The sequence below is a fragment of the Methanosarcina sp. genome, assembly GCF_049706645.1.
GTDB lineage: Archaea > Halobacteriota > Methanosarcinia > Methanosarcinales > Methanosarcinaceae > Methanosarcina.
In genome coordinates this window covers 1-115,343 of record NZ_JBNAKP010000005.1, presented here as the reverse complement: position 1 = coordinate 115,343, position 115,343 = coordinate 1, and the positions used below count along the sequence as shown (strand labels likewise).

98 protein-coding genes, 3 tRNA genes and 1 CRISPR repeat array (1 of these 102 running past the window's edge) are annotated in these 115,343 nt (G+C 43.4%); of the genes, 44 read left to right on the top strand and 57 right to left on the bottom strand.

Annotated elements, in window-relative coordinates:
• The 3 genes from ACPK8D_RS01715 to ACPK8D_RS01705 all read right to left on the bottom strand — a co-directional run.
• Positions 1-226, bottom strand: the 5' end (the start) of a protein-coding gene (locus ACPK8D_RS01715) for a DUF7289 family protein (RefSeq protein WP_424716110.1). Its footprint begins 764 nt before the window's first position; the window shows 226 of its 990 coding nt (coding positions 1-226); it begins with the start codon at positions 224-226; the stop codon falls past the left edge of the window.
• 70 nt (positions 227-296) lie between these two features.
• Complete coding sequence (locus ACPK8D_RS01710) at positions 297-1,376, bottom strand: hypothetical protein (RefSeq protein WP_424716109.1); 1,080 nt, start codon at positions 1,374-1,376, stop codon at positions 297-299.
• A 35-nt stretch (positions 1,377-1,411) separates the two neighbouring features.
• On the bottom strand, positions 1,412-2,404 hold the full coding sequence (locus ACPK8D_RS01705) for a type IV pilin N-terminal domain-containing protein (RefSeq protein WP_424716108.1): 993 nt from the start codon (positions 2,402-2,404) through the stop codon (positions 1,412-1,414).
• Between the two features lie 298 nt (positions 2,405-2,702).
• Between ACPK8D_RS01705 and ACPK8D_RS01700 the strand changes: the two genes are divergently transcribed.
• Positions 2,703-3,194, top strand: coding sequence for a type IV pilin (locus tag ACPK8D_RS01700; RefSeq protein ID WP_424716107.1), 492 nt, complete (start codon positions 2,703-2,705; stop codon positions 3,192-3,194).
• 1,024 nt (positions 3,195-4,218) lie between these two features.
• A complete protein-coding gene (locus ACPK8D_RS01695) occupies positions 4,219-4,686 on the top strand; it encodes a type IV pilin (protein ID WP_424716106.1) in 468 nt (155 codons plus the stop codon).
• Between the two features lie 770 nt (positions 4,687-5,456).
• On the opposite strand, the gene ACPK8D_RS01690 is transcribed toward ACPK8D_RS01695, so the two are convergent.
• The 7 genes from ACPK8D_RS01690 to larE form a co-directional block, all read right to left on the bottom strand.
• Positions 5,457-7,439, bottom strand: coding sequence for a type II secretion system F family protein (locus tag ACPK8D_RS01690; RefSeq protein ID WP_424716105.1), 1,983 nt, complete (start codon positions 7,437-7,439; stop codon positions 5,457-5,459).
• 12 nt (positions 7,440-7,451) lie between these two features.
• Complete coding sequence (locus ACPK8D_RS01685; RefSeq protein WP_424716104.1) at positions 7,452-9,128, bottom strand: type II/IV secretion system ATPase subunit; 1,677 nt, start codon at positions 9,126-9,128, stop codon at positions 7,452-7,454.
• 547 nt (positions 9,129-9,675) lie between these two features.
• Positions 9,676-10,857, bottom strand: coding sequence for a cysteine desulfurase (locus tag ACPK8D_RS01680; protein WP_424716103.1), 1,182 nt, complete (start codon positions 10,855-10,857; stop codon positions 9,676-9,678).
• A 42-nt stretch (positions 10,858-10,899) separates the two neighbouring features.
• The gene (locus ACPK8D_RS01675; RefSeq protein WP_424716102.1) at positions 10,900-11,058 is read right to left on the bottom strand and encodes a hypothetical protein; all 159 of its coding nucleotides are present in this window, start codon (positions 11,056-11,058) and stop codon (positions 10,900-10,902) included.
• A 458-nt stretch (positions 11,059-11,516) separates the two neighbouring features.
• Positions 11,517-12,053, bottom strand: a complete 537-nt coding sequence (locus tag ACPK8D_RS01670) for a DUF531 domain-containing protein (RefSeq protein WP_424716101.1) — start codon at positions 12,051-12,053, stop codon at positions 11,517-11,519.
• A gap of 168 nt (positions 12,054-12,221) precedes the next feature.
• A complete protein-coding gene (locus ACPK8D_RS01665; RefSeq protein ID WP_424716100.1) occupies positions 12,222-12,665 on the bottom strand; it encodes a GNAT family N-acetyltransferase in 444 nt (147 codons plus the stop codon).
• An 84-nt stretch (positions 12,666-12,749) separates the two neighbouring features.
• Positions 12,750-13,580 carry an ATP-dependent sacrificial sulfur transferase LarE gene (larE, locus tag ACPK8D_RS01660; protein ID WP_424716099.1) on the bottom strand — a complete coding sequence of 277 codons (831 nt, stop codon included), beginning with the start codon at positions 13,578-13,580 and terminating at the stop codon, positions 12,750-12,752.
• Between the two features lie 280 nt (positions 13,581-13,860).
• On the opposite strand from larE, the gene glmM reads away from it, so the two are divergent.
• The 3 genes from glmM to ACPK8D_RS01645 all read left to right on the top strand — a co-directional run bounded on the left by glmM (position 13,861) and on the right by ACPK8D_RS01645 (position 17,562).
• The gene (gene glmM / locus ACPK8D_RS01655) at positions 13,861-15,219 is read left to right on the top strand and encodes a phosphoglucosamine mutase (RefSeq protein WP_424716098.1); all 1,359 of its coding nucleotides are present in this window, start codon (positions 13,861-13,863) and stop codon (positions 15,217-15,219) included.
• Between the two features lie 538 nt (positions 15,220-15,757).
• Positions 15,758-16,813, top strand: coding sequence for a M4 family metallopeptidase (locus ACPK8D_RS01650; RefSeq protein WP_424716097.1), 1,056 nt, complete (start codon positions 15,758-15,760; stop codon positions 16,811-16,813).
• 410 nt (positions 16,814-17,223) lie between these two features.
• Positions 17,224-17,562, top strand: coding sequence for a protealysin inhibitor emfourin (locus ACPK8D_RS01645; protein ID WP_424716096.1), 339 nt, complete (start codon positions 17,224-17,226; stop codon positions 17,560-17,562).
• Between the two features lie 740 nt (positions 17,563-18,302).
• On the opposite strand, the gene ACPK8D_RS01640 is transcribed toward ACPK8D_RS01645, so the two are convergent.
• The 8 genes from ACPK8D_RS01640 to ACPK8D_RS01605 all read right to left on the bottom strand — a co-directional run bounded on the left by ACPK8D_RS01640 (position 18,303) and on the right by ACPK8D_RS01605 (position 30,176).
• Positions 18,303-19,442 carry a TIGR04013 family B12-binding domain/radical SAM domain-containing protein gene (locus ACPK8D_RS01640; protein WP_424716095.1) on the bottom strand — a complete coding sequence of 380 codons (1,140 nt, stop codon included), beginning with the start codon at positions 19,440-19,442 and terminating at the stop codon, positions 18,303-18,305.
• A 35-nt stretch (positions 19,443-19,477) separates the two neighbouring features.
• Complete coding sequence (locus ACPK8D_RS01635) at positions 19,478-20,590, bottom strand: site-2 protease family protein (RefSeq protein ID WP_424716094.1); 1,113 nt, start codon at positions 20,588-20,590, stop codon at positions 19,478-19,480.
• 94 nt (positions 20,591-20,684) lie between these two features.
• Positions 20,685-21,149, bottom strand: a complete 465-nt coding sequence (locus ACPK8D_RS01630) for a DUF126 domain-containing protein (protein WP_424716093.1) — start codon at positions 21,147-21,149, stop codon at positions 20,685-20,687.
• Positions 21,136-22,341: an aconitase X gene (locus tag ACPK8D_RS01625; protein WP_424716092.1), complete on the bottom strand. Its 1,206-nt coding sequence runs from the start codon at positions 22,339-22,341 to the stop codon at positions 21,136-21,138. Before ACPK8D_RS01625 ends, ACPK8D_RS01630 begins: the two co-directional genes overlap by 14 nt.
• Before the next feature lie 151 nt (positions 22,342-22,492).
• The gene (locus ACPK8D_RS01620) at positions 22,493-23,761 is read right to left on the bottom strand and encodes a UbiD family decarboxylase (protein ID WP_424716091.1); all 1,269 of its coding nucleotides are present in this window, start codon (positions 23,759-23,761) and stop codon (positions 22,493-22,495) included.
• Between the two features lie 184 nt (positions 23,762-23,945).
• Entirely contained in the window at positions 23,946-25,013 is a 1,068-nt protein-coding gene (locus ACPK8D_RS01615; RefSeq protein ID WP_424716090.1) for a citrate/2-methylcitrate synthase, read from the bottom strand.
• Between the two features lie 415 nt (positions 25,014-25,428).
• On the bottom strand, positions 25,429-28,233 hold the full coding sequence (gene acnA, locus ACPK8D_RS01610) for an aconitate hydratase AcnA (RefSeq protein ID WP_424716089.1): 2,805 nt from the start codon (positions 28,231-28,233) through the stop codon (positions 25,429-25,431).
• A 563-nt stretch (positions 28,234-28,796) separates the two neighbouring features.
• Positions 28,797-30,176, bottom strand: a complete 1,380-nt coding sequence (locus ACPK8D_RS01605) for a hypothetical protein (RefSeq protein ID WP_424716088.1) — start codon at positions 30,174-30,176, stop codon at positions 28,797-28,799.
• Positions 30,177-30,591: 415 nt separating this feature from the next.
• On the opposite strand from ACPK8D_RS01605, the gene ACPK8D_RS01600 reads away from it, so the two are divergent.
• The gene (locus ACPK8D_RS01600; RefSeq protein WP_424716087.1) at positions 30,592-31,323 is read left to right on the top strand and encodes a hypothetical protein; all 732 of its coding nucleotides are present in this window, start codon (positions 30,592-30,594) and stop codon (positions 31,321-31,323) included.
• Between the two features lie 110 nt (positions 31,324-31,433).
• Here the strand turns inward: ACPK8D_RS01600 and ACPK8D_RS01595 are convergent, their stop codons facing one another.
• Together ACPK8D_RS01595 and ACPK8D_RS01590 are read right to left on the bottom strand one after the other, a co-directional pair.
• Entirely contained in the window at positions 31,434-33,200 is a 1,767-nt protein-coding gene (locus tag ACPK8D_RS01595) for a vWA domain-containing protein (protein WP_424716086.1), read from the bottom strand.
• Positions 33,201-33,318: 118 nt separating this feature from the next.
• Positions 33,319-34,833 (bottom strand): AAA family ATPase, encoded by a 1,515-nt coding sequence (locus tag ACPK8D_RS01590; protein WP_424716162.1) that lies wholly within the window; start codon positions 34,831-34,833, stop codon positions 33,319-33,321.
• A gap of 519 nt (positions 34,834-35,352) precedes the next feature.
• Between ACPK8D_RS01590 and ACPK8D_RS01585 the strand changes: the two genes are divergently transcribed.
• Entirely contained in the window at positions 35,353-36,096 is a 744-nt protein-coding gene (locus ACPK8D_RS01585; RefSeq protein ID WP_424716085.1) for a HesA/MoeB/ThiF family protein, read from the top strand.
• Positions 36,097-36,214: 118 nt separating this feature from the next.
• The gene (locus ACPK8D_RS01580; RefSeq protein WP_424716084.1) at positions 36,215-37,171 is read left to right on the top strand and encodes a hypothetical protein; all 957 of its coding nucleotides are present in this window, start codon (positions 36,215-36,217) and stop codon (positions 37,169-37,171) included.
• A gap of 319 nt (positions 37,172-37,490) precedes the next feature.
• Here the strand turns inward: ACPK8D_RS01580 and ACPK8D_RS01575 are convergent, their stop codons facing one another.
• The 3 genes from ACPK8D_RS01575 to ACPK8D_RS01565 form a co-directional block, all read right to left on the bottom strand.
• Positions 37,491-37,949: a peroxiredoxin gene (locus tag ACPK8D_RS01575; protein ID WP_424716083.1), complete on the bottom strand. Its 459-nt coding sequence runs from the start codon at positions 37,947-37,949 to the stop codon at positions 37,491-37,493.
• A 134-nt stretch (positions 37,950-38,083) separates the two neighbouring features.
• The gene (locus tag ACPK8D_RS01570; protein WP_424716082.1) at positions 38,084-40,075 is read right to left on the bottom strand and encodes a PAS domain S-box protein; all 1,992 of its coding nucleotides are present in this window, start codon (positions 40,073-40,075) and stop codon (positions 38,084-38,086) included.
• A 961-nt stretch (positions 40,076-41,036) separates the two neighbouring features.
• Positions 41,037-41,110: transfer RNA gene (locus ACPK8D_RS01565), tRNA-Thr, on the bottom strand.
• A gap of 146 nt (positions 41,111-41,256) precedes the next feature.
• Between ACPK8D_RS01565 and ACPK8D_RS01560 the strand changes: the two genes are divergently transcribed.
• The 4 genes from ACPK8D_RS01560 to ACPK8D_RS01545 all read left to right on the top strand — a co-directional run bounded on the left by ACPK8D_RS01560 (position 41,257) and on the right by ACPK8D_RS01545 (position 45,247).
• Positions 41,257-41,880 (top strand): aldolase, encoded by a 624-nt coding sequence (locus tag ACPK8D_RS01560; RefSeq protein ID WP_424716081.1) that lies wholly within the window; start codon positions 41,257-41,259, stop codon positions 41,878-41,880.
• A 290-nt stretch (positions 41,881-42,170) separates the two neighbouring features.
• The gene (locus ACPK8D_RS01555; protein ID WP_424716080.1) at positions 42,171-42,782 is read left to right on the top strand and encodes a CDP-alcohol phosphatidyltransferase family protein; all 612 of its coding nucleotides are present in this window, start codon (positions 42,171-42,173) and stop codon (positions 42,780-42,782) included.
• 177 nt (positions 42,783-42,959) lie between these two features.
• Positions 42,960-43,400 (top strand): archease, encoded by a 441-nt coding sequence (locus ACPK8D_RS01550; protein WP_424716079.1) that lies wholly within the window; start codon positions 42,960-42,962, stop codon positions 43,398-43,400.
• 344 nt (positions 43,401-43,744) lie between these two features.
• Positions 43,745-45,247, top strand: coding sequence for an RtcB family protein (locus ACPK8D_RS01545; RefSeq protein WP_424716078.1), 1,503 nt, complete (start codon positions 43,745-43,747; stop codon positions 45,245-45,247).
• Positions 45,248-45,513: 266 nt separating this feature from the next.
• On the opposite strand, the gene ACPK8D_RS01540 is transcribed toward ACPK8D_RS01545, so the two are convergent.
• From ACPK8D_RS01540 to mtrE, 9 genes are all read right to left on the bottom strand, one after another.
• A complete protein-coding gene (locus ACPK8D_RS01540; protein ID WP_424716077.1) occupies positions 45,514-46,626 on the bottom strand; it encodes a hypothetical protein in 1,113 nt (370 codons plus the stop codon).
• A 1,234-nt stretch (positions 46,627-47,860) separates the two neighbouring features.
• Positions 47,861-48,811, bottom strand: a complete 951-nt coding sequence (mtrH, locus tag ACPK8D_RS01535) for a tetrahydromethanopterin S-methyltransferase subunit H (RefSeq protein ID WP_424716076.1) — start codon at positions 48,809-48,811, stop codon at positions 47,861-47,863.
• 13 nt (positions 48,812-48,824) lie between these two features.
• Positions 48,825-49,043 carry a tetrahydromethanopterin S-methyltransferase subunit MtrG gene (mtrG, locus tag ACPK8D_RS01530; RefSeq protein WP_424716075.1) on the bottom strand — a complete coding sequence of 73 codons (219 nt, stop codon included), beginning with the start codon at positions 49,041-49,043 and terminating at the stop codon, positions 48,825-48,827.
• Positions 49,044-49,061: 18 nt separating this feature from the next.
• Positions 49,062-49,286 (bottom strand): tetrahydromethanopterin S-methyltransferase subunit F, encoded by a 225-nt coding sequence (locus tag ACPK8D_RS01525; RefSeq protein ID WP_424716074.1) that lies wholly within the window; start codon positions 49,284-49,286, stop codon positions 49,062-49,064.
• Positions 49,286-50,008 carry a tetrahydromethanopterin S-methyltransferase subunit A gene (mtrA, locus tag ACPK8D_RS01520; protein WP_424716073.1) on the bottom strand — a complete coding sequence of 241 codons (723 nt, stop codon included), beginning with the start codon at positions 50,006-50,008 and terminating at the stop codon, positions 49,286-49,288. Before mtrA ends, ACPK8D_RS01525 begins: the two co-directional genes overlap by 1 nt.
• Before the next feature lies 1 nt (position 50,009).
• Complete coding sequence (locus ACPK8D_RS01515) at positions 50,010-50,336, bottom strand: tetrahydromethanopterin S-methyltransferase subunit B (RefSeq protein ID WP_424716072.1); 327 nt, start codon at positions 50,334-50,336, stop codon at positions 50,010-50,012.
• Positions 50,333-51,136: a tetrahydromethanopterin S-methyltransferase subunit MtrC gene (mtrC, locus tag ACPK8D_RS01510; RefSeq protein WP_424716071.1), complete on the bottom strand. Its 804-nt coding sequence runs from the start codon at positions 51,134-51,136 to the stop codon at positions 50,333-50,335. The genes ACPK8D_RS01515 and mtrC overlap by 4 nt, the downstream gene beginning before the upstream one ends.
• A 1-nt stretch (position 51,137) precedes the next feature.
• Positions 51,138-51,887 (bottom strand): tetrahydromethanopterin S-methyltransferase subunit D, encoded by a 750-nt coding sequence (mtrD, locus tag ACPK8D_RS01505; protein ID WP_424716070.1) that lies wholly within the window; start codon positions 51,885-51,887, stop codon positions 51,138-51,140.
• Positions 51,884-52,798: a tetrahydromethanopterin S-methyltransferase subunit E gene (gene mtrE / locus ACPK8D_RS01500; RefSeq protein ID WP_424716069.1), complete on the bottom strand. Its 915-nt coding sequence runs from the start codon at positions 52,796-52,798 to the stop codon at positions 51,884-51,886. The genes mtrD and mtrE overlap by 4 nt, the downstream gene beginning before the upstream one ends.
• A 780-nt stretch (positions 52,799-53,578) precedes the next feature.
• On the opposite strand from mtrE, the gene ACPK8D_RS01495 reads away from it, so the two are divergent.
• On the top strand, positions 53,579-54,388 hold the full coding sequence (locus tag ACPK8D_RS01495; protein ID WP_424716068.1) for a sugar phosphate isomerase/epimerase family protein: 810 nt from the start codon (positions 53,579-53,581) through the stop codon (positions 54,386-54,388).
• A 57-nt stretch (positions 54,389-54,445) separates the two neighbouring features.
• Here ACPK8D_RS01495 and ACPK8D_RS01490 read toward each other — a convergent pair whose 3' ends face one another.
• The gene (locus tag ACPK8D_RS01490) at positions 54,446-56,365 is read right to left on the bottom strand and encodes a sodium:solute symporter family protein (protein WP_424716067.1); all 1,920 of its coding nucleotides are present in this window, start codon (positions 56,363-56,365) and stop codon (positions 54,446-54,448) included.
• Between the two features lie 966 nt (positions 56,366-57,331).
• Here ACPK8D_RS01490 and wtpA point away from each other — a divergent pair.
• The 4 genes from wtpA (at position 57,332) to ACPK8D_RS01470 (ending at position 61,027) form a co-directional block, all read left to right on the top strand.
• Positions 57,332-58,420 (top strand): tungstate ABC transporter substrate-binding protein WtpA, encoded by a 1,089-nt coding sequence (wtpA, locus tag ACPK8D_RS01485; protein ID WP_424716066.1) that lies wholly within the window; start codon positions 57,332-57,334, stop codon positions 58,418-58,420.
• Between the two features lie 154 nt (positions 58,421-58,574).
• Positions 58,575-59,393: an ABC transporter permease subunit gene (locus ACPK8D_RS01480; protein ID WP_424716065.1), complete on the top strand. Its 819-nt coding sequence runs from the start codon at positions 58,575-58,577 to the stop codon at positions 59,391-59,393.
• Positions 59,380-60,426 carry an ATP-binding cassette domain-containing protein gene (locus tag ACPK8D_RS01475; protein WP_424716064.1) on the top strand — a complete coding sequence of 349 codons (1,047 nt, stop codon included), beginning with the start codon at positions 59,380-59,382 and terminating at the stop codon, positions 60,424-60,426. Before ACPK8D_RS01480 ends, ACPK8D_RS01475 begins: the two co-directional genes overlap by 14 nt.
• Positions 60,427-60,439: 13 nt before the next feature.
• Positions 60,440-61,027 carry a TOBE domain-containing protein gene (locus tag ACPK8D_RS01470; protein WP_424716063.1) on the top strand — a complete coding sequence of 196 codons (588 nt, stop codon included), beginning with the start codon at positions 60,440-60,442 and terminating at the stop codon, positions 61,025-61,027.
• Between the two features lie 237 nt (positions 61,028-61,264).
• Here the strand turns inward: ACPK8D_RS01470 and ACPK8D_RS01465 are convergent, their stop codons facing one another.
• From ACPK8D_RS01465 to ACPK8D_RS01450, 4 genes are all read right to left on the bottom strand, one after another.
• On the bottom strand, positions 61,265-61,717 hold the full coding sequence (locus tag ACPK8D_RS01465) for a universal stress protein (RefSeq protein ID WP_424716062.1): 453 nt from the start codon (positions 61,715-61,717) through the stop codon (positions 61,265-61,267).
• Positions 61,718-61,965: 248 nt separating this feature from the next.
• The gene (locus ACPK8D_RS01460) at positions 61,966-63,024 is read right to left on the bottom strand and encodes a COG1361 S-layer family protein (RefSeq protein ID WP_424716061.1); all 1,059 of its coding nucleotides are present in this window, start codon (positions 63,022-63,024) and stop codon (positions 61,966-61,968) included.
• Positions 63,017-64,084, bottom strand: a complete 1,068-nt coding sequence (locus tag ACPK8D_RS01455) for a COG1361 S-layer family protein (protein WP_424716060.1) — start codon at positions 64,082-64,084, stop codon at positions 63,017-63,019. The genes ACPK8D_RS01460 and ACPK8D_RS01455 overlap by 8 nt, the downstream gene beginning before the upstream one ends.
• A 77-nt stretch (positions 64,085-64,161) precedes the next feature.
• Entirely contained in the window at positions 64,162-66,522 is a 2,361-nt protein-coding gene (locus ACPK8D_RS01450; RefSeq protein ID WP_424716161.1) for a hydrophobe/amphiphile efflux-3 (HAE3) family transporter, read from the bottom strand.
• 234 nt (positions 66,523-66,756) lie between these two features.
• On the opposite strand from ACPK8D_RS01450, the gene ACPK8D_RS01445 reads away from it, so the two are divergent.
• The 3 genes from ACPK8D_RS01445 to ACPK8D_RS01435 all read left to right on the top strand — a co-directional run bounded on the left by ACPK8D_RS01445 (position 66,757) and on the right by ACPK8D_RS01435 (position 68,912).
• A complete protein-coding gene (locus ACPK8D_RS01445) occupies positions 66,757-67,527 on the top strand; it encodes a TrmB family transcriptional regulator (RefSeq protein ID WP_424716059.1) in 771 nt (256 codons plus the stop codon).
• A 334-nt stretch (positions 67,528-67,861) separates the two neighbouring features.
• Positions 67,862-68,524, top strand: coding sequence for an MBL fold metallo-hydrolase (locus ACPK8D_RS01440; RefSeq protein WP_424716058.1), 663 nt, complete (start codon positions 67,862-67,864; stop codon positions 68,522-68,524).
• A gap of 64 nt (positions 68,525-68,588) precedes the next feature.
• Complete coding sequence (locus ACPK8D_RS01435) at positions 68,589-68,912, top strand: ribonuclease P protein component 4 (protein ID WP_424716057.1); 324 nt, start codon at positions 68,589-68,591, stop codon at positions 68,910-68,912.
• Positions 68,913-69,040: 128 nt separating this feature from the next.
• On the opposite strand, the gene ACPK8D_RS01430 is transcribed toward ACPK8D_RS01435, so the two are convergent.
• A complete protein-coding gene (locus tag ACPK8D_RS01430; RefSeq protein WP_424716160.1) occupies positions 69,041-69,346 on the bottom strand; it encodes a signal recognition particle protein Srp19 in 306 nt (101 codons plus the stop codon).
• Positions 69,347-69,508: 162 nt separating this feature from the next.
• Between ACPK8D_RS01430 and ACPK8D_RS01425 the strand changes: the two genes are divergently transcribed.
• The 3 genes from ACPK8D_RS01425 to ACPK8D_RS01415 all read left to right on the top strand — a co-directional run bounded on the left by ACPK8D_RS01425 (position 69,509) and on the right by ACPK8D_RS01415 (position 71,754).
• Positions 69,509-69,766 carry a hypothetical protein gene (locus tag ACPK8D_RS01425; protein WP_424716056.1) on the top strand — a complete coding sequence of 86 codons (258 nt, stop codon included), beginning with the start codon at positions 69,509-69,511 and terminating at the stop codon, positions 69,764-69,766.
• 203 nt (positions 69,767-69,969) lie between these two features.
• Positions 69,970-70,971 (top strand): DUF5803 family protein, encoded by a 1,002-nt coding sequence (locus ACPK8D_RS01420; RefSeq protein ID WP_424716055.1) that lies wholly within the window; start codon positions 69,970-69,972, stop codon positions 70,969-70,971.
• A gap of 99 nt (positions 70,972-71,070) precedes the next feature.
• Positions 71,071-71,754: a type IV pilin gene (locus tag ACPK8D_RS01415; RefSeq protein WP_424716054.1), complete on the top strand. Its 684-nt coding sequence runs from the start codon at positions 71,071-71,073 to the stop codon at positions 71,752-71,754.
• A gap of 103 nt (positions 71,755-71,857) precedes the next feature.
• Here the strand turns inward: ACPK8D_RS01415 and ACPK8D_RS01410 are convergent, their stop codons facing one another.
• On the bottom strand, positions 71,858-72,097 hold the full coding sequence (locus ACPK8D_RS01410; protein ID WP_424716053.1) for an MTH865 family protein: 240 nt from the start codon (positions 72,095-72,097) through the stop codon (positions 71,858-71,860).
• 215 nt (positions 72,098-72,312) lie between these two features.
• On the opposite strand from ACPK8D_RS01410, the gene ACPK8D_RS01405 reads away from it, so the two are divergent.
• The 7 genes from ACPK8D_RS01405 to ACPK8D_RS01375 all read left to right on the top strand — a co-directional run bounded on the left by ACPK8D_RS01405 (position 72,313) and on the right by ACPK8D_RS01375 (position 78,940).
• Positions 72,313-72,591 (top strand): hypothetical protein, encoded by a 279-nt coding sequence (locus ACPK8D_RS01405; protein ID WP_424716052.1) that lies wholly within the window; start codon positions 72,313-72,315, stop codon positions 72,589-72,591.
• A 369-nt stretch (positions 72,592-72,960) separates the two neighbouring features.
• Complete coding sequence (locus ACPK8D_RS01400) at positions 72,961-73,563, top strand: FmdE family protein (RefSeq protein ID WP_424716051.1); 603 nt, start codon at positions 72,961-72,963, stop codon at positions 73,561-73,563.
• Between the two features lie 18 nt (positions 73,564-73,581).
• Positions 73,582-74,622 carry a 4Fe-4S binding protein gene (locus ACPK8D_RS01395; RefSeq protein ID WP_424716050.1) on the top strand — a complete coding sequence of 347 codons (1,041 nt, stop codon included), beginning with the start codon at positions 73,582-73,584 and terminating at the stop codon, positions 74,620-74,622.
• Positions 74,623-76,377: a formylmethanofuran dehydrogenase subunit A gene (locus ACPK8D_RS01390; protein ID WP_424716049.1), complete on the top strand. Its 1,755-nt coding sequence runs from the start codon at positions 74,623-74,625 to the stop codon at positions 76,375-76,377.
• Between the two features lie 4 nt (positions 76,378-76,381).
• Positions 76,382-77,236 (top strand): formylmethanofuran dehydrogenase subunit C, encoded by an 855-nt coding sequence (locus tag ACPK8D_RS01385; protein ID WP_424716048.1) that lies wholly within the window; start codon positions 76,382-76,384, stop codon positions 77,234-77,236.
• A gap of 10 nt (positions 77,237-77,246) precedes the next feature.
• Positions 77,247-77,636 (top strand): molybdopterin dinucleotide binding domain-containing protein, encoded by a 390-nt coding sequence (locus ACPK8D_RS01380; protein WP_424716047.1) that lies wholly within the window; start codon positions 77,247-77,249, stop codon positions 77,634-77,636.
• Positions 77,637-77,638: 2 nt separating this feature from the next.
• Entirely contained in the window at positions 77,639-78,940 is a 1,302-nt protein-coding gene (locus ACPK8D_RS01375; RefSeq protein WP_424716046.1) for a formylmethanofuran dehydrogenase subunit B, read from the top strand.
• Positions 78,941-79,097: 157 nt separating this feature from the next.
• Here ACPK8D_RS01375 and ACPK8D_RS01370 read toward each other — a convergent pair whose 3' ends face one another.
• From ACPK8D_RS01370 to hisG, 10 genes are all read right to left on the bottom strand, one after another.
• Entirely contained in the window at positions 79,098-79,826 is a 729-nt protein-coding gene (locus tag ACPK8D_RS01370; RefSeq protein ID WP_424716045.1) for a class I SAM-dependent methyltransferase, read from the bottom strand.
• A gap of 612 nt (positions 79,827-80,438) precedes the next feature.
• The gene (locus ACPK8D_RS01365; protein WP_424716044.1) at positions 80,439-81,287 is read right to left on the bottom strand and encodes a Rossmann-like domain-containing protein; all 849 of its coding nucleotides are present in this window, start codon (positions 81,285-81,287) and stop codon (positions 80,439-80,441) included.
• 90 nt (positions 81,288-81,377) lie between these two features.
• Positions 81,378-82,169, bottom strand: a complete 792-nt coding sequence (locus ACPK8D_RS01360; protein ID WP_424716043.1) for a nicotinate-nucleotide pyrophosphorylase — start codon at positions 82,167-82,169, stop codon at positions 81,378-81,380.
• A gap of 195 nt (positions 82,170-82,364) precedes the next feature.
• Complete coding sequence (locus tag ACPK8D_RS01355; RefSeq protein ID WP_424716042.1) at positions 82,365-83,426, bottom strand: ATP-binding cassette domain-containing protein; 1,062 nt, start codon at positions 83,424-83,426, stop codon at positions 82,365-82,367.
• Complete coding sequence (locus ACPK8D_RS01350) at positions 83,423-84,229, bottom strand: ABC transporter permease (protein ID WP_424716041.1); 807 nt, start codon at positions 84,227-84,229, stop codon at positions 83,423-83,425. The genes ACPK8D_RS01355 and ACPK8D_RS01350 overlap by 4 nt, the downstream gene beginning before the upstream one ends.
• Positions 84,217-85,035 carry a substrate-binding domain-containing protein gene (locus ACPK8D_RS01345; RefSeq protein ID WP_424716040.1) on the bottom strand — a complete coding sequence of 273 codons (819 nt, stop codon included), beginning with the start codon at positions 85,033-85,035 and terminating at the stop codon, positions 84,217-84,219. Before ACPK8D_RS01345 ends, ACPK8D_RS01350 begins: the two co-directional genes overlap by 13 nt.
• A 168-nt stretch (positions 85,036-85,203) precedes the next feature.
• Positions 85,204-85,845 carry an NAD(P)H-dependent oxidoreductase gene (locus ACPK8D_RS01340; RefSeq protein ID WP_424716039.1) on the bottom strand — a complete coding sequence of 214 codons (642 nt, stop codon included), beginning with the start codon at positions 85,843-85,845 and terminating at the stop codon, positions 85,204-85,206.
• 349 nt (positions 85,846-86,194) lie between these two features.
• Positions 86,195-86,770: an imidazoleglycerol-phosphate dehydratase HisB gene (gene hisB, locus ACPK8D_RS01335; protein ID WP_424716038.1), complete on the bottom strand. Its 576-nt coding sequence runs from the start codon at positions 86,768-86,770 to the stop codon at positions 86,195-86,197.
• A 173-nt stretch (positions 86,771-86,943) separates the two neighbouring features.
• The gene (gene hisA, locus ACPK8D_RS01330) at positions 86,944-87,696 is read right to left on the bottom strand and encodes a 1-(5-phosphoribosyl)-5-[(5-phosphoribosylamino)methylideneamino]imidazole-4-carboxamide isomerase (protein ID WP_424716037.1); all 753 of its coding nucleotides are present in this window, start codon (positions 87,694-87,696) and stop codon (positions 86,944-86,946) included.
• An 84-nt stretch (positions 87,697-87,780) separates the two neighbouring features.
• A complete protein-coding gene (gene hisG / locus ACPK8D_RS01325; RefSeq protein ID WP_424716036.1) occupies positions 87,781-88,650 on the bottom strand; it encodes an ATP phosphoribosyltransferase in 870 nt (289 codons plus the stop codon).
• Between the two features lie 472 nt (positions 88,651-89,122).
• Between hisG and ACPK8D_RS01320 the strand changes: the two genes are divergently transcribed.
• The 9 genes from ACPK8D_RS01320 (at position 89,123) to ACPK8D_RS01280 (ending at position 97,532) form a co-directional block, all read left to right on the top strand.
• Positions 89,123-90,319, top strand: coding sequence for a methionine adenosyltransferase (locus tag ACPK8D_RS01320; protein WP_424716035.1), 1,197 nt, complete (start codon positions 89,123-89,125; stop codon positions 90,317-90,319).
• Between the two features lie 374 nt (positions 90,320-90,693).
• Positions 90,694-90,809: transfer RNA gene (locus tag ACPK8D_RS01315), tRNA-Tyr, on the top strand.
• Positions 90,810-90,922: 113 nt separating this feature from the next.
• Positions 90,923-90,995 (top strand) — tRNA-Asp (locus ACPK8D_RS01310).
• 981 nt (positions 90,996-91,976) lie between these two features.
• Positions 91,977-92,609 (top strand): hypothetical protein, encoded by a 633-nt coding sequence (locus tag ACPK8D_RS01305; RefSeq protein WP_424716034.1) that lies wholly within the window; start codon positions 91,977-91,979, stop codon positions 92,607-92,609.
• Positions 92,610-92,648: 39 nt separating this feature from the next.
• The gene (locus tag ACPK8D_RS01300; RefSeq protein ID WP_424716033.1) at positions 92,649-93,818 is read left to right on the top strand and encodes a M24 family metallopeptidase; all 1,170 of its coding nucleotides are present in this window, start codon (positions 92,649-92,651) and stop codon (positions 93,816-93,818) included.
• 166 nt (positions 93,819-93,984) lie between these two features.
• Positions 93,985-94,875 carry a type II methionyl aminopeptidase gene (map, locus tag ACPK8D_RS01295; protein WP_424716032.1) on the top strand — a complete coding sequence of 297 codons (891 nt, stop codon included), beginning with the start codon at positions 93,985-93,987 and terminating at the stop codon, positions 94,873-94,875.
• Between the two features lie 119 nt (positions 94,876-94,994).
• The gene (locus tag ACPK8D_RS01290) at positions 94,995-95,798 is read left to right on the top strand and encodes a hypothetical protein (protein ID WP_424716031.1); all 804 of its coding nucleotides are present in this window, start codon (positions 94,995-94,997) and stop codon (positions 95,796-95,798) included.
• Between the two features lie 26 nt (positions 95,799-95,824).
• A complete protein-coding gene (locus tag ACPK8D_RS01285) occupies positions 95,825-96,112 on the top strand; it encodes a YunC family protein (RefSeq protein WP_424716030.1) in 288 nt (95 codons plus the stop codon).
• Between the two features lie 361 nt (positions 96,113-96,473).
• A complete protein-coding gene (locus tag ACPK8D_RS01280; RefSeq protein WP_424716029.1) occupies positions 96,474-97,532 on the top strand; it encodes a methyltransferase domain-containing protein in 1,059 nt (352 codons plus the stop codon).
• A gap of 75 nt (positions 97,533-97,607) precedes the next feature.
• Here the strand turns inward: ACPK8D_RS01280 and truA are convergent, their stop codons facing one another.
• Together truA and ACPK8D_RS01270 are read right to left on the bottom strand one after the other, a co-directional pair.
• Positions 97,608-98,417, bottom strand: coding sequence for a tRNA pseudouridine(38-40) synthase TruA (truA, locus tag ACPK8D_RS01275; protein ID WP_424716028.1), 810 nt, complete (start codon positions 98,415-98,417; stop codon positions 97,608-97,610).
• An 8-nt stretch (positions 98,418-98,425) separates the two neighbouring features.
• Complete coding sequence (locus ACPK8D_RS01270; RefSeq protein ID WP_424716027.1) at positions 98,426-99,352, bottom strand: ArsR/SmtB family transcription factor; 927 nt, start codon at positions 99,350-99,352, stop codon at positions 98,426-98,428.
• Positions 99,353-99,542: 190 nt separating this feature from the next.
• Between ACPK8D_RS01270 and ACPK8D_RS01265 the strand changes: the two genes are divergently transcribed.
• From ACPK8D_RS01265 to ACPK8D_RS01245, 5 genes are all read left to right on the top strand, one after another.
• The gene (locus ACPK8D_RS01265; protein WP_424716026.1) at positions 99,543-100,613 is read left to right on the top strand and encodes a formate--phosphoribosylaminoimidazolecarboxamide ligase; all 1,071 of its coding nucleotides are present in this window, start codon (positions 99,543-99,545) and stop codon (positions 100,611-100,613) included.
• A gap of 301 nt (positions 100,614-100,914) precedes the next feature.
• Entirely contained in the window at positions 100,915-102,246 is a 1,332-nt protein-coding gene (locus ACPK8D_RS01260) for an ATP-binding protein (RefSeq protein ID WP_424716025.1), read from the top strand.
• A gap of 194 nt (positions 102,247-102,440) precedes the next feature.
• Complete coding sequence (locus ACPK8D_RS01255; protein ID WP_424716024.1) at positions 102,441-102,950, top strand: 3-isopropylmalate dehydratase small subunit; 510 nt, start codon at positions 102,441-102,443, stop codon at positions 102,948-102,950.
• Between the two features lie 74 nt (positions 102,951-103,024).
• Complete coding sequence (locus ACPK8D_RS01250; protein WP_424716023.1) at positions 103,025-104,152, top strand: isocitrate/isopropylmalate dehydrogenase family protein; 1,128 nt, start codon at positions 103,025-103,027, stop codon at positions 104,150-104,152.
• Between the two features lie 392 nt (positions 104,153-104,544).
• The gene (locus ACPK8D_RS01245; RefSeq protein ID WP_424716022.1) at positions 104,545-105,609 is read left to right on the top strand and encodes an N-acetyltransferase family protein; all 1,065 of its coding nucleotides are present in this window, start codon (positions 104,545-104,547) and stop codon (positions 105,607-105,609) included.
• A gap of 187 nt (positions 105,610-105,796) precedes the next feature.
• Here the strand turns inward: ACPK8D_RS01245 and ACPK8D_RS01240 are convergent, their stop codons facing one another.
• From ACPK8D_RS01240 to ACPK8D_RS01215, 6 genes are all read right to left on the bottom strand, one after another.
• Positions 105,797-106,408: an ABC transporter ATP-binding protein gene (locus ACPK8D_RS01240; RefSeq protein WP_424716021.1), complete on the bottom strand. Its 612-nt coding sequence runs from the start codon at positions 106,406-106,408 to the stop codon at positions 105,797-105,799.
• Entirely contained in the window at positions 106,398-107,411 is a 1,014-nt protein-coding gene (locus ACPK8D_RS01235) for an oligopeptide/dipeptide ABC transporter ATP-binding protein (protein ID WP_424716020.1), read from the bottom strand. Before ACPK8D_RS01235 ends, ACPK8D_RS01240 begins: the two co-directional genes overlap by 11 nt.
• A gap of 35 nt (positions 107,412-107,446) precedes the next feature.
• Positions 107,447-108,304: an ABC transporter permease gene (locus tag ACPK8D_RS01230; RefSeq protein ID WP_424716019.1), complete on the bottom strand. Its 858-nt coding sequence runs from the start codon at positions 108,302-108,304 to the stop codon at positions 107,447-107,449.
• On the bottom strand, positions 108,301-109,293 hold the full coding sequence (locus ACPK8D_RS01225) for an ABC transporter permease (RefSeq protein WP_424716018.1): 993 nt from the start codon (positions 109,291-109,293) through the stop codon (positions 108,301-108,303). The genes ACPK8D_RS01230 and ACPK8D_RS01225 overlap by 4 nt, the downstream gene beginning before the upstream one ends.
• A gap of 308 nt (positions 109,294-109,601) precedes the next feature.
• Positions 109,602-111,260 carry an ABC transporter substrate-binding protein gene (locus ACPK8D_RS01220; RefSeq protein WP_424716017.1) on the bottom strand — a complete coding sequence of 553 codons (1,659 nt, stop codon included), beginning with the start codon at positions 111,258-111,260 and terminating at the stop codon, positions 109,602-109,604.
• Between the two features lie 679 nt (positions 111,261-111,939).
• A complete protein-coding gene (locus ACPK8D_RS01215) occupies positions 111,940-113,547 on the bottom strand; it encodes an ABC transporter substrate-binding protein (RefSeq protein WP_424716159.1) in 1,608 nt (535 codons plus the stop codon).
• A gap of 618 nt (positions 113,548-114,165) precedes the next feature.
• Positions 114,166-115,300: direct repeats of the CRISPR family, unit length 37 nt; unit sequence ATTCGCGAGCAAGATCCACTAAAACAAGGATTGAAAC.
• Between the last annotated feature and the right edge of the window lie 43 nt (positions 115,301-115,343).

Genomic DNA, 115,343 nt, shown 5'->3' with positions numbered 1-115,343 from the left:
CCGCCATGTCATCCAATGTATTATACATATGGTCCCTTTCAGCGGCGTTTTTCCAATCAGGAACATATTCAAGCTTGACTACTGCAATCATTGTAAATACGAGAGCTAAGAGCAACACTGCTGCGAGAGCTGTTGCAGCAGCAGATTCAGACTTTGAAAAACGGGACATGCCACCCTCTTTCCTATCTCCAGTCTCTTTTCTTGTCATAATGATTTTAGGGAGCATTTTCCAGACCCTTGAGTTGTGACTTTTATTTATTCTTAAGTTTTTATTCTATTTTACCTTCAAATTTATCTCAGCTTAAGCCGATTCCGGGCTCGGCCTTGACCTCGGTCTCACTTACATACAGCCTCAGGATGTCAGGATTTGAAGGCTTTTTATCTTTTCCTGTGCTTGTTTCTGGTGTTACAGTGAAAGTAAAACGCACATTGTTACCAGTCAGCCTTTCAACGTTGTATTTTTCCGAGCCTATTTTTGAATCTTCCATCGTGTTATTAAAATACTGCATCCAAGTCTCTGGATAGTTTGAAGTAATTATCAGTATAAACTTGTCTACGCTCACCAATTCGCCAGTCTTACTATCATAGCCCAGGTCACCTCTCTCACTATCAAATAGTGATTTGTAATTAATTCCTGTAAGGCGGAGGGAGCCCTCGCTATTTGAAGAAATCATTTCAAGGGGAGCATGGGGATCCTGACAGACACTTACCGTGTTTATCGAAACATTATATTCGTGATGTCCACTGGTTGATACATTGGAGAAGTGGATCGAAGGATAGAGCATCATAACTGACTGCTCGTTCTGGTTAAGGATCACGGCTCCGTTTTCATAACTGAAAACCTGATCCACATAGTGATTATTCTGAGAAGTGTAAGTAACAGTGCCACAATCGAGAGATATGACTTTAGGAACGGTATCAGGATTTACTATTATGCTCATCACGCATTTACCCTTGTTTACAGCAAGAGTCCCACTGGACTTCATTGAGCCTATATATGGAATGTCTCCGCCGCCCATATGGAAAGACACACTCGTTACAAACTTGGGGACTGCATAATTTGAATATAGGGGATTAATAGGAGAGGAATTTGAATACATATCATCAAGAGGGGAGAAATATGAGTTTGAAGCCAGGACGATTGACATCACATCTATTCTTGACTTAAGTTCTGCCATATCTTCCCATACATCATCCATATGAGAGTATTCGGCATCGTTTTTCCAATCCGGGATACATTCTACCCATAGGATAGTTAATACCGAAAATATGATTCCTAGCAGCATTACTGCCCCAATAACAGTTGCTGTTGCAGATTCAGAATTGGAAAAAATCTTTTTTCCTGATCTGGACCTGCTTTCATCGTAATTTCTCATTTATCTCAACCCCCTGGCTTTAACTCCTTATCGAGTTAGCTCTCCACGTGAATACCAATAAAATCAACCCAGCCAATTTTATTGTCACTGGCTGCCTTACCAAATGCTGAAAATCTGACTGTAAGATTTCTAAGTTCTTCGACTGTACCTACATGACTTGTAATATCGATTGGATACAACTCCTCATCGCAAGTAGTCGTGTCTTTATATAGAGGCATGCCAGGCCCAGCAACAATTATCCATTGATCCGGGTTTTTATCGTTAATTTCAAGCGTCAAGTCTTTTTGGCTGAAGTCGTGTGCTGTATATACTATTTTTAAAAGGACTTTTGTTAACGGATTTTTAAGGTCCAATCCATATTCATCTATACCAAAAGTGAAATTTTCACTAGACCATTGGTCTTTATACATCTGACAATCCGTCTGTATGTTGTCACCGATTCCGTCAACCAGCTCGGTGGGCAGCCATTCTTTTGTAGAGTTATCATATATACTCCCATAAGGGTGAGGAGTAATCCAGTAAGGGAAGTTACTTTCCCTGTTACCGTTCTGAAGCACTGCTTTCTGGATCACCTGCTGAGATGGTATGTCCACAAAGAACATGTCTATGTCTTGACTACTCTTGAGGTCGTAACCAGTATCAATTGCAATGCAATCCCCAAGCATGAAAATATTTTTACTGGAATCAGGGGCATTAGGATCCAATTTTTTGACTGTGAAGGTAGAACTGTCAAACGGAGACTTAGGAATCGGCTGTCCTTCGACGTAGATTGCTATTTTGATTGCTGACAGATCAATGGTTTCTCCTCCGCTATGTGTGATATACACGTAGTTGGTAGTTATATTGAGATTTTCACGCAGGTCTGTATTCGGAGTATGTTCCGGCTTCACAGCTCCCCCATCGGAAAAAACGGCCATGGCTACTCCAGAAAGGGCTATAACGACTATACTTATCATGAGTAGTTGCCCATATACCTCTGAAACTGCCTGGCAGTTCTTGCCAAGTGCCCTGAACTTTTTACCCTGCACGATAAAAATCACCTTCTAAAAATTTAATTATCAACTTTCTAAACTGTTTCTAATTGAATATTAACCTGACTGTCTGAGAAAAATTATTAAAGTAGAACTGCTAATAGATATCTTGCTGAAATAAATCAATAAGTCAGAGTAAACAATCCTATATCACATTCAGCAAAAATTTATATACTTATGAAAAGTAGGATGATATGAAGTAAAAAATTAAAGAATGTTAACTATGCATTTCAGGTGTTAAAGGTATCTGGCAGGCTGTCCTGTCCGAATACATTTAACCAGGAGGGAGAAACATATGGATTTTAAGAAATTGTTTATGAATAATAAAGCAGTTTCCCCGGTTATCGGTGTTATCCTGATGGTTGCAATAACCGTCATCCTCGCCGCAGCAATCGGATCTTCCGTCTTTGGACAGGGAACTGCCGAATCCGCACCACAGGCGAATCTAGATATTCAACAAGCCGGTATCGGCGCTGCTACTAGTTATACTGGTAATGTAGCATCTATAAAAATCGAGCACCTTGGCGGAGACACAATTAATTTTGCATCCGGAACAAAAGTTGTGGCATCTGTTAATGATGGAAATTCTAAAACGCTTGACGTTAGTAGTCTTACTGATCCCTTAGATGTTGGTGATGTTCAGACACTCAAGTTGGTTACATCGTCTAGTGCTCAGCTTACGGATACTGGTACTACTGATTACATTAGTTCTGGTGATACTGTCAATATCAAAATTATCGATGTAAAAACCAATCAGCTCATCTGTGACAAAAATGTAAGGTTCTAAACAGGAATTTAAGCACCTCAATAAGGTGCTTTCCTCTTTCTTTTATTCAGTTGCTTTTTTCAGGAATTTTCTTGTTATCTTCAGGCACGGACTTTTACAGAATTACTTCTATAGTAAACTCAAGTAATTACACTTTTAAAAACTAATTATAGTTTAAAAAGTAAATATTTACACTTAAATCACTACATGTTTTATAACTACGAAAAACACAGACGTGCAGGAAAAATCCAATCAGACCCTATAACCATGGAAAACAGGGAAAGCACGGAAATCTCTGTGCCCTCATTTCCTTTATTCTGTGTTTCCTGTGCTTTCAGTGGTTCTAACTCACTCTAGATTTAACCACGAAGGGCATAGAAGAACTCAATCAGGACACATTAACCACGGAAAATACGGGAAGCACAAAAGTTTCTGCGCCAATACCTCCTTTCTTCCGTGTTTTCCGGGCTGTAGGTTGTTCAACTTTTGTCTGGGATTATAGGCAACTCAATAATTAACCGCACTTTCAAGCGTCATTCACAGTTATCTTTCTTGTTTATGTGCAAATATTTTCTGCGTTGACTGCGGTTAAGTTTTTTATCTTCATTTAATCGAAGCCGATTGGCTCCAGCCGTGCATCTGCCCGGGAAAAGAACGAGCGAAAGATGCTATTCAGGTTACTCGGGAATGATATCAACCGTTTAGCTGCAGAACATGTTTTTTGGAAAAGGGAAAATACTGTATGGTGTTGTCTGGGATTGTAGTCTTTGCCTTTATGGAGATTAATAAATATGGCTGAGTTTTTGAATATTAATACAATGTACAAAAATTATTAAAGCCCGACTGCGACTAAATGCCTTGATGAAAAAAGTCAATCAGTAGGCACAAACAATATTTTAAAACATTGAGCAAAAATTTAAATAGAAACGAAGAATAAGATAGCATAACGTTAAAAAATTAAAAATAGTTTGATTATGCATTTTAGTGTTTAAAGTATCTGGCAGGCTTTCCTGTCCAAATACCTTTGATCTGGAGGGAGAAATATATGGATTTCAAGAAATTGATTATGAATAATAAAGCAGTTTCCCCGGTTATCGGTGTCATTCTGATGGTTGCAATAACCGTCATCCTCGCTGCCGCAATTGGATCTGCCGTCTTTGGACAGGGAACTGCACAATCCGCACCGCAGACAAACCTCGATATTAAATCAGCTAGTACTACTACTGCTACTCCTGCTCCAGTATCTGTAAAAATAGAGCATCTTGGCGGAGATTCTATTCATTTCGAGACAGACAAACAAACAAAAGTTATGGCTTCCCTTGAAGGTGCTGACGCTGTTGAGATTGGTGCTACGAGCCTTAATACTATGAGCGTTGGTGATGTAAAGACACTGCCGTTGACAGCCATGGATTCGACTAAGACTCCTAACGTTAAGTCTGGTGATACTGTCAATATCAAATTCATCGATGTAGCAACCAGTCAGCTTATTTGCGACAAGGATGTAAGATTCTAAAAACAAATTTAAGCACCTGATTAAGGTGCTTTTTCTCTTTCTTTACTCAATTTGCTTCTATCTTGAATTTTTTTCCCTATTTAGTCTCTTTGTATGGTTTTTATTAATATTATATGGATTATGTCACCCAAAAAATGTATCAAGAATTAAAACTCTCAAGCATAGACTTTTACAGAACTATTATCACTATTAAAAGCTCTAATGAATCCAATTTTAAGATCAAGTTTTCATGTATTTTTTTTTACTGGAATATCCAAACTAATTAATTTAAATTTTGGTTTTATGAGCTTTTGTGAATACTGTTTTGAAAATGACGATTTTTTTCGGCGGTTTTGCAGCGTCAATGTAAAAACTTTTGCTTTTTGTGTTGTCCACTATAAAGAGTTGATATTTTGATCTTCGATATCTCCAGCGCGGCTGGGGTTTCTATCTCCATTTAATAGAAGCTGCCTAGTTCCAGCCGGGCAAAGGCGCGGGAAAAGAAACGCCCTAAATGCTATTTAGCCCCTCGGGAATAATATCAACCGTTAGCCTCAGAACCCCGTTTTAGAAAAAGGAAATACTGTACAGGGATCGGCTGAGGTTAGTCTTTGCCTTCATGGGGATCATAAAAGTGGCCGGAATTTCTAAACAATTCGCAGGCTTTTGTATATTTTATGCAGGTTTATACTTCGATTAGGGGCGCTTTTGAACTATTTATCCCTTCAAGTCAAAAAGAAGAATGAAATCGAGGGCTTCTTCGGATCGATCCCTCAATTTCTCTACAAGACTCAAACAAACATTGTGAAAACCACGTAAGCTATTATCATCATGCTGACACTGTACTTCAGGCCCAGATACGCAGAACCCTGTCCCATCTTTCCGGCAACAATTCCGCACGTAAAAGCCTGTACAAGGGATGAATGGAACATGAGCATGGTGTACTCTTCTACATTAAAATATCCGCCGATTCCAGCCATTCCCTGTGAAGAAGTTGAGAACGCAGCCGTTTGCGGGAAGAAGTTTGTAGCCAGGACATAGACTATGAACAGGAAGGTGAAAAAGGATACATAGATCGTAACAACGTAGACCACCATTGCTGATGAGCGCTCTACTTTCATGTCCTCGTCATTTCTAACCTGTTTAGCAGTAATCGAGAGTACGCTTTTGAGGTCACTTGTAGACTCATTTGCTTTTACGAGAATATGGAGAATTCGGCTTGAAGAAGGTGTTCTGATGCTTCTCTCAAGATTCATAAGGGCTCTGGATGTGGAAGTGCCCCAGGAAATGTCTTCTTTTACCTTTTTAAGTTCTTTACTGAGGACTCCCATTTTGGATTCAGCTATTATTTTTAACGAGTTTGCAAGATTGATCCCGGATTCATTCATGCTGGAAAGGCTTTTCAAAAGGTCAGGCATTTTCTCGTCAATTTTCCGCATCCGCCAACCCTTGATTTCATAAAAAATTATAAACGGAATAAGGGCAACGACAATAAAGATCACAAAATAATCATCAACAGCCGTGATCAGCGTTATAGCACTGTCCGTAACATGGTCAAAACTTATGTGCAGGTGATGGAAATTAGAAAGGAGTCTGTTTCTAAAGTTTTCTGGAAGTTGGAAAAGATAATACAGACCAAGCGGGACTCCAAAGAAAAACGTGTATCTAGGCTCGTCCCGAATAGTCCTGTAAGGATTAAGCATCATGTCTCTGAGCCTGTTAAGCTCTCTGTATAGCAGGTAAGTTTTTCTCCTTTTCTGCTCCTTCTCTTCACTGAGTCCGGAATCGATCTCCGGGATATCAGCAAGGTTTATCATAAAACTGCGAATTTCGCCTTTTTTCGGATCAATGGAAAGTTCGCCCACGGTATCGAGAAGTACTAAATAAAGCAGGGTTGCAAGAGGTAGTATCACGTAAATAAGCATGTAAAGGATCTGAGCTGAAGCCGGCTGGAAAAATTGCATCACAACGATGGTAACCATTACGAAAAGAGGGCCTGCAACCAGTGCGGTCACGTAGATCTCGGCAAGCACGTCAAGCCTCTGCAATAGGTTTCGGTTTGCCAGCACAGCCGTACCCTGATATTGCTCGGACTTGTTTCTTATGTACTCGGTTATAGTTCCACTGCTTGAAACAATGATTAATCCGTCAACAAAATCTTTAAAAATCTCGGAAGGAGTACGTTCCTTGGCAGCTTTAAGGGCACCAATGAAATCTTTTCCCAGGTAGTCCATATCTCTTACAACGTAAGAAATTTCTTCCGCAGTTGCGCCAAATATATATGTATACCTGCTCAAAGATCGGAACACGTCATAAATCGACATGCCTCCTTTCGTCAGGGCATACATGTAAGTTATTGAGGGAAGCATGGATTTATCTATAGAGGCTTTCCGGTTATTTGCCTGGAAATAAGGATAGATATATGCCGTGAGAAATACGGCAAAAAAACTTACAAGAAACAGTACAAGACTAGCTAGAATCGCAAGAGGATATACATATTTGCCTGCAACGTCGGCACGTACAGGGTCCACGAAAAAGCTAAGTCGGGAAACCGGATCCCCGAAAATTTTCAGTCCCAGCCATAACCCAAAAACTCCTCCGGTAACTCCCACAATTACTGAGTACAAGAAAGCGGAAGCCAGGTACTGATCCACAGACATAGAGATATGGGAATAGCGTATTTTTACCTTCAAATCTTGGAAGCTTCGTTTATTTTTGAAAAAGTAACCCCCATAAAACCTGTACGCCAGTTCATCCAGAATAGTATAAGTCATGCTCTCCCTCTTTTAAGCAGCCATACTCTGTATCATATCCTGCAGGGTATCACTTTCTACAGCTTCCATAACCATCTTCGGATGAGTCTGGTATGCCTGGACTACAATGGAGACCTGAACGTAATTTCTTATGTTTTTTTGGTACATATAATCCAGGATTTTTCCCCGATTCTCCATCTCAGTTCTTAACTGACCTGAATCCCATCCTCTTACATTCATAATCTCCTGTAGAATGTGAGAATCTCCGACCCTAATGAAGCAATCCTCTGAAGGTTCCCAGTTGAAAAGCTCATTTATGCCGAGATCTCCTGTTTCAGGATCGACATTCAGGACTTCCACAAGGCTCCGAGTTCTTCTAACTCTTTTTCCGTCTATGTACACCTGCTCCTGAATACAGAGCACATTCAGAGACTGCAGCATGACATTAGGCACATTTATTGGCTGGTGGGTGAGCCTGTTTACAACGGTCTGTACATCTCCTGCATGCATTGTTGAACTTGTTGCATGCCCTGTTGACATTGCCTGGAAAAGAGTAAGGGCTTCACTGCCTCTTACTTCACCCACAATGATATAGTCTGGGCGCTGTCTGAGAGCAGCTCTCAAAAGGTCGTACATAGTAATTTCTCCTGAAGAGTCTGCCGCAAAACCCTCTCTTGCAACCCCGGAAATCCAGTTATTGTGGTAGAGTAGAAGCTCCCTTGTATCTTCGATCGAGACTATCTTGGTTGTCGAAGGCATGAACAGGGAAGTAGCATTCAGTATAGACGTTTTTCCTGAAGCTGTCCCTCCTGCAAAAAGCATGTTGTGCCCATTTTCGATAGCCATCCAGAAAAATACAAGCATGTCAAGATCGCATGTCTTATAGCCAAGCAGGTCTATGGGAGTCATCGGATCTTTTCTGAACTTACGGATAGTAAAAGAACTGCCTCTGGGAGTAATTTCTCTCCCTAAAACCGCTTGAAGCCTTGAGCCGTCTTGAATTGTCGCGTCCACTATCGGCTGGCTTACAGAGACATGCTTATTATTCAACTGGCACATCTTGATTACAAGGGCATCAAGTTCCTCTTCTTCAAAAGTAATATTACTTTCAACATTGAGATATCTGTTATGATAGATATAGAGCGGAACTCCCACTCCGTCGCATGAAATGTCTTCTATATAAGAATCATAAAGAAGTGGATTGATTTTCTCGTAGCCCAGCAGGTTTCTTCTAAGATAGTACATAATTTTTAGAAGTGCGGCTTTTGAAATGTCAGCCTTATAACGTTCAAGAAGAAAGAGAGCTCTATCCACCAGGAACGCATCCTTTTCTAACATGGAATGTGTAGACCCCAGAATGAGGATATCCTGAAAATCCTCATAAATCCTCTCAAGGAGCTCTTTCTCAAACTTCGTGAGCGAAGGTTCAATAAGCCTGTAGTATGTTGTTTTGCGGTCTTCCAGGATCGACACAAAACTATAAGGTTCCTGAAGCCAGTATCTTTCGATTTCTTTGAATCCATCAGGTACTGTAAAATATACAAGAGGTCCCTCTTTTTCTGAGTCATAAGCTGGGAGAGTCCTCAAAGGTCTATCGAAATAGCTTTTAGCCTTTTTCACGACCTCTGCTATGGAGTTATGATCGCCTTTTTTCCCCAATAACCCCGAAATAAACTTATTCTTCGCTAGTGTTTCCTTTACTTCATCCATACTCTTGCCTTCAGGTTTCTCCTTAGGTCATATAGGATCAACATCTTATAAAAACTTTACATGTTCCCCAGATTTGTTAACTCTAATATCGATCCTAATTAAAATGCAGGAAAAGCATACTGTTTTTCTTGATTCTAGACTCTTTTCACGAGATCGAACACTAGTTTAAGTAAAAAATCTCGACTAATTTAGTTATAATGTAAAAAGTAAATTCATAAATTAGGCATCAATTCAATTGAGAAAAAATTGTGTATTGATGTGAACTATCTCTCCAAAGCAAATTACATTATTTCTTTCGCAAATCTCACAAAAGAACAAGCTACGGAAAACACGAAAAAGATATAATTTTATAAATTAGCCCTCTTAGCAGATCGAGAAATCGGTTCTTTTGACCGTAAATCAGCCCTCTTCAGCAAATTAGAGCAGGTTTTCTTGTCTATATTCAGCCCTCTTGAGCGAAGCGAAAAGGGTTTCGTGCTGTTGCGATGACATCGCAACTCCCAGAAAATCTCCGATTTTCTGTGATCCCGAAGCGAAACTCGGGTTTTTAAGAAACAAGTGCCTTGAGCCCGGCAACTGCATTTACCAGCAGGTCCACTTCTTCTTCTGTATTATATAGTGCAAAAGAAGCTCTTACGGTGCTGTCCACCTTCAGGAAGCGAGTAATCGGAATTGCACAGTGATGTCCGCTCCTGACACAGATTTTTCTGGTCTGGTCAAGAATCAGGGCAACATCATGGGCATGAAGTCCTCTTACGTTGAAAGGTACTATTCCTGCCCTGTCCTCAGGCCCGTAGACTTCTACATGCTCGAGTTCGGAGAGTCTTTTTGCAGTTTCCCCGGACAATTTTATTTCATGCGCCTCAATTTCCGAAACCCCTATTTTTTCCACATATTCGACGGCTTTTCCTAAGGCTATGACTCCCGGAATGTTTGGAGTGCCAGCTTCAAAACAGGCAGGAGAAGGTTCCAGCACGTAAGTATATCCCTCAACATCCGAAACCGTACCTCCTCCCACCGAGGCACTATCGAGCGCGTCCGGTTCTTTGATATAAAGTACGCCAGTGCCCTGCGGTCCAAGCAGGCCTTTATGTCCAGCGGTTGCAAAAAAGTCACAGTCCAGGTCTTTAAGGCTGACCGGCATATGTCCTGCGGATTGGGCCCCGTCGATCAGGATTTTTATGCCGTTTCTGTGGGCAAGTTTCGTGATGTTTTTTACATCCTGGATGGAACCGAAGACATTTGAAACCTGAGTTACGGCAACCAGTCTGGTTTTTTCAGTAAAGGCTTTCTCTATTGAAGAAATATCGATTTTGCCCTCGCGATCCGGACTTACAACTGTAACGTTTACCCCTTTTTTCTGCAGGCGCAGCCAGGGCAGGAGATTCGAATGGTGTTCGAGAAGGGTGGTAACAATATGGTCTCCAGCCTCCCAGGGATAACTGTTTGCAATAAGGTTGATTCCCTCAGTGGTATTTTTCATAAAAACGGTTTTTGAAGGTTCCGAATTCAGGAAATGCGCAACTATCTCCCTCGCATCTTCGTAGCGATTTGTAGCTTCCCTGGCCAGACGGTGTGCTCCTCTCCCGTGGTTGCCAGCATACCTGTAAAAGTACTCGACCATAGCTTCAACTGCAGGTATCGGGGTCTGAGTAGTTGCAGTGCTGTCAAGGTACACGACTTCTTTTAAAACAGGAAAATCTTCACGGACCGCATATACATCGTACATGCTTCTTTTTTAGGATCGAGAAATAAAAAAAGGTTGTGCAGGTTATTTACCCTGCATTCCGCCTATCATAAAGCGGTAAAGGTCTAATTCGTCTGAGTCCAGGTTGTCAGTACAGCCTTTCACAACAGCATGATAACCGCTTTCCTGGTGCTTGCGTCTATATTCGTTTCTTTTTTTGTGTTCTTGCTTTAATTCACTCATAGTTTTCCTCCTGTCTCTTCAAGGCTTGCGCTTACATGCGGGTCAGATTTAGTCCTTCTCTATGCGAGATCCCTGTAATCAGAGTTGAAGTTTCCAGCCTTTTCGGACGCGGCAGTTAAGTACAGGTTAGAATTCCCAGTCCTCCAAAGGAATTTCAATGAAAGTCATTCTCTAAATCCCTGAGGACAAATTCCTGCATTAAGGTTAGAACCTTAAATCCTTCTGGATCAAAACCTGAAAGCAGGCCAGAATTCTATTTCCTTTGGGCTAAAAAAACCCCGCAACAGCGCAACAAGCGTTGTTCTTACCCACAACAAGTATTAATTGTCAATCGTAATATATATTGATTCCGGAATTTCTTTTAAATTAACTTGAAATTTTTTTAATTAAGCCAGGTTTTTTGAACCAATGATTGGAATAACCCCCCAGTTTCCAATTTCAGGAATTTATGTTAAGATTTACTTTTTAGTTTCAGGGTTTGCCATGAGTCCTGAAAGATGGGCCGGAATCGCCCCTATTGCAGTACAGGTCTCAAGAGAAAGCCCTTTGCAGGTAATATCAAGATGATACTTTCCTCTTTCGAAAAGTTCTTTTGGGAGTCCTTTGTGCCCGAGCCCTATGAGAAATAAAAATGAGCGATTTCGAAGGGCTTCCTCGGCGATTTTTATGGGCGTAACCTGTCTTTTCGGGTCAGGTTTTGAGGTTGTAATTACGAGTTCTCCAAAATGGGAGGGAAAGCCTTTCTTCGGAAGATCGGATACTGACAGGTGGTTTTTTTCATAAAGGACTTTGAGATAACTCCCGGATTCCCCTATTGTGGTTTTCTCCATCACATAAGCCACCAGTTCCTCTGCAGTCATTTTAAAAGGAAAATCGTAAAGGGCAAGATGGAACCCAAAAGCGTGGCAGATTGGAGCAGCTCTTGCAATTGCACGGTAGTGAGCGTCGAGAACTTTGATCTTATCATAAGTGTTTACTATTCCAAGGGTAAGCATAAGTTGCCTCATTGTGCTTTTGCGTAAATAAGGTTTCGTCTACCAATTCTGTTAAAGGTGTTTTTTCTCAATTTTCAGAACCATGAGATACAGGACTTTTGATCTGAAGATTTTACTACTGGACTGAATCCGGAAGAAAAATCTAGGATCGAAATCTAAGATTGAAATTTAGCAATTGTAAGAGTATTTCATCGCGTACTGCGTACATTTTTCAAAATACTCACACTTTTTGCAATCTTCCCAGAGCAGTAACTTTTCAGAACTCTCAATTTTTTTGAAATTAAGTTTTTCAAAAAAGTGAGGTGCAGTCGTCCGGACATACAAATCGCAGGCTGGGTCATCAATTGTTGTCAGGAGATACTTAACAAGCCTGGTTCCGATTCCTTTGCCCCGAAAATTCGGATGGACAGCAATGGAGTGAATTTCAAGAAACTCCTTACCCTGGAATTCGGACTTTATAAGGGAAACGCATCCTCGAATCTGCCCATCGATTTCAGCCAGAAAGAAATCTTCGGCTTCGAGTCCTTCCATATCGAGGAAGTAAGCTGAGAGGAGCCTCTGGATTGTTTGCAGGTCTGGTTTCCCGGCTTTTCGAATCAAAATTTCGGTCATGTTTTTTCAATAAAGAGTTTAATAATTGTTTTTTCTACGAATCTTCCCAATGCCCTCTTATCTTTTCCCGGAGGGTTTTTTTTCTCAAGGTTTTTTCATCTCATTTTCCCCGATATAAGGTTCGTCCATGCTTCCGCTCCGGAAACCCTCAAGGTCAAGGGTTACGTAGTCAAAACCCAGGGATTTCAAATGTCGCGAAATTTTTTCTTTTTTCCGTAAAGCGTCTTCCATTTCCCTCTCAATTACTTCTATCCGGGCAAGATTTTCATGCATCCTGACCCTGAACTGGGTAAAACCCAGGGAAAAGAGAAAATCTTCGGCGTTTTCGATTTTCTGGAGAGCCTCGACAGTAATTGGCTGTCCGTAAGGAATACGGGTTGCAAGGCAGGCTGCAGACGGCCTGCTGGCTGCAGAAGGGAAAAGCTCGGAAGCAATCTCCCTTATTTCTTCTTTTGTGACATCAAATTCCACGAAAGGAGAAAAGACCTTTTCTCCGGCTTCCTGCACTGCCCTGTATCCCGGACGGTTTTCACCATATATTTCGGAGGAGTTTGTGCCCTCAAGTACAACATTATATTCCGCTTTTTCTGCGAAATCCACTAGGGTTTCAAGCAGGGCTTTTTTACAGAAATAGCACCTGTTTAATGCATTTGCGGAAAAATAAGGAAGGCTCAGCTGGGAAAAGGGGAGAATTCGGTGTTGAATTCCGATCTCACAGGCTGTCTGAACAGCCGTTTCCAGCTGTTTCCTTGGAAAAAGTGGGGAGTCTACAGTTACCGCAAAGGCCTTTTCCCCAAGTACCTCAAAAGCAAGGGCTGCAAGAGTGGTACTGTCCACACCTCCTGAAAACGCAACGACCGCACTTTCTCTGGCTTTTATAGCCTCCTTTATCAGTTCTATCTTCTCAGTAGCCATTAGTAACGGATTTTTAGCTAATAAGATATATGTATTTGCCAGCCCTATAGTCAGCTACTTAAAGCAGTTGAAAAAAAGATCAATGTGTCTGTACTTAATAGACGCTATTGCCGGGTTTTAGAATAGTCCCAAAATCGCAGCATTTCGAAATCGTTTTAATATTTCTATTACCGGAGTCCTGCTTCGTATCAGAGCTTTATTTACCATACAAGTCAGAATAAAGAGCAAATTTGCCTCAACGGCACAATCCTCATTCAAATTATAAAGACGGAGACCTTACATGGCATTATTCGGAACTAATGGTATACGTGGTATCGCCAATGAATATGTAAACCCAGAACTTGCAGTCAATTTAGCCAGGAGCCTTGGTACATATATGGGTTCGAAAGGCACGGTTGCTATAGGCTGTGATACCCGGATTTCAGGCCAGATGCTGAAGTCTGCCGCAATTGCCGGGGCTCTTTCAACAGGTCTGAACGTGATTGATGTGGGATTTGTTCCCACTCCTTCTATTCAGTATTATGTGCGCGACTATGCCGATGCCGGGATCGTTATTACCGCATCTCACAACCCAAGAGAATATAACGGAATCAAGTTAATTGCCGGAGACGGCACGGAATTTCCCAGGGATGGAGAAAAAGAAATTGAAGAAATTTATTTTTCAGGAAAATATTCCATTGTATCCTGGGAAAAGACCGGCAGTTTCAGGACCGATCCCGGAGTCAATGACTACTATATCAGGAATGTTATAAATTCGGTTGACGCCGAAACCATCCGCAGCCGCAGACTGAAGATAGTTGTTGATACTGGCTGCGGAGCAGGTTCACTCACCCTTCCCTTCCTGCTCAGGGAACTGGGCTGCAATGTGCTGACTCTTGGGGCTCAACCCGATGGGACCTTCCCCTGGCGGAATCCCGAACCCACACCTGATGCTTTAACCGAACTCTCCAAACTTGTAAAGATTACCGGGGCCGATCTCGGAGCGGCTCATGATGGGGATGCAGATAGGATAGTCTTTATGGATGGAAATGGTGAATTTTTAAATGAAGAAGTTCTGCTTGCGATGATGGCAAAATATATGCTTGAACGCGAAAAAGGGCCTTTAGTAACTCCTGTTAGCTCTTCGCAGCGCATGGCCGACGTAGCAAAAGCTGCAGGCGTCGAACTTTACTGGACTGCAGTCGGTTCCATCAACGTCGCCCGGAAAATGATGGAAGTAAATGCGGTTTTCGGAGGCGAGGGCAACGGAGGCCTTATTTTCCCCAAACATCAGTATTGCAGGGATGGAGCAATGGCCTGCGCCAAAATCCTTGAAATCCTGGCTAACGGACCCAGGCTTTCCGAACTTGCTAAAAGTGTGCCTGAGTATTTCAATGCAAAAACAAAAATCCCCTCTATAAATACCCTGGAAACAATGGAAAGAGTAAAGTACGAAGCTTCAGGCCTTGGGCTTAAAATGGATACTGTAGACGGGATCAAAATCTGGTACGAAGACGGTTGGGTTCTCATCCGTCCCTCGGGCACGGAACCGATTTTCCGAATCTTTGCCGAAGCAAAAAAGCAGGAAAGAGCCGAAGAACTCATGCAGGAAGGCCTGGAAATGGTCACCAGAGCAGAAAAAGCTTCAATCTCCAGATGAATTTTCTTTCAGGTTAACCAGTGAGTTGATTCAAAAAGTCATAGCACAGCAAGATCTTGAAAAAATCTTGATTTTCCTGCCGTAGCTACGGTAAATAAGGAATCCTGACTCACTGGCACACCCATGCTGAAAACAGGAAACTCCGAAAGCAAATATCCTCAAGCTGTCTCAAAAATCAATCCATCTCTACAATTGGAATAAAACGTTTCACTGTGGGTTAGCAGGTCTAAATTCCAATAATTACTCATCTCGTAAACTCAGCATTAATTACGCTTTTAAAGACAAATTCAACACATCTCGTTTATTTTTTAAGAGATGATTTTTACTGTGAGGACTACATATAAGGGATTTTAAGAATTAATATTGGATCCGTATTTTAAATTCTTATTTTAAACTCTTATTTTAAATTCTTGTTTTAAATCCTTGTTTTAAATCCTCATATTAGTTTTGTATAGTACTATAAATATGTTAATATAAGTATCCTATATACGGCGAATGTTATTTGCCGAAAGTAGGTACTATGGAGGGAGAAAAGGATATGAACAATTTCACAAAAGCGGGGTCAGGGTACAAATGTTTCTCAACGTTTATTCCACCTTATGTTCTCGATAGTATGGCAAAAGCTGGAATTAAAGAAGCAAAGTCGACCATTATTCAGAGCCAGTATTTCCGGGAAAATAGGGCTGAGAATTCTAAAAAGATGGGATTACTTGGAGCTGTTGTGCCAGCAGGCAGAGCATATGTGCAGGTATTTGATTCTCAAAATACACAAGATTTTCAGAAAGAACTAAAGCGTGATCAAGAAAAGAAACCCACACCAACAGGCGATGAAGCCGTAGATCTTACTTACGATTACGTTAGCAAGGATCGTGATTGCTTAAAGAATGAATTAAACCGAAATTCCCTGGATAATAATGGCATGGATCTGATATGCAATGTACACTACGGCGAAAATTACGGTAATGCTTTTTGGTACAATGGCCAGATAACTCTTGGTGACGGAGACGGCGAAATCTTCACCAATTTTGCCAAGTCCCTTGATGTAATAGCTCACGAACTAGGTCACGGCATTGTTGAGAATACTGCTAAATTAGTATATCAAGATCAGTCGGGCGCTTTAAATGAACATTTCGCGGATGTATTTGGAACTGTGATTACGCAGTGGGTCGAAAATCATGATGCGGACCATGCAGATTGGCTAATCGGTGACGAGATCATGGGGGCTGATTTATACGGTGAAGCTCTTCGTTGCATGAGTGAACCGGGAACTGCATATGATAACAAACTTTTAGGCAAGGACCCTCAACCTGCACATATGAAGAATATTTATACTGGCACTGGTGATAACGGTGGTGTGCACATCAACAGCGGCATTATGAACAAGGCTTTTTACCTTACAGCCGTCGAAATAGAAACTAATCAAGCAGCTAGAATCTGGTATAATGCATTGCTGAATCTCTGGCCTACTGCGAATTTCAAGGAAGCCTTCGGGGAGATTGTAAAAGCTGCACAGATTCTTGCAAAAAATAACAGTGTAGACAGAGACGCACCACAAAGAGTAAGAGCAGCTTTTAGGGAAGTCGGGCTATCTTAAATTAGATAATCAGCATAAACCTTATTAATGTAGAAAATCGGCTCTGTAGAACCTCTTAATTCGTGTAACACTTCAAAATCACAATTTTGTCAGATATGCTACCATATATTAAGGGGAAATGCCCCTTTAGCCGATTGATGTGAATTTTAAGGGTACTTCTACAGAGCCAAGAAAGCAGTAACGGTAAGCCGGTCTAACTATCCTAAAATAAGTATAATAATTAATGGATAATTACCAGATGATTCTACATTCAGATAATGATTCTTCAGAAATATATTTAATTACAATAATATATATTATCAAATTTGTATTAGTGAATTGAGTTTTGAGACAGTCAATTGAGGAACTTCATGAATTGCTTCCAGTGACTTTGCAAAAGCATTTGGAGCTTTCCAAATAATAAATAGCAGATGGTTATAATGCACGTCGACTTTGAAAGTTCAGGTGGATATGCCAATATTAAGCTAACGTATTATGGGAATACCGACATACTTCCCGAAGAAGTTGCCAATAAGCTCATACAGCTTGTAGAAAGCTCCAGAATATTTGATCTTAAAGAAAACGAAGTTGCTCCCAAGTTATCCGGTCCTCCTGATGTGTTATACTATAAACTTACGATTTATGAAGACAATAAGAGGATATCCTTATCTTTTAATGACATTACAGCTCCAGATTCTTTACGCCCTCTCTTAACTTTTTTGCAAGAACTTGCATGGGAACAGATCCGAAAAGGCAAATCGTCACCTTAAATATCCTGGAATCATCATCCTTGATTCTAGTGTCTCGTCAATCCTCAAAGATTTAACGATTCTGATTAGTTGCAATTGATTTTATACGATATTTTGCTGTTTACGCGACACTGGCTTTTTGTACCATTTTTCGGGATAAAAATCTCAGATAGATGATTTTATGCAAGTTACAATTCTTTTCTTCCATCGATGAATATTTTGATTAGTATGCATTAATCTCATATTAGTAGCAACAAATTATAAATACGTTAATTGCTGTATTACTGATGGGACAAAAAACAAAAAATCCTCCCTTACATAAATATGTCAATATGAGAGCCTCCTAAGCTCAAATATACACGTTGTAGACTGAAAAAGTAGAAAAAACTCGAAGTATTCTTTGATTAGAGGAACAGCCGGTAGTACAAGATCAATAGAAAGTGCAAGATCAATAGAAAGTGCAAGATCAGTAAATTGATTTGAAAGATAGAGATTGGGTCAAAATGAGGAATAAAAGATACTCCGGAAGTGTGATACAAGCTGGAAAAAAATAGAAAATAAGGACCTGAGCCCGGATTCAGGTTAATGGGGTTGATAGGAGAAAACAGTGACAGATCGAAATCAGATAAAATGTGCGGAATATATAGAGAACAAATAACTTGTGCTGAATTATCTCAGGTAGTTTATTGAGTCCAGAACTATGAGCTTTGGTTTCAAAGCCGATACCGGAACTCCAGATATCGGTTTGCAACCTTATCTCCTTAATTTGACTTTTTTTCAGAATTTCGATGTTTTTCCCAGTATCCTGTGAGTTTGCCGCCAAGGGCAAGCTTTCCGAGTTCTCGCCTTACCCCGTCACTCACCTCTGCCGGAACAGCCGATGCATATGGAGTTCCCGGCAGAGGAGTCAGGTAATGAGCCCTTACGGTGCCTCCTTTCTTGCAGATCCAGCGGACAAGGTCAAGGCTTTTTTCCTGGTCTTCTTCAGTTTCGGTGGGAAGGCCGAAGATAAAATCAACTGCAGGAACAATATCATGCTCCAGGCAGCATTCAACTGCCGAAATGCTGTCTCCTACAGTATGCCCTCTTCGAATTTCCTTTAGAATTCGGTTACTGCCGGACTGAGCTCCAAGGCTGAGGGTATCGTTTGCGCAGTATTTTCTCACAAGTTCAGCCGACTCATTGGTTACGAATTCCGGGCGCACTTCAGAGGGAAATGTCCCGAAGAAAATTTTCTTATCAGGCAGCTTGTAAAGTGCAGAAAGCAACTTCTCCACCTTATCAAACCTGGGGTGAATTCCATCACTTCCGTAGCCAAAAGCGTTGGAGGCTATAAAGCGAAGGTCATTATAATGCCCTGCATTTTTCACAATGGAATCTATGCTTCTGTGCCTTACTTCTCTTCCGAAAAGCCTGGGAGTCTGGCAATACTTGCAACCCCAGGGGCATCCCCTGCTGATTTCAATCGGAGCCCGAAGTTTTTCAGGGTTGAAGCAGGGGTAGGAATCAAGATCTGCATAGGACCTTTTCGGAGTTATGACAACCTTACCCGTTTCTGCATCCCTGTATGCAATGCCTGATACTTTTTTCGGATCTTTTCCTTCCTGGATTGCTGTTATAAGTTCCGGAAGGGTTTCCTCCCCTTCCCCGATTACGACATAATCAAAGCATTCAAGTGTCTCTTCTGGAGCCCCGGACGGGTGAGGGCCTCCGGCGATGAAAATCGAATCCGTGCCTGCATTTTTCACTTCCATGAAAACCTTTGCTGCCTGGCGCGTTGTAAAACTGTAGATCATTATCCCGTTTACAGGTTTGTCTACAAAACCGGCTTCCGGCAGTAAAGGAGAAAGAACTGCAAAGCTGTAAGAGTTTTTCTTGCTGTACCGGAAGTGCACATCCATTATTTTTCCTCCGTTTTTTAAATTCCGGGACTCGCTCAGGAAATTGGCTTAAAAGGTATCAGAGTAAAGCAGAGAAAGCCCAGGATAAAGGTAATAATCCCTAAAAGGATACGTTTTTTATCCAGTTCTACTTTGTCATGCAGGGGAGACGGATGCCCTGCTGCTGCAAAAACCCAGAGAAGAAGGGCCCAGAAAATCCATATAACTCCGTCTTCCTTCAGCCAGTAAATTACATAAATCCCTATAAGGAACAGGACACGCGGCATAAGAAAAGAAATCTTTTCCGCTTTCTTACCCAGCATGGCCCTGAGGATATGCCCGCCGTCAAGCTGCCCTGCAGGAAGAAGGTTGAGCAGGGTCACGAACATACCTACCCAGCCTGCAAAGGCTACAGGATGCAGGTTATCTCCCGTAGCCCCTACAAGCTTCTGGATAAACACGAAAAGGGGAGGCAGCCCGAGATCAAACATCATAGAATCCGGCAGGGGTTTTACTGCAGGCATTTCAAGGTTAAGTCCTATGATAGTGACTGCGACTGACATGAACAGGCCTACCAGTGGCCCTGCAATCCCCACGTCAAAAAGCGCTTTTCGGCTGGGCACAGGCCCTTTGTAGCGGATTACTGCTCCCATAGTGCCGATAAAAGTGGGAAAAGGAATAAAATACGGAAGAGATGCCTTCATCCCGTGATACCTGGCCATGGCATAGTGAGCCATCTCATGGGAACCGAGAACCGCCATTATCGCAAGGGTAAAAGATAAACCCCGGAAAAGCTGGAGAGGTTCTTTTTCAAGATTTACTCCAGACATCCAGGCTCCGCAAATCATGGTTGTAAAAAAGGTCGCTATAAAAAGGACAAAGTTTAACCAGGTCTTTTCCTTTGCCTTCTTTTCAGGAAAAACCAGCAGTACATATTCTCCAAGCTCGTACTTCAGCGTACATCCGAACCCAAACTGCTGTAAAGGCTCCCAGAGTTCTCCCGTAACGTTTTCAGCATCGGTTCTCGGAGTTCCGAAGAAATAGAGGGCTTCCCCAGAATTCTGGACCTCATACACGTCAAATACCCTGACTATAAAAGGATATAAACGCGAAACCGCTTCTTCGGCGTTGAATTTTCCTTTGCCTTTCTTATGGTTTTCCTGGTTCATTTTGGGGTTCCTATCTCCCAGCTTAAGGTTTAATTTTGAGATTTACCCATTTTAAGCTTTTAAAATTAATTATTGCCTTTTTCGTTTTTCCTAATTATATTTCAGTTTTACTGTTTTCAGTTTGATAGCTTTCAGCTTCACCCGTTTCCTGTTTGATAAGTTCGATGTAGCCCTTGCTCCCGTTAACCAGAACAAGGTCTCCATTATTTAAGACTTCGTAAGGGTCTCTCTCAAGCATATCAACAAGCGGGATCTCGGAAATAATGGCTCCGACTGCAACTATAGGTTCAGTTTCCAGATTTATTATCGCTGCAGGGGCTGCTCCGTTTTTTTTCAGCTGATACATAACATACGAGCCAACTGTAGAGCCTTTTCCGTGGGGAAAAACAAGTACCTTACCCTGAATTGATCTTCCTTCAAGAACGTGGTTTTCTTCAATTACGACCCCGGTTTTCGGGTCTACACTGCCAAGGAAGGAAATTGGGTCTCTGGAGAGCAATACTTCCCCTTTTGCACATCCTCTGGAAATAGTCCTGCCTTTAAGTTTAATGGGAACCACCTGCCTTCTTTAAAGTCCCACCGACTGCCTCCTCGACGCATGCCTCCATACTTCCGTATACGGCTTCAGCCCCGCACATTCCTGGCACATAAGCAAGCGCTTTTCCTGAGTTTACCATAACGCAGGAATAACTGTTGGTTGCAGGAGAAACTACCATGCAGGTATCACAGACAACTTTAGCTCCACTTTTTTCAATGGTCCTGATGTACTCAGGATAGCGTTTTGCAAGTTCCCTTGAGGTAAAAACCCAGAACTCTTTCGAAACCGTTTTTCCTTTCAGGAGTCCGGCTGCTTTTTCAAGCTCAGATGCCGAGCAGTGAGGGCACCCTACGGTTATTAGTTCAGGTTCTTTGCAGGCTTTTCTCAGGCTCTCATAAACCTCGTCAAGTTGCTTTCTCTCAATAGTTATTCTTTCTGCCGGCTCTTCAAAATCCAGCCTGCAAATTTCAGGCGTTGTTCCTTCCACATGGTAAAGGGCAACTGCTCCTGAAGCTGCCATCGCAGCTCCGAGCGCTTTTAATTCATCTGCATCCGGAGTAGTCCTGAGATGAAAAACAGGCACTCTGCTTCCTGCAAGTTTGCCAGCAACATAACCGAGTGCGCCGTAGTCCGATCCCTTAAGTGGATATTCTACATCAATTGAGAGCTCAGGAAAACGGTTTTCGTCCAGATGGAACCCATAATTTGCGGTTTTTCCGAGGAGTGCCGCAGAAAGGGCTGATGGGCCTCCTTCCCGGTTTGTCCTGGCTCCAAGTACGGAATTTGCATAGGAGACAGCTGACGATTCACTCCATGCCAGGTGGTCGCCGTAACTGACATTAAAACCCTCAAGGGTATAAGGCGTACATGTGCACTCACACCGAATTCCCAGTTTTTCATACGCCTGGATAATCAATTTTTGTTTTTCCGCAAAATCGGGCGAGATCCCGAGCCTTTCCCAGTCTTCCAGATCCATCCCCGCAGGGTTCAGAATCGCAGGAACCTTAACCCTGCCCTGAAGGTCTGAAATCCATTCAAGGCCTGCATCACCTATAGTTTTGTAGGAAACTCCTGCTATCTGGGCGCTTTTGATGGGAATGAGTCTATCTGCGCCGTAAATATCTCCAAGGGCTACCAGGATTTCGATAGCCTGCTTTAGAGTTTCCCCAACTTCTCCGTTCAGGATTTGCTCTTCTTCTTTTGTAAGATACATTGAGATTCACCCGGCAGTTGCCAGATACTTGAAAACGCTTTTTTGCCAGTATGGGTCTTCTGTTGAAAATTTCCCACAGACTGGTTTTATTCTTATTACCTTTATTCTGCCTTTATTTTACCTGTTACTAATCTTTTGCTGGTCTTTTTATTTATTCTTCCGGTATTACTGCCCTTTCAAAATTTTCCTTTTCTACAAGAACCTTTGTTGCATCAATTCCCACTTTTGTGGTCGTTCCGTCAGGAGCTCCTCGCGGGTCCAGGGAACTGCCCCGGACATTAGGTACAATAAGAATATCCATATCCCCTTTTACCCTCGTGGCAATTGCAAACTCAACATCGTTAGGATCAAAAATATTTATATCTTCGTCCACAACCACCACATGTTTAAGGCTCGTATGGGCTGCAAAGGCTGCCATGATGGCGTTTTTCGCATCTCCTTCGGTCTGCTTCTCAATCTGAACGACTGCATGGAGATAACAGCATCCCCCTTCTGTTAACACCACATTCTTGACGGTAGTAACCTCCCCTACAGCCCTGTAAATCCTTGGCTCGTAAGGCACCCCCATCATCAAAAGATGTTCAGGGCCTGCTGGCAGAATTCCGTGATAAATCGGGTCTTTTCTGTGGATAATTCGGGTGATATGGATAACAGGTTCCTTTCTTATCACATCATAAGTTCCCGTAATATCCACAAAAGGCCCTTCATCAACCTTTTCTGCGGGATCAACATAACCTTCAAGCACGATTTCGGCATGAGGAACCTTTACCCCGTTCCCGCACTCAAAAAGTTCCACCGAGGCTCCGCGCAGGGCGGCTGCGTACTCGAATTCTTTTCCTACAGGAACCCTTGTCGAAGTCGCGTAAATAATTGTCGGGTCGCAGCCAAGCACGATTGCAACAGGTAGGGGTTCGCCTTTTTCGGCGGCTTTTTTGTACAGAAGATAGGTGTGCCTCGGAGGGACCAGGCGGGCTGCGAGCTTATCTTTTCCTGCAAGCATAAGGCGGTGAATGGAAGCGTTAATCGTGCCACCGTACTCGGAAACTACAATTCCCGCAGTTATATAGGGGGCTCCGTCTTTTTCAAAATGTGTAAGGATAGGGAGTTTTGTCAGGTCAACCTGGTCTTCTATGACCTCAAGGGTTGGAGATTCTGACACCAGCCTCACTGCGCCTTCAGGAGAAACTTCCGAAAGCCTTTTTATGATCTCTTCTTTGGGGACTCCAAGCATGGAAGCAAGTTCGTCCCTTGATCCAAGCAGGTTCATAATGACCTTCGAACCTGAAATATCATGGAAAAGAACCGGGGCTTTTGCTATTTTTGCAATTCTCGAAGCTTCAAACCTCGGCGAAACGGGCTGCGAAATTTCTACCAGTTTTCCGTTTTCTTTTAACTGGTCGATAAAAGCTCTAAAACTCATGGGTATCTGGATATCAAAAAGCTGTCAGATAATAAAAAGATTGTCCGACAACCTTTTTAAAAAAAGGCTTGACCACAAACTTTTTCAAAAAAAGTTTGATCAAAAACGACCTAAAACGCTTTACGGCGTGATAAACCGGCGCAACGGTTTCGGCCCAACGGTTGTGATTGAACAAAATCTCATCTTAACATTCATCAAGCATGAAAGCCCTGGGCCTTATGATCCTTTTCTTCTCGTACTGATCAAAGCAGTGAGCTATCCAGCCTGAGACCCTGCCGATTGCAAAGATAGATGTTGCAAGTTGAGGGGGAATATCCATATACTTGTAAATAATTCCCGAGTAGAAATCCACGTTCGGATAGATTGGCTTTCCTTTTTTCTCCACAAGTTCACGAATTATTGTATTTTCTATTGATTCCGCTATATCGTACCAGTGCATATCCCCTTTTGCTTCTGCGAGTTGCCTGGAGAGCTGCTTGAATACCGTGCCCCTGGGGTCATAAGTCTTGTATACCCGGTGCCCGAAGCCCATGATCTTTTCTTTCTTTGCGAATTTTTCGAGCACAAATTTCTCTGCATTTTCCGGGGAATCAATTTCTTCAATCATGGTCATGACTTCTGCCCTTGCTCCGCCGTGCAGAGGGCCTTTAAGGGTGCAGAGTCCGGAAACAACAGCCGAATACAGGTCTGAAAGAGTAGAAGCGGTAACTCTTGACGAGAAGGTGGAGGCGTTTAGCTCGTGCTCGGCACTGAGGATGAAGTCTTTTTCCATGACCTCGGCTTCCAGCTGACTTGGTTTGCTTCCTCTTATCATGTACAGGAAGTTAGCTCCGTGGGAGAGGGATGGGTCAGGAGGCACAGGTTCTTTTCCGTTTGCGATTCTATAATACGCAGCAACTATGGTTGGGATCTTGGCAATTAACCGTATGGCTTTTCTCATATTTCCCTCAGGAGAGCTGTCGTTAATGTCCGGATCGAACTGTGATATGAAAGAAACGATTGTACGCAGCGCTTCCATAGAGTCAATATTGAAATTGCACATGCGGATAACGTCAATCACCTCCCTGTTGATTTCACGTTCCCCATGCAGGCGGGCTGAGAATTCGGCAAGCTCCTGGTCTCCGGGGAGTTCTCCCAGGATAAGCAGATAGGAAACTGCATCATAGGAAAGTTCAACCAGCTGGTTGATGTCTACCTCCCTATACTTCAGAATGCCCTCCAACCCGTCGATGAAACATATATTTTTACTCATTTTCTACCTCACAGTTATGCCTAGAGGATTTTCAAAAAACTTTGAAGTTTGGGGAATCCTCTGCTTATACGTGGAAGAGATTTAACGCGAAGGGCCTTATAAGACCCAAAAATAGGGTGACAATGCATTCCTATTATCGTCGAATAAGTATATTAAATTTGTTGAAATTGTATCTCGAAATCATTATAATTATTTTTTCTATCTTAAGGAAGCTACGGATTTAAACCGTCTGGTTATATTAAACCTGAAATTTGCTATTTTCAGAATATCATCTTCCTCAAAACGCGCGAAATAATAAAAATAACTCTCTTCCGATCAGGTAAAAGAAAAGGTTCCAAAAAAGTAGGAAGCTTTATGTAAAGCATGTGAAACCTTTTCAAAAAGATTTTCTATGCAGTTCCGGGATCTTAACCTATTATTTTTTCTTCACCGAATCCCGCAGGAACTTATGCAAAATCCCGCCGTTCATATAGTATTCTATCTCCACAACCGAATCCAGCCTCAAGATTACCTGAAACCGAATCTCTTCCCCGTTTTCATTCTTTGCCCTTACTGTAAGCTCTCCATGAGGCTCCATATATTCAATGCCCAGAATATCATAGCTTTCCTTTCCTGTGAGGCCCAGGGTATCGGCATTTTCACCTTCTTTAAACTGCAGAGGAAGAACTCCCATGCCGACAAGATTGCTTCTGTGGATACGCTCGAAAGACTCGGCGATAACGGCTTTTACTCCGAGCAGGAATGTGCCTTTGGCTGCCCAGTCCCTGGAACTACCTGTCCCGTACTCCTTTCCTGCAATAACTATCAGAGGAATATTATTTTCCGCATAAAGCGTAGCTGCTTCAAAAATAGGGATTCCTCCGCAGGATTCCTCAGGGAAGTCTTCTTTCCGGGGATGGTATAAAGTCCAGCCTCCCTCTCTGGCTACGAGCCTGTTCCTGAGCCGGATATTCCCGAAGGTTCCGCGCATCATTACCTCGTGGTTACCTCTGCGAGACCCATAGGAATTGAAGTCTTCAGGGCTCACTCCCCAGGCGATCAGGTATCTGCCTGCAGGACTATCTGACGGGATATCCCCAGCAGGGGAGATATGGTCTGTGGTAATACTGTCCCCGAAAAGGGCTAGGACTCTTGCGTTCTTTATATCTTCCGGCGAAGGAGCAGTAAGCGGGAAATCCACAAAATACGGAGGCTCCTGGATATATGTGGACATTGGGTTCCAATCATATAGGGTTCCGGTCGGAGCTTCCAGCTCTCTCCAGAGTTTGGGGCCTTCCAGGGCACCGGAATATTCTTTTTCGAACATTGAAGGTTTTATACTGTTCTTTTCAAGATCCCTGATCTCCTCCTCTGCAGGCCAGATATCCTTCAGGTAAACGGGGCGCCCGTTGGGATCATAAGCAAGGGGATCAGTTTCAAAATTAATATTTACGGTACCTGCAATTGCATAGGCCACAACAAGAGGCGGAGAAGCAAGGTAGTTTGCCCGAACAAGCGGATTAATCCGCCCTTCGAAGTTCCGATTTCCACTGAGCACGGCTGCAACAGTAAGGTCGTTTTCCTCAATTTCCCTAGCAACGTTTTCAGGTAAAGGCCCGCTGTTCCCTATACAGGTGGTACAGCCGTAACCAACCTGATGGAACCCCAGGGCTTCAAGGTATGGCAAAAGGCCTGCGGTTTTCAAATATTCCGTAGCTACCCTTGAACCGGGAGAAAGGCTTGTTTTTACGAAAGGCCTTACGTGCAGGCCCTTTTCTACAGCCTTTTTTGCGAGCAGCCCGGCCCCTATCAGGACTGAAGGGTTTGAGGTATTGGTACAGGAAGTAATTGCTGCAATCACTACGGAACCGTGTGTTACCCTGAAGGTTTTTTCCGGAGATTCCACGATTTCCTCTTCCACGCCAGGGGTTTCAGGCTCTTCTACAGACTTTCCTCCTTCTCCTATCCAGCGCTGGTAAGCAGAGTCTCTGGAAAGTTCAAGCCCTGACTCTTTCTTTCGAATAAAAGTCTGCTGCATTGTTTCAAGGTAGTTTTCTTGCACCTCATTCAGGAAGAGCTGATCCTGGGGACGCTTCGGGCCTGCAAGACAGGGCTTTACCGTGCTGATATCAAGTTCCAGGGTACTGCTGAAGATGGGATCGGGCCTGTGAACCGAACAGAGAAGGTCCTGGGCTTCCAGATATTTTTTCACAAGGTCGACCTGCTCTTCGCTTCTGCCGGTTCTTCGAAGGTAGTCGAGAGTCTCGACATCTGGCGGGAAAATTCCAAGGGTTGCCCCATACTCAGGAGCCATATTGGAGATCGTTGCCCTATCCGGAAGACTCAGCGAGTTTAATCCGGGCCCGTAGAATTCCACGAATTTGCCGACAACTCCCTTTTTTCTCAGGATTTTCGTAATTGTCAGGACAATATCGGTGGCAGTGACTCCCTGAGCAGGTTTTCCGTAGAGCTTGAAACCCACGACTTCAGGCACAGGCATGTAGTAAGGCTGCCCGAGCATTACGGCTTCGGCCTCTATGCCTCCAACTCCCCAGCCGAGTACTCCAATCCCATTGATCATTGTAGTATGGGAATCTGTCCCTACAAGAGTATCAGGAAATGCAGACAGCTCCCCTTCTTTCTCTATGAGATGCACAAGCGGGGTCAGGTACTCAAGATTTACCTGATGGATAATTCCCCTTCCAGGAGGCACGACTCTGAAATTATCAAAGGCTTTCTGTGCCCAGCGCAGGACGGAATAGCGTTCTGTGTTGCGTTCAAATTCCTTTTTCTCGTTTTCCTCAAGGGCGTATGCAGTGCCGTAAGAATCGACCTGCACGGAATGGTCAATCACAAGGTCGGCAGGGATAACAGGGTTTATCTTCGTGGGATCGCCTCCCAGGCGCTGTATTGCCGAGCGGAGGGCTGCCAGGTCTACTACGGCAGGAACGCCTGTGAAGTCCTGCATAATTACCCTTGATGGAATGAACGGGATATCCCTGTCACTTACATTTTCCGGGCTCCAGCGAGCAAGAGCCTCCACATCCTCGGTAGTTATTATATGCTTTTCAGTATCTGCGTGCCTGAGCAGGGATTCCAGCAGGATCTTTATGGAGTAAGGAAGCAGTGAAATCCCCTCAAAACCCTTTTCTTCCAGTTTTCCTAGTCTGTAAATCCTGGCTTTTCCAGCAGCTGTTTCAATAGTGTCTCTTACCCCAAATGGGTCCGGACCTTCTCTCATATATTTCGTACCTCCAGCAAAAATATGAAATTAAAATTATGATATTATAGATTTTCTCTTTATCGTATGAAAGCCCCATCTTATCCTCAGACTATTTTATTCCTTCGGGTTTACTATCTCCTTTTATATACAGGGGTTTAATGAACTGACAGGCTACCCTCTGCTTTTTCCCGGAATCCCCGAAAACTGTGTCCCAACTAAATTATATGTTAACCAGTATAATAATTGTTGATTTTTTCTCTAGCTTAAAGTACATTGCTCTTTATACATTGGCTCTCTAACCTGTATTTTTCAGATTACAGCAGCTAAGGAAAAAAAGAAAGGAAAGAACAGTTAAAAGTCGATTAAGAAAAAAATGGATTTACAAAGTATCAGAGCCCTGAGACAGCCTCAATCCTCAAACCATCTGAACTCTGAAACGATCTGAACTCTGAATAGGTCTTGAACTCTGAAGCGATCTTGAACTCTGAAGCTATCTGAAACTTCCTCATTTTCAAAATTAAATAAAAATCCGGACTTTTATCCTGTCCGGAATACCTGAAATTAAAAAAGGCGAAACTGCTTTATTCCTCAGCAGTTCCGATTGTTACGGTATATTCAAAGCTCTCGGTATTTTCGGGAAAGATTGAAAGCGTCCACTTTCCCGCAGCACCCGGAGCGGAATAGGTTTCCACGAAGGTTGTGGTTCCTCCCTGGTAACTTCCCTGGTTATTAGTTTCCATACTACCCGCAATTCTTGAAGAGATATATGGAACAGGATACGGCGGCTGAGAATATGCATCGTCCACTATGTTTATGGAGCCGCTGTATTTTGTGTGTACAAGGGTAGGAGTGACCTCATTTCCTGACGGGTCTGTCAGGCTCACGTTAAAGGAAGGCGTAAGATCCCGGTTTCCTCCGGTGGTATACAGGCCGTAACCATACTGGTAAGCTTTAATCTCCAGAGTGATAGGGCCGTCTGTTTCGGCTTCAAAGGTATTCTCATAAGGCTCTTCCGGAACCGGGAGGATGCGGAAGCTCAGGGAAACCAGCTCCTCATATTCGCGAATTCCGGGATCGTCAATATTCAGGTCAAGGTTGCCGTTGTAACTGCCCTTTGCATCAGCCGGAACCGCAAGTGTCAGTTTGACGATAGCTGTCTGTCCGGCTTTTATTTCTTCAGGGGCCTCCACCTGTATCGCATCGTCTCCGAAAGCCTGCTGCGGCATTCCTGTAGAGGAAGAGGAAGCCACGTCTTCAGCGTAAATAATGCCCCCTGCTTCAGTAAGCTCAGGGGAAATTGCAATATCTTTATCGCCCGTATTCCTGAGCTTTATTTCATAAGTATAATTCTCCCCGGCTTCTACAAGATCGTTTACATAAGGTGTAAAAATCTGGACCGAAGGCCTGACCCATACCTGTACGTTCAGCTGCATTGTGCCCGGGAAATTCGGATAATAACCAGCTACGTCCCCTTCAGGCACCTTTTCCGTGAAAGCAATAAGTACGGCATAGTTTCCAAGGTCGGCACCTTCCGGTATGTCCACCTTTACCTGAAATTCCTGTTTTTCTCCGGGTTTCAGAGCCTTTTGAGAGGGACTTATACTGATCCAGCTTTCATTCATGAAATTTTCCGTGTAAGGAGTGATTAAAGGTTCCGGTTTTAAGTTAATTGTCTTGTTGTCTTTGTTCTCAACGATTACAGTAAAGTTATCGTTGTCTCCCGGTTCAAGTTCCAGGTATTTATAAGCCGGATCAACCCTGATTTTCTCAAATTCGGGGAAATAATCCCCGGCATAAATCGAAGATGATTCAACGCTTGCCCCGACTTTTGGCTGTACCTTATCTATAGCAGGCACTGCAATATTTCCATCCCCTGCTCCTGCGCAGGCAATCGAAAAGATTGCTACGACAAGGAGCCCGCAAACTATTCCTTTTAACACCTTAGTATCCAGTATACGCATACTTTTCACCTCGCTCATTATATACTAAGGCACGAGACTTATAAAATAATTCCCTAAACTACGAATCAATTTGCAGTTATTTCCAGAAAGAAAGGTTCCGGAAGTTCAGTTTTTGTTTTCCTTCTTTCTTTACGCATCTGGTTTAAAAAATCGAGTTAATTGCTTCCTGAACTCCGACTGTTGCCATCCAGGCAAGGAAATTCAGATTTTACCTAATAAGAGTGAACGGAAAAAGATATCAAGTCTCAAAATTAAACTTCTGAGAGGTAATTAAATTGATATGCAGGTAATTAAATTGATATATATGTAACAGCGAGTTGATACTAAAGTTACCCGGGCTACTAATTATTCCGGTGCAGATAAAGTTTTTCGTTTAAGAAGGAAGGCATTTATTTTCAGGAAGGAGTGCATTTTCTTGCTTAAAGAGAAAGTATTCGATAGACTTTCAGATGCAGGATTCAGGGTCGGGAAAAAATCCAAATCCAGAAAGGCTTCATCACGTGAATCTCTTTTTGGGTCCGGTCCTATAATTGATGCTGATTTCGTCGAGATAGATGAGGGTTTCTTCCGCGATCCGGATTCCTATTCTGGACCGGATTCAGGTCCAATTGACTCGGAACTTCTGGAAGACCTCAGAGAATATCTCAGGACGAGGTCTGAAGAGGAGATTTCCGAGATCTTTCAAGAAGTCCGTAAAATTCTGGAGAGCAGAGGTGCCGAAAATGATTTCCGGAAGGCTTCCGGAGAGGAGATCCCTGTTAATCAAAGAGCAAGAATAAAAAAGATCTCAAAGAATGCTCTCAAGGTCTTTTTGGAAACGGCTTCCTATGGGAGGAAGCGCATAGTAAGCGCCTCAAAAATGGCTTCCTCAAAAGCCTCATCCATAGCATCCGAAAGAAAAGAATCAATAGTGTATTCCTCGAAAAAGCTCAATGAGAAATGGAATAACCTGAGTCCTAGAGACCGCAAAATTATTTCCGAATTAATAGTTGCGTTGATTGAAATTGGGGTGCTCAAAGGGGCCAGCCGGAGTAAACAGGCCGCTTTTGCTATCCTCTCAAGCATATCCAGGCATCAGACCCCGGGCAGGAAAGACCTGGAGGATTTCGCAGAAGGCTTGCAGAAAATTCTCAAGCGCGGGCGTTGAAGCATGTGGAAGGCATAGAGAAGGTATGAGAGCCGGACAAATCATAAAAAAGTTCTGAATCCAAGATTTTCTGAAATCAAAGATATCCTGAAGTTAAAATGTCCGGAAACTTAAAACCTGTAGGGTTTGCTTATAGCTTTCACAAAACTTGCAGGACTTTCCATAACATCCCAGTTTTTGGCATTCCTTATAAAATATGTATGGTCAGAAACCTTTTCCATTCCGCCTGCATCGTCATTCCCTATTATGAGGGAAAAGATCCGGGCTCTTCTTTCAGTTTTTATTTCATTCCATTCCCGGATAAGCGGAACTTCCGAAAGTTCGGAGAACCCATCGGTAAGGAATAGGAGATCAGCGCCCTCAAATGCTTTTTCGTTTTTCATAGCTTTGAGGCCCGCGCGAAGTGCGGTATTGAAATCGGTGCCGCCGCCGAAAGTAAGTTTCAGGAACTCCAGAAACTCTTCACCCATACGCTTTTTATTTGTGAGCTCTATCTCAACGGTCTGCCACTTCGAGGAAAAGAGAATTACCTTAACGTCCCTGTTTTCTTTCAGCATTCTTCTTGTAATTGCCAGAAGCACAGCTTTTGCAAGAAGCTCGGGGCTTCCTCGCATCGAGGCTGAGGTGTCTACAAGGGCGACTACAGGCCCTTTTCTCTTTTTTCCTGCAGTATCCGAGTTCCAGTTTTCCCCTTTTAACTGGTAGGTCAGGAGTTTTCCTTCCAGCATATCGGCGTAAAATTTGCGCTTCAGGAGAGGATTTTTCAGCTTTACGGCTTCTGCTGGGAGCAGTGTCTGGATATCGCCTGAAAAGGTAACTGAATGCACTTCACTTTTACTGTATGGCGATAGATTCAGCTTTTTTGAGCCGTACTCAAGTTCGATTCTTCCAACCTGCTCAAGAATCTCGTTAATTTCCGAGCACCTTTTGAGGATTGCGGCGTACTTTTCAAGGTTTCCGAAGTATTCCCTGTGAAGAGCCCTTAAGGAGTGATCCCAGCCTCTGCCCGGAAAGAGCATTGAGAGAATTTCGAGCATTTCGAGATGGTCTTCCAGCACAGGGATTAACTCTTCAAGTTTTGCAGCCATGCTTTCTTCTATGACAGAATCCAGTGCCTCTCCCGCCTTTTCCGAAGACATGAACTTCAAAGTCACTGAAGCGAGTTTTTCGGATCCCGCAGTTTTTCCAGCCTGATGATCCGGATTTTTCCCTTTTTCAGATTCAGGGTCTTGTAGAGAACTTTCCTGTTTAAGAGAATTTTCCTGTTCAAGGGAATTTTCCTGTTTGAGAGAACTTTCCGGCTTGTTTTCCTCAATTGCCTGTCGATTGGATACATCCGGGTATTCCTGAGGCCGGAAATTTTTCTCTATATCCCGTACTCTATTCCTTTCCCATACATTCTGGGTTTCATCGATAAGGTCCTTCAGGGCCTTAAGGCTTTTTTCGAGACTCTTTGCGAATTTTTTTGAAAATTTGGACTCTATCTTCCCATAATCGTCCAGAAGTGTAAAGAGTTCTTCAAGCAGGGTTCTGAGAATAAAAACGCCTGCCAGGTTGTTAGCTCCGGCAAGAGCCTTTATTTCGTTCCAGACCCTGAGATCCCTTAGACCTAGAAAAATCGGATAAAAAGCTCCAAATTTGCCCATAAAGAGTTTTTCATCCTTTATTTCGTATCCTTCTTCTGAAAAGAGCTCGTAAACAAGAATTTCCGCAATTTCTTCCCTGATCTGCCTTGGCATTTTTCGTGGAGTCGCCAGGACTTCCCTGAGCTCAATATTCAATATTGTGGAAGGATTAAAGGCATGGCTGAATGATAAAGATGAGCCTGACCCCGGAATGCCTTCGAAACCTTCCTTCCGCCTTTTTAATTCCTGCATGTTTTCCTTTTCCGAAAATTCTCCTGAGCTTTAAGAGAATTTTATAAGCTTAGAGGGATTATAGAATCCTTAAGAAATTTTTATTTCAGCTTTCTCTTATTTTTGAAATATTCCAGTCTCAGGCTACCTCTCCTGCTTTTTCAACGACCACATTAAATACCCTGGGTTTTTCCAGCAGGAGCCGTATTTCGTTCAGATTGTTTGCAATCTCGTAAATATCCGTGTTTTTGGAACGGTATTTCATCAGGATTTCCTGGCTGTCCTGCCCTGAAACCCAGAGATTTTCTCTCAGGGTATTCTCAAGAGCTTTTTCTTCCTCCTGGATTTGCCTTCTGAAATAGTTAAGTCTCTCCTCGAGATTTTCGTACTCTTTTTCATAGAGCTTCTTATCTCCATAGTCGAGGCTGATCTTGAATTCAAATCCGTATTTCCTGCGGAACTGCTCTGCCAGAGATTCGAAACTCAGGGAACTGTTGAGATTGTTATAATCGAGCCCGAAACTGTAGGTATGGGTTGGAAACTCGGTATGGTGTTTCAACAGATCAAGGGCATTGTCGAATGTGAGATTCCTCTGCATCCTCCCCCCTGAAAACCTTGAGCTTTTCATGCCGCCTGCTGTTTTTCTGTCTTCTTCGTAGCACTTATTACAGGCTACAAGATCCGGAAGTTCCTGCTGCAGGCAGCTGTAAATGGAATTTTTCAGGTCAAAAACATCCAGTTTCAGTTTACCGGTATCCGTGCCGCCTGAAACAACCCTATCCAGAATCAGCTTCCTTATGGCTTCCTTCTGTTCAGGCACTTCCCAGAGCATATGCTGTAACAGGACAGCCGTCATCCTGTTTACGCTTGTGTGCCCGTTTACGACTGAGGCAACCCTGAGTATGTTTACAATTTTTTTCCAGCGCCGGTCTGAGACAAAAATATTGGAATTCTTAAGTTCTCTTCGGAGTGTCTTTATAACTGCCCGAACTTCGGGATCAACCGGGAGATCCCTGGCCCTCTTCTGGATTTCCTTTATATCCTCTATGCTGAGTCTCGTTGAGGGTATGAAATCTTCCGTGTTCTTGAAGATCAGGTCTTCAAGGTTCTCTTCGTGCTGGATATAATCTACCCTGTACCTGAACAGAAAACGGTCGTAAAGGGCTTCGAGGCTTTCATCTTCTTCGGGCAGCTCATTGGAAGCCCCAAAAACGGAAAAAAGAGGTACATCGATAAGCTCCTTGCCGTTATGGTATTTTCTCTCATTCAGCACAGTCAGCAGGCTGTTTAAAATAGAGCTGTTTGCCTTGAAAATCTCATCAAGCAGGGCTACATGGGCAGTTGGAAGGTAGCCCTCTATCCGTCTGCTGAATTCATCCCTCTCAAGCGCCTTGAGGGAAAGCGGTCCAAATACCTCTTCAGGCGTGGAAAAGCGAGTCAGAAGATAATGGAAAAAGTTTCCTCCCTCAATAGTTTCACAGATTTTGTTTGCAAGCAGGGTTTTTGCAGTCCCTGGCGGGCCCAGTAAAAGGACATGCTCGCCGGAAAGGAGTGCAAGAAGAGACCCGTTGATTTCAGCATCCCGTTCTTTAAAGTAGTCTGAAAACTCCTGTTTGATATTGATAACTGTATTTTTTAAATCCAGGACTCTCATAAATTCCAAAACCTTTATAAATTTGTCTTTTTCAGCATCTTGCCTTGAGTGTGCGAGAAAGATGCTACAATAGTGAATTGCAATAGCCGGCTAGAATAATGTTAAAAATGAACTCCCTATTCTTATGGGCCTTGCCTTAATTAATTTTTCTAAAAATTCTTGTCCCTACCACCGATATGTCTGCGGATTATGTTTCTTCTCAGTGATATACCTTTCTGCCTTTAATAATGAAGCCCGAGTTTTCACCAGAGCTCATGCGCCGGCCTGGTATCCATTTTAATTAAATCCCTGCTGATTTTGCCTTTTACCATCCGAAGAAGTTATGCGTAAGGAAGTCGATCATCAATGAGAATATTAAGTTCATCTATGAGAGTACTTCAAATTCATCTGAGCCGAAAGTATTCCTGATAACAAAAAATAAGAACCATATTTTAAATTATTAGTCGATATCCTGAAACTAACAACTATCCTGAAAGTAATCAATATTTGAAAATCAATTGATAATTCGGAAGTCCTTGCATGAATGATTTCGAGCGTGAAAAATACAGCCGGCAGATCCTTCTTTTTGGGGAAGAGGGGCAGGAAAAGCTGAAGAATGCAAAAGTACTGGTTGCCGGAGCAGGCGGACTGGGAAGTCCGGTTTCAACCTATCTGGCAATAGCCGGAGTCGGAAAAATAATTCTTGCAGACTTCGATTCCGTGGATCCCAGCAATCTAAACAGGCAGTTCCTGCATCATGAGAAGGACATCGGAAGGCTTAAGGTAGAGTCAGCAAAGGAAAAACTGCTTTCCATGAACCCGGATATTGAGGTTGAAACCATAGAAGAGATGCTCAGCGAATCAAATCTTGAAGCCCTGGTTCCTGAATGTGACGTAATAGTTGATGCGCTTGATAACCTCGAAACAAGACACATGCTTAACAGGCTTGCCATAAAAAGAAGAATTCCTTTAATTCATGGAGCAGTTACAGGGTATGACGGCCAGGTAACAACAATAGTGCCTGGAGAAACTCCCTGTTTTTACTGCATTTTCCCGCGCATTTCCAGAAAGGAAGTTTTTCCGGTTTTAGGGGCAACCCCAGGAGTCATTGGTTCCATTCAGGCAAATGAAGCGATTAAGTTCTTGACAGGGCAGGGGAAGCTTCTGGAAGGCCGTCTTCTGTTCTGGAATGGGCTTTCAGGAAATTTCAGTGAAATTTCACTCTCGAAGCTAAACAATTGTCCGGTTTGCGGATATCTTAATCAAAAAAGCGAAAATAAATGAGGACTTTAACTTTCTGAACCAGAGTAAACCTTTATTTCAATTCCCTGCTGCCCATTGGTCAATTTTTATATATCTTCAGTAATAATATCTTATAGGGTATCTTACGCGAGGGGATTTGATGAAAAGGAAGGCCAGGCCAATTGAGAAAGAAGTCAATGTTTGGGACGGCAGCTCAAATTTATGGTCTTATGGATTCCAGGATCTAAGTACATCCGCACCTGATTTGTCTTCTGCCTCTATCCAGAATGTGCCCTATTTTGACCTTCGGATCTATCGGGAGTCCAGGGTAAAATCACTGATCAAGGTACACAGTAAAGACATGTACCGGCTGCTTGAGAAGGTTCACTTTGACGGAAACTACTACACGGTAAAGCGCGTAAGTTCAGGGGAGTGGGAGTACTGCTGGGACCTGGCTGTCAGGGTTCAGTATTTCGGAAAAATGCTGGGAATGACTCTTTATCCCAAACGCCTGGTTTCACAGAAAGAAAAAAAAATTGTGTACAGGTACATGATCCTGGTTAACCCTTACCAGCTCTGGGAAGAGGCTCTTGTAAACAGATTCTGGAACTTGCAGGAGAGGGTCGAATTCCTGATAGCCAGAATTCTTTTTCACGAGTGCATTCACGTTATGATCTCACTTGGAAGTATTGTGCCTTCAGGCTTCGGGAATATGGATATTTACCTTGAATTCAGGAAGATGCTGGAAGTCTCGGTCTCCAAGAAACTTTCCACCCAACTTCACAGTGTACAGTTCCGTCTCTGGAACCTCGTTCTGTTTGGAGCGTCAGGTTCCGAAGGTGAAAAAAAGCTGCTTGAAAAAGTTCAGGAGATACACGAATTCCTGATCAATGAAAAGTACAGTAACCAGAAAACCGGAAAAGCTTTCCATTTTCCTTCGAACAACACAAAAATCGCCAGAAAATATGCATGGGTGGCAGCTGTCAAAGCCGGAGGATGCAAACAGGTCAGTAAAAGGGTCTGGCAGGTAGAGGTCCGCAGGCTCAGCATAGCGCTGAGGGAACTCTTTGATGGGATTGATACGGAATTGAGCAGTATGGGACTTAAATTGAGTTAAATGATAAGGGTCGATATAAAGTTGAAAAAGTATCAAGCTTTAAGGGCTGATACAAAGTTAAAAAGTATTAAGCCTTGAAAATTATTGAGCCGGCAGGTTTTCGGAGATTTCCCGGTTATTTTCCTGCCCTTTATCAGTTCCTGCCTTTAGTTATGATCCTATTGTTTACTTTTACATTTATTTCACAATATCAGACTATTATCTGCTGTCTCTCTTTTTTGTCCTGTCATTTTACTGTCATTTTATCTGTCATTTTATTATTCACTTTATTATTCACTTTTCTGGTTACATCTCATTTTTTAGGGCTGAATCTTAGAACTTACTGTTCCAAAATTTTTGCGATTTTTGCCATATCAGGGAGTTCATGCACAGGATACGCTTCGAAAAATATGACTTTCTGTTCCTCGTCGATAATTATGTTCGCCCTCTCGGAAACCCCTTCTTTTTCTCTGAATATTCCATATGCTCTGGCAACCTCCCCATGCGGCCAGAAGTCCGAAAGAAGCTTGATGTGCGTAATTCCCAGTTCCCTGGCCCAGGCTCTTTTTGATGGTATGGGATCCACACTTATGCCAAAAGCCACTGTGTTCAGCCTGGTAAACATTTCGTGGTTTTCTTCAAGTGATTTCATCTGTTCTGCACACACATTTGTCCAGGCAAGCGGATGAAACGATAGGAGTACCTTCTTGCCAGCGAAGTCATAGAGACGAACCTCTTTCTGTTTTTGGTCTCTTAATCTGAAATCCTGAATTTTATCCCCGATTTTAATCTCGTTCATCGTGAATTTCCCCAATTAAATAAAATCATATATATTTAATAAATTGTCTATCTTTATTAGGAACTGAAAACCTGAATCGTAATAAAAGGCCAAAAATAAGAAATCAGTTGACAGGACGGAGCACAAATTTAATGTTACTTTTCTGCAACTGTAAATTTTATAGTGAACTCGGTTCCTCTGTCTCTTTTCACCTCAAGTTTGCCCCCTAACTGGTTTACAAGCGTGGTTATCAGTTGAAGGCCGAGAGTTTCGGAATTTTGGATATCGAGGCTTTCAGGCATACCCACCCCATTATCTTTAACCGTAAGAACAAAGCCTGTATTTTGACAACTGGCTTTATCTCTTTCTCCCTTGTCATTTTTGCGCTGCCAGACTTCTTTCCTGAAAAGTTCTATTTGAACACGCCCTTTCTTTCTATCTGGAAACGCATGTTTGAAGGAGTTTGAAACAAGTTCATTTACGATTATTCCTAACGGAACTGCTGTATCCATATCAAAGAAAATACTCTCTTCCAGGTTTATTTCCAGGCTGACGTCGGAATTTCCGAGCCTGTTAGTCTGGAAAAGGTTCTCACTGAGCTTTTGAAGGTACGTTGAAAAATTTAATGTATCGACTTTCCCGCCTCTGTGCAGCTCTTCGTGGATGAGAGCCATAGATACTACTCGATTCTGGCTTTCCAGAAAAGAATCAAGAACTTCTGAAGTTTGAACAGTGTCCCTGTTTTTGAACCTTTCAGCCTGAAGATCAAGTAAGGACGAGATTACCTGCAGGTTATTCTTAATCCTGTGATGAATTTCCTTTTTACGGGCAATTTCGGCATTTGCAAGATTTTCTTCGGCCTCTTTCTTTTCAGTTATATCGTGAATCGTACCCTGGTATATAACGGGTTTCCCACTACTGCCGGATATCTTCTGATAGGCCGCATGGACCCATTTTACTCGCCCATCCCTGCATATTATCCGGAAATCGATTTCCCCGTAGCGGGAATGCGAAGAAGCCTGTAGCTCTTTCTTTTCCTCATAAATGAGGGACAGGTCTTCAGGGTGGATAAGCTCTTTCCAGAGCTGAGAGGACAGGAATTCTTCTTCACTATAGCCTGTAATTTCCTCAACACTTCCGTGAAGGAATAGAGGAACGAAATTCTCCTTGAGCTGGAAAACGATTCCCTTAAAGTTCTTTATAAACGAGCGATATTTTTCTTCGCTTTCCTGAAGTTCCTTCTGCGCTTTGTTTCGTTCGGTAACATCAAGCACAGCCCCGACAAGTCCATTTATCTCACCTTCTGTACCAAAAAAAGGGGATTTGATAACGACAAATTCTCTCCCGAGGCAGTTTGGGAGATATCTGCTTTTTAATTCGCAGCATTGTTCTATTCCCTGTCCGTAAATCTGAAGGTCCAGTTCATCATATTTTTTTATCAGCTCGTGGGGCGCCTGATGTGTAAGTTCACCATAGATCCGGCCTGTTATTTTCTCTTTAGGGAGACCTATGATTTCCTCTGCAAAATGCTTATTGCAGCCTATATATCTGCCTTCGGTATTCTTATAGAAAACAGGAACCGGAATTTCATCAAGCAACCTTTCCTTAAAGTCCAGGTTTTCTCTCAGGGCTTTTTCAGTCTCTCTGACCTGAGTGATATCCTGCATAACTGTAACAAATCCGAGAATCTCCCCTCTTTCCCCACTGAAGGTTGATTTATTTGTAAGGAAAGTTCGTTTTACCCCATCGGCACAGATACCCTCGCATTCGAGGGTCAGGCTTTGCCCGGATTTTAGAAGTTCCCTGTCGGTTTTATCCCATTCTTCAAAACACCTGAAAATACTCTGCTCTTTTTGGGGACTTTTTCCCTGAAATTTATCTAAGGCATTATTTCCGATCTCACGCAGGGTAAGGCCGAGAACTGTTTCTTCGGGAAGTCCTGCAATTTGCCTGGCAAAAGATCTGTTAACGCCAAGGATCACCCCTTCACGGTCAGTATATATAACAGGATTAAGTATGCCATTGAGTATATTCCTGAGAAAGGAGAAATCGGCCTTAGATACTTTCTCTCCGCTTTTAAATTCAGGAGTCTGGCAGCAAAATTCCTGATTTGTAGTATCAAATTTTTTAGCTTCGTTTTCTGCCAATATTTTTCAGCTCCCCTGCCTTCTATTATACCCCTTATATCTCTTATTTTTCGAACTCAGCTTTTACAGTAATTTTAGCTGAACTTTTAGAAGTTGCTACAGTTCTTAATATTATTATTTTACGCAAACTCTTTTATTAAAAGTTTTTTCAGGCATTATCTAAAAATAGAGAGCCCTTTATTTATTTAAGCGTTTTTTATAAAGCTAAGTTAATGTTAATGAAAGAGAATTGCTAACTTATAAAGTTATCAGTATTAATATAAAAATATTCATTCTTGTCAAACAGCTGTTTTGGAAAAATAATAAAAGTATAATAAAGTAAAAGTACACAGAAATATTTTGAAAAAAGCAAAGAAGAATTAAGGAACTTAGAAGAATCCCGGAATTGCTGAATCCGTTTACCGTATCCCCAATATAGCCTCTTCGAATATCTATGCTCCCCCGAACAATTAATTCAAAGAGAAGTCAGCAACTTCCGGGAAGTTCTTTATTTATGTGGTAGAATACCCCCTCATTTCCCAACTCCAGCATATACTAAGAATAGAAATTATTTTAAATTAATTATACAAAAAATTAGTTTCAAGCAAATAATATTTCTAGGTTAAAAATTTTAAAGGAATTATAGTGATTTTTATTTATGTATTTTGTACGGAACTCGGTCTGGCATGAATCAATTAAAAGAACTCTATCCACTGTCATTAAAAGATTAGCAGCAATCTGGTTTTTTTCTGGTGCCCTGATTTTTCTACCGGGTTAAGGGAAAGCCTTGTTACAGACCAACTTACTATTACAAATCTGTAAGCTTACTACCACAGGCAAGTTTATCCAATTGTACTAATTTTCCTCTTCAGTACCCTCAGGATACGGAGGTGACTATGGACAAAATAAGGCTTAGCAAGAAACGACATATATAAAAAAAATTAAATGGCAAGAATGCAGGCTATGGAAAAAATAGAGATGAAGCCTCGTGCGTGATTCGAACACGCGACCTAGTGATTACAAGTCACTCGCTCTACCGGGCTGAGCCAACGAGGCAAATGGGAATACTGCGACTTATCTAAATACAATACTCACAGATAAACTTTATGGCAGATATCTTATTCCGAAAGCCAGCCGTCATGTTTTAACTGTTTCACTTTCTCCATTTTGCCTGGGTCCTGAACTTATAGTACATAAACTTTATGGCACCCTTTTTCTATATCTCGCTTAAGATGTGGCAGGAAATCGCAAAATACGGGCGCAAGCTGGTTGAACACGGGCTTGTCGAATCCAACTTCGGAAATATCAGTATCAGGGCTGGCGACAGGATGCTTATTACCCGGACAGGGGCGGCACTTGATGAAATTACAGGAAATAACGTTGTTGAGGTTGACATTCGAGATACCTCTTCCCTGGATATAATTGCATCTTCCGAAACCGTTGTACACAGGGAGATTTACAGGCAGACTTCAGCGCTTGCAATCATTCACGCTCATTCTGCGTATGCGGTTGTAGAATCCCTGCTCGCAGGGCCTGAAGGATTAATTGCGCCCGTAGACAGTGAAGGACAGTACTTCCTTGGGGAGATTCCGATCGTCGGAGGAGGAATAGGTAGCCGCGAGCTTGCAGGAAATCTTGCAAATGCACTTTCGAGGCATAGAGGCGCTATAGCATACAGCCACGGGACTTTTGCAGTCGGGAGAACGCTTGGAGATGCATACATCGTGACCACGCAGCTTGAGCACTCCTGTAAAGTTAAGTACCTGTACGAACGTGCAACAGCAGGAAAGGAAAAAAATGTAAACTACAAACGCTCGCTCGTTTGATCCGCGCCGCACTCGTTGATTAGCGCAAACGTTCGCTCATTTGATCGCAAGCGCTCGCTCGTTTGATCCGCGTTTCTCACAAGCGTGCAACAGCAGGAAAGGAAAATAAGTAAACTTATCTATTGAGTGAGCGGATAACCATACAGCCTTAAGTATAAATATAAAAAGCAGGTAAACACAGAAACGATATAAATAAGCAGATCCAAACCGGGATACCGAACAAGATAAGGTGCCTGTTTCTGGGGCGGCTTTCTATTACGGATATCACTAAAGGAAGAATCTCGAGTACCATGACATTTAATACCCTGAGACCTTTTGCTTCAAAAGTTATTGAACCGCTGGCAGACTTTTTCGTCAGATATGAGGTCTCACCCGATACAGTTTCCATAGCTTCCCTTATCTGTGCATTTTTTGCAGGGCTCAGTTTTTATTACTCGCCTGCATCCAGGGTATTCATCCTGCTGGCAGGTATCCTGGTAATACTTAACTCGATTTTTGACGCCCTTGACGGAGTAATTGCACGGAAATTAAATAGGGCCACTCCCAGGGGTGACTTTCTTGATCACGTTATCGACCGCTACTCGGATGTCTTTATTATATGCAGCATTTTTTTTGCAGGTTATGCCCCCTGGCAGATAGGAGTTGCGGCAATTGTAGGGGTGCAACTTACCAGCTATCTCGGAACCCAGGCTCAGGCGCTCAGCCTGGGGAGATACTATGGAGGAATCATGGGCAGGGCGGATCGGCTTGTAGTTATAATTCTTGCAGCGTTCGGCAACTTTGCCTTTTCAGTGACTGTTGCCGGTTTTTCAGTCCTTGGCTGGGCTGTCATCCTGATTGCTGTAACAAGCCATATAACGGCAGTCCAGAGAATTCATTATATCTGGAAGAAACTGGAATGATAGCGTTCTTCCGAATAGTAGCACCTTTTCGAATGATAGAATTCTTTTGAACGACAGATTTTTCCAAGAATTTCTCAAAGCTTAATTTTTATCTCAGTTCGGAGAAATTTTCTGCAGTCCTGAATGCAGGCTTCTGAGGCGAATAAGTTAATGTAACACAACAAACAATACTTGGCTATGTCGTCTCAAGGAAAACAGTATGAGTATCTGGAACACACTGCAGATATCAAGTTTCGGGCTTATGGGAAAACTCTGGAAGAAGTATTTGAAAATTCGGCTCTCGCTATGTTCAATGTTATGATTGATACGGAAAAAGTCTCGGGAGAGACCCGAAAAGAAATTTTTCTTAAATCACCTGACCTGGAATCCCTGCTTGTGGACTGGCTTTCCGAACTTTTATATATCTTTGAGGTTGATGAAACTGTTTTCAGGAAGTTTCGGGTTGAGAAAGTTATGGAAGAAGAAGGGGAGTACTCAATAACAGCTCAGGCACTGGGCGAAAAGTTCTATCCCGAAAGCCACCCCTTTGAGACTGAAATCAAGGCTGTTACCTATAACCAGTTAGAAATTTCGAAGACTGACGACGGCTGGAAAGCTCAGATCGTTGTGGACATTTAAGGGAGCACAGCTTTCTCTCTATCCCGGATACTGGTTGTTTATTCTCTAAACATTTCGCACCATGCATATCTTCATGTATGGGAATTATTATCCTATCCTGCACTACAAGATCTAAATTGAATTACCTAGTCCTGAACTGATTCAGTCATATTTAGACCGGCTTTGTTATATCGAACTGAGCTTATTATCAGCCGTTTCCAGAATTTATTATAGCCTTAATCCAGCCTGATACAATGTATCCTGATTACGTTTCCAGGGCAATTTGCAAACTTTTGGGAAACGGAAAGTAAATTAGTAGTTCCAGAGTTATATCAATAAAGCATAATGGAGAGGGAGTATCAATCATGGTAGAGAGTGAAGATACAGCTATTGAGGAATTAAGCACGGAGAATGTACAGGGGGATGTAAAGAGTATGGTCAGGAAGATTTCCGAGAATAACTGGGAAATCCCTATCGGACATATCCCCAACATGCGGGTTCCGGGCCGTCTGTTTGTATCCGAAAGTTTACTCGAAGATATTGACCCCGGAACTATTGACCAGATTGCAAATGTGGCAACCCTCCCTGGAATTCAGAAGTATTCCATGGCAATGCCCGATGCCCATCTTGGCTATGGTTTTGCTATTGGGGGAGTCGCGGCTTTTGATGCGGAAGAAGGGATTATCAGTCCGGGTGGGGTGGGCTTTGATATCAACTGCGGGGTAAGGCTCATTCGCACCAACCTTAAGAAGGAAGATGTAATTCCGAATATAAAGGAGTTAACTGACGAGCTTTTTCATAACGTGCCCGCAGGTGTTGGTTCCAAGAGCCGGTTCAGGGCTTCTGACCAGGAACTGGACCGTGCTTTTCAGGAGGGTGCAAAATGGGCTGTAGAAGCCGGGTATGGTGTGGAAGCAGATGTTGAACACTGTGAGGCAAACGGGTATATGGAAGGGGCCGACCCTTCTCAGGTAAGCACGAAAGCCAGAAACAGGGGAAAACCTCAGTTAGGAACCCTTGGAAGCGGCAACCACTTCCTGGAGGTTCAGTATGTCGATAAGATCTATGATCAGGAAGTTGCTTCAACCTTCGGGCTTGAAGAAGGCCAGGTCACGGTAATGATCCACTGCGGGTCAAGGGGTGCAGGGCACCAGATCTGTACTGACCATCTAAAGGAACTCTCTCAGGCCGTAAAGAACTATAAAATTGAAATTCCGGATAAACAGCTTGCCTGTGCTCCTGCCCAGTCAAGAGAAGCTCAGAACTATTTTAAAGCCATGCTCTGCGCTGCAAATTATGCGTGGGCAAACCGTCAGATGATTACGCACTGGACAAGGGAATCGTTTGAAAAGGTATTCGGTAGAGACGCAGACGACCTGGGCATGGACCTGCTTTATGATGTTGCTCACAATGTGGCAAAACTTGAAGAACACAACGTGGACGGCAGGAAAAAGGAGGTGTATGTGCACAGGAAAGGGGCAACAAGAGCCTTTCCTCCAGGGCATCCTGAAGTGCCTTCAGTATACAGGGATGTAGGGCAGCCGGTTTTAATTCCCGGAAGCATGGGAACCCCTTCCTTTATATTGTGCGGTTCAAAGGAAGCTATGGATATTTCATTCGGCAGTGCCTGCCACGGGGCCGGAAGGGTCATGAGCAGGGCACATGCAAAGAAAGAGTTCCGCGGACAGAACATAAAGGAAAACCTGGAGGCTCAGGGCATTACAGTAAGAGCCACGCATCCTTCAGTAATTGCAGAGGAAGCTCCAGGCGTATACAAATCCAGCAGCGATGTGGTAAACGTCGTGCACGAGCTCGGTATTGCCCGTAAGGTCGCAAGAGTTTTTCCTTTAGGGGTTGCAAAAGGTTAAGTGAGATGACGAAAAACAGGTCCGTCCTTTAAATGAAGGCATCAGGCATCAAAGATTCCGGGAGAACTTTAGTTTGCGAGCTGAAGTTTTTAACCCCTGATTTCTCTCAATACTCTCTTTTTAAGATTTCTATCTTTAATATATCTCTTAAATATTTCTTTTTATTTTTTTCTTTAAGATCTCATAGAGACATTTTTAATATTTTGTGTTGAGCAATTTTCTTTTAGTTTTCGGGTCTGTTATTTACCTTTTGTATTTTTTTCAGGTTATTCAGGCTCTTCCATTTCTTCCATTAAATACAAGTCCGAACTATCAGGTTTTCGTTCCTGGAAGAATCTGAATATAATCATGCTTGAATACAGGGAGGTCTCGAAATACGTGCCGTTTTCCCTGAATATGTTCGAGAAGTACTCAACAAGATTGCGGACAACTCTTTCATCTTTGAAATCGTGGAAAATGGTTACTGACTCGTTTCCGGGTTCGAGAGAGATTTCTATATTCTTGGCAAGCTGGGTTGCAAGATACATTCTCCTGAAATGAACCAGTAAATCCGGAAGGGGCATATCACTTACCGATTGCTTGCACAGGCGTTCAAGGATTTTTGTAGGGTTTGGGACTTCTCCGGTTGCAAAAACTTCAAACTGGCTCCGGTGAAGAGTCACAAGATTGAACCTCTCAACGTTATAAGTATACATGAGCTGAGTCCAGAATTCCGTATTCTCATCCAGCTCTTTACATAAAATATCAAGGTACCCAAAATGCTTCCGGATTCCGGGCATAATCTCATTCGGAGAAGTGGATGGATTCCTTCTGAAAGAAATCTGGGTTGAGTTTGATCTCCTGAAAACGTGCTCAACATCGAGCTGCTTCCATCTGGAAAGAAAATGAGCTACCAGCTGGGCAAAAAAGTCTCTGCTGTGTACAGTAGAGTTGGAAATAAGTACCAGTGCAGATTCCGGATTATTAATATCTTCACATTTTATTGAAGTTCGAATTGGCCATTGATAGCTTCTTGAAACCCTGTTCAGGTAATCTTCAAGTTGTTTCATATCCTGAACCTCAAAAGGATTAATAAGCTCATTGACAAGCTCTTCATCAGTGAGCCTGCCTCTAGTACACCTGAACAGCCATTCAAGCATTGTTTTATTTATAACGATATTTTCTCCGTTCTGAATTGTATCATTCAACTCTTCTTTTGCAGGAGTTTCTTTTAAAAATTGGATTGCTTCATCAATACTGTTATAATGTTCAAGAGCTGTATCTGCAACTTCAATGGTATCCCTGACTGCAGCACTCAAATTCCCATTATTGGCATCCAGAAGGGGCTGTAACTTTTTAAGATACTTATCATCCAGGGATATATTCTTTCTGATCAGCATATTTCCACCCGATACTACCCGGTTTCCTGGCTCTTTATGCTATGATCCGTTTTGGTGACCGTAAGATCAGGACTTTTTATGGCTTCCGGTTTAAAAGCTAGAAAAAAACGTTTTTATAACGAGATACTGTGTAAATCTAAAAGTTTTTACTTAGAACCCTGTTTATGGTACTGGTAAGTGCTACCGAATATTAAATCTTTCTATTTAGTACTATTTTTTGATAATTAGAGTTAATATACACTTCACCAGACACGCCAATTAATCGTAAAATATTCCACAGTGTTGGCATAGCAATAAATCCCCCCGATTTGATCAGATATATATTTTTATACGCGGTCTTATTTTCGAATTCTAATTAAGTCTTTCTTATAATGTTAAGCGAAAAGGTTGACAAATGGCCAGAAACAGGTGACATCGGTTCACAATTCTTTATATATATATGTTAAGACAGTCTACAATATGTTATTTAAAAAATTGGTATATGAATCGGACTGCTATAACCTGGAAGATCGCGTTATTGATTTCGCCCTGTCCTTACATTTTGTCTAACCTTGATTACCTGCTCTAATTTGATTTAAAAGGCATCAGTTGACGTTTTCAAGGCTGTGGGTTTGGGAGTAGATAGTACAAGTCCCTGCATGAGCACGGGGTAAAAACTCACAGGTTATAACATTTCCCTGATAACTCACGATCTTCAGAGGCAATAACAGTCCCAGAAAGCGAGTTCGGGAGTGGATTCATAAGTACCTGGCAGGTTCGGATGGAATTACTTAGCCAGCCAGGGACTTTTCTCCTGAGAAATAATGTAAATCTTTTAATGCTAACGTAAACCTTTTAATATTATTCTTTCTACACTTTCCTTGCCGATTCCTGCAGCATATGTTTTTAGTTCAGGTTAATTCATGTTCCCTCCGGTTCGCCTGGGTATTGTGTTTTCTCCGGCTTACCTGGTGATCTTATTTTCCCTGTCCACCTGAATAGTGTATAAAAAAACAGATGAATAGGGAAAGAAATTTACCAGAAAGTGGCAGGGAGAATAAGACTAGAAAGATAAGAGAATAAGACTAAGGATCAAGAGAATAAGACTAGAAAGTTAAGAGAATAAGGCCAGAAAGGTCAAGAGAATAAGCGTCTGCTTAATAAAAAAGCTACAATCGTTTAAAAAATAGAAGAAAAACAAAGGAAAATTTCCTCTGCTTTTGAGTCTTACGACCCTTAATTTTTTTATTTTCGTTTATGTCAGTTTGGTTACAGGGTGGTTTGCCAGGTCTGCGATCTCGACACCGAGTTCCTTGGCAGTTTCTCCGAGCATAATGTCGACCATTGCGACAGCAGGGAAAATCTGGTTGACGTTCTCGATAGGACCGTAGAGCAGGAAGTCAGAACCTGCGATCTGGGCTACCAGGTTGGTACCAATGTCTGTAGGCATGTAGATTGCCTTGGGGTCAGGCTGGGTCTTCTTGAATTTGCGGAGCCAGTCCCAGGCCGAGGCCATGTTGTGGTATCCACCGCCAACAGGCAGACCGAGTTTTCCTTTGATTGTCGGAACTGTGCGGATTGTTGCGCCTGCGCCTGCACCGAGAGGCATAGCTGCAACGTCGATCAGGGGAATCGTTATTCCACATTCCTTGGCGACCTGAAGCATACCCTTGGTCTGTCCGGAACCACCGACTTCAAGGATGTCCATCTTTCCTTTTACGGTTGGGTCAGTTGCGTTGAAAGCCAGAACGATTGCAGCTGTTACGTCGCTTTCTGTGAGAATATCCATTTCTGCCTGCTCAATGCTTGCGTTGATTGAGTTGTGGATTGCCCTGTCTGCAACACCGATTTCGGTACAGTACTGGGCTGCGGCTGCACGCACTTCTCCGGCTGAGGAGTCGATCAGGAAGGGTGTCCTGTCATCGATCCCAATGAACCAGTCGATATAACGTTTGATTGACTCGGGAGTTTCACCCACGATCTGGTTTACGTAAGGGTTTCCTGTAGCGTCGCTCATTGACACCTGGGTATTCCAGAGAGTTTCTGCAGCTGCCCTGTCGAAGATACCCTTATCCTCATCAGTCACAATCTTGTGCCTTGCATAGAACATGGTACTGACTAATACGGTTGGGTATTCGCCCGGCTGTCCACCGAACTTAACTCCGCCGATTTCATAAACTTCCTGCTTCTTGTCAAACTTGAACATTTTGATCCCTCATTTACATGAACATTGATGATACCGAGACATAGATCAGGAAGAGCAGCAGGCCAATGACTCCGCCGTACAGAATTCCGATATCTCTTCCTACCTTCTTTCCGATTCTCTGCGCAATTTCACTGTTGACAAACTCGATCTTTTCGTCAATAGTATCGAGCCTTTTTATTACTTCGTTAAACTCGCCTGGCTCTACAAACGCTGCTGGTGCTTTTCCGTCCATATTGTTCACCTCTCAAGTTTATAGGCCGACAGCTATTGGGAGTACAACGACCATCAGCAGTGAAAAGAGGAAACCTGCTGCAAAGCCAATTATTCCGGTAGACATAACCCCGGAATCAAGCTTCTGGTTTCTCGCAATCAACTGTGCTCTATATCGAATGCTCTCAACAGTAGCGTCAATTGCACCCATCTGAGGGGCAAGCACCATTGGGACGCCTTTATCATATTCTTCTGCCATTTTCATTACCTCCCTAGCAGTAATAATCCAAGCAGGGATATGGTTACTGTCAACCCTATCATGGCGCCTTCAATCTTTCCTGCGTGAACTCCTGAGTGGAACTTGTTCAAGTTTCCTATATCAAGCATGCGGGATTCAATTGCCTTCAACCTGCTGCGGAGAACTGCAATTTCTCCGGAAACCGGCCTGACAACACCGCCTTCTTCTTCTTCTCCGCCCGCTTCGCTGATTTCCACAACCAGCGGATCTGCATCAAATGCACCCGGGTCTTTTGAGGCGAGTTCTCTCACCTTGGAGGTGATAGCACCCATATCTTCGGTATCGAGCAGATTGACGACCTGAACCTGTTCCTGGAAACGGGCAATTGCGGCTGCATTCAGGTTCTCCACATACGGAATTGCACCCAGTGCGCCTGCAATCCTGTTCTCTTTTACACCATTCGCATGGAGGCTCATCATTGACTGTCCGGTAATGTGCCCTTTAACCTCAGAACCTGTCACAAGCAGGTACCTGATGTTTGGATTTGAGATAATGTGGGCAACGACCTTCTCAATACCCAGGTTTTCGGTCTTACATGATCCGGTAACGGCTGCGCCTGCATCGAGGACTGGCTTTCCTGGAAGGTGGGATCCGCAGGTAATTACCAGTACACAATTCTTGACATCGCCTACTTCATATTCTCCTTTCAGGATAGGCCATCCTGGGGCTGGTTCTCTCTTATTTGCCATTTTACACCACCCCTTCCATCAGTCTTGTTATGTATATGATGAGGGCTACCAGTCCGCTGAAGGCAAGGCCTACAACAACTCCATAGAAGGAGTTTGCGTAAATTCCTGCCATATAGGAAGTATTCTCACGGCCTGGCCATGTATTGAGGAGCGGTTTGCTGGGCGAAAGGGAATTTACCAGGTCTTCTGCGATTGCATCCAGTTTGTCCACCCTTTCAAAGACAGATTCCATGGAATACTGAATCGAATCCTTCCTTTCTTCCGCAACGGTTGCCGAATCTATGTCCAGGACTAGATTTAACTCGGGAGCTATACGAACTATGCTCATTGCAGTTCCTCCGCACTGGGTAGTAGACCGGTTCCAACCACTGCGTATGCATCTCTCTTAATAAGCGCGTAGTGCTTTGAGAAAGCAACATACCAGATGATGAGTCCCACAAGCATGTTTACTCCAGCCGTCATCAACCCTTCATGGAGTGAAGATGCAAAGCCTGTAATGATTAATGCAATGGCTGCCTTTTCAACAGCAAGAGTCAGGGTTCTGTCCTGATGCTCATCAGGGCCCAGGCTAGCATTGAATGGGTGAAGGATTCCCATACCGCCTATTATAAAGATCAGTGCAATGTATCCGTTTGCGACTACGTTTTCAATGACTGCAGCATAATCGAAGGATCCGGCAATAACGACGCTCAGCCCGAGAATTACAAGGGTACCTGCACATGAAATCTCTATCATTGCCTGTTCCATTATGGGGATGCCCATTCCGATTACTTTGTTTGCAAGGGCACCAATAACGCCACCTATAATTGCTGCTACAACGACGGCTACTATGGGCCCTGCAATACCTCCTACTGAAAGCCCGAAGAGGGCTGCTAAAATACCCATACCTAGAGCCAGCATACCAATTGATGGGACACCGGTACCAAGTCCATAGCTTGCAACACGGCGGACTGCATCAGCACCCCATACCGTTGCACAGATTGCCCCGATTCCTCCGAAGAAGGAATATGCTGGAGGCATAAAGTGACCAAGGTAAATTCCGACAAGGCCGCCGACTATACCTAAAGCCATTATTGTTTGTGGAGGATATCCGCCTTTGGCTCCTCCGCCTGATCCACCTACAGACATTTTACATACCTCCGAGCTGTGCGATTGCGACTATTGCCACGATAGCACACAGTACTGTTGCTACGAGGGAAGAAATTACCGCTTTCGGCCATTTCTTAAATTTAGGGTCATGGAACCCTTCAATTGTACCTCCTATATTGTAGGATGGAATTACAGCGTTCACGAAGAAAATGCCTATTGCAAACATTGCTGCAACACCTACAAGTGAATGACCTGTAACACTTGAGCTTGTGCCTGCTGTCAGACCAGCATTCAGACCCACTTCGATAAGTGCGTAATAGACGAGAGCACCGCCAATACCACCAAGAGCTGCACCGATAACTCCGCTCACAAAACTGACTGTTGGGAGTCCGTGCCCTTCAGTACCCTGGGATACGTAAAGGTCCTGCCTGTATTTTGTTATAGGGTCAGTCTTTACTTTTGCGGAAGAAGGCACGACACCTACACCGTAAACATAGACCCAGGTACCGACGATCATGGTCACAGCGATCATGATCATTGCACCCACTGCACCTGAGGCAAGAATCAGGAGAAGGTTGTCTGTTACGTTCATCATAAACCCTGCACTCACAAGCCCGGTAAGACCTGCGCCTGCTGCCAGCTGCACTGTACCGGTACCGATACCTGTTGCCTGAGCCATAGCTGCAGGTGCACCACCTACAGGCACGAAGTGGACACTCCAGGAAATCAAAGCGCCGCCGAGTACGATATAGATCATCATGAGGATGTTTTCTAAGATAGCATCAATCATGCTGAAGCCTCCTCAGCCTTGTCTTCTTTGTAAGGCCCAAATGCTTTGCGAGCTGCGACTTCCATCTTCCAGTTCCAGATAATTAAAATAAGGACAATAATAACACCTGCAACGACAGAGAGCCATCCCATTGTCAGGCCTTTTGCAGGATCAAAAATAGTGGTTACCCAGCTTCCCAGGAATACGGTCATACCAAAAGCAAGCCCTGTGACAGGCCCTCCGAACTTGGCACAGAACCACGAGTTATCATACCCGTTCCTGAGCCCGGATTCGGCATACCTTACAATATTTCCTGAGTTTGAAGCGTTCAGCCCTGATCCGAATTCAAACTGCTGGAACTCGCGCTCTGCACCATAGTGGACGTCGCCTGTGGACGAGCCTATTGCACCCACAGTAATACCCCAGATAAAAGCCAGCATGGTTAGCGGGAAGGGATGCCCGAGCACAACGGTCATCAAATACGACACTATCAGAACACTGAAGGTCGTTATGAACGCGTATCCCATAATTACAGGGGTGTGACTCCTTATCATATCCAGATAAATCGGCTGCTTGAACCGACTCTGGCTGGCACATCTGCCCATTGTAGCAGTTACGGAAAAAGTACCGTGTACACATGCTGCAATAAGGGAGCCAAATACCAGTGCAAAGAGTGGAGATGAATTGAATTCACTTATTAATACTGTTGCAATGGCTGCACCAATCGAACACATTAACGCGTTAGAGGGTGGTTCTCCCGATACCGCTTTGTTAAAGATTCTGTGCGGAAACATCATTTGGGGAGCTAACTGGACCTGTGAGTTGGGATTACTCTGAGATCCGACATCGGATTCCAGGTCTTCTGAGGCACCTGCAATGGTTGCAGCTACGCCAATCAGTGCCAGCACTCCCATGCCTATGAGTGGTTCCATTCATTTTCCTCCTTTATATTATTACATGTAATAAGCCGGATTCAAAAAACGCTGTACATTTTTTTGAAATCGTCTGCCATATCATTATAAAGAAATATGATTATGACGCGCGTTAAATTTTGGATTAGAGAGGATCATTCATAAACCTTTCGAAATATGTAGGCTTTTAAAATATTATTATGTGATTATATAATATACAATCAATTTTATAAGATAGATTAAGCTGGTAAAAATAAACAAAATCATATATTTATATAAATAAAAAAATTCTACTTTTCTCAATATCATATAAAGATTCCGATTATAACTAATGAATTTTTTTATTTATTATTAAAAAAATATTTACTATTTTTATATAAATGGATCCCCTCGATGTGGTTTTTATATTAGTACTTTTTATAAATTGTGCGTTGTATTAACTTCCTGGTTTATTCAGGAAACAAATCGGAGATGTTTTCTGTATCATAATAGGCAAATTATTTAATACTGTTTGCGCCCAGGATGAAAATATATTTATTACATGGAACTATATACCTTTTTTAATGATTATTTATAAATAATATTTGGCAGTTTGTCGGATAACACTTATTTATATATAAATATGTTGACCGTTTTTTTCATATTAATAACATGGAATTGCCTGGCCAGGAATTGAGAGCAATTTTGTGGAAATTTCCTATTTTAGTATAGAAGTAAACTAATTATTTTATTATGTCTCGGAAATCGGATTCCTGCAGTAGTCAGAAAAGGATTTTTATATTTAGTTTCCTTGCTTAATGCGTGATTTTAGGAGCTTCATCCTTTGCCGGCCCCCCTGGGGATTTAAAGGGACATGTTGAGTCCATAGAATTGTATATTCCCAAGCTTGGAATCTACGACGGTTCGGCACTCGAAACGGAAAAGCTTGACAGGGTGCTTGACGAAATCTCGATATATGATTTTGCAATCACAGTTCACGCTCCTTATTCTGCTGGAGACTCCAGATATCCTTCAGCGCTCCAGATAGTCACTGCACGGATGGGCAAGAGAGAATATACACTTCTGGAAGAATCAATTGCGCTTGCAAACCGGACCGGAGCCCCTGTTGTAGTATTACATCCCGGAAGGGTTGGGCCTGATCGGGAAAAATCTTTTTTCTCCATGGTCAAAAACCTCAGTACGCTTGCTTCTATAGCTGAGGATTACGGAGTTATTCTGGGTCTTGAAAATAAAGAAGGTACAGATACTTCGAACTTTTGCTGTGAGGCAGGAGAGCTTTCCCGGACTATAGAAGCTGTAAACTCCGGATATCTGAAGGCTACTTTTGACATAGGACACGCAAACCTTACCTGTGGAGGGGACCCTGGAAAACTCAGGGAATTTGTCCGGATCCTGCAGAAGCATATCATCCATATTCACCTGCACGATAACGGCGGGCAGTGGACCGAAAAATATGATGGAGACGAGCATATGGCCCCCGGAAAAGGTTGTGCGGACTTTTCAGTCCTGGAATTGCTTTCAGGGTACAGGGGCGTCTATAATTTTGAGGTATTCTCACTCGAAGATCTTTGTTTTGGAAAAAAGACCCTTGAGAACGCCTTCAAACCTTAAAAAAAGCTAAAACTATGAAAAAAAGAGAAGCGAGGTTCGATTATGAACCTCAGTTTTTTAATAAAAGTCCAGACTTACACCTTTCTGGCCAAGTGCCTTTTTCAACTCCTCGTAAGCCGTGAAAAGCTCTTTTCTTTGCCTGTCTACGGTTTCGAGTCGGGGCTCGGCTTTGAGCCAGATATCCTTTTCTCCACTCCCTCTGGTAACTGCTACACAGGCAAGCATGTCCCCATGAGTTAGCCGGTATACGGAATCAAGCCCTGTAGGCGTAACCCAGGCAGGAGAGCTCGCTTTAAGTTTTTCTACCAGCTCATGCCAGCTAAGGTTTCCTGAAGCCCGGAGATTGAGCTGGAGGTGAGTACGTTCTCCTGTGACTTTTTCATCAACATTTTTCAGGAAAGAAGTGTACACCTGATCTTTTTCGTTAATTTCCCTTGCTTCGTAGCGGGCAAGCTTTTCAGCTTCTTCTTCGAAAAAGGGTGCAAGATTTACCCTGCTTGAAGGTTTCGTCATCAGGGAAACAAAAAAGAAAGCAATTGCACTTAAGGTCATTCCCACAATAACCCCATGGCCCATGAGTGCCGGATGAACAGTTTCAAGGTAATAGGGCGATAGAGGCGGGGTATTTATAAGGTCAAGAGCCACAAGAGCCACCTGAACTGTAAATCCAACTACCATACCTGCAAAGGCTCCTTCTTTCGTAGCCCGCTTCCAGTAAAGCCCCCCCATGAGCGGAAAGAAGTAAGAGGCGCTTGCAATGAAAGTTGCGATATGGATAGCATCTATAATGTTAGGGATCACAAATGAGCCTGCTGTTGCCGCAAGTATAATTATCAGCACACTGATCCTGTTTACAACCATCATTTCCCGCATTGTAGCTTCTGGCTTTATATACCTCTGGTAAATATCCCGCGAGATACAGGATGCGCCTGAGGTAGCAAAGGTATCTGCGCAGGACATTGAAGCAGCGGCAAGCCCGATTGCACTTAAAGCTATTATTAGTGGAGCAGAAGCGAAACGTTCATTAACAAAGCTCAGGAGTGCAGGCTCAGCAGAGGCCATGCCTGCAGGAAAGCCCATTTCTACGATTTCAGGGTATATGGAACTGAGGGCTATTGCAATTACAGCACATGCCGTGAAAACTACAGCAATCATAAGTGACCCTATAATCATTCCAAGACTGGCAGATTTTGCGTCCCGTGCAGCCCAGACTTTCTGCCAGGGGTCCTGCTCGGTAATCCAGCCAGGAATAATAGCCAGGATAAAAATAAGAACCATTGGAAAGCCTATTGAAAAGGGATTCCACCAGGTTTCGGACACGTTTCCGAAAAGTTCGGAACTGCTTATTGCAGCAGTCTGGAGCCCTCCGTCTGCCACGGTTCCTACCGCCGTAAAAGCCATTCCTATCGTGAAAAGAGAAAGGAAACCAAACTGGATAACATCCGTCCAGACAACCGCAGACAACCCTCCGAGTGTTACGTAAAGCGAAACTGCAATTGCAACAATGGCTGCGGCATACAGAGGATCAAGGCCGTAAAATATCTGCAATACTAAAGAAAGCCCTGTAACGTCGGCCACTGCGAAGAGAATCATTACAACCGTGATAATCAGCGCAATCGGCCATCTGACTATACTGCCATACCGCTGTTCAAGAAGTTCGGGCTGTGTAATTGCAGGCAGGTGTTTAATCTTTCCTACAAGCACTGCGATTATTAGGAGAGCGGCTATATTAGGAGCTACAAAAGCCCATATAGAGCCCATTCCCTGAAGCATAAAATACCCGATAACTGCAAGAATCCCACCTGCTGTTAGCCAGGAAGCTGCCGCTGAAAAACCCAGGGTTGAGGGCCCTATTCTCCTTCCCGCTAGCCAGAAGTCAGTAACAGATTTCTGTTTTTTATTAAAGTACCAGCCAATAGCCACAAGCCCGGCTATATAGACCGAAAGCAATACCAGGAAAATATTATAACCATCCATAAGGAAACCTTCAAAGTGATTTACTAATGTAAACAAACTTTTTTATCGAAATGTCTGAAGTATAATTCTTTTTCTTAAATATTACCTTTTATATATTCTCATTGTATTAATATATGAGTAAATGAATTTTTACTTTGATCCAATCATTTATTAATACCTTTGCTGCTGGATGGACTTCTTTCCGTCATTCCACGCAAGTTAACTTGGACTCAAACTGCTATTAACTTCTATAGTTTAGAAGGAAAATGTTTGCATCTAACCCGCTCCAAACTCCATAACTATGGGAAATAAGAACACCGAAAACCTGCTTCAGGTTTTACAATCAAGAAGAGCACGAAAAAACTGTTAGAAACTCTATAAACACGTAAGGACACAGAAACCCCCTAACTAAATCCTATAATCACAGAAAAAAGGAAAACACGTAAAGAAACAGCGAATTTGTCTCCTTTATTTCATATTCTAACTCCTTGAACATTTCTAACTAATTTTAGACTTTTAATCACATGAAGAAAAGTACATGCTCTAATTTTCCAAAATAAGCCTCTTTGAATGAAATTCAAAAGAACATACTATAGATCAGCCTTCCCTCGTGAGCGCAGATCAGTATTTATTTTATAAATCAGTCCGCTTGAGCAAAGATTACTACTATTTACCCATAAATTAGCCCTCTTGAGCTCACTTCAGTATCTTTATTTATAAATTAGCCCTCTTGAGCGAACAAAGTGAGCGAAAAGGGCAGCGTACTCCCGAGGCGCAATTCGGGGCGTACTCCCGAGGCGCAATTCGGGGAGTGAAAAGGGCAGCGCACTGCAGAGCCGCAACTCTGCCGAGACGGAATTCGGGAGGGAAAACGCTTTTTTTCAGCTATTGGCACCCCCGTCTTCCCGAATATTGTTTATTTAATGTAAAAAAGCAGTTATTCTCCCTCAAAAGGCTTATATCTGTTATGTTCAAAACCACATAACCATGAAAGTTAAAACCAGAATTTTCAAATTGATATCAGTTCTCTTGATCCTGGTTGTATCTGCCTGCTTAGGCTGTGTTGGCGATCAGGCCGGGGACGAAAGTACGGACTCGATGGAAAACGCCTCTGGAAATGCTTCTGCGGGTGAAGGGGAAACCCTGGCGGTTTTTCATGCCGGCAGCCTGGGCGTACCTTTTGAGGAACTTGAAGCTGAATTTGAAGCCCAGCATCCCGGTGTTGATGTTCAGCGGGAAGCCGCAGGCAGTGCACAGAGTGTGAGAAAGATTACCGAGCTTGGGAAAAACGCTGATGTGCTTGCATCTGCAGACTATGCTCTGATCCCGTCCATGATGATGCCTGAATATGCTGACTGGTACGCAGCTTTTGCAAGGAACCAGATGATTCTTGCTTACACAAATGAAAGCGAATACAGCGAGGAAATCAATACAAACAACTGGTATGAAATCCTCAGGCGGCCCGATGTTCGGTTTGGGTTTTCCAATCCTAATGACGACCCTGCGGGCTACAGGTCACAGATGGTAACTGTGTTAGCTGAATCATATTATAATGACAGCCAGATCTATGATGACCTGATAATGAATAATACAGGCATAACTCTTACTACACAGGAAAACGGGACAGCTCTTGTACAGGTTCCTGCATCCGAAGAGATTGCACCAAACCCTGATAAAATCATGCTCAGGAGTATGGAAGTCGAACTTTCTTCTGCCCTTGAGACCGGAGAAATCGACTACCTCTACATTTACCGGAGTGTTGCCGAGCAGCATGGATTTAAATATGTGGAACTTCCACCTGAAATTGATCTGAGTTCACTTGATTATGCTGACAATTACTCAAAGGTTCAGGTTGAAATGGTAAACGGAGAAGTAGTTACAGGATCTCCTATAGTGTATGGTGTGACTATTCCCAAAAATGCCGAAAATCCGGAACTTGCTGCTGAGTTTGTAAAACTACTCCTCGACGAGCCCGGCCAGCAGATATTTATCGAAAATGGACAGCCGCCAATTGTTCCTGCCATTGCCGAAGGAAAAGATAAAATGCCTGAAGAGTTGCAGCCGCTTGTGGAATAAAGAGAAGTTAAGGTAAAATAAAAATATTAAGGTAAAGTGAAAAAATAAAATGAAAATATTAAGGTAAAGTGAAAATATTAAGATAAAGCGAAAATCAGAGTATAGCAGTTAGGAAATTCCTTAAAAAGAAAAACGACAGTAAAAAGGTATAAGAATGAAAGCCTTAATCCGGAAAATCAGTAAATTTGAGCCTCTGACTTTCATTTTTTCCCTTTTACTGCTTGTTCTCTTTCTTTTTATCTTCTTAACGCTTTCAAACATGATTTTCGGGCAGATCTTTGACGATTCCCAGGGACTTATCGAAGCTGCAAGAAATCGTGCCGTGGTCAGCTCTATTCTTCTCTCGCTTTATGCAGGCTTTCTGGCAACCCTTATTTCCCTTTTTCTAGGAGTACCTGCGGGTTATATTCTTGCAAGATTCGATTTTCCCGGAAAAAGGCTGGTCGAGAGTATTATTGATGTGCCTGTGGTTGTACCGCATACGGTTGCAGGAATAGCTCTTCTTACGGTTTTCGGGTCAAGGGGATTTATTGGCGGCCCTCTAGAAGCTTATATCCAGTTCCGTGATGCACTGCCCGGAATTGTGGTTGCAATGCTCTTCGTATCCCTTCCATACCTGGCCAATTCCGCAAGGGAAGGCTTCAAAAGCGTTGACCCCAGGCTTGAAAATGCTGCTCGTTCTCTGGGTGCTCCTCTCTGGAAAGCGTTTCTCTTTGTAACCCTGCCTCTCTCGGCAAGGCATATTTTAATAGGGGCTATCATGACCTGGGCACGGGCTATAAGTGAATTCGGGGCGGTCGTGCTGATTGCCTATTATCCCATGATAGGGCCAACTCTTATCTATGATCGTTTTCTTTCCTACGGGCTATCTGCCTCCAGGCCCATAGCCGTGCTGCTTATACTGGTCACGCTTTCCATATTCATAGTAATACGGGTCCTTTCCGCAGGCTGGAGTATATATGATAGAGATTGAGTCCCTCTCGAGAAAATGGAAAAATTTTGCTCTGGATAATTTGAGCCTTAAAATCGAGTCAGGGGAATATTTTGTGATCCTCGGGCCTACAGGAGCCGGAAAAACTCTCCTTTTAGAGCTAATAGCAGGTTTTCATTCCCCAGACTGCGGGAAGATTCGCATCGAAGGAAAAGATGTAACACACCTGCCTCCTGAAAAACATGGTCTTGCCTTTGTCTATCAGGACTATTCGCTTTTTCCTCACATGAGTGTAAAAAAAAATATTGAGTTTGGCATGCGGATGAAAAAAATAAGGTCACAGGAAAAGCTCCTTGAAGTTGCCAGGGACCTGAAGATCGCTCACCTGCTTGATCGTTATCCTCTCACGCTGTCGGGAGGAGAACAGCAGAGAGTTTCCCTTGCGAGAGCCCTTGTAACTGATCCGAAAATTCTGCTCCTGGACGAGCCTCTGAGCGCACTCGATCCCAGGACACAGGAAAGTGCCAGGGAACTGCTTTCAACTATCCACAAAAAGAAAAAATTGACTGTACTGCATATTACCCATGATCAGATCGAAGCCCGGATAATGGCTGACAGGATCGCAATAATAATGGATGGAAAACTTATGCAGGTCGGGGCCCCGGAAGAAATCTTCGAAAAGCCGGTTGACAGCCGGGTAGCCAGCTTCGTAGGGTTTGAGAATATGCTGAATGGCAGGGTTATCTCTGCAGACCGCGGACTTCTAAGAATTGAAGCCGGGAAGATAGTCATTGACGCTTCAGGAGATATTGAGGTGGGGAGCCAGGTACATGCCTTCCTGAGGCCTGAGAACATAGCTTTAAGTAAAACTTCCGCACAATCCAGCGTCAGGAACTCTCTACAGGGCAGGGTTACCGAAGTCCGGATTCTGGGAGCTCTTGTTCGGGTGAAGGTTGACTGTGGCTTTCTCCTTAATGCCCTCATAACCCGGCAATCGGCAGAGGAAATTGGCATTTTTCCTGGAGTTCCGGTCTATGCCCAGTTCAAGGCAAGTTCTATCCATGTGCTCCGGTAAAAGGTGAAAATCTGTGAAAGCAAAAACAAAGCTCTGGTTTACGGAAGATGGGAAAACCGTCATGGGTGCTGGAAGAGCTGAATTACTGAAGGCAATAGAAGAGGAGCGCTCTCTCAGGAAAGCCTGCAAGAAGCTCGGGATCTCATATAAACATGCCTGGATGATGCTTAAAAAAATGAATGAGGCCCTTGGCGAGCCCGCAATTGTGACAGTACGCGGGGGAAAAGATCAGGGTACCTTCCTGACCGACCTTGGAAGAAAGTTACTGGCTGAGTATGAGACCGGTAAACAGCTTATTAATGAAACCATAGGGGATGAAACCGCCTGGGAAAATGTAAGTTTTAAGTTATCAGCCAGGAACCAGTTGCCCGGCAAAGTGCTTGAAGTGGAAAAAAACGGGCTTGTTTGCAAAATTACAATCGAGATGGAACCCTCAGTTATAACCTCGGTAGTTACTGAAGAGGCTGTAGAAAAACTGGACATAAAGCCCGGAGATAGAATTTATGCGGTCATCAAATCGACTGAGGTAATGGTTGCAAAAGCGGTCAGTGAAAAAGGGCAGACAAAAACCGATTCGAAAGAGATGGATCATTCTGACTGAAAATATAATTTAGTTTACCAGAAGCATATATTTTTCTAACATATAAATCGGCATCACGCTTAGGTTTTCCTTATATAATGTACAATTTATGTTATGCTTTCAGGTTTTTAAATCCTCATTTTTCTGAAAGATTTTGTGCCGATTCGATGAATGTGTTTTGTAGTGTGCAACTTAGACCTTTTAGTCCTGAGTCCTGATTTCGTTCTTTTCCAAAGACGCTCCCAGTTAACAGAAAGTTTAAGCTTTGCTCTTCCCCCTAACGACCATGACCGGAACTTTTGAGCCTCTCACTACTTTTTCCGCAACACTTCCAATTAGAAACTTTTCGAGTCCGGTTTCTCCAAGGGTGCCCATTACTATCAGGTCAATATTATTATTTGCTGCGAAATCGATAATTTCATTACTCGGGTAGCCGTCTAAAACAACTTCTCTTACCTCCACCCCTGAAGCCCCTCCAATTCTCTTAATTTTAGATACTGCTTTCTCTCCATCATTTCTCATAACATTGTAGATTGTTTCTTTGCCAATAGTCCAATTTTCCGAAATTGTAGACGGTGTATTTACTACATAAAGGGCGTAGACAGTAGCTCCGCTAAGTTTTGCAATCTCAATACCGTAAGAAATGGCTCTTCGGGTGTTCTCAGATCCGTCTGTTGCAATCAATATATTTCGGTAAAATTTGCTCACCATGTTTGTTCTCCATTTGCCTTAAACATAAAATCTTGGTATGGCAAAAAAACTGATTCAGTTATCCTCATTCGGGTTCGATTCTCAGAATTATTGAGTTATTGCTTTGCAATTTGAAGTAAAAATTCAAGTTATAAACGGATGAGTACATTTCCGAAAATAAAAGGTTGTAGCCTTTTAAAAAGGCTACCTGGATATTTCCTTAGATATGCTGCTGGCTCAAACCTTTCAGGTTTTTTACGGCTCTGACTTCAATCCTGACTCTTTCTTCTTAACAGGACGAAGCATGCTGCGAGGGCCATAAATGCAACACCTGTTACCATCTGGTATCCCGGAAGCGTCTCTCTGGCAGGCAGGACTTCGGTGTTGATTTTGACACTGTCTGAAATCTGGTCATGCCCGTCAGCATCTTCATAGAGAATTTCACTATTGAGGGAATAGGGCTTTGGGGTTGCAGTCTCATCTACAGCTATATCAAAAACAGCAACAGCGCTTTCCCCTGCATTAAGGGTCCCGAGATAAGCCTGGTCGTCGGTTGTGCTGAAGGGATCGGCTGCACTGACCCGGACAGTAGCGTCTTTTGCAGGTTCTTCACCGCTATTCTTATATGTGACGCGGAGCATCCCGCCTTCACCAGGATAGAGATCACCTGTTAAATTTGTGACTTCAAAGTAAGGTTCTTCTTTGACTTTTATCTCGACAGGCTGTGTCTGAGTTTTGTTTTCGTACCAGATGCCTACTTCCTTGTTAGTTACAATACCTGTAGTACTGTCAAATTCGTCCCCTCCTACCTGAACATTGTTCTGGTACTGGTACGAAAGTTCAAGGGTCAAAGGATAGGTACCTGCAGAAGCATTTTTGTTAATCTCAATTGTAAATTTTGTTGGGCTTGAGCTCTGTTTTCCCTGCTTGAGAGTACCTGCTTGCTGAGGTTCGGATTTGACTTTAATATTCGGATCGTCGGATTTGAGGGTTGCAAGGATGCCCACTGCTGTCGTAGCCTGGGCTTCGTATTGCATTTCGGCCTGCTGGAGCATCTCATCTACATAATTTCCGATATCTACTTCATTTTCAGATTCAAAGCCGGTAATTTCACCTTTATTCATCATCTCTATGTTAAGGGTTACAGTATCTCCTCTTGAATACTCATTATCTCCGATGAGTGTTGCATTAAGGTCAGGCCCTCCGTATACGTTGTAGTAGTTCTCACTAATGTCAAAATTTTCGGGTAGAGCAGCCTGCGCTGGTAAGCTTGCCCAGCAAAGGATTAAAAGGGTTGTGACAGCAATAAAAAATCCATTTTTACTCATTTTCATCACCTGATGCATTCTCATTATTCTTGTTTCTTTTCCGGTGTACGTTTACGATCTGGTAAAGGGCGATAAGGATAATCAGTATGATTGCTACACCCGTTATGCTAAACTTCTTCTCTGTGGCTTCAAGGGGTATGTTCACTTTCATGTTTTCTGAAAAGGAGCTTTCCCCATCTTCATCAATATATTTTATTTCGCTGTTTATGCCGTAATTCTTCACAAGGGCTTCCTGATCTGCCGAAATCTCGAATCTGGCAGTCTTTTCCTCCCCGGGTCCTATATCCCCGAGCCTCACTATAGGTTTCTCAGTGCTGAGGGGGCTCATGACAATTATCCGCGCCAAGGCATCTTTTGCTATACCCTCTCTGGTATTTTTATAAGTAACTTCAATGACTTTACTCTCTCCCTGAACCAGATTTCCGGAGACTCCGGTTACTTCTAATTTAGGTTCATTTTCTATAGAGAGAGGCACTCTGAGAGTTTCGATTTTCGTCTTATACTCTCTTGCATACTTTGTTTCCGTCAGACCCAGGTTTATCACATCCGCAGTTGCAGTCCGGACATTTGCCTGGTATTGATAATTTACAGGCAGGAGAAGCTCATAGTTTCCAGCAGGCGTATCACTATCTATTTTTATTGTGTAGCGAAGGTTTGCCGTAGAACCGGTTTCAAGTTCTTCTACACTCTGCAGACTGGCTGTCGGTTCGACTTCGATATATTCGGTTTCAGAAACAAGAGAAGCTTCAAGGTCTTTTGCCGTTGTACAATCTTTTTCTTCTTCCATCTCAGCCCCTGCAAGCGCCTCCTCGGCTGAGTCTGGAATTTTATTCTGGTTTACATTAAGCCTCTGGAAGCCATCTATAACTCCACCGTTAGCGATTTTTATCTGCAGGTCTGCAGTGTCTCCCCTGCTGAGTTCGGGATTTCCTGTAACTGAAGCCCGGATAGCTGGCTCCCCGTAACTCCTGTAGTAGTCTACGGTGTATCCATGCTCCGGAATAAGGAAATTCGTTTCATCATCGTCGTCATCGTTTCCGAGGGCTGGAAATGCAGTCACTGATAATATTGATAGGATTAACGCAAGTATAGCAATTTTTCTAATCATTTTTTGCCTTAATTTTACGGGCACTTGTGTCATATCTCGGCCCCCTGAGTTTGTTTTTTTGTCTCGGTCTCTTTTTCTGCCGTCCTGAGCCCTTTTCTTCTATCCCGCCAGGTATCAAGAATAATCATAAGTGGTGGGAAGACTACAAAAGTTGCCAGGAGAGCCAGCACGACATCGATAACCGTAACCATACCGAAGTCTGAAATCATCGGGAAAGGAGAAGCCAGCAGGGCCATGAACCCGAATACTGTAGTAGCCCCTGAAGCAACGATTGCACTTCCTATTTTGGAACTGGTCATTCGGATTGCTTCGATAGGACTTACTCCTTTATCCTTTTCTTCAAAGTAACGTTCCATCATGAGGATTGCATACTCGGACCCGACTCCTAAAATCAGAGCTCCCAGGGTTGCGGTCAAGGGAGTGTAGCTGATATTAAGGTAGCTCATGACTCCTCCTGACCAGCCTATTACTATTACCATTGGGATTACAGGAACCAGTGCTTTCACCCAGTCTCTGTAAACGACAAAAAGCCCTGCGAGCACGAGAATAAGGCCAAAGAAAGTCATTGCCACTCTTCCACTGGTAAGAGCGGTAATAACCTCCATAAACACGACCGAGTTTCCGGTAATCGTGACATCGGTACCTGGCGGGGCCGGCATCCACTGCATATCCTGCCTGACAATATTCGTAAGTTCTTCAATCCCTGTTAGTTTGATATCCGCAACCGCATTCCCTATATTGAAATTCAGGAGAAGCATGTTTTTTCCGTACATATAGCGGTTTTTCTGTGCCTCGGGGATCTGGGAGTAGATATTCTCGATCTCCTGGCTGGTATCGGGAATTACGCCTCCGTTTCTTTCCTTTACGAGCGGTACTATACTCGTAGAGCTGTAAATGTGGCCATTGGATGCGACCTCATGTTCGGAAAAACGATCTATCCATCTAAGAACATCCGGGTTCGCCGAATCCTCAACTTTGAGAATGAGATTTAATTCATCGCTCCCTCCCATAATATCTCCCATGTGCTTGAGATCAACAAGGGCAGGCATATCCTGTGGCACGAAGGTTTGTACATCAGTCTGAATAGGTACGGACTGATCAAGGTAAAGGCCACCAAAACAGAGTAAGCATGCAATTCCCAGTACGAGAACGTCGTATTTGAGAGTCAGGTCTGTGGTTTTCTGGAGAATTCTCCCGATTAGACGATCGCTTTCGCTTCCTTCCTCAGATTTTCTTTTCTTTTTCGGATTTGCGGGTTTTATCTTGCTTGCTACTTTTCTCAAGGGGTTTTTGTCCGAATATTTATCAAATAAGGAAATTGTTACAACACCTACAAAGATTGAGGAGAAATAGCACATTAAAATACCTATCATGAGCAGTTTCCCAAAGTCCTGGATCATTGGCACGGAAGATGTAAAAAGAGAGAAAAACCCAAGGGCTGTCATTGCCAGAGCTATAAGGACTGCAGGGCCAGTGTGTTTTATTGTTTCTATAACTGCTCTTGTTTTGTTTCCTTTTTCCTGCAGCTCTTCTTCAAGCCTGTTGTGGAACTGAATGGCATAGTCAATTCCCACTCCTATCAGGATCGGAAACGCAGACATGGAAACCATGGACATGGGAATCCCTACATAACCCATAGCTCCGAAAGTATAGACAATGCCCAGAAGAACTACCGGCAGAGGGAGAAGAGACCAGCGGACATGCCTGAACACGAGGAGCAGGACAATAATCATGAAAATGGCTGAAAGCCCTAAAAGTAAACCCATACTGGTATTCATCTCATAGTTCATGGAAATTTGGAACGCCGGGTCACCTGTAACGATAATGTTGTAAGATGGTGGAAAATCCGAAAATGAAACTGCACCTTCAGTTGCAGTAACAATATCTTGCTGTGCCTTATCGCTGGCTGAACCGGCCATAATTACCGAAATCAGCATATGAGTATTGTCAGGGATAATCTGGCCGAAAATAGCAGGGTTTCCGTCGATAATAGCTTCTATTTCTTCATCGGTTTCGGGAAGCGCGTACCTTCCTGTCATCTGGTAGTTAACTTTTTTGATGAGAGAGGCAGGGGTTGTAGTCTCAATCACCCCATCCGTTGCCTGTAGTTGGTGCTCTAGCCTGTCTACAGCTTTCATCAGGCCAGCATTTTTTACATCATTGCCCTCTACCATTACCACAATGGATTGTGTCTGAAAAATATTCTGATAAAGGTGATCGTAGTCCTGGTAGAGAGGAGAGTCTTTCCCGACAAAGGTTTCCGTTCCTGCTTTCATTTCGATAAGCTGTGCTCCCTGCATTGATATTATTATGAACAGGAAAGCTATCAGGAGTACGGAAAAACGGTTATTCTGGATAAAAAATCCCAGTTTTTCAAAAGTATTTTTAATAGTAGATTCCCCTCATAGTTTTTAGTATGAAGTGTAAATTTAGATCTTAATGCATGTTCTCAACATGCTTTTTTTCTCTTTGGGCTGGAGGCTTATTATTCAAGGTATATAACATACATTTCAACATACATTCTTATTTTTATTTTATTGTGCGGCAAATTATTTAGCAGCTTAGGTCTGTTGACGTATATAGACAGAAAAGATTTAAGTTTATTGTTACATTAGGGGTAACAGATGTTTTCGCAGATTAATCCTCAGTTAATTCGTAACCTTGAAAAGCTAGGGCTAACTGAAAACGAGGCCAAAGCCTATGTAGGGCTTGTAAGTTTGAGAGAAGCTACAGCCCGAGAGATTCATGAGCTTACAAATGTGCCGAGAGCCAAAATTTATGAGATTCTTAAAGTACTTGCTAAAAAAGGTTATCTTGAAGTGAGACAGGGATCTCCTACTTATTTCCGGGCAGTTGAACCAAAGCAGGTAATCGGGAAGATAAAAGACGAGTTCATCAACTGTGCAATCGAAACGCTTGACCAGCTCAACGAACTGAGTTATGAGCTTCCGAGGACTTCTCCTGTATGGTGCATCCAGAGTGATTGGGGAATAAAGAACAGAATACATGAAATGCTTGCCGGGGTAAAGGAAGAATTGATTATTTTCTCGTCCAGCCCTGAATTCTTGAAGGAGTTCGAAGCCGAACTAAAGAAACTGGAGAAAACCTGCAGTTTGATTATGATTGTTAATGAACTGGACAGGTTCAGGTCACTGCCTTTTGAATTCAGGGAAATTACGAAAGAGTTTACGGAGTTCCTGAATAACATTGTAATTGAGGGGGTCCGGTATAACGAAGAATTCTTCATGATTTCCGATGGAAAGGAATCAATCGGAGTCCATAGTGCAGGAAACAAAAGAGAAGCAGTGGTGATCAAACTGCCGATTGTGTGTTATATGCAGAGAATGATATATAACAGGGTGCTTGAGCCAGGTTATGTTAAGAAGGACAGGTAGCTGGCCTACAGGTCAGGAATCCTTAATTTTTCTTAATCCTCAGTTTTTTTCTTAATCTTCGTAATTCTTCTATGAGTACTGCTTTTTTCTATGAATACTACCTAAAGCAAGAATTTACTTAATATTGACTTAAAGCAAGAATTTATTTAATAAGGCTTAAACCCGGAGTTTACTTAGCCTGCTTAAGGATTCGTTTTCTCTTTGAAAACAGAGTCAATACTATCGGATACTATTAATATAATCGCAAAACAATCCTTCTATAAATATAATCTTGAAATAATATTTAGATAAGGTTTTCTCACAAGCCAAAGTATGGAGTCCGCAGGTGTCTGAGATGAACAGTGTAGAGATTGGAAGTGTTAAGATTCAATGGCTGGGTCATGCTGGTTTTTTGCTTGAAGGGGACGGAAAAAAGATCTATATCGATCCCTATGGCCTCAGTGAAGAGCCGGCTTTTGATGATAAAGCTGATATCCTGTTGATCACCCATGAACATTTTGACCACTGCAGTCCTGACGATATTCGAAAGGTCCGGCGGTCGGACTCAACCACCCTGATCCCTGAAAACTTATCCCTTCAATTCAAAGGGGATGCAAGGCGGATTGCTGAGGGAGATATTCTGGCCGATGGGCTAGAAATAAAAGGAACCCGGATTGAGGTAGTTCCGGCTTACAATATCGATAAACCTTATCATCCCCGCGGATCTGGGGTGGGGTATATAGTGGAACTTGGAGGAATCCGGATTTATCACGCAGGAGACTGCGATTTCTTCCCTGAGATGAGAAGTATCAGGGCCGACGTCGCCCTTTTGCCTATCGGGGGGACGTATACGATGGACGAAGAGGAAGCAGCAAGTGCGGCTGCAGCCATTTCCCCAAGAGACGTGATTCCGATGCACTATGGGAAACCAGGAGTAACAGAAGGAGATCCCGAAAAGTTTAAAGCTCTTGTACACAGCAAGAATCCGGAGATCAATGTGATTATTCTTTATTCCTGATTTCGATTTTTAGAAAAGTTTCAAAAATCGAATTTCGGTATGAAAACGCAGGACCGGTCTACCCATGTCTAGAATCGCAAGAAAACAGCAGAAAAACCTGATCCAGGTAATCGCAACCCAGCGCATGTGGCGGCTTTTCGAGCTTGCAAAAAGGGAGCATGCAGAACATCCTGACCGCAGCGAGCGTTACGTGCAGCTTATCAGAAATATTTCTATGAGAAACCGGATGAGTATTCCAAGAGAGATAAAAAGCAGGATCTGCAAACATTGCTATGCTTTTCTCGTGCCCGGAAAGAATGCCCGTTACAGGCTGAAGGAGGGGTATATCGTTGTTTCCTGCCAGCGCTGCGGAAAAGAAATGAGATATCCTTATAAAAAACTAAAATAAAGGCTAGCTGGAGTTGTAAGGGCTGCCCGAAGCCCAGGCCAGGAAATTCTCAAAAAGCCAGGGACTTTTTAAATCTTTCAGGATTTCTCAGAATCCTCTTTTTTCTCTGTTAAGGGGCAATATTAATTTTAAGTTTTGGCAGGGCCCTCCTGGCCTCGCATCTTTTTTATGGTCAAGGAAATCTGTTTTGCAATAACGGATTTCGGACCCTTATCATCTATGAGTACTCTCCCGCTTACTTCCCACCAGGACTTGGGATAGGCTTTTTCAGGCTCTACTTCAGGATTCAAGCCAAGCTGGCGGGCTGCTTCTTTTATCTCGTTAAGTTGCGGTTCCTTTATCGCATTTTTCCGGGAGATAATTCTGCCGCTACTCCTTGACTTTGTCTGGTCGAGATATACTGGCCAGATTACAAGTTTTCCCTTATCTCTCATCATCATGTTATCTTCGTCCTAAATTGCTTTCATGCAATTTAAAACTGCCCCGGAAACCTCTACTGGTCAAAGCTCTTTTCCTGTTTGTGAGAATTACAATTTTATTGAACCTGCAACCTGTAATTATTTATCTTCCCCGGACAAGTTCTGCATGGTGCTAATATGATTCCGTCGTTTGCAATTGATGAAAAGGTAAGAGCCTACATAAGAAAGAGCGGGCAGGATTTCAGGCTCTGCACATCCCCTGAGGGCCCTGTACTTCTTCCACTAGGCACAGTTGATCCCAAGCCTTCAGATCTTAAAATCCTGATTGGTAGCAATGTCCTTTATGTTTCCAAGCTTCAGGCAAAGTACATAAAGAAAGTTGACTGGAGTATGGTGGAAAGATTCCTGAATTCTTCCGGAGAGCTTAATATTTGAAGTTTTGCTACTCTCCAGGCTTATTCTTTTATATGAGAAAGTGAGATTTTGGTCATATTTCTTAGAGATGTCTCTCCGTCTTGTTTATTAAGAAGAAGGAACACAGGATTTTTTTTGGTCGGCCTTTTTTTAAAAAAGGTTGTGCCGCTATCCGTGTTGTTTATTAAGGAGAGGAAGCATAGGATTTTTTGCTCAAGCTTTTTTTGGAAAAGCTTGTTAAGAAGAGGAAGCATAGGATAATTGTTAACCTGTTCCAGACCCTGCACAGGCTTTATCTCGAAAGAGGAGTAACTTGCCGCAGGCTGAAAAGAGATCGCTTCAAGCTCAAGGGAGATTTGTCCGTGAAAATGAGAACGAAAATCGTGTTTATGCTCCTTGCCCTGCTGGTGGTCTTCGTATCGGGCTGTATGGATCAAAAAAAGGAAATTGTCGTGGATAAGCCTGGCAATATTTCTAATTATGAATATGAGATTTTCCTTAATGAATCGGGCAATCAGACGCTTGCAAATACTACCACGTACTATCTGCTGGAAGATAATACAGAGGTCCAGGTTGTAAATATCGTAGTAAATACAAGCAAGCTTGTGATCTATCCCCCCGACACCCTGGGCGGCGGCTCCGAGGATACTCCTATTCAAAATTTTGTACTGCTTGTGAGCCCTGCAAACGAGACCAGAGCCAACCCGCAAACTTTTGAAGAACTTGCTGACAGAAACGAAACCTCAGCTATTAATTATACCCTGACTCAGGAGATTAGCCGGAATCTGAAAGTTATAAACCTGGAGTTCAAGGAGCCTGTGACAGGTTTTGTTGCATATACTCTCAAGATTCCTGCAACCCAGAGTTTTGCATCACTTAAACCCGATTCCGAATTTATCCGCGTGGTGCTTCCCGAGGGATATGCCACCGGTAACAGGGTATTCGGGATAGCAAGGCCGGATCCTTCGAACGTAAGCTATGATGAAAAAGAAAGACAAACTCTCCTGTGGATTTCCTCAAAGATGGGAGATCGGGAAGAGGCTATTCAGGTCAAATATTATACCCAGTCGGCACCCCTGTTTTTCTCAGCCGCAATTATAGCTCTTCTCTGCGGAGTTGGTCTGGTACTTTTACATTATGCCAGGAGCAGAAAAGAACTTGAGGCCGTCCGAGGAATTTTCGAGCTTGAAAAAGAGTATAAGCAGAAACGGCGAAGAAGGAAATAATTCTGGAGAATTTTTCCTCCAAATTTTTCTTAATAAGATCTCGTTTTTCTTAAATTCTTGCTAAACTATTTATTACAGTTTCGCCATATTTTCTCATTAATGAAGGCATGGGGAAAAATCCGCTGTAAACATCTCTTTTCATCGGAGTCGGCATCAGAAGCTGTAACCCCCGTTGTGGGTTCTATTCTTATGTTGTTGATTCTGGTTGTACTTGCAGGTGCGGTTGCTAACAGTATCTTTAACAGTGTCGGAGAAGATGCAAATTTTCAGCCGTTGATAGCAAAAATTACTATCAAATCCTGTGACGGAGGGCTTCGTTACGCACCAAAAAGTGAAAATGCAACTTTTGAGAATAACTCAATCGTGCTTGCTCACGAAGGAGGCAGTCCTCTTCCCCTTGATGCTACCTGCATAAAAATTTTAGGAGACGGAAATACTTACCAGGGCGATGTTGGAGGAGGGGGAATTACTATCAAAGGAAAAACAGAGGTCTTTTACCAGAACCTGAGTCCGACAGGGAAAAATCCCACATACTATGTTGTTAATAATAAAGCCACTCTTGAAGACGGCTCCTGGGATGTAGGGGAAAAACTTGTTCTCTGCGGGCAGGACAGTGCAGAAGGGATCGTTAAATCCAGCGTAAAAGTTAGTGTGGACGGGGATAGTGATACTTCTGACAATTACGGTTTTAAAGCAGGTTCCGAAATTACATTGAAAGTTATTGACATTAAAAACAGCAATGTCATTGCTGAACAGAGAGCTATTATAAAACATGCAGAATAATGAATAAGAGGAAACCTCCGTTTTCATTTTCTGATTAAACCTGAGCTCTTTTCTATAAACCTTGTCCTCATTATCCTTTTTTTGCCTTTTTCAACCTGACAAGTCACAGTCCAGCTCTTTCAACCATTATATCTGCCACATGTTTTGCATCTTTGAACGGGAAATCCTTTTCAGTAATAAGGCTTTCTGCCTCTCTTGCAGTAACTTCAACGTCGCCTATCATGCATGCGGTGTCCAGCCCCTCAGGTAAGGCAGCAATCAGCTCACCCATCGTGTTTATGGGAAACTTTGCATCATTAAGTATTGCAAGGATCTGTTCGTAAACTTCTTCCTTTACGTTCATCTTTTCCTTCCGATTCTGGTCTTTTTGTTTCGTGTTTTAATGCTCTCTGGAAACATTGTTCTATAAGTCTTCATTGGCGGGTCGTTGTTATCTGCTTCATTGGCGCTACAATAAAATTCATTTCAGTCGCAGGACTACGCAGTTGGACTGAGAAATCAATAGCACTAAACCTCCAGCTGTTTAAAACACTAAACCAGTCACAACCCCGAAGTTGCTTGATATTGTACTTCAAGTGCGTAAGTCCTATTTCCTTTACATTTGCGGCATCGGCATCTACTATGCAGCCTGTAGATGGTCAACTCACCCTCATGAAGAAGGATATTATTACTGTCATTATTACTATCAATATTACTGTCAATATTACTGTCAACAGGGTACTCGAGGCAGCACAGCCCAAATCTTCTGATACAGGCTTTGATGAAGGAAGGCAGACTCTCCGATTTAGATGTTCATTTTTATCCGTTTTGCTTGAAATACCCATTCTCTATCGATAATTTTATGAAATACGTGTTTATATAAATTTGAGCGCAATAATCTTATCTTACTTTACATGGATATGTTACGTCTGACATATCTATGGAAACTATAAGAACCAGATTTCGGACTATAGGTTGCTCTGCAATTCTTGTCGCGAACTGTGGTTCAGAGGCTGGAGTTTGTTAATTCCTTAGCCCTGTAGATTGGCTGATTTCCTGTCAAAAGTAATTTAAAATTATAGCATATTTCCTTCAGTTATGTTCATCTTTACATAATGTGATACATCGGATTCCCACCCCCTCCTGATATTATGTAATCCGGATTTCCGCATTTGTTTCCGTTATGTTTAGGCCAACATAACGATAAAACATATGGCGGTGCGTACATTGCATAAAAACTCAGGCGGAGAAAAATACCAGATAGAGACAACTCTGAAGCAGGTAAAGGATCCCGAACTGCTTTCACAGATTGGAAAGGTCGTCCCCTTTCATGGCTTCCTGACCTCAGGGGCATTAATCGGCATCCAGATGCTCAATATCTCACGGAGGGTGCTGGATGTCAAAGAGGAGGAGCGCATATATGTGACCTGCGAAACGAAGAGCTGCATGCCTGACCCATTCCAGATCCTTGCAGGATCTACCATTGGAAACAACGGGTTGAAGATCAGGAACCTGGGGAAAATGGCGGTCACGGTAAACAAACAGGCGCCGGAAGGAGTGCACGGCATAAAAGGTGTCCGAATAATCCTCGACCCTGAGAAGACAAAGGATTATCCCAAACTCCACGCCTGGTTCCTGAACACTGAAAAACTTTCTCATGAGGAGGTTGTGCCCATCCTCCTGGCTGCAGGGGAAAAGGTGTATTCCTGGAAACTTGTGGACCTGGAAGTTCCGGTTCGGAAGAAAAAGCGGATACAGTGCTGTAAAAATTGCAATGAAATGTTCATTCAACATGATAATGAGCTGTTGTGCGGCGGATGCACAGAATAACGTTGAGAGGTAAGCAAAATGCAAGATGATATGCGATTGTCTGTCTTTGTCGAAAAAAAAGACAAGCAACTGATCTATTCGCCCGAAAAATGCATTGGCTGCGGGACCTGCGTACAGGCATGCCCTAAAGGTAGCCTGGCCATAGGGGCTGTGGGAGCTGTAGCAAGAGGGCTTCTTGATGCTGATTTCCTGGAAATGAAGGAAAGGGAAGAGTGCATCGTCTGCGGGATTTGTGCGAAAGTTTGTCCCACAGGTGCTCTTGAATTGAGGCAGGAAGGAAAACCCCTCACTGACATGTCCTATCTTTTCAGGGCCATGAAACCGACGTCAGTAAATGAAAGCTGCGTCCACTGCGGGCTTTGTGAAGATATCTGTCCCAGAGGCTGTATTGAGGTAATCCGTGAGATTTCAACAGACGGGCGCCTGAAGCTGGTCGGAGAGACTCATATTGATTCCGAGTGCTGTGTCCATTGTGGCTGGTGTGCTGCGGTGTGCCCGATGCATGCGATTTCCGTAGAAAAGCCCTTTGAAGGGCGCTGGACCATGGACGAGAATGTCTGCCAGACCTGTCATACCTGTGTGGAAGTTTGTCCTGCAAATGCTCTTTTCAATAAAAAGGCTAAACCCGGGGAAAGAGTCGAAAAGATAAGTCACCGCCCTGACGCCTGCATTTACTGCGGGGCCTGTGCAGTTGCCTGCCCTGTGAACGCTATTGATGTCAGAAAAACTGCGGTTCTACCGGATGTAGAGAAAAAGAGCATTATTGAGAAAAAGCTGCTTGAAACCCCTGTTCCGGAGGCTCTGCTACGAACCTGCCTGGAAAAGGATGAAGCCGCATGCCTGGGTTGTGGGAACTGCGTGATTGTCTGTCCAGTAAATGCTCTCAATAGCCGTGAACTTGCTGCAGGGTACCTGAACGACATGGATGAAAAAACTCTCCTTGAGGTTAAGAACGGGAGAATTTCGGTAGTAGACCAGGACTGCTGCGGAGCAGACGGAGCCTGCGCCCTTATTTGCCCTGTTAATGCGATCTGGCTTGTGAAAAGAGAGGTGAAATGAATGGCAGGAACAATTGCAATCAAGAACGGATACGTCTTTGATCCCCTGAATGAAATAAATGGGGAAATTATGGATATCTTCATCAGGGACGGAAAAGTTGTAAGAGAGCTTTCTGCGGCCGAACTGAAAAACGCAAAGGTTATTGATGCCTCAGGTATGACGGTAATGCCCGGAGGAGTCGACTCCCACTCTCACGTTGCTGGTGCAAAGGTTAACGCCGGCAGGTCGATGCGTCCGGAAGATCACTATAAAGCAAATCTCCAGAAAACTTCGCTTACCCATTCCGGCTCAGGTTACACTGTTCCCTCGGTCTACAAACAGGGATACGACTACGCAGCAATGGGTTATACAACCGTTTTTGAAGCTGCGGTTCCTCCTCTGGAAGCTCGCCACACCCATGAAGAGATGCGGGCAACCCCACTTCTTGACATGGGCGGGTATCTGGTGCTCGGAAACAACTTCTTTCTGATGCGTTACTTCCGGGACGGGGATATGGAAAAGGCTGCTGCCTATGTAGCCTGGATGATGAAGACTCACAAGACCTATGGAATTAAATGCGTCAACCCTGCAGGAGTTGAGAACTGGGGCTGGGGTAAAAACATAACTTCTCTTGATGAAGCCAACATCCATTTCGAAATTACCCCGAGAGAGGTTATAAAAGGGCTTGCCGAGATCAACGAACGTCTTGGCATGCCAATGCCTATCCACCTGCATGCAAACAACCTGGGACACCCGGGCTGCTACGCAATTACTAAGGATTCCCTCAAAATCCCTGATGGAGTAAAGACCAGACAGAACATGGATGTGCAATGGGCTGAAACCAAGATGGATCCTTCAAGGGACCGTTCCGTATATCTCACCCATCTGATGTTCAACAGTTTTGCAGGCACTACCTGGGGAGACTGCGAGTCTGGAGTAAAAGATATTACAGACTACATCAACAACAAGGACCATGTGGTAATCGACAGTGGATGCACTCCCTTCGGAGAAGCCACGGTCATGACAGGAGACGGTCCTGCTATTCATGACCTCTACACTCTTACAGGAAACAAATGGTCGAATACCGACGTTGAGATGGAGTGCGGCTCAGGAGTTCTTCCCTTTACCTATTTCAAGTCCAACCCCGTACACAGCCTGCAGTGGGCAATGGGACTTGAATGTCTCCTGCTGATCAATGACCCCTGGAAGACAATCATGACTACGGACAGCCCCAACGGTGGACCGTTTACGAAATATCCTGAGGTTATGACCTGGATCATGTCCGAAGCTTTCAGGAAACAGACATTCAGTGAATGCCACAAGTGGGCAGACGACAGGAGTGAGCTTGGAGGCGTAAACCGGGAACTTTCCCTCTATGACCTTGCGATCCTGACCAGAGCCAACCCTGCCCGGACAATTGGCATGGTGCACAGGAAAGGTTCTCTTGGCGTGGGAGCGGACGGAGATGTTACAGTCTACGACATAAACCCACAGCAGCTTGACGCAAACAACTACGAGACTCTCCTCAGAACCTTCAGGAAGGCAGAATACACTGTAAAGGATGGAGAAATCGTGGCTGTGAAAGGAGAGATCGTTTCCTTGCCTGAGAAGCGGACTTACTATTCCGAAGTGCACGTACAGGACGAGCGGGAGAAGGAAATGCTGACCGACGTGAAAGAGTGGTTCAGGTACTACACCCTTGGCTTTGCCAACTACCCGACTCCCGAGAAATACTTGGCAAACCCGACCCCCATAAAGGTTAACGGTGAGAGGTGAAGTCATGACAGATGGAGTTCTTATTCATAAAAAAGAAAGTGCTGGAGAAATGGAAGAAGTAATGCTTATTCCTAAGAAAGCGATTGACATTAAAGTGGAAGCCGATGTTATAACTCCTGACTCCTTTGCAGGCAAAAATGCCGGGGAAATCGGAAACCTGTCCGTCTGGCAGGGGCCAAAGACCTATCCCATTTCCGAGTTTTTTGAAGTGATTGGCAACGGTGGCAGTTCTGCAGCTGAGACCCTGATCCGCATAAAAGGCGACGCAATGAGGGTCAAAAGGATTGGAGAAGGCATGAGCGCAGGAAGAATCGAAATCGAGGGTTCTGCAGGCATGCATGTAGGGACCGGGATGAAAGGAGGAGAGATCGTCGTTTACAGAGATGCGGATTCCTGGGCAGGTATGGAAATGACAGGCGGACTTCTGAACATTAAAGGCAATGCTGGAGACCACGTGGGCTGTGCTTACAGGGGTAAATGGCACGGCATGAAAGGCGGACGCATCGTTATTGAAGGCTCGGCAAGGCACCAGCTAGGAGGCGGCATGGACGGTGGTGAAATTCTTGTAGAAGGCAATGTTGAAAGCTTCTGCGGAATTCGCCAGAACGGCGGGCTCATTGTTATAAAAGGCAGAGCTCTTCGTGGGGTAGGTGCTGAAATGGCCGGAGGCACTATAGTCATAGGGGGCAAGATCGAGCGCTTCTCTCCAGGTTTTGAGTATGTATCCATGGAAGACAGTGTCAAACTTGGTGAGACTGAGTTAATAGGCGAATTCAAGAAGTTCACAGGGGACTATGCAATCAGCAAGAGGGCAAAAGGAGCTCTCTATGTGTCTGCAAACGCAAACCCGGAGCTCTGAGGTGAGATATATGGAAGTATTACTCCTAACGGGAAGTACGATTGAAGAAGGCAGGCTTGCCAAAGGCGGGGACAAGTTCACGAACGAGTACACTATGGAGTGTGCATCCTGCTGGATTTCTCCTATGGATTTCGCGTCACTCTGCTCCCCCGATAAAGTAAAAGTAACAAGCAGAAATGGAAAACATTCGATTGTTGTTTATGCGAAATGTACGGATTCGGTCCAGCCAGGGCAGGTATTCATGCCAAGGGCTATCTGGTCGAATGTTGTCACAGATCCAGATACCCTTTCTACGGGTTCTCCCCTCTATAAGGGTGCCCCAGTAACAATTGAGCCTGCTGAAGAAAAGGTTCTTAGCGCCGAAGATGTGGTGTTGAAAGTTTATATCGGAGGGCAGTGAGTATGATTTTCAAAAACATAGTCTGTCCGGTCTGTGGGGCAGCCTGTGATGACATCCAGGTTGAATTCGGGGACGGAAAGATTGAGGCTAGAAATGCATGTAAAATGGGGAATGCCAAATTCCAGGAAGTTGTAAGTTCCCACAGGCTCAGGCAGCCCCATATAAAAGCTGAAGGAAAACTGACCCCTGCCGCCTGGGACGAAGCTCTTGAAAGAGCCGCCGATATCCTTGTTTCGGCAAAGCGTCCTCTGCTTTTCATGGGTAGTGAAACCTCCTGTGAAGCGCATGAAGTCGGGCTCAAGATAGGAGAATACCTTGGTGCTATTGTTGACTCCAATGCTACTATCTGTCACGGGCCAACAGCTATGGGAATTCAGGAATCTGGAAAAGTCGGTGCAACCGAAGGGCAGAAGAAAAACAGGGGAGACCTCATAGTTTACTGGGGAACAAACCCTCTTGAGTCTATGCCCAGGCAGATGTCAAGGTACGGAGTTTTCCCGAGAGGCTACTGGACCAAACGCGGACGTTTTGACCGGACAGTCATCACTGTTGACCCGAGAAAGACTCCGACCACTGAAGCTTCCGACCTGCACGTACAGCTCAAACCCGGCTCGGATTATGAACTGATAAGTGCACTTCTTACCCTGCTCCACGGGAAAACTCCGCATCCGTCGGTGGAAGAGATTACAGGAGTACCTATCCCTGTTATGGAAGAGATGCTCGATATGATGAAGAACTGCAACTTCGGGGCCATCTCAGTCGGGCTCGGGCTTTCCTCGTCCATCGGGAAGCACAGGAACGCCGAAATTGCCATGAACCTCGTAAAGGAGCTGAACAACTATGCCAAGTTCACTCTTGGAGCTCTCCGCGGCCACTGCAATGTTGCAGGCTTTAACCAGGTCGCCTCATATATGTACGGCTATCCCTTCGGGCTTGACTTCACACGCGGGCACCCGCGTTACAATCCCGGAGAATTCACGACCGTGGACGTGCTTCGAGAAAGAGATGTGGATGCTGCCCTTGTGATGTGTGCCGACCTTGTCTGCCATATTCCTGCAGACTGCGCTACTTACCTTGCCGAAATCCCAATGGTCTGCCTGGACATCGCTCCCTGCCCGACTACAGCTGCTTCGGATGTTGTGCTTCCAGGAGTCATTGATGCCATGGAATGCGACGGAACTTTCTACAGGCTCGACGATGTGCCAGTGCACTTTGAACCCTTCACGAGTTCACCTTTCGAGTTCACGAAGAGCAATGAGGATACCCTGAAACAGCTTTTCGCAAAGATTAAAGAAAGGAAGTAAATCACTTGCCGATTTTTTTCTGCATATGAACGGAAGGAAAAATAATACATAAGGGAGGGAGTGGTTTCTCTCCTACTTTTTTCTCGGAAATTTAAGGTGGCGATTTAGCTCTTCCGATTAGTTTTTAAAAATTTTGAACTTAAGGCTCTCGCGCCCGTTAAGTCTGATATATTATTGCATGATACTTGTACTCATAATACATTGATTGTACAAAAATAGTTTCAAAATTATATTTATCTGCTATTTTTTTAATTGTATTGGGATTGTGGGAAAACCCTAGAATATCTTTTGGTCGGTTATTCAAACTTGCCGATAATATAACTTTAATTTCAAAACCCACTTTGCGCAAAATATTTAAGAAGTTTGCATTTTGTGAAAACAGCCCTATTTTCCATAATGGGTACAGGCGGGGGTCCAGTATGTCGAACAACACTATTTTACCCCCTTTATTAAGAAATTTCGACGCATTAAAGATAAAGTTATCAATTTCTTGCAATGTCAAATACTGAATTACTCCAGCTGCGGTTATTCGATCAAAGGAAGAATCCAGTTTATCCCAGACAGTTTTGTCATCAGCCTGGATTAACGAGATATTCCCGCATTTTCTTTCCCTGATTTTTTTGCTTGCTTCGTCAAGCATGGATGAGGAAAAATCCACTCCTACAAGCTGTTCATATTCCGGCGCGTAGTATACCAGGAGTTCACCTGCACCGCATCCAAAATCAAGCAGGGTTTTGCCCCCATCCAGATGGAATAGTTTTTCCTTAGCTTCCATAGAAATAAATTCCTCAGCTGAGGATCTGTGGCCACCATCTCTCCTACCTGCAAAAAACTCTATCCAGAAATCCTTTTGTTTGGACACGTTTTTTTCATGCTTTCCAAACATATTTTTTATACCCCCAAATCTCGCTTTTTATATCTCTCTCCCTATGGTGTCCCCAAAAAGAACCTGCTATTTAGGGGCTTATAAAGCTTATTTCTTAACTTAAATATATTCTTATTGCTTCCCTGATAAAAGGACAGTATGTTAATAAGTGATATTTCATTTAAACGATTAATAACCTTTAATTTTTATTTTTAATACTTTATATTCTTTATTTTTTATGTTTAACCCAAATTAATGGAAAGCAATCAGATGCCGTTATTACAAATCGATATAATTTTAGCAATCTAGTTTTTAAGTTCAGTCCTTGTCCAATAAGGTAGGGACTCATATAATCTGGATCAAGGACAAAGGTAAATATGAATCGAAATTTAACAAGGTATTACAAAATTTTTAGTCCCTCAAGCTTTGCAGCCCGAGTCCCGCAAATCTTTTAAAAAAATGCTTGACCGCAAACTTTTTCAAAAAAAGTTTGATCAAAAACCCCTCGAGACGGCGGGATCAAACGGAGCAACGCAAACCTTTTAAAAAACGGCTTGATCGCAAACTTTTTCAGAAAAAGTTTGATCAAAAACCCCTGGAAGCGGCGGGATCAAACGGAGCAACGGTTACGGCTCAAGAGGTCTTATTCCTGTTTTCACTTTTATTTCGGAATGCAACTTTCTCCCCGCAGTACTGATGTAGTTTTTTCGTACCTCCTGCTTCACTTACCACGGTGAGCATTGTCCAGGGGTCAAGAATTCGGGTTCCCATTATTGCCGTAATTCCTCTCTCGAAAAAAGGGGCCGGGTAGAGAGGGGCGCTTGGGCCGAGCAGGATAATTTCCCTTGCTGCTTCCCGGAGGGAAAGAAGTTCATCGAAGGTCCTGTTGGCTAGAGTACTTGCACTGAGGATAATCACATCCGATGCCGGAAGGATCTCTCCGGCTTTTTCCGAAGGTAAGGTTCTTGTTTGAGGAGCTTTGATTTCACGCTTTTCAAGGACTGTGAGTTTCCCGGTTATATTCAGGATTCTGGGAACAAGAGGGCCGAAATAGCCTACCATTGCAACCCTATCCTCGGGTTTTATAAGGTCAAGGATGTCTATGTTTGAGACCTGAAAATTTTTAGGTTCCAGGTCAAGCAGCATTTGGGAAAGCGCATTTGAGGTTGCAATCCCGACTGCAGCCTCAAGCGGATTTTCGGACAGGGCAAGCTCAAGCACTTTATCCGCAGTTTTACCTTTTAATGCATCCGTAAAACCCAGGGCAGGGCAACATGAAAACTCGTAGAGGGGGGTGCAGGCAACACCCCCATAATTTTCAGAAAGCATAACACCCGTATAGGCGAGCCCTATTCTGACATCCTTTACTTCAATCTCTTTAAGGGCAGGGCCCAGGTCTTTTTTTAGTGCACTTACGAGGGCGGGCAGAACTCCACGTTCTTTTTCTTTCCCTCCCCTTTTTATTCTTTTCACTCCTGTCATTCCTCCCTCCTTTTTTCTTATTTTTTCACGGATTTTGCTTTTCCGGGAGATTCTGTTTCTGGCATGCTGATACTTTTTATTCTTTTTTCCTCATGTCCTTTCTATCTTCGTTGTAAAGTCAAGAGGACTTGCGTAATAGGGAGCGCTTATAACGATAATGTCGACAAGAGGGGCATATTCAGGAATCCTTTTTGCTTCAATTCCTCCCACTGCAAGTTCAATTTTAGTATTGAGTTTCTTAATTTCGGGCCCGAGTTCCTGCAGTTCCTCCGGGGAAAGGTGGTCAAGGAGCAGTATATCCGCCATTTCGGCATATTTAAACGCTTCTTCCCTCGATCTGGGCTCGATTTCTATCTTTTTCAGGGCTCTGAGTTTTCCCAACTCTCCGGCAACTTCCAGGTGGTTCTGGCTGAGCTGGACGGAGTCGCTAAGGGAGTTCCTGTGGATATCTCCTCCGCCTGCCCGGACGGCTTTAAGTTCAAATATCCGGGATCCGGGATGGGTCTTCCGGCTTGTTGCAATGATAAGGTCAGGGTTTGCTTTTCGGCCTGCACTCACGAAAGAGGCCGTTTTCGTAGCAATGGCGCACATGAGGGTGAGAAAAGTTTGGGAAACCCTCCAGAGCTTGAACAGAAGTTTGAGATCTCCTTCGGCTTCGAAAATTGTATCTCCGGGCTTGAAAGTCATACTGTCTCTGAGGTAATTCAGGGTTTTCAGGCCTTTTCTTTCGTAATATTCCGCCAGGTCGCCAGCGCAGGCACAGATCCCATTTTCTCTCGAAACAATTCTCATTTTTCCCCTGCCTTCAAGCCTGAGCAGTTCTGCGCTCTCATCCTGAAAAGGGCAGTCTTCATAAAAATAAAGCTCAAAAAGATCTATCATGCTTTACCTCAAAAATTCATTTCATAAATTCCTTATTTTTATGTTTATACTTCCTTTGCTTCCGGTTCTTCGTTCAATTTTTTTCCCGGCCCATGTTCGCTTTACTTCTGGTCCTGTTAATTTTACTAAATCTGCGTTAACTTTATTCAGGATTCGAATTTACCTTAGAATTTGCTTATAATTTGACCTATGAATTTACCTTATTATCCTGGCATTTGAAGCTTTGAACACAGCATAGATTTCCCTGCCAGGTTCGAGCCCAAGCAATTCACATGAAGTCGGCGTGATCACGGCTTTAATCTCTGCACTCCCCATTTTCACCTCGATCACGACAAGGTGTTCCTTTTTGAAAACTCCCGAAACTTTTCCCCTCAAAATGTTCCGGGCCGAACTTTCCACAGCTTCTCTGGCGAGAATCACCTCTTCCGGACGGATAGAGACTGCTATCTTTTCTCCGAGTTCGGCCGGGTCTGAGGAATAGATTTCCAGGCCTTCGGCTTCAATAACTGCGAGTTTTCCTTCAAGAGCCTTTACCTTTCCTTTCAGCACATTGGTTCCCAGAAATTCAGCCACGAAGTCTGGAGAAGGCCGCTTGAAAACAGATTCGGGATCTCCTTCCTGCATAACCTCCCCTCTTCTTATGACAACCACACGGTTTGCCAGGGCCCAGACGTCTTCGAAATCATGGGTCACATGCAGGACAGTGGTACTGTACTCGCTAATCGCTTTTTTCAGCATGTCCCGAAGCTTTTCTTTTGTTCTTGCATCAAGGGCGCTGAAAGGTTCGTCCAGGAGGAGCAGCTTTGGCCTGACTACAAGACTCCTTGCAAGGGCTGCCCTCTGTTTCTCGCCTCCACTCAGGGTAGCTGGTTTTCTGCGTAATAACTCAGCTATTCCGAGGACCCCGGCAATCTGCTTTACTTCGGTTTCAATCTGTTTTTTGTCCCTGAGCTTTTTCCGGAGGGCATATGCTATATTTTCAAAAACGTCCATATGGGGAAAAAGCACATGGTCCTGATACACTATGCTTATCTGTCTCATATCCGGAGGAAGGTCGGTAATATCTTTTCCTTCAAGGATAATCCGGCCTTTTTCGGGTCCGTAAAACCCTATTATGGTTTCAAGGAGCAGGGACTTTCCACTGCCTGTAGGACCTATCAGTGCAAGGTAGTCTCCTTTTTGGGCTTTAAGCCCTATCCTGTTGAGTTCGAAATCTCCGACATCAAGGCAGAGGTCTCTGACTTCAAGAAAATTCACAGCCTTCCTCCTTCAAACCTTTCAAAGCTGAGAATTGCAAGAAAAGCAATTCCCATGAGCAAAATCCCGCTTGCGATTGCCATTTCCAGGTTCCCGTAGGAGATGTTCAGGTAGAGGGTCACAGGCAGAACTTCGGTATGCATATACGAACCCCCTGCAAGCACGAGTACTGCCCCAAAAGCCCCTATACAGCGAGCAAAAGTAATTACTCCCGAAGCAAAAAGCCCGCTTCTGGCCATGGGAAGGGTTACGTGCCTGAAAGTCTCGAATTCTCCATACCCGAAGCTTCTCGAGACCTGCTCGTACCGCGGATTGATATTTTCAAAGGTGGAGTAGCTGACTCTTACAGCATAAGGAAAGGCGACATAAAACTGGGCAATTATTATGCCAAGCTTGCTGAAAGTTACTTTTATTCCTGCAGCTTCAAGATAAGGACCGAGAAAACCCTGCCCGAAAAGAAGCAGGAGTGCAAGGCCCATTACCAGTTCCGGAAATGCCATCGGAAGCCCGAGTATGGTTTTTATAACACTTTTTCCGGGAAAGGAAAAACGGGAAAGGGCATAGGCTGTCGGGATTGAACAGCACATTACAGAGAGTGTTGAAGCTAAAGATGTTAACATGGAAAGTCTCATGGAATAAAGCATCTCTTCCGAAAGCAGGGCTGAAAGGAGTTCTGAAGGTTTGAGGACAAAGAGCAGGGAAACTACAGTTATAAAAAGCAAAAAAGTGAAGATGCAGGCAATGCCTACAGTAAAGTTTCTGAACCAGGAATATTTCATACCCCGGGATCTTAAGAATTGCATGGCTCAAAGCCCCATTTCTCCCAGGTATCTTCCGTTTCTTCGCTTGCAATGTAGGTGTTGAATGCCTCTGCCAGTTCAGGGTCTTCGGTATATACGGAAACTGCTGTGGGTATGGTCTTTATTTTATTCTTTTCTTCAGGAATAGAGACAATTTCGAGTTTTCCGCTTGCTTCTCCCCAGCTCGCCATATCTTCCCAGATAATTGCCGCATCCACTTCTCCGGATACGATGTAGATAAGAAGCTGATTTACAGTTGCAGTCCTGACAATTGTGTTATTCTCGACTGCAGCAAGTATACCTGCCTGTATACAGATTGTTTCCGAGACCTTACCTATTGCAGGTCCGTTGGGGTCTCCGAGAGCCAGTTTTAGCCCGGGTTTTGCCAGGTCTTCAAGCCTGTTTATATTTGCGAGATTTCCTGCAGGCACTGCGATAACCGGGATATGCAGGGTCAGGTTTTCCACACTGTCATTGAAAACGTAATTCCTGCCCATAGCCTGTTCAGTATAGTAATAATCTCCAGGGATGAAGACGTCGCACTCCTTTGAGGTCAAAAACCCGAAGATTTCGGCGCTTCCTCCGTAGCGAACTTCTATATCTGCTCCGGTTTCATTTTCAAAATTCTCAATCAATTCATTCATGGGCTTTACAAGCCCTGCTCCGGCACAAACAGTGAGCTGCCGTCCCTCAAACTCTTTTTCCGAATTTTCAGAAATCGGTGTAGAAGACACTTTTTCAGTACATCCTGAGCCAGCCAGAGACATTGCCAGCACCAGGAGAATTATGAATGCACAGACCTTTTTCATTCAAAAACCTCTTAGATGGAATTCAACGATATGTCTGAACATACATAACGGTTAATAAAGTTTTTTGTAAAACCCCGTGTGTAAATATAATTAAAAATTAGTATAAGATTCAGGCGTTTTCCCAGTCCTGAAATTTCAAAAAATAAAAAAAGGCGTTTTCCGTTCTATTTAAAGTTCAAATATTCTCTTTCTATACTGTTCCAGTTCTTCGGTTCCTCTTTCCCTTTTCATAGCACTTGCCTCATAAACTATGAAAGAAGGCAGCACCTTCATTCCCATATATTCAAAAACACAGTGTGTTATGGATTCAAAATGTTTGTGAATGTCCCCGTGTGCCCCACCTTCAGAATACATTTCTTTCGGAGCGCCAGTAGTAAAGGCAAGCATTGCAGATTTTCCCTTGAAGAGCCCGGTATCGTAGGCACTGTTGGTAACCGGGTTGAACCCGAATCCAGGTGCCAGAATCCGGTCGATCCAGCCTTTCATGATGGCAGGCATAGCCGTAAAGTAGATAGGGAACTGAAAAACCAGAAGGTCAGCCCATTTTACTTTTTCCATCTCCTCCTTGATATCGGGTGAAAATGCTCCTGTCTTTACCGCTTTTATAGCTTCGAAGAAAGGATTGAAGACTTCCACGTTTTTTCTTTCCGGAAAGTCCGAAGCTTTCAGGACAGGATGAAACTTCATTGCATAAAGGTCGGAAAGCTTTACTTCATGCCCTTTCTCCTGCAGGGCAGCAAGGGCCGTATCCTTTAAAGCGTCGTTAAAAGATTTCGGTTCCGGGTGTGCGTAAACATAAAGAACTTTCATTTCATTCCCCCAAATTCTATCTATGAGATTCATTTCCCGGAATAAAAAGGTAAGTTTGCCTCTTTTTTGAGCCAGCAGCAAACGAAAAAATATGCATCTAAACCATGGAATTAGCAAAATTTACGCATTAAGCCAGGTTTCGAATGTAAATCTCATACCTGACTCAATCCAGATGGAAAACTGCGGAAAGCACGGGAAGCAAAAAAGATGTTTCCGTATTTGTAAATCAGCCCCATTGAGCTCGCTTCAGTTTTTATTCATAAATTAGCCCTCTTGAGTGAACGGAGTGAGCGAAAAGGGCAGCGTACTCCCGAGGCGCAATTCGGGCTGCAGAGCCGCAACTCTGCCGTTATAGAGTACCTTTAGTGCTCTTTACTTCTTCGCCCTCGATTTTTACAGCCCGTTTCATAGCATAGGCAAAAGCTTTGAAAAGAGCTTCGATCTTGTGATGATCGTTATCACCGTAAACGCTCGCGTGGATAGTGATTTTTGCATTTGAGGCAAGTGTTTCAAAGAAGTGTTTTACAAGCTGGGTACTTAATTGTCCCACCTGAGGGGCTGCAAACTCGGCTTTCAGGACAAGATAGCTGCGTCCGCCTATATCCAGGGCAACCTCGGCAAGGGCTTCGTCCATTGGGATTCTGGCTTCCCCAAAGCGGGCGATTCCTGCCATGTTGCCGAGCGCATCTGCAAGCACTTTTCCGAGAACTATCCCTATGTCCTCTACCAGGTGATGCTCGTCCACATACAGGTCACCGTCCGCACGCACCCTGAGGTCAAATTCCGCATGTCTTGCAAAAGAAGTAAGCATATGGTCAAAAAACCCGATCCCTGTACTGACATCAGCAACTCCTGTGCCATCCAGGTTCAGTTCAAGCTGAATATCGGTTTCCTTTGTCTTGCGGGACATTCTGCCTGTTCTCATAAGCATCACATTCTCTTTAAATTTATAAATACTTTGTATTCTGTTGTTTGCTGATCTCTCATTTCCTGTTTTTCGGGGCAATCGAGTAAGTGAACTTACGCAAATGTCTCCGCAAGAAAAAGCCGAATCCCGATTTTTTACGGGATTGCTTCAATTATACAGGACTTTTCCAATTACGCAAGACTGCCTCGATCACGCACGATTGCCTCAATCGCAGCTTCAAGCGTGAACCTGCCCATGTAGAGAGCGCTGCCTACAACAACTCCTGCCGCCCCGGTTTCCTTCAGGACCTGCAGATCTTCCAGAGAACTCACTCCTCCGGATGCGATTACAGGAATGCTAACTGATTCTACAAGCTCTTTTGTAGGGGCAGGATTTACCCCCTGCATAAGGCCTTCAGTATCTATGTTTGTAAAAAGCAAGCTGCCTGCACCCAGCTCTTCAAACTTCCTGCCCATTTCCACTGGGCTCTGTGCGCATTCCTCAGTCCAGCCTTTGATTGAGATTTTCCCGTTTTTTGCATCTAGGGCAACAGTTATGCATTCGTTCCCAAAGGCCCTGGAGAGCCGTTTTACAAGCTCCGGGTTCTGAAGCGCAGCAGTTCCGAGAATCACCCTCGAAACCCCAAGCTCAAGAAGAGCAACTGCATCCTCAAAGCTTCGAATGCCTCCTCCAACCTGAATTCGTACTCCTTTCTCCCGGCATGCGCTGACGATTTTTTCAATTATAGGGGCGTTTTTGCGTTCTCCTTCAATTGCTCCGTCCAGATCTACCAGGTGCAGGGTCTTTGCCCCTCTTCTAACCCAGTCAAGGGCAACTTCAACAGGATCATCAAGGGATACAATTTCACTGCCAGGCACTCCCTGCACAAGCTGAACGCACTTTCCACCCCTCATATCCACCGCAGGAATCACTTCAAAAGTCATTTAAACCCACATCTCCGGCAAGTCTTGGGAAATCTCCTTCTGCTTATTTTTTCTGGACCTTCATTTTTCCGGGTCTTTTCCCTTTCAGGGCATTATTCTTTCGATAGGTACGACAAGGACGTCCCGTGCACCAACTTTCTTCAGCTTATTTACAATGGTAAAAATCAGGTCTGCGTCCACAACAGCGTGAACTGCCAGAGTGGATTCTCCGGACGATTTGCTTGGCTCAACCTTCATAACCGTTGGACCTGACAACCCTGGCAAAACCTCTTTTACTGCCTCAAGGGAAGCCTCGGGAACATTCATCATAAGATAGCGCCGCTGCTTTGCATTGAGCACGCTTTCCAGTGCAGTTTTTATATCCAGAATTTTGTCCTTTTCCCTGAGGCTTTCTTTATTTGCGATCAGGTAGACTGTGGAAGAAAAGACTGTATCAATAGCTTTTAAGTGGTTTATCATCAGGGTCGTTCCTGAGCTTGAAATATCCACAATTGCGTCGGCAATCCCCACATGCGGAGTCATCTCACAGGCTCCGCTAACCTTTATGACTTCAACGTTAACTCCAAGCTTTTTGAAGTACTGGCCTGTAATCTCGGGAAACTCGGTTGCAATCTTTTTGCCTTCAAGATCCTGAGCTTTCTGGAAATCCGAGAATTCAGGAACAGCCAGAACAAGGCTCGCCTTTCCGAATTTCAGATCCAGGAGGGCTTCAACCCTTGCTCCCCTTTCCGTTATCAGATCCATACCCGTAATACCGACGTCTGCAGCTCCGTCCTGTACGTACTCAGGGATATCAGCGGCCCTGGCAAAGAGGATATGGATATCCGGATCTGTAGTTTTTGCAAAGAGTTTTCGACTTTCGGCCCCTCCACTGATTGGGAGCCCTGCATCTTTGAAAATAGAGATTGTGGGTTCGTAAAGGCGCCCTTTATTGGGTATTGCAATGCGAATCATCTATTATGTCCTCTATAGGTAATCTACCGGGAAACTTTTTCCCGGATAAGCTCATCCAGGTAAAAACGTTTATCCTGAATACTCTAGTATAATATAGACTTCACGGTAAGATCTCAGAGAAGTTTTCCTTTGAGAAAGGCAGATTCATAGATAAAAAGCCATTTCATTGTAAATTAATTTAAAGAGGCGATCCCTAAGCTTTTAATATTGAAGGTAAGAAAATCGGGTTTCAGGAAGTTTATTACTTTCAGTAATGAGAAGAGGGGAAAAATTATATAGCCCTAGTAATTTAATAGAAGCTAACTCTCGAGTCATATATATAATATTATTAATGTCATAACAATACAGGAATTAGTCAGAACATAGTGCTAAAAATAGCAGACTGATGATACAACTGACCGAAAAATAGTAAACCAATAACATCAACATTTACTAGTAAAACTATTATCAATTTTAAAAAAAGAGGATCCAAATGGCCCGAAATATCAAAGTGGAAGAGCTCTTCCAAACCCCGATTGAGAAGCAGCGGATAGAGCTTGTAGAACGCAAAGGGATAGGGCATCCTGACAGCATATCGGACGGACTGGCCGAAGCTGTAAGTCGCGCACTATGCAGGGAATACATAGGCAAATGTGGAGCCGTACTTCACCATAATACCGATGAAACCCAGATTGTAGCCGGGAGATCCAGCCCCAAATTCGGGGGCGGGGAAATACTTCAGCCCATATATATTCTGCTGGTGGGCAGGGCAACAAAGGAGTTCGAAGGGGTCGAGCTTGCTACCGAGTCTGTAGCCCTTCAAGCTGCCAGACGATATCTTAAGAATACCCTTGTGAACATGGATCTCGAAAGAGATGTTATCATGGATTGCAAACTCGGGACAGGGTCCTCAGACCTCAGGGATGTCTTCAAAAGAGACAGGGTTCCGGTTGCAAATGATACCTCATTCGGGGTTGGGCATGCTCCGTTTTCTGAGCTTGAAAACCTTGTCTACAATACCGAAAGGCAACTGCTTACGGACCTTAAGTCACGGATGCCTGCAATCGGAGAAGATATGAAGGTTATGGGGCTCAGGGATGAAGAGGATATAACCCTTACAATATGCAGCGGCATGATCGGGAGGTACATCGACGACCTGGACAGCTACATAAACATGACCCAGGAGATGAAGACATATGTCGAGGAACTCGCAACCCGGTATACTGAGCGCAATGTGAAGGTCTGCATTAACACCGGAGATAACCTGAAAACCAGCTGTGTTTTCCTCACAGTTACAGGCACTTCAGCTGAAATGGGAGATGACGGTTCGGTAGGGCGCGGAAACCGCTGCAATGGGCTGATCACGCCAAACAGGCCTATGAGTATGGAGGCAACCAGCGGAAAGAACCCGATTAACCACATAGGTAAAATCTATAACCTTCTCTCGACCCAGATGGCCCGCGATATTGTAAAGCAGGTTCCGGAAGTCCAGGACGTTTATATCAGGCTTCTTTCCCAGATCGGAAAACCAATTGACCAGCCGCTCGTGGCAAGTGCACAAATTATCCCCAGGGAAGGCACTTCTTTTGCGAAGGTCAAAGCCGAAGCCGAAGTTGTCATTGATGACTGGCTATCCAATGTTACAAAGATTACCGAAATGGTAATTAAAGGAGAGCTGAACACTTTCTAAACAAGGCAGAAGTTACCGAGAAGAACCTGAAGGTTCTTTTCATAAACTTTTATTGTAACTATTTTTGATCTTTGTTTATTTTTACTAAGAAGTTGTTTGTTTTTAATGAGAAACTCCTGATATTTAATAAGAAATTGTTGAAACTTGATGAGAAATCGTTGGCACTTGATATAAACCATTGATACTTGGTGAGAAATTACTTGTTATTAGTGAGAGATTGATTTTTAGAAACGAAATATTATGGCATGAAGCCGCATATTGAGAATTTTTATAAAAGTGCGCCTATAGCCCACTTCCAGCGAAAAACATATATATTATCACCATATAAGAGATGGTGCACTCAAGCAGTGCAGTACTGGATCAACATACATTGTCCCGCCTTAACTCAGTGGTAGAGTGCGCGGCTGTAGTTCGGCTCGTGCGGGTAAAATTACCCGTACATTTCCGCGCAGGCACCGCGATGTCCCCGGTTCGAGTCTGGGAGGCGGGACCTGATACATCACCCAGAATCGAAAACCTTCAACGGGAACATTTATATATTAAAAAAGCATTTAAGGTTTGCTCGCGACGCGGGCAAAAAACAGCAGCAAAAGAGACCGAAGTGTCCGGATAGTGTAGAGGCCTATCATGGAGCCCTGTCGAGGCTCCGACTCGGGTTCGAATCCCGGTCCGGGCGCTTCTTTTTTTTCGATTGTACAACAGTTTAAACGTTTTTACACTCTCGCCTGGTTTTTCAGCATACCTATTTACAAATCATATACCTGATTTCTGGCGGTTCTATAAAAGTCCTGGCTGCCTGCAAAGAGCACAGACTGAAAGTCTATTCTTTCCTGCAGATAAGTTTCCAGGAAGGTCTTTGTTTCTCGGTCAAAAATTTAACTGTTTCAACCTTTTACTCAAACCTTTTACTCAAACCTTTTACTCAAGGAAAATCTCAGTAAGTAACCTCACAGTCAAACATGCTAAAGTGTAAGACGATTAAATTTCTGTAAAATGTAATGAAAAACTACTAGGATAAAATATAAAAACATTTTACAGAACTACAAGTTTACTATGTGCTTTTTTAATATTCGCTCTACATTCAGGGACAGCTTTTGCTGCAGCAGGAATTGGTGGTGACCCTATTGAGCGTGCCAACATAACTGGAGGAGCTTATTATTTTGAGAGTCTCAGCGACAATAGTGATAATACTAAAACTCAAGACCTGAGAGCGGGTCATTGGGCCCTATAAACAGCTTTACCTCGCCTAGCTTCACCATAAAAATTGAATTTTTATGTTAGCATTCTCTAAATCGTTCCATAATGTATAGAAATATGATTGTTTAGAACTGCTCCTGCACCAGTAAAGAGAAAAGATATTAGGAGAAAAAATATTAGAGACAAATAGGCATTTTCTCTGTTGCTTTTTGTTGTCGTTTTTGAGAGGTATAAAAGTATGTCAAAATTCATCCAGAACAGACAAACCGTCGTGACTTCATCCGGGTCATCCAGAGATTCGAACATGCTGAGGGACAAATCCAGCCCATATAGATCTCACTAAACAATATAAATCTTCTAAAAGCCTTGAGATTCAGCCCTGAAGAGTTGAAAATAAGAAAATATGTAGGAAGCAAAATAAGTAGGATATTAGAAAGAAGGTAGAGTGGAAGAATGCAAGATGGTAATTGAAACCTTCATTTCTGACGACCCCCGGGAAAAATTAAACCGCACACGGGAGAGATTCGAAGCTGCCAGGGAAAAAATGGAACTTGAAACTCTCGTTTTCATTGAAGTTACAAAACAGTTTGCTTCGGAATGGATTCAAAGAGAAATTGAAATGGCAGTGCGTTCTCCGGGGAGTGCAAATTTTCCTGAGAATTTAAGCTTCGGTGATAGAAATCCCGGTGAAACAAATTTAGACCTGAAGGAGCTGCACCCCAAAATTTCAGAGATCGTAGAAGCTCAGCTCAACCGTGACGATTACTGGATTCACAGAAACGCACTGTTTCAGCCGGACATTTCCAGGGACTACCTGGAGTTTAAAAAGGAAAAAACTCGAAAGGAGCTTACCTCAAGTGTTCGGATAATTCTTGGCCGCGCCACTGAAATATTCTGGACACTGGAGGAAGGGGAGCCTGAGAATAAAGCCTGGGTAAAAGAACCGGGAGGAAGAAAGTATGCATGTTTTGTCAGGTTTTCGGATGAAATGACAGCCTCACTTAACCGTTATTTTGCAATGCTTGAGGAGCTTTTTATTCTGGGCCATGAAATGAAGCAGGAAATGTTAAGTTTAGAAGGAAAAAAGGCCTGACGATAAGACCTTTATGCACAGAAGCCAGAATTATCTTGCATGACAGAACCAGAATTCAGCATAAAAAAAGCCCTTGAAGAAGCAGGAACCGATGCGTATCTTATGACAGGGAACCTTCATAATTCCGACATTTACTACGTGACCCGCTTCCTGGCTTCCGACGATTTTGGGTACCTGCAAACCGACACCGGAGAAGAGGTACTTTTTATTTCGGATATGGAAAAAGGAAGAGCCGAAATTGAGTCAAGGGTTTCGACAATAAAAACGATGCAGGATCTGGGCTACAGGGAGAAGATGAAGGAAAAGAAAGATCCTTCTATTGCCTATGCAGCCTGCCTATCCGAACTGCTCGCAGGAGAAGGGATAAAGAAAATTGCAGTGCCTTACGATTTTCCGATATTCTACTCAAATTTCCTCATCGAGGCAGGCTTCTCTATAGTGCCCATAAAAAGCCCGTTCAGGAAAATCAGGAGCTTGAAAGAGCCGGAAGAGCTTGAAGCCATAAAATATACCCAGACAGCCGGAGAAAAGGCCATGGAAGCCGCAATAGCCCTGATCGCGGGAGCCGAAGCAAGGGAAGGCCTTCTCTATCACGCAGGAGAAGCACTGACAGGATCCAAAGTGCTCTCGGTTATAGATCATACCCTGCTTGACTATGGGTGCGAGGCCGAAGAGACTATTGTTTCATGCGGCAGGGATACGGCAAATCCCCATGGAACTACGGATGGTCCTCTAAGGGCAAATGCCCCGATTATCCTGGATATTTTCCCCCGAAGCAAGAAAAAACGTTATTTTGCGGATATGACCCGTACAGTCCTGCATGGAGAAGCTTCGGAAGAGCTCAAAAAAATGTACAAGACTGTACTTGCAGCGCAGAAAAAGGGGCTTGAGATGGTTAAGCCAGGAGTAAAGGCAGCCGATGTACATAACGCCGTATGCGATATTTTCGAAGCGCACGGCTATGACACCTACCGAAGCGGGGCAAAGATAGGGTTTATCCACTCAACTGGACATGGGGTTGGGCTCGATATACATGAGCTTCCAGCAGTAGGAGAAAATGAAGTTCTACTTGAGGCAGGCAATGTGATCACTATCGAGCCTGGCCTTTATTACCCTGAAATAGGAGGAATAAGACTCGAAGATATGGTTCTGGTTACTAAAAACGGATGTCAGAACCTTACAGGGCTGGAAAAGAGATTTGTATTATAACAGATTTACAATTTAAAGAGTTTATTAATTTCTTATATGTTCATTTAATAGTATTTAACTGTTCAATAAGATCATCCGACAAGATTTCAGTAAGATTTCAATAACTCCAGTAAGATTTCAATAACTCCAGTAAGATTCCTATGAAACCATCCAAGAAAGGGTTAACATGACCGATAACGTGCACAATAAACAAGAGATCCTTGAGAAATACAGGGAAGCAGGCAGGATCCTGAAAATTGTCAGGGCCGAGGCCGTGGACATGATCAGGGTCGGAAACACTTTACTGCAAGTTGCGGAATTTGTCGAAAACCGGACTATAGAGCTGGGGGGCAGGCCTGCTTTTCCCTGCAATATCTCAAGAAATCAAGAGGCTGCACATGCAACCCCAAAGGCAGGAGACGCTGACGTTTTTGGGAAAGATATGATCAAACTGGATCTCGGAGTCCACGTGGACGGATATATTGCAGACTCGGCTGTAACGGTTGACCTGTCAGGAAATTCCGATATCTTAAAAGCCGCCGAGGAAGCTCTTGCAGCAGCTATCGACCTTGCAAGGCCAGGAGTCACTACAGGAGAACTTGGAACTGCAATCGAGAGTAGCATTCGCAGTTACGGCCTGAACCCGATAATGAACCTGACAGGTCACGGGCTTTCCCAGTATGCGGCTCATGAAGAGCCTGCGGTTCCTAACCGGCATGTGGAAGGGGGAGCAATTCTAAAGGAAGGAGACGTGCTTGCAATCGAGCCCTTCGCAACGGATGGAGCAGGTTCTGTGCATGACGGAAACTGGGCCGAGATATACAGCCTTGTAAGGAAAAAGCCAGTACGTATGCCTGCAGTCAGGAATGTTCTGAAACAGGTCGAAGAATACAGGGAACTGCCTTTTGCAAAGCGCTGGCTCGAATCCGACAGGCTGGAATTCGCATTAATCCAGCTTGAAAAGGCAGGAATTCTTCACTCCTATCCCGTACTCCTCGAAAGTGCAGGCGGGCTTGTAGCCCAGGCCGAACACACCATAATAATAACCCAGGACGGCTGCGAGGTCACAACAAAGTAAAACTCGAAGATAAGAGAAAATAAAACCGGGAATGAAGAAGAAAAAGAATATAAAGGTTAGAAAAGAGTGAAGAAGTTAGAAAAGTGCCAGGAAATTAAAAAAGATATGAGTTGAACGCCTTGAGAGCACATATTCTTCCTCTAACCGGTTTTCTGTTAATAACCCTTCTTATCCCTGCCTTTCTGGCAGAGCCCTGTACTGCTGCCTATGAAACCGGCAATAACATCACACTGGAAAGGGATGGAATGACCTGGGAGTATCAGGAACAAATTACGGGCAAAGAAGCCGTTTTGTTCAGAAATTTCATAGACCTGCAAGCAGGAAACGATGATAACTTTGTCAATGCATGGGAAATCCTGAAAGCGGAAACCGTACTTAGAAATCAGACAAAGGAAGCCATAAAAACCAAACCTGACGTGAAACTCAATGGTACGTCGGAGCCTGTTAAAGTTACAGATGTTGACTTCTGGCTCTCGAAAGAAGCACTGGGCAAGGTTGAAAAAAATTCGTCAATTAATAATTCTGCCAGTGTAAGCTATATCTTCGAGAAAGAGGTTTGCCAGGGCACAGAAATCTGGTTTATGGGTACTCCGGACTCGAGTGTTACAATCACTCTGCCTGTGGGCCTTGATGTAAAAAGGGCAGAAGGACTGGAGAACAAAAGCCAGAAATCATGGAACAACCGTACAGTGCTTGAAGGTAACTTCGGCCTGCAAAAGAATATAACTCTCTGGATCTCGGAAAATGAAAGTTCTAAAGCCGGGGAACAGGTTGGAGAAGGAAACGCTGAGCAGGATATAGAAAACAAGAGCGAAGAAGCAGGAAATAAAACCGAAACTGCTGGAGAAACCGCAGAAGCCAGGAAATCCTCAGGATCTTTCAAAGATATCTTTGCGCGGTTTTATCTGAGTCCAAAAAGTTAATCTGGCTTGAAGCTATTCTGAAAAATATGCTTATTGAACAGATTCGGCTTGAAAAAGGGTGTGCTCTTGGCCTCCGCTTTGAGATGCAAAAATATCCTCTTCTGGTTATAAGGGCAGAGAAAGGCTTCCTTATGTGCGGATACCTGAATGTAAACGCTGCAGAATCGCTTGGGGACACGGCAGCGAAAGTAAAAGGGGTACAGAGTTTTGAAGATATGCTCAAAGCCCAGGTCGTTGAAGTAACCCAACTGGCCAGGGAACTCGGGGTCGAGCCCGGAATGACTGGCAGGGAAGCTCTGGAAAGAATGTTTTAAGGAAAAAAATTGCTTTTAACTGAAAAAGGTAATTTTGATGAGATAGCCTGTTTAAGTGAAAGGATACTTTTAACGAATTACCATCAGGTAAAGTTTCAAGGTTTACCTCATTCAGATAAAATTTCAAATTTACCGATTTCACTTATTGAGTACAGCTTTGAACATAGGTATTCACTCTTTTAATACTTTCAAAAGCCTCAGTATTTTCAAGAACTCAGTATTTTCAAGAACTCAGTACTTTATTGTAGTTACTTTTAATAACTACTTTCACGTTTCACGCAGGGAATTTTAGATTTATTTCCTCACTGTATGGTACGAATATCATTTCGAATTATAACTATCAACCTATTCCGGATCACCAATGTTATACGCTTTTGAACTCTCTGGAGAACATGAAGAATTGCCTGCTGCCGAAGTCTTTGCCTGCCTCAAAATCGAGGGGCTTGATTTTCGGCCCCATACTAAGGTTGACCAGTGTCTTGTGGTGGAAATAGCCGGTAAAGAAGAGAATGTGGAAAAAATCCTTACAGGCCCGATAACTGACAGGCTGGCAATGACCCACCATATCCTGAAAGTCGCAGGAATTACCGAAAATACTCCGGAGGCAATCCTGAGACTTGCAGAAGCTTTTGATTCATCAGGCCATATCAGGGAAGGACAGAGTTTTGTGGTCAGAGCAAAGCGGATCAAACATCATGTGGATTTTCCTGGTGAGCTTCTGGAACGAAAGATCGGAGGCTGCATTTACAGGAAAGGCTTCAGGGCAAACCTGAAAAACCCTGACGTGGAATTCAGGGTGATCCTGAGTGAAAAAGCCGTATTCGGAACCCTCATATCCTCTATCGACAGAAGTGCCTATGAAGCCCGAACTCCGCAGAACAAACCTTTTTTCCATCCTGGAGTCCTTATGCCCAGGGTCGCACGTGCCCTCATAAACCTGTCGGGAATAAAGCCAGGAGAACTCATTCTGGACCCATTTTGCGGCACTGCAGGCATTCTTGTTGAAGCCGGGCTTGTGGGAGCAAGGGTTATAGGAGTCGATGCCCAGAAAAAACTTGTTATGGGTGCCCGTATGAACCTTGAAGCCTTCAAACTGGATTATGCCCTGATGGAAGGAGATGCCTGCAGGATGCCGTTTAAAGAAGCCACCATGGATGCAGTCGTTACTGACCCTCCCTACGGCAGATCGGCGGCAATTCTTGCCGAATCCCTGGAAGAGCTTTATTCCTGTGCGCTTAATGAGATCCAGCGTGTGCTTAAGCCCGGGGGCATTGCAGTTGTAGTTTCGGATAAAGCTGCAATGGAATACGGGGAAAAGGCCGGGCTTAAGGTTCTTGAGATTTATGCCCAGAGAGTACACCGAAGCCTTACCCGGACAATAACTATTTTTCAGAAAGATAACTTTTCGGAAAAGAAGTGAAGAATGAAAAAGGGAAATGGGAACGAAGTGTTAAAGTAAAGTACAGAATATTAAGGTGCTCTTTAAAAGCATTTTTTAGTCGTGAGAGATCAATTCTTCCAGCACCTCGGCCATAACCCTGTGCCTGAGGATATGTTTCTGGTTCTGTTCGCCTGCTCTCCTGATAGAGTAATTGTCTTCAATCCATTCTATCTTTTCGTCATAATTCACTTTCAGAAGAGTTAATCCATAGGCTGGAGCAGGTTCGATTCCTTCTTCATAAATGTCCGGATTCAACATCTGGAGCAGCCAGTCATTATCGCGTACCCCTTTTCCTATCATGGAAAGGGCAGTTACGATTTTCCGGACCATATTCCAGAGGAAACTGTTCCCAACAACATCGATTTTTGTAAGGTCTCCATCTACGCGGGCATTTATTCTTTCTATGGTTCGAACCGTACTTTTTTCTCCGTTGGTCCGTGAAAAGTTCTCAAAATCATGGGTCCCAATCAGCAATTTTGAAGCTTCCCGAATTCTGAAAATATCGTACTCTTTCCCGCTCATTACATATCGGTAGTGCCTGGAGGCCGCATCTCTCCTGGCATCAAAGCTTCGAGGCACTTCCGCATGGGCCCAGGTCCAGATTGCCGGGGGAAGTTCGGAGTTTATGATTCTTGGAATTGCCAAATTCGGTTTATCCGTATCAAAAGCGACAACCTGTTCAAGGGCATGAACCCCTGCGTCGGTCCTGCCGGCGCAGGTATAATTTGCAGACTTGGGGCTTTCTATTATCCCGAGATTCCGAAGAGCCTTGAAGAGTTCTCCCTCCACGGTCTCGACATTGGGCTGGATCTGGGAGCCGTGAAACTCGGTGCCTATATATGCAAGTTTTAAAGCGACTCTCATAAGAATCTCTACCTGGCTTTTTTCTTATAATAAATTTCTCTTACAATCAGCAGGACTACTATAAAAACACACCCTAAAAGGAACCAAATTCCGGGGTGAAGAGAAAGCGTGTCATAAAGCCCGTGAATCCCGCCTGCATGAGCTAACCCTTCAGGAGGAATAGAGGAAGAGGGAATACCCTGAACCGAATCCAAACCATTCGGTGTGTGCATGGGAACTTCAGCAACTCCCTGAGTAGGGCCAGCTTGCAGTCCGGAAGAGAGATTTCCTGTTCCGGTTTCCAGAGCCTCAGAACTTGCATTCAGTGCTTTGTTTTCGGGCATCTGCTGGTCGAGAGCTATTTTCGGGCTTATATTATTGCTCTCGTTGACATCCATAACCATCTGCTCCGGAGAAGGCTCACCAGGTATCTCCATTATCCCAGTTCTCAAAGGAGCAGTCGCATCAATGAACTTCTTTGCCTGCATATAGGCCGAAAAATACTCTATCCCTGCAGCTGCAAAAAAGGCAGCTCCTATTACCCCGATATACTTTTGAAGCAGACTTATAATGGAAAGCTTGTCCATTGGGCTCTTTGAAGGAACGAGAATAATCAGTTTTTCCGCGGATTCGTAGATCTTTACCTGCCGCCCTTTCTGACTCCACTTTATTTGTTTGACCTTTATAAGATCGGATTCGATAAGAGAGTCAAGATTGTACTTGACAGTAGTAAGGGGAAGCTTCAACTCCTCTGCAATACTGGTTGCAGACATGCTTTCTTTCCCGAGCAATTCAAGAATCTTTAATGATGTCTCATTGGAAAGAATCTGAGCGATCTTTCTGGATTCCCCATTTACCGGGAGAACAAGTACCCTGCTGTCCTGCTCTATTTGTTCTGGTCCCTTTGGAGTCTCGCCAGCATCCGATAAACCGTCTCGATTTTCAAACCCGTCCATACTTACTTCCTGGATTAAAAACCTGCCTATTTTTTATTCAGTCTGTACCATAATTTGTGCGGATCTTAATATAAACTTTTATTTTTGTGTGTAAATATACATCTACTACTATATTTATATATAGAATCCAGACCTTAACCTTAAATACAACATTGTATATTCTAATCTAAATTTTCCGCTGGTACCAATCATGATCACAAAACAGCAGATTCTTGAATTTCTGAAAAATTACGATTTAGAAAACATTACAATTGCGACAGTCTGTTCTCATTCAAGCCTTCAAATCTTTGATGGAGCTCGAAAAGAAGGTTTCAGAACTCTGGGAATCTGCGTAGGCAAACCTCCCAAGTTTTATGAAGCCTTCCCCAAGGCAAAACCTGATGAGTACCTTATTGTCGAAAGCTATGACGATATAATGAATAAGGCTGAGGAGCTTAGAGAAAAAAATACTATCATCGTTCCACACGGTTCATTTGTCGCTTACCTTGGCACGGAAAATTTTGCAGAAATGGCTGTGCCCACTTTCGGAAACCGGGCCGTGCTCGAATGGGAGTCGGACAGGAATAAAGAACGGGAGTGGCTGCTCGGAGCAGGTATTCACATGCCCGGGAAAATCGATGATCCTCACGAAATCAATGGGCCTGTAATGGTTAAGTATGATGGGGCAAAGGGAGGAAAAGGTTTCTTCGTCGCAAAAACCTATGAGGAATTCAGTGAACTCGTAGACCGAACCCAGAAGTACACAATTCAGGAATTTATCACCGGAACCCGCTATTACCTGCATTACTTCTACTCCCCCATCCGAAACGAGGGATATACTTTAAGCGAGGGCAGCCTTGAGCTCCTTAGCATGGACCGCAGGGTAGAATCCAATGCCGATGAGATCTTCAGGCTCGGTTCACCCAGAGAGCTCATAGAAGCAGGCATCCGCCCGACCTATGTGGTCACAGGAAACGTACCGCTTGTAGCAAGAGAATCCTTATTGCCCCTTATCTTCTCTCTCGGAGAACGGGTAGTTGAAGAATCCCTGGGACTTTTTGGCGGGATGATAGGAGCTTTCTGCCTTGAAACCGTCTTTACGGATACGCTTGAGATTAAAGTCTTTGAGATCTCGGCCAGGATTGTTGCAGGGACAAACCTCTACGTTTCAGGCTCTCCTTATGCGGACTTGATGGAGGAAAACCTCTCAACTGGGAGGAGAATAGCTCGGGAAATCAAAATCGCAGCCCAGACGAACCAGCTGGATAAAATAATATCCTGAGTTAGTGCCATAGAATTGTCTGAAACTTTCTGAAATTTACTTTTCAGGGTTGAGCTAAGCTCTCAACCTCCAGACTTTTATAGGTTCTAAATTTTAGAAACTTTGATTTGTCGAGTTTTTAGAATTTTTAATTTATAGGACTTTTTGAAGGTTAAACAGTTAGTTCTCTTTTTGATCTCTTTTTGATCTCTTTTTGATTATACTTTCAAAACCGCTCAAACTTCAAGAATTTAAAAGTTGAGTTTTATTTTAGTCCCTGTATGTAAATTATTTTAAATAGTTTTCAGTCTGATACTATCAGATGTCGAAAGTGGAAAACAAAGAGCTCAGGCCTGTTTTTGGGGGAAAATTTCCCGGAACGCTGCGTGTACTCGGAAGTGAAGAGAATCCAGGGAAGGGCCTTCTGTCCATTGGAAATTACATGGCACTTGACCACTCGCGGGGGGCTGCCGTTTATCTTGATGCCCTGAAGCCTCATGCTATTTTGATCTGCGGGAAGAGGGGATATGGAAAATCCTATACCATGGGCTGCTTGCTTGAAGAACTTGCTTTTCTTGAGCCGGTTATTAAGAAAAGGCTTGCATCCCTTGTTATTGACACTATGGGAATTTTCTGGACAATGAATCACCCAAATACGTTTGAAGCCCATAAGCTGAAAAGCTGGAAGCTCACTCCATCCGGGCTCGAGACTGAAGTTTTCGTGCCTGAGGGGAAAGTTGAGGCTTACAGGAAAAGGAATATCAATGTAAAGCCGTTTTCCATCTCAATTCGAGAACTTTCAGGAAGCCAGTGGTGCAGAATCTTTAGTATTGAGGAGGTTTCTCCCCCTGGAATTCTGCTGGTAAGGGCAATCGAATCTCTCAGGGAAAGGGAATATGCATATTCCTTTGAGGAAGTTCTCAGCGAGATAGCCGGGGACTCTCGCTCGGACAATGCTTCTAAAGGGGCTGTAGAAAACTACTTCAGGGCAGTGAAATCCTGGGGCCTTTTCTCAGAAGAAGGGACTGGCCTGTCAGAACTCGTATCAGGCGGGATGACAACCATCCTTGATGTGAGTACGCTTGAAAATGAAAACGTCTGCGCTGCAGCAGTATCAATTCTTGCAGGCAGGCTTTATGAAGCACGACTTGAGGCAAGACGGGCCTACGAAAAGAAACTTATGGGGGAAAAGACTGAGGAAGAAGAATTTCCCATGGTCTGGCTCTTTATAGATGAGGCTCACATTTTCGTACCCGCAAAGACTGAAGGCCTTGCCTCGAAAGTGCTTATCAACCGCTGCCTCAGGCAGGGCAGGCAGCCTGGTCTTTCCCTGATTCTGGCAACCCAGAGGCCTGCAAGCCTGCATTCTGATGTTGTTTCCCAGAGTGATCTTCTGATCTGCCACCGCCTTACGGCGAGTGATGATATCCTGGCCCTGGAAACTTCGCGGCCTCTTTATATGCAGGAAAGCCTCCAGGCTTATCTTAAGAAGATGGGAAGCGAAAGAGGGGCTGCCCTGATAGTGGACGACCATTCCGAGTCAGTTCATCTTGTGCGCATCCGCCCAAGGCTTAGCTGGCACGGAGGAGGAGAGCCAAGCGCTCTTGAGCCTCATACCGAAGAAAAAAACAACGAGAATGCAGTTCAACGATAAAAATAACTCATTTTTTGTAAATTTTCATGGAAACTCAGGAGTAAAAAGGTGGAATTGTTAACCAATTTTATATCGTGCCAGAAAATAATTTAAATATTACCTGTGATACTTCAACCCTGTGAATGCAGCTAAGTTCAGGCTGTAAGAATTGTAATAATAGCAGCATTTAATTGCAGCAAAAGACCGGTGATGTTATGAAAGGAAGAGCCTGGAAATTCGGAAATGACGTGGATACGGATGCAGTAATTCCCGGAAGGTACCTGATTTACAATACCCCTGACGAGCTTGCAAAGTACACGTTTGAAGGCGTGCGCCCCGAATTTGCAAAAAACGTTCACGAAAATGATATCGTGGTCGCGGGAAGCAATTTTGGTTGCGGTTCCTCGCGCGAGCATGCGCCCCTTGCCCTTAAAGGGGCAAAGGTAGCCTGTGTAATTGCAAAGTCTTTTGCAAGGATCTTCTTCAGGAATGCAATAAACATCGGAGTTCCTGTTCTGGAATGCCCTGACACTGACAGGATCGATGATGGAGACGAACTTGAAGTAGACCTTGCGACAGGAGTTATTGTAAACAGGACAAAAGGCGAGACCTACCAGGCAACTCCTCTTCCTGATTTCGTGCGTGAAATCGTTGATGAGGGAGGGCTTATAGAATATGCCAGGAAACTGGTCTCTGAGCGCTCGGAAACAGGAAATCTGTCCTGAGACAGCCCTGGCCGCGTTTGACATCTCATAATAAAAAAGGCAGTTTTGCCTGTAAATTCGAAAGGAGTATAAACATGACGCAGTATAAGATTCCAGTCCTCCCGGGCGACGGGATAGGCCCAGAAATTATCGCCGAAGGCAGAAAGGTCATAGATGCCGCTGGCGAAAGGTTTGGTTTTGATGTAGAATGGATTGAGTACCCGCATGGAGCAGATCACTATCTTGAGACGGGAGAATTGATTTCGGAAGAAACCTTAAAGGAATTATCCGGATACCCTGCCATTTATCTTGGTTCCATCGGAGATCCCAGGATTGCCCCTGGCATCCTTGAGAAGGGAATCTTATTAACTGCACGTTTTTACTTTGACCAGTACATCAACCTTCGCCCTATAAAACTCCTTGAAGGGGTCTGGACCCCGATCAAAGACAAAACTTCAAAAGACATCGACTTCGTGGTTGTCAGAGAAAATACCGAGGATTTTTATGTAGGAATTGGCGGCAGGGCAAAAAAAGGAGAAAGCAAAGATCTCCTTGAAGTCAAGCGAACGCTCTACTCCGCTAAATTCGGGCTTGATATCGAGACCGACAGCGAAGAAATCGGATACCAGATAGGCCTGATCTCCAAAGAAGGCACAAAAAGGGTTATCGAGTATGCTTTTGACCTTGCCGAAAACCGGAAAAAACATGTTTCGTCTGTTGACAAGGCAAATGTGCTTTCCGAGATATACGGCCTCTGGAGAGAGGAGTTCAGTGCCGTTTCTGCAGAACATCCCGATATTACTACGGATTTCAACTTCGTTGACGCCATAACTATGTGGTTTGTGAAAAACCCGGAGTGGTTCGATGTGGTCGTAACCCCGAACATGTTCGGAGATATCATCACCGATCTCGGAGCCATGATCCAGGGCGGTCTCGGCCTTGCTCCCGGCGGAAACATTAACCCCAAAGGCACAAGCATGTTCGAGCCTATCCACGGCTCAGCCCCGAAGTATAAGGGCCAGAATAAAGTCAACCCTATTGCCACAATCTGGGCAGGTGCCATGCTTATGGAACAGCTCGGAGAAGAAGAAGCCTCAGATATGATAGTGAGTGCAATCCAGAAAAATATCCTGGACGGCAAAGTCAAAACCTACGACATGGGCGGCAGGAACAGCACCTCAGATGTCGGGGACGACATTGCAAGGATAATAAAGGGAGAATAATCCAAACCTCCCTTCCCTATATTTCTTATTCTCATTACCCTTTTCTCATCATTCTTTTCTCATTGTCCTTTTTTCATTATCCTTCACTACATTTTTCTGTTCTTATCAGGCTAGAATCGCCGGAGTTTTCCGACTCCCTTTTTGAAAACTAAAAGACTGTTTTTAATGGTGCCTGGTCTAAGGCTTCTGAATAACAAGAATTTGAGCATCTTCCTGGGAAAACTTATGATTTCGAGCTGGCCCTTTCAGATCTGACCGGAAAAGTAAAATTAATCATGTTAAATATATTCAAAAATTTAGAAATACAAAGAATGCGTACTCAATTAAAATAAGGATAAAGTAAAGGTATTAAGCGGTATGGGCACGCCGGATACTAAGGAGTGAAAGCGATTATGATTTCAATCAGACCTTTTAATGAAAGTGATAAGCAAAAAATGCTTGGAATAGAACGGCTGTGTCCTCAGGGTGGTCAGAAATGTGCACTGGGCGTAGATAAGAAGGATATTATTGCCCGTTATAAAATGTATGATAACTGGAAAGTGCTTGTAGCAGAAGAAAAAGGAAAAATTGCTGGCTGGATCGGTTTTACTGTGAAACCAATTCCTGAAAGAAATAAAAAGTATGCATATGTTACCGAGGTGATGGTTCATCCGGACTTTAGGAGGACAGGGGTAGCCACAAAGCTTCTTAAGGAGCTGGAGGAAAAGGCTCTGGAAATGGGATCAAGTTACGTTTATTCTTATATATACGAGCCAAACAGTGCCTCAAAATCCCTGTTTGGTAAACTGGGATACTCCAGAGTGAGGGATATCAGCACGCCAGTAATAGCCACTTACAAAAAATCGGATATATCGCCAGAATATTCAATAGTGCCTGTTGATAAGGAGAATACTGGTAGTGCAGTCGACCTTATTAACGAATATAATTCAGGCTTTATGCACTTCATGCCGTTTACAGCTCAAACCTTTGAAGCGCGTTTGAAAGCGGTTCCCTGGTATGGATCAGAGAATTTCTGGATAGTTAGAGACAGGGATAATAAAATAGTGGCCTGTGCCGGACTATGGGACAGCTCCAGACTGGCGAATATGTATTATGCCAGAGAACCGGCAGCAATGAAGCTGACCAGATCTGTTTCTGGAGTTTTAAGCCATATTATAAAGGTACCAAAGATCACAGCCGAAGGAGAGCGTCTCAAGTTCCTCTATATTGCTGATCACGCATTCGATAAAAGACAGCCTGAGGCTATGCTGTCGCTTCTCAAACATTTAAGTAACCTCTCAATTGATATGAAACGGGATTATCTGATGACTGCAACAGACCCGGAAGATGCTCTTCTATCAGTAATGAAAAAACTGAAACCCCAGATCGAAATCTGGAGTATATTTGCAAAATCGTTCGAAGGGGACTTGCCGATTTTCAGACCTTTTTATAATGATATAAAAGATATGATTCCATAAATCGACACGGCCCTCTTTGAGAATTTTTATTTTCCAGGCAGCATATCTCCGGGAAAACTCCTGCAAGGATGAATTTCTTACATGAAGATTCCCGCTTTTACAGCAGGGTCATTATCCATCAACTTTTAGTTTCTTCTTCACCTGTGCTGAGAACTCCAACCCCTTTCACTTCAGTCCCATCGTTTACTCAAACATTACTTATATCCTTTAAATTAATGGTATCATGGCATAAGCGATTAATTAAGTTCCTGTCATGGCTTACAACCAGTACTCCAACATTGAGCTCTTCGACAATATTTAGAACTATATTCCAGATCTGGGCTTGAGTGATAGCGTCTACCATTGTGGTTATTTCATCGGCAATTAAAAACCTGGTTTCAGGACTTAAAGCCCGTGCAAGGGCGAATCTCTGGAGTTCTCCTCCGGAAAGCTCATTGGGCCATCTATTAAGCCAGTTCTTTTTTATTCCGAATGACTCTAAAATATCCTGTGAAACAACATGTCCTTCATTTAAAATATCTTTCATTCTCCATATGGGATTTACGGCTTTTTCCGGATGTTGAAAGACAAGCTGGACAGGATTATAGCCTTTTGACGGGATCTCTTTTCCATCTATGCTTACTTTTCCGTGGTATTTATTTTCATAGCCGGCCAATATTTTACATAGGGTTGATTTCCCGCTTCCACTGTCCCCGATCAGGCCCAGGACCTCTCCACTATCTAATGAGAGATTAACGTCTTTTAAAATCAAATTATTCTTTTTATATCCGAAGCTCAGGTTCTCACCCTTAAGATGCATTATTGCACCTCACCACTCCTCCATTGACCGTTTTAAATTGGGGAATACCCTGAGAACAGAGGGGTTTCTTTTTAGAGCATCTTTCATAAAAGATACATCCGTCAATAACTTCGTCCTGCATTGGCTGATGGCCTTTGATTGCCTGGAATCTGTTCTGGGGGAGAGCATTCCAGAGTGCGCGGGTGTATGGGTGCCTTAAATTCTCACCATTATTCTTAAAATCCTGAACATTAGCGATTTCTAAAACCGTACCTGCGTAGAATACTGCAATTTTATGAGAGATTTTTAATGCAGCCTCTATATCATGAGTTATAAGTACCACTGCACAACCTCTGTCCGCCATGTCTTTGAAGTAGCTCAGCGTCTCACTCAAAGTTTTCTCATCTAACCCCGGGGTCGGTTCATCCGCAATTATAAGCTTTGAAGAGCTTATTACGGCAGTGGAAACCAGAACTCTTCGGGTCATCCCTCCCGATAGCTCGTGAGGAAGCATTTTTTCAACTTCCGGTTTTAAATCATACCTTTGAAAAATCTCTCTCTGGAATTTCTTCATTAAACCTTCATTTTCCTTTTCAACGCATCCTATTACCTGATTTGAGATTTTCATTAAAGGATCAAGATAGGTGGTAGCTTGCGGAATCAGGGCTATTTCTCTGCCTCTCATCCCTTCTTTTCTTGCCTGGGTAAGTTCTTCGCCATTGTATTCGATCTTACCCTCGAGCTTTGCGTTTGAAGGTAAAATTCCTAAAATCGCATGAGCCAGAAGACTTTTACCGGATCCGCTTGATCCTACAACAGCCAGGATCTCGCCTTTATAAGCCTGTAGACTCAAATTGGAGATTACTTTTAACTCAGTTTGTCTGAGTCCTGAAGCATACTGAATGAACGAAAGCGAAAGATCTTCCACATTTAATAAAGCTTCAGCTTTTTTCTTTTTCCCGGCAACGGTCTCAAGTGCGGGGATTAACACTTTTTTAGTATTTGTTTTAGCTTTGCTTCCCATATTTCACACCTTCTAAATATAAATCAACACATTTTTTATTCATGAGCATTTTTCGGATTCATCAATTTTCCTAAATTTTCTCCGATCAAATCAAAGGCCAGGACTACAATTAGCAGGGACAATCCAGGGAAAAATGCAAGCCACCAGTATCCTGCTGAGAGGTATCGCATAGATTCTGACAGGATTATACCGATTGCCGGTTCGTGCGGTGAGAGCCCGAAACCCAGAAATGTGACTGAAGCTTCGTGTAAAATAGCATGCGGAAACATTAAAATCGTGCCTAACAGTATCTGGGGAACCAGATGGGGCAGAATGTGTTTTGTAGCTATCCACCATTTTGACCTGCCAAGATTTCTGGAGATGTGAATGTACTCCTGGGTCTTCAGCTGTTTGATTTCTGCTCTTACAACTCTTGTCAGGCCTGGCCAGTGCGTTAATGCAACTCCGATGATAACTCCTGTAGCTCCCCCTCCCATACCTATGGAAATGAGAATTATTAAAAGAAGATGCGGGATTGAAAGAAACAGGTCTACCAGCCAGGATACAAAGGAGTCTGCAGCCTTTCCTGCACTTGAAAGTAATCCTAAGATCACGGTCAGTACGGTACTGATCGTGGAAGCGAGGCCTCCGACTACTATACTCAGGCCCAGCCCTTCCAGAGTTCTTACAAACATATCTCTTCCCATCCAATCTGTCCCGAATGGGTGTTCCAGAGAAGGAGCAAGGTTTTTAGAGCCAAAATTAGTCTCTAACGATTCCCCGCCCAGAAATACGCTGGAAAACACAATTGCAAGTAATAAAAGCGAGGTTGAACCTATTATTAAAAGAGTTTTCTGCCTCAGGTTTAATCCCTGGAATAATCCCCTGTTAACTGTTACAACAGCAGTACTCATATTGATGCCTCCTGTTGTCTTATCCTGGGATCAACGAATTCATAGATTATGTCAGCAATCAGGTTTCCGAAGAAAACAAATAAAGCACTGAAGATAACTATTCCCAGAAGCAGCGGCACATCCGATCTCAATCCTGCTGCTACTGCAGCCTGCCCGATTCCGGGATATGAGAAGACCTGTTCAACCAGGACTGTTCCTCCGAACAATTCACTGAATCCTAAAAACTGCAGGGTAATGGCCGGGAGCATAACATTTCGAATTCCATGCCTCAATACCAGGTCTAATCCTTTCTCACCTCTTGCTTTTGCAAATAATACGTAATCGCTGGACAGGACTTCGATTAATTTCTCTCGAGTGAACATCGCAATTTTGGCAACGTCTAATAAACTCAAAGTTAGCGCAGGGAGAATTAAACGTTGAAGCCAATCAAAAAACGTCACATTGTCGGCTGTAACCCCTATAGGTACACTTAATCCGATGGGGAACCAGCCCAGATACACTGAAAAGACCATCAGAAGCACCAGTGCCAGCCAGAATGTCGGTGCGGCAGCTAAAGCGTAACAGTAGGTTTTTATTGCTTTATCTACCCACGTTCCCTCTTTCGCGCCCGCTATTATTCCTAAAACAAAACCTAAAATTCCCGCAAAAAGCCAGGAAATTCCCATTAAAACAAGGGAAGCTGTAAATCGTTCTTTAATGACATCAATCACAGGCGTTCTATAAATCAATGAGGTCCCGAAATCTCCTTTGAGAATATCTCCCGCCCAGTTCAGGAATTTCTCCTGAGGAGGAGTATTAACCCCCCAGTACTCTTCAAGTTTGGCTTTGTGCTCTGCGGTTACTGGCATTTCCCCAATATAAGCTCTAACAGGATCTATAGGCGAATATTGAATAAGCATGAAACTTGCAAAACAAACTATAATCAAAAGGCTTGCCAGCCTGAGGGTCTTTTTTCCTATGAAGCCCGCTATTTTTCCATTGTTTAACATGCTATTCCCTCGTACACTAATTGTTTACAATGAAGTCCCTTTTAACATGACTACCGTCTATGGATGATTTTAAGGATTTTGAGGAGCTATCATATCGTTTTAAGCCAGAATATGATTAATCCTGGCAAAACAGACATTTTATCACCTTTTTAGATCAGCCCATCGAATTCCAGTTCTGATAGAAAGAAAGGTAAAAATGAGTGATGCCCGTAGCACTGGAACTACAGGATCAGCCACTCATTACTTACAGGCTAATTCCCCACAACTGCAGGATTAATCACCTGCAATTGAGGAATTAATCGCTCATTTCAATGTCGAGCTGGCTGCGTTACCCTTTTCCACTCATAGATATTTCCCATGATATCTGCTCCTGAGTTTCTTTGCGGAGTTCCCAGGTCAAGGGTTTCATCAACCATATAGAGATAATCAGTTGTCACAAGCCATAGCCAGGTAGCATCTCCTGCAGGCCCATAGCCGGTATTTCCGTCATATGCGGCTAACTGCCAGTATTTTGTAGCCTCATCCTGACCTTCAGATTTTAAAGCTGCTTCCAGATACCCATCTACAACAGGATTATTGTAAAGCCCGGGATTTTTGTATGTATCATCGGCTACTTTGCTGTGGTATTGCAGATATAAAGTGAAGGTGTCGATATTACTGTAAGCGTATAAGACGGCTGAACTGTATTGATTGGCGTAGATTTCATCCCAGCTTGCACCTACAAGGTCTATTTTTATGCCTAGTTTTCTGGCCTGTTCGCTTACAGCCACAGATAGAGCTTGCCTGGTCTGGTCATCGGAAGAATAGTATAGTTTAAATTCTGCTCTAGTTCCGTCTTTTTCTCGAATTCCGTCGCCATCAGTGTCTTTCCATCCTGCGTTTTCCAGTATTTTTATGGCTTCTTCGAGATTTGAATCATTGATTCTGGCTTCAGGGTTTCCATAGACTCGCTGGTCCACGCCAGTGTATTCTACGGCTCCTTTTCCGGAGATTACTCCTTGGAGCAGGGCTTTTCTGTCGATACCTATGTTCAAAGCTTTTCGAATCGCTATATCCGCTGTCACATTATTGCCTATCGGATCTCCCTTAAGGCTATTTTTGCCTGTATCGTTCTGCATAGGGAAGGAAACGCCCAGTGCTCTTGCTGCCAGGAGAGCTACCAGGTTATATCCATCTATAGTTTGATTTGCATGGCTAATCTCGATCTCAGCTATGTCAACTTCGCCGGATTTTGCAGCTGCAAACGCAGTATCTTTATCCAGGAATAACATGGTTATTTTTTTAAAGTATGGTTTTTCTCCATAGTAATCTTCGTTTAATTCGAAGATTGCCTGTTGACTTCTGTCCCATTGTACCAGTTTATATGGCCCTGATCCTATTGGATTGGATCCGTAGGTTTCTTTTCCATATGCATGTTCAGGCACAATCCCGACGTATCGGAGTTTCCATATGAAGCTTGATTGAGGCTCTTTTAATTCGAATTTAACCGCAGTATCGTTTATTGCCGTAGCTTTTTCGAGATTACTCATATCCAGCTCGGAGTTGCTTCCAATTGCCGTATTAAATGTAAATGCCACGTCTTCTGCGGTTAATTTCTCACCGTCTGTGAACCTGGCATCATCCCTTATATTCACAGTCCATATTTTTCCATCCGAACTAACCGAGTAACTCGTAGCAAGGTCATTTATCATGCTTCCATTATCAGCTGATTTAAAAAGAGTACTCTGTACCAGTGGCTCGAAATTCACATGACCGCATCCCCATCCAAGAAGCGGGTCAAATCCGGTTTCCGGTTCACCTGTGTGCCCATATACATTCACCACCAGTTCATCAGAGCCCTGAGAAACTAATTCGTCAGAACTCTGGAGAATTGATTCATCTGAAACCTCGGAAGTTGAGCTAACTGGCTTACCCGCTGACATCAAAATAAAAATAACTGCTATAATTATGACTATTGCTCCTACCATTAAATACTGTTGATTTTTCTTAATTTAGACGCCTCCTCTATTTCTACCAGAACCATGAATATTAATCAGGAATTGAACCATATTAATCAGGAATTGAACTGTGAAGCAACAGTTAGACTGTTGAACACAAATTGAACCATTAAGTAAGGATTTTTAACTGTTACAGACGGTCCGGAGATAGTTCTTTAAATAAGATTTTTCTGGTTAATTATGACAATAAAATGTTACTTTTTATGACAAAATTAAGACAAATTAATTAAAACAATTTTACTATAAATACATTCCGAAATTTACGTATTACTAAACTCTTAGTTTCAAGTGAGTTAGTAATACTAAATGGGAACTCTACTCTTTTTTCTGCGTCTTTAAGCCGTTGAAGTATTGAATATGAAAAATAAGTTTAGACCAGGGAGATCCCAGAAGACAAAACGACAGTATAAAGATTGAAAAAGCAGAAATCAGTAGTCCAATGACTGAAAAAAGATAACGTGGTAATCCAGAGTCGGGAATATATATTCGAATCAAATTGAGCAAAAAGAGTTATACTGAGGATTTTGCATCCTCAGCTTTACTAAAAAGCCTTCAAGAACAGCTCCTTTGCTGGAGTTCAGCTTCCGTTTAATCCGATTTAATTCGCTTTGTTTTTTAATTCGTTATGCATTTTTAATTCTCTGTGTTTTTAAATTGTTGTGCGTTTCCACTCCAAGATATTACCGAAAATATCTGCACCGTGGGGCTGTATTTTGGGAGTACCGATGTCTAAATCTTCATCCATAATGAACAGGTAATTAATAGTTGCAATCCAGAGCCATGTCGCATCTCCTTTTGCAGAAAATCCTGTTGTTCCATCCCAGGCAGCCAGTTGCCAGTTTCTACTGGCAGTACCCGGATCAACACTGGTTATGGCTGCCCTTAAATAATTGTCCACGACCGGATTGTCGTACATTATTATGTTGTTGTAGCTTGAAGGGTTGTAGCTTTTGCTGTAGTATTTCAGGTACAGGTCAGCCGGGTCCAGCGAGCCGAAACCGAAGACTACCGGAGTAGAGTGTGCCAGGGTATCGATTTCATTCCAGCTCTTGCCTTCGACATTAATGTTTATGCCCAGTTTTCTTGCTTCCTCGCTCAATGCAATGGCTAATGCCTGTCTTTCCTGTGCGCTTGAATAATATAATAAAGTAAATTCGGCTTTCAGCCCATTCTTTTCAAGGATGCCGTCGCCGTCGGTATCTTTCCAGCCACCATCTGCTAAAATCTTCCTGGCTTCGTCTGCTTTTCCATCCTCAAAAATAGCTTCCTTATTTCCGAAAGGTAGTTTGTCAACACCCGTAAATTCTTCTTCACCCTGCCCGTTTAATGCGCCGTTGATTAACACTTGCCTGTCTATTCCAAGATTCAAGGCTTTTCTTATTGCAGGATCGGATGTTACATTGTTCCCGATTGAATAGCCATTTTCCGTTTTCCTGCCTGTGTCGGGCTGCATGGGGAAACTTATCCCTCTGGCGTCGATCGAATCAAGGGATACTATTTTCATTCCGTCTACTTTCTCATTAGCATAGGAAGCAGGAATTTCGGCAAGGTCAACCTGTCCTGATTTCGCGGCTGCGAAAGCCGTGTCAGACTGCATGAAGAGTAAAGTTAATTTTTTAAAGTACGGTTTCTGGCCATAGTAATCCGGGTTTGCTTCAAAGATCGCCTGCTGGCCTTTATTCCACTGTACGAACCTGTACGGGCCCGACCCTATCGGATTTTCCCCGTAAGTCTCATCGTAAGCGTGTTCCGGTACAATCCCGAGAACTGCGAGCTTGTTAATGAAAGTCGCCTGCGGATCATTTAACTTGAATTCAACCGTAGAATTATCAAGGGCTGCAGCATGTTCCAGCATAGTGAGGTCTACTCCGCTGGAATTTGCCGCCGTATTGAACGTAAACGCTACATCTCTTGCAGTTAGAGGCACTCCGTCATGGAATTTCACATCATCCCTTATATTAACAGTCCAGGTTAACCCATCCTCAGTAACAGAATAACCTGTCGCTAAATCGTGGATCAGAGACCCGTTACTATCTTTTTTAAAAAGAGTGCTCTGAACCAGAGGTTCATGATTATAGCCCCATCCGGTAATCGGGTTAAACCCGGTTTCGGGCTCTCCTCCGTGGGTCCCTACCGCTGCCACCAGCTCATCCGAACCTTCGGAAATTAAGTTATCCGAGCCGCCGGAAACCGATTCGTCAGAAACCGATTCATCTGAAACCCGGGATGCCGGGCTGACTGGCTCCCCGGCAGGCATAAAAGTAAAAGCAGCCGCAAGAATTAGGGCTATTGCCCCTATTAACAAATATTGCTGGTTTTTTTTAATTCAAACTCCTCCTTTCTCATAATTATGATGAGTTATCAGAATAGTACTACCCTATCAGTGGTGTATTCAGGAATTTCCAACCCGTCAAATAACACGTACCCAGTAAAAGATATTACTAAGGTAATACTTTTTTGACCAAAGTTAAGATAAATTAGACTAAATCCATTTTATTATAAATACTTTCCTAAATATGTGTAATACTAAGTTAGTTGTTTTATAGAATTTAGTAATACAAAACAGGCATTTTATTATTTTAGGGAGATTCTTGATTGCCTGCAGTTTCGAATGCATAAAATAAATTTAAATTTGGAAGTTCAAAAAACAGTAAAAGGATTCATTAAACTAAACCTTTCTCTGAATCTACTAAAATGATTTCAGATACAAAAGTTTAATAGAAAGAAAGGCATATGTCAAAGTGTTTGCAAACCGCTAAAAACCCTGTTTTTCTTGTATTTATAAAGGGTTTGATAATATCCCAACAAGAATTTTAGTCCCAGAATTGGGCTCATCTCAGACCTTTTCTGGCCAAATAACGGAAAATTTTGCCCTATTCGCGAGCAAGATCCACTAAAACAAGGATTGAAACTATTCGCCCATCAGGACCCCGACACACCAGTCAGGATTCGCGAGCAAGATCCACTAAAACAAGGATTGAAACTATGTCCTATGATTTTAGTCTAAAACTTAAATTAATTCGCGAGCAAGATCCACTAAAACAAGGATTGAAACAGCCTGTTGGAAGTCTCCATGTAGTTCCATCCGAAAATTCGCGAGCAAGATCCACTAAAACAAGGATTGAAACAAAGACCTTTCAGCCCTGAAAGATCAGCCTGAACTGATTCGCGAGCAAGATCCACTAAAACAAGGATTGAAACTTTTTTATAAGGATCGTGTTCTGGAAACAATTCTAATTCGCGAGCAAGATCCACTAAAACAAGGATTGAAACTCCATGTGTCGTCTGCCCATGTTAGGCTGCCTATTATTCGCGAGCAAGATCCACTAAAACAAGGATTGAAACCCACGCTACCAAACGTGGTTAAGTATGTAATCTTGAAATTCGCGAGCAAGATCCACTAAAACAAGGATTGAAACCAGCTAATAACCGATCTTCACCTAATGACTTAATTGAATTCGCGAGCAAGATCCACTAAAACAAGGATTGAAACTGGAATTGTAAAACGGGTAATGTGCAAGTATAAGGAGATTCGCGAGCAAGATCCACTAAAACAAGGATTGAAACATTTTTAAGGATGTGCCACAAATGCAATACAAACCACATTCGCGAGCAAGATCCACTAAAACAAGGATTGAAACGAATTACGTATGAGTTTGCAGGATGGAAATTAAAAGGATTCGCGAGCAAGATCCACTAAAACAAGGATTGAAACTTCGTAACTCCCCAGTGATTCGCTGTTTTGTTTCCATTCGCGAGCAAGATCCACTAAAACAAGGATTGAAACTCCGACAAATGGAAGATATGGGATTAACTCAAACGATTCGCGAGCAAGATCCACTAAAACAAGGATTGAAACTTCAAAAATAAGAAATTTCTTTGAAGGAAAAGACCTGGTATTCGCGAGCAAGATCCACTAAAACAAGGATTGAAACTAATATTTCTGTAGACAGTTGATTTCAGACCCGATAATATTCGCGAGCAAGATCCACTAAAACAAGGATTGAAACTCTTTTTAACGCGAGGCATTCCAAAAGCGTCATACATTCGCGA

Bases quoted from the DNA above. Each gene is read 5' to 3' on its own strand.
- ACPK8D_RS01710 (WP_424716109.1), bottom strand. From the start codon at position 1,376: ATGAGAAATTACGATGAAAGCAGGTCCAGATCAGGAAAAAAGATTTTT.
- ACPK8D_RS01700 (WP_424716107.1), top strand. From the start codon at position 2,703: ATGGATTTTAAGAAATTGTTTATGAATAATAAAGCAGTTTCCCCGGTT.
- ACPK8D_RS01695 (WP_424716106.1), top strand. From the start codon at position 4,219: ATGGATTTCAAGAAATTGATTATGAATAATAAAGCAGTTTCCCCGGTT.
- ACPK8D_RS01690 (WP_424716105.1), bottom strand. From the start codon at position 7,439: ATGACTTATACTATTCTGGATGAACTGGCGTACAGGTTTTATGGGGGT.
- ACPK8D_RS01685 (WP_424716104.1), bottom strand. From the start codon at position 9,128: ATGGATGAAGTAAAGGAAACACTAGCGAAGAATAAGTTTATTTCGGGG.
- ACPK8D_RS01680 (WP_424716103.1), bottom strand. From the start codon at position 10,857: ATGTACGATGTATATGCGGTCCGTGAAGATTTTCCTGTTTTAAAAGAA.
- ACPK8D_RS01675 (WP_424716102.1), bottom strand. From the start codon at position 11,058: ATGAGTGAATTAAAGCAAGAACACAAAAAAAGAAACGAATATAGACGC.
- ACPK8D_RS01670 (WP_424716101.1), bottom strand. From the start codon at position 12,053: ATGCTTACCCTTGGAATAGTAAACACTTATGATAAGATCAAAGTTCTC.
- ACPK8D_RS01665 (WP_424716100.1), bottom strand. From the start codon at position 12,665: ATGACCGAAATTTTGATTCGAAAAGCCGGGAAACCAGACCTGCAAACA.
- larE (WP_424716099.1), bottom strand. From the start codon at position 13,580: ATGGCTACTGAGAAGATAGAACTGATAAAGGAGGCTATAAAAGCCAGA.
- glmM (WP_424716098.1), top strand. From the start codon at position 13,861: ATGGCATTATTCGGAACTAATGGTATACGTGGTATCGCCAATGAATAT.
- ACPK8D_RS01650 (WP_424716097.1), top strand. From the start codon at position 15,758: ATGAACAATTTCACAAAAGCGGGGTCAGGGTACAAATGTTTCTCAACG.
- ACPK8D_RS01645 (WP_424716096.1), top strand. From the start codon at position 17,224: ATGGTTATAATGCACGTCGACTTTGAAAGTTCAGGTGGATATGCCAAT.
- ACPK8D_RS01640 (WP_424716095.1), bottom strand. From the start codon at position 19,442: ATGGATGTGCACTTCCGGTACAGCAAGAAAAACTCTTACAGCTTTGCA.
- ACPK8D_RS01635 (WP_424716094.1), bottom strand. From the start codon at position 20,590: ATGAACCAGGAAAACCATAAGAAAGGCAAAGGAAAATTCAACGCCGAA.
- ACPK8D_RS01625 (WP_424716092.1), bottom strand. From the start codon at position 22,341: ATGTATCTTACAAAAGAAGAAGAGCAAATCCTGAACGGAGAAGTTGGG.
- ACPK8D_RS01620 (WP_424716091.1), bottom strand. From the start codon at position 23,761: ATGAGTTTTAGAGCTTTTATCGACCAGTTAAAAGAAAACGGAAAACTG.
- ACPK8D_RS01615 (WP_424716090.1), bottom strand. From the start codon at position 25,013: ATGAGTAAAAATATATGTTTCATCGACGGGTTGGAGGGCATTCTGAAG.
- acnA (WP_424716089.1), bottom strand. From the start codon at position 28,233: ATGAGAGAAGGTCCGGACCCATTTGGGGTAAGAGACACTATTGAAACA.
- ACPK8D_RS01605 (WP_424716088.1), bottom strand. From the start codon at position 30,176: ATGCGTATACTGGATACTAAGGTGTTAAAAGGAATAGTTTGCGGGCTC.
- ACPK8D_RS01595 (WP_424716086.1), bottom strand. From the start codon at position 33,200: ATGCAGGAATTAAAAAGGCGGAAGGAAGGTTTCGAAGGCATTCCGGGG.
- ACPK8D_RS01590 (WP_424716162.1), bottom strand. From the start codon at position 34,833: ATGAGAGTCCTGGATTTAAAAAATACAGTTATCAATATCAAACAGGAG.
- ACPK8D_RS01585 (WP_424716085.1), top strand. From the start codon at position 35,353: ATGAATGATTTCGAGCGTGAAAAATACAGCCGGCAGATCCTTCTTTTT.
- ACPK8D_RS01580 (WP_424716084.1), top strand. From the start codon at position 36,215: ATGAAAAGGAAGGCCAGGCCAATTGAGAAAGAAGTCAATGTTTGGGAC.
- ACPK8D_RS01575 (WP_424716083.1), bottom strand. From the start codon at position 37,949: ATGAACGAGATTAAAATCGGGGATAAAATTCAGGATTTCAGATTAAGA.
- ACPK8D_RS01560 (WP_424716081.1), top strand. From the start codon at position 41,257: ATGGCACCCTTTTTCTATATCTCGCTTAAGATGTGGCAGGAAATCGCA.
- ACPK8D_RS01555 (WP_424716080.1), top strand. From the start codon at position 42,171: ATGACATTTAATACCCTGAGACCTTTTGCTTCAAAAGTTATTGAACCG.
- ACPK8D_RS01550 (WP_424716079.1), top strand. From the start codon at position 42,960: ATGTCGTCTCAAGGAAAACAGTATGAGTATCTGGAACACACTGCAGAT.
- ACPK8D_RS01545 (WP_424716078.1), top strand. From the start codon at position 43,745: ATGGTAGAGAGTGAAGATACAGCTATTGAGGAATTAAGCACGGAGAAT.
- ACPK8D_RS01540 (WP_424716077.1), bottom strand. From the start codon at position 46,626: ATGCTGATCAGAAAGAATATATCCCTGGATGATAAGTATCTTAAAAAG.
- mtrH (WP_424716076.1), bottom strand. From the start codon at position 48,811: ATGTTCAAGTTTGACAAGAAGCAGGAAGTTTATGAAATCGGCGGAGTT.
- mtrG (WP_424716075.1), bottom strand. From the start codon at position 49,043: ATGGACGGAAAAGCACCAGCAGCGTTTGTAGAGCCAGGCGAGTTTAAC.
- ACPK8D_RS01525 (WP_424716074.1), bottom strand. From the start codon at position 49,286: ATGAAAATGGCAGAAGAATATGATAAAGGCGTCCCAATGGTGCTTGCC.
- mtrA (WP_424716073.1), bottom strand. From the start codon at position 50,008: ATGGCAAATAAGAGAGAACCAGCCCCAGGATGGCCTATCCTGAAAGGA.
- ACPK8D_RS01515 (WP_424716072.1), bottom strand. From the start codon at position 50,336: ATGAGCATAGTTCGTATAGCTCCCGAGTTAAATCTAGTCCTGGACATA.
- mtrC (WP_424716071.1), bottom strand. From the start codon at position 51,136: ATGTCTGTAGGTGGATCAGGCGGAGGAGCCAAAGGCGGATATCCTCCA.
- mtrD (WP_424716070.1), bottom strand. From the start codon at position 51,887: ATGATTGATGCTATCTTAGAAAACATCCTCATGATGATCTATATCGTA.
- mtrE (WP_424716069.1), bottom strand. From the start codon at position 52,798: ATGGAACCACTCATAGGCATGGGAGTGCTGGCACTGATTGGCGTAGCT.
- ACPK8D_RS01490 (WP_424716067.1), bottom strand. From the start codon at position 56,365: ATGGATGGTTATAATATTTTCCTGGTATTGCTTTCGGTCTATATAGCC.
- wtpA (WP_424716066.1), top strand. From the start codon at position 57,332: ATGAAAGTTAAAACCAGAATTTTCAAATTGATATCAGTTCTCTTGATC.
- ACPK8D_RS01480 (WP_424716065.1), top strand. From the start codon at position 58,575: ATGAAAGCCTTAATCCGGAAAATCAGTAAATTTGAGCCTCTGACTTTC.
- ACPK8D_RS01475 (WP_424716064.1), top strand. From the start codon at position 59,380: ATGATAGAGATTGAGTCCCTCTCGAGAAAATGGAAAAATTTTGCTCTG.
- ACPK8D_RS01465 (WP_424716062.1), bottom strand. From the start codon at position 61,717: ATGGTGAGCAAATTTTACCGAAATATATTGATTGCAACAGACGGATCT.
- ACPK8D_RS01460 (WP_424716061.1), bottom strand. From the start codon at position 63,024: ATGAGTAAAAATGGATTTTTTATTGCTGTCACAACCCTTTTAATCCTT.
- ACPK8D_RS01445 (WP_424716059.1), top strand. From the start codon at position 66,757: ATGTTTTCGCAGATTAATCCTCAGTTAATTCGTAACCTTGAAAAGCTA.
- ACPK8D_RS01440 (WP_424716058.1), top strand. From the start codon at position 67,862: ATGAACAGTGTAGAGATTGGAAGTGTTAAGATTCAATGGCTGGGTCAT.
- ACPK8D_RS01435 (WP_424716057.1), top strand. From the start codon at position 68,589: ATGTCTAGAATCGCAAGAAAACAGCAGAAAAACCTGATCCAGGTAATC.
- ACPK8D_RS01430 (WP_424716160.1), bottom strand. From the start codon at position 69,346: ATGAGAGATAAGGGAAAACTTGTAATCTGGCCAGTATATCTCGACCAG.
- ACPK8D_RS01425 (WP_424716056.1), top strand. From the start codon at position 69,509: ATGATTCCGTCGTTTGCAATTGATGAAAAGGTAAGAGCCTACATAAGA.
- ACPK8D_RS01415 (WP_424716054.1), top strand. From the start codon at position 71,071: ATGAAGGCATGGGGAAAAATCCGCTGTAAACATCTCTTTTCATCGGAG.
- ACPK8D_RS01410 (WP_424716053.1), bottom strand. From the start codon at position 72,097: ATGAACGTAAAGGAAGAAGTTTACGAACAGATCCTTGCAATACTTAAT.
- ACPK8D_RS01395 (WP_424716050.1), top strand. From the start codon at position 73,582: ATGCAAGATGATATGCGATTGTCTGTCTTTGTCGAAAAAAAAGACAAG.
- ACPK8D_RS01390 (WP_424716049.1), top strand. From the start codon at position 74,623: ATGGCAGGAACAATTGCAATCAAGAACGGATACGTCTTTGATCCCCTG.
- ACPK8D_RS01385 (WP_424716048.1), top strand. From the start codon at position 76,382: ATGACAGATGGAGTTCTTATTCATAAAAAAGAAAGTGCTGGAGAAATG.
- ACPK8D_RS01380 (WP_424716047.1), top strand. From the start codon at position 77,247: ATGGAAGTATTACTCCTAACGGGAAGTACGATTGAAGAAGGCAGGCTT.
- ACPK8D_RS01375 (WP_424716046.1), top strand. From the start codon at position 77,639: ATGATTTTCAAAAACATAGTCTGTCCGGTCTGTGGGGCAGCCTGTGAT.
- ACPK8D_RS01370 (WP_424716045.1), bottom strand. From the start codon at position 79,826: ATGTTTGGAAAGCATGAAAAAAACGTGTCCAAACAAAAGGATTTCTGG.
- ACPK8D_RS01365 (WP_424716044.1), bottom strand. From the start codon at position 81,287: ATGACAGGAGTGAAAAGAATAAAAAGGGGAGGGAAAGAAAAAGAACGT.
- ACPK8D_RS01360 (WP_424716043.1), bottom strand. From the start codon at position 82,169: ATGATAGATCTTTTTGAGCTTTATTTTTATGAAGACTGCCCTTTTCAG.
- ACPK8D_RS01350 (WP_424716041.1), bottom strand. From the start codon at position 84,229: ATGCAATTCTTAAGATCCCGGGGTATGAAATATTCCTGGTTCAGAAAC.
- ACPK8D_RS01345 (WP_424716040.1), bottom strand. From the start codon at position 85,035: ATGAAAAAGGTCTGTGCATTCATAATTCTCCTGGTGCTGGCAATGTCT.
- ACPK8D_RS01340 (WP_424716039.1), bottom strand. From the start codon at position 85,845: ATGAAAGTTCTTTATGTTTACGCACACCCGGAACCGAAATCTTTTAAC.
- hisB (WP_424716038.1), bottom strand. From the start codon at position 86,770: ATGAGAACAGGCAGAATGTCCCGCAAGACAAAGGAAACCGATATTCAG.
- hisA (WP_424716037.1), bottom strand. From the start codon at position 87,696: ATGACTTTTGAAGTGATTCCTGCGGTGGATATGAGGGGTGGAAAGTGC.
- hisG (WP_424716036.1), bottom strand. From the start codon at position 88,650: ATGATTCGCATTGCAATACCCAATAAAGGGCGCCTTTACGAACCCACA.
- ACPK8D_RS01320 (WP_424716035.1), top strand. From the start codon at position 89,123: ATGGCCCGAAATATCAAAGTGGAAGAGCTCTTCCAAACCCCGATTGAG.
- ACPK8D_RS01305 (WP_424716034.1), top strand. From the start codon at position 91,977: ATGGTAATTGAAACCTTCATTTCTGACGACCCCCGGGAAAAATTAAAC.
- ACPK8D_RS01300 (WP_424716033.1), top strand. From the start codon at position 92,649: ATGACAGAACCAGAATTCAGCATAAAAAAAGCCCTTGAAGAAGCAGGA.
- map (WP_424716032.1), top strand. From the start codon at position 93,985: ATGACCGATAACGTGCACAATAAACAAGAGATCCTTGAGAAATACAGG.
- ACPK8D_RS01285 (WP_424716030.1), top strand. From the start codon at position 95,825: ATGCTTATTGAACAGATTCGGCTTGAAAAAGGGTGTGCTCTTGGCCTC.
- ACPK8D_RS01280 (WP_424716029.1), top strand. From the start codon at position 96,474: ATGTTATACGCTTTTGAACTCTCTGGAGAACATGAAGAATTGCCTGCT.
- truA (WP_424716028.1), bottom strand. From the start codon at position 98,417: ATGAGAGTCGCTTTAAAACTTGCATATATAGGCACCGAGTTTCACGGC.
- ACPK8D_RS01270 (WP_424716027.1), bottom strand. From the start codon at position 99,352: ATGGACGGGTTTGAAAATCGAGACGGTTTATCGGATGCTGGCGAGACT.
- ACPK8D_RS01265 (WP_424716026.1), top strand. From the start codon at position 99,543: ATGATCACAAAACAGCAGATTCTTGAATTTCTGAAAAATTACGATTTA.
- ACPK8D_RS01260 (WP_424716025.1), top strand. From the start codon at position 100,915: ATGTCGAAAGTGGAAAACAAAGAGCTCAGGCCTGTTTTTGGGGGAAAA.
- ACPK8D_RS01255 (WP_424716024.1), top strand. From the start codon at position 102,441: ATGAAAGGAAGAGCCTGGAAATTCGGAAATGACGTGGATACGGATGCA.
- ACPK8D_RS01250 (WP_424716023.1), top strand. From the start codon at position 103,025: ATGACGCAGTATAAGATTCCAGTCCTCCCGGGCGACGGGATAGGCCCA.
- ACPK8D_RS01245 (WP_424716022.1), top strand. From the start codon at position 104,545: ATGATTTCAATCAGACCTTTTAATGAAAGTGATAAGCAAAAAATGCTT.
- ACPK8D_RS01240 (WP_424716021.1), bottom strand. From the start codon at position 106,408: ATGCATCTTAAGGGTGAGAACCTGAGCTTCGGATATAAAAAGAATAAT.
- ACPK8D_RS01235 (WP_424716020.1), bottom strand. From the start codon at position 107,411: ATGGGAAGCAAAGCTAAAACAAATACTAAAAAAGTGTTAATCCCCGCA.
- ACPK8D_RS01230 (WP_424716019.1), bottom strand. From the start codon at position 108,304: ATGAGTACTGCTGTTGTAACAGTTAACAGGGGATTATTCCAGGGATTA.
- ACPK8D_RS01225 (WP_424716018.1), bottom strand. From the start codon at position 109,293: ATGTTAAACAATGGAAAAATAGCGGGCTTCATAGGAAAAAAGACCCTC.
- ACPK8D_RS01220 (WP_424716017.1), bottom strand. From the start codon at position 111,260: ATGGTAGGAGCAATAGTCATAATTATAGCAGTTATTTTTATTTTGATG.
- ACPK8D_RS01215 (WP_424716159.1), bottom strand. From the start codon at position 113,547: ATGCCTGCCGGGGAGCCAGTCAGCCCGGCATCCCGGGTTTCAGATGAA.